We start from the raw sequence: 96,771 nt of genomic DNA, 5'->3' as shown, positions 1-96,771 counted from the left end.
CTACACCCTGCTGGCGATCCCGTTCTTCCTGCTCTCCGGCGCGTTCATGACCACCGGTGGCGTGGCGCGGCGCCTGATCGACTTCGCCAACGCCTGCGTCGGACACATCCGTGGCGGCCTGGCGATCGCCGCGGTGCTCGCCTGCATGCTCTTCGCCGCGCTATCCGGCTCGTCTCCGGCAACGGTGGCGGCAGTGGGTTCGATCGCCATCGCCGGCATGGTCCGCTCGGGTTATCCACAGGCGTTCGGCGCCGGGATCGTCTGCAACGCCGGCACCCTCGGCATCCTCATCCCGCCATCGATCGTGATGGTGGTCTACGCCGCCGCCACCGAGACCTCGGTGGGCAAGCTGTTCGTCGCCGGGGTGGTTCCGGGGTTGTTGCTCGGGGTGATCCTGATGGTGGTGATCTACATCGTCGCGCGGGTCAAGAAGCTGCCGGCGCAGCCGCGCGCCAGCTTCCGCGAGTGGCTGGCCGCCGCACGCCGTGCAGGCTGGGGCCTGTTGCTGCTGGTGATCATCCTCGGCGGCATCTATTCCGGGCTGTTCACCCCCACCGAGGCGGCGGCGGTGGCGGCGGTGTATTCGGCCTTCGTCGCGCTGTTCGTGTACAAGGACATGCGCCTGCGCGACTGTCCCAAGGTGCTGCTGGAGTCGGGGCGGCTGAGCATCATGCTGATGTTCATCATCGCCAATGCCATGCTCTTCGCCCACGTGTTGACCACCGAGCAGATCCCCCAGCAGATCACCGAATGGGTGGTGCAGGAAGGCCTGACCCCGATCGGCTTCCTGCTGATGGTCAACGTGGTGCTGCTGGTCGCCGGCAGCTTCATGGAGCCCTCGGCGATCGTGCTGATCCTGGCGCCGATCTTCTTCCCCATCGCCATGAAGCTGGGCATCGACCCGATCCACCTGGGCATCGTCATGGTGGTGAACATGGAGATCGGCCTGGTACACCCGCCGGTCGGCCTCAACCTGTTCGTCACTTCGGCGGTCACCGGCATGCCGCTGGGGGCGACCATCCGCGCGGCGCTGCCGTGGCTGATGATCCTGCTGCTGTTCCTGATCCTGGTGACCTACGTGCCGTTGATCTCGCTGTGGCTGCCGGGCCTGCTGGGCATGAGCTGAGGTCGCGGCGGCGGGGCGCAGGACGCGCTCCGCCGCTGGCGCAAGGCTACGATCGGCGCGGCTTATAGCTACTATCGGCGCTGTCGCGCAGTGGTAAGACCATGGTCGTATGGTTCGTGGGGTGTGCGCTCGCTACAACTGGGCACAACAAAAACAACACTCACGTACCGAGGTTAAAGCCATGTCTGCGGCATCCCTGTACCCCGTGCACCCGGAAGCGGTGGCACGGACCTTCACCGACGAAGCCACCTACAAGACGATGTACCAGCAGTCCGTCGTCAACCCCGACGGCTTCTGGCGCGAGCAGGCCCAGCGGATCGACTGGATCAAGCCGTTCGAGAAGGTCAAGCAGACCTCCTTCGACGACCATCACGTGGACATCAAGTGGTTCGCCGACGGCACCCTCAACGTGTCGCACAACTGCCTCGACCGTCACCTCGCCGAACGCGGCGACCAGGTGGCGATCATCTGGGAAGGCGACGATCCCGCCGACCACCAGGAAATCACCTACCGCCAGCTCCACGAGCAGGTCTGCAAGTTCGCCAACGCCCTGCGCGGGCAGGACGTGCACCGCGGCGACGTAGTGACCATCTACATGCCGATGATCCCCGAGGCCGTGGTCGCCATGCTCGCCTGCACCCGCATCGGCGCGATCCACTCGGTGGTCTTCGGCGGCTTCTCCCCCGAGGCCCTGGCAGGACGCATCATCGATTGCAAGTCGAAGGTGGTGATCACCGCCGACGAAGGCGTGCGCGGCGGCAAGCGCACTCCGCTGAAGGCCAATGTCGACGACGCCCTGACCAACCCGGAAACCTCCAGCGTGCAGAAGATCATCGTCTGCAAGCGTACCGGTGCGGAGATCAAGTGGAACCAGCACCGCGACGTCTGGTACGACGACCTGATGAAGGTTGCCGGCAGCACTTGCGCACCCAAGGAAATGGGCGCCGAGGACCCGCTGTTCATCCTCTACACCTCCGGCTCCACCGGCAAGCCGAAGGGCGTGCTGCATACCACCGGCGGCTACCTGGTGTACGCCTCGCTGACCCACGAGCGGGTCTTCGACTACCGTCCGGGCGAAGTCTACTGGTGCACCGCCGACATCGGCTGGGTCACCGGCCACACCTACATCGTCTATGGCCCGTTGGCCAACGGCGCCACCACCATTCTGTTCGAGGGCGTGCCGAACTACCCCGACGTGACCCGCGTGGCGAAAATCATCGACAAGCACAAGGTCAACATCCTCTACACCGCGCCGACCGCGATCCGCGCGATGATGGCCGAAGGCAAGGCGGCGGTGGCCGGTGCCGACGGTTCCAGCCTGCGTCTGCTCGGTTCGGTGGGCGAGCCGATCAACCCGGAAGCCTGGCAGTGGTACTACGAGACCGTCGGCCAGTCGCGCTGCCCGATCGTCGACACCTGGTGGCAGACCGAGACCGGCGCCTGCCTGATGACCCCGCTGCCGGGCGCCCACGCGATGAAGCCGGGCTCTGCAGCCAAGCCGTTCTTCGGCGTGGTACCGGCACTGGTGGACAATCTCGGCAACCTGATCGAGGGCGCCGCCGAGGGCAACCTGGTGATCCTCGACTCCTGGCCGGGCCAGGCGCGGACCCTGTTCGGCGACCATGACCGCTTCGTCGACACCTACTTCAAGACCTTCAAGGGCATGTACTTCACCGGCGACGGCGCGCGCCGCGACGAGGACGGCTACTACTGGATCACCGGGCGGGTCGACGACGTGCTCAACGTCTCCGGCCACCGCATGGGCACCGCCGAGGTGGAAAGCGCGATGGTCGCCCACCCGAAGGTCGCCGAGGCGGCGGTGGTCGGCATGCAGCACGACATCAAGGGGCAGGGCATCTATGTCTACGTCACCCTCAACTCCGGGGTCGAGCCGAGCGAGGCGCTGCGCCAGGAGCTGAAGCAATGGGTTCGCCGCGAGATCGGTCCGATCGCCACGCCGGATGTGATCCAGTGGGCGCCGGGACTGCCGAAGACCCGTTCGGGCAAGATCATGCGGCGCATCCTGCGCAAGATCGCCGCGGCCGAGTACGACACCCTCGGCGACATCTCCACCCTTGCCGACCCGGGCGTGGTCCAGCACCTGATCGAGACCCATCGCTCGATGCAGGCCGCCTGACTTCCGCCTGATCCGAAACGACCCCGCGCGGTGCGAGCCGCGCGGGGTCTTTCATTTGGCGCGGGCCGAGGAGGAGGGCGTTTCGAATGGGCTCGCGCCGGGAATGGGGCGGCGGTAACACTTCGGTGATGCGCGCCTGCGCATAATTGGGGCGAGAGGAAACGCCACGCACAGCCAAGGTGCGACACGGGGTAGCAGTCGAGGTGAGTCGTAGCGGCCAAGCCATTGAAGGAGAAGGAATTGGCAATTTATGGCTTGAGATTTGCTTTACTCATTGATTACACTTCGCGCTTTCCGGGCACAAATGTCGCTGCCTGTCAATATCGCCGAATGCCCTCTTCGGTGCTTTTATAATTAGTTGTCGCATTGAAGAAATAACCACTTTCGGCCTGTCGCTAGAATGCCGCTCACCCCAGCTGGCGCCCTGTCCACGAGAAGGCGCCATGCGCAAGAGCCGGTGATCACGCATATCCGTCGGCAGCCTGGGCAAGGTTCTATTTCTCCTGCCAATCGATGCCATCCCCTTCGAAGGAGTTCCAGATGAAGAAGCTCGCACTTCTCGGCGCCCTGGCGCTGTCCGTGCTCTCCCTGCCCACTTTCGCCGCCGACAAGCCGGTGCGCATCGGCATCGAGGCGGCCTACCCGCCGTTCTCGCTGAAGACCCCGGACGGCCAGTTGGCAGGCTTCGACGTGGATATCGGCAATGCCCTCTGCGAAGAGATGAAGGTGCAGTGCAAGTGGGTCGAGCAGGAGTTCGACGGCCTGATCCCGGCACTCAAGGTGCGCAAGATCGATGCGATCCTCTCGTCGATGACCATCACCGACGAGCGCAAGCGTTCGGTCGACTTCACCAACAAGTACTACAACACCCCGGCGCGCTTCGTGATGAAGGAAGGCGCCAGCCTCAACGATCCCAAGGCCGACCTGAAGGGCAAGAAGGCCGGCGTGCTGCGTGGCAGTACCGCCGACCGCTACGCCTCCGCCGAACTGACCCCGGCCGGCGTCGAAGTGGTGCGCTACAACTCCCAGCAGGAAGCCAACATGGACTTGGTGGCCGGTCGCCTCGACGCGGTGGTCGCCGACTCGGTGAACCTCGAGGACGGCTTCCTCAAGACCGATGCCGGCAAGGGTTACGCCTTCGTCGGTCCGCAACTGACCGATGCCAAGTACTTCGGCGAAGGCGTCGGCATCGCCGTGCGCAAGGGCGATAGCGAGCTGGCCGGCAAGTTCAACGCGGCCATCGACGCGCTGCGCGCCAACGGCAAGTACAAGCAGATCCAGGACAAGTACTTCAGCTTCGACGTCTACGGTTCGAACTGACGCTATCCGTCAGAGGTGGCACAAACGTCCGCGACGCCTCGCGCTGTTTGTGCCACTTTTTTATTGACTGGACGCCACTGCTTTAGCGCTGCATTAGCTGCATAGAGGTACCGTTTTGATGATCACTGGCTACGGTGCGACCATCGTCGATGGCGCCTGGCTGACTCTCCAGCTGGCTCTGCTTTCCATGCTCCTGGCCATCGTCCTCGGCCTGCTGGGCGCGGCCTTCCGCCTGTCGCCGGTGCGCTGGCTGGCCTGGTGCGGCGACCTGTACGCCACGGTAGTGCGCGGCATCCCCGACCTGGTGCTGATCCTGCTGATCTTCTACGGCGGCCAGGGCCTGCTGAACTGGGTCGCCCCGCAACTCGGCTACGACGACTACATCGACCTGAATCCCTTCGTGTCCGGCGTCGGCACCCTCGGCTTCATCTTCGGCGCCTATCTCTCGGAGACCTTCCGCGGCGCCTTCATGGCGATTCCCAAGGGGCAGGGCGAGGCCGGCTACGCCTACGGCATGAGCCACCGCCAGGTGTTCTTCCGCATCCAGGTGCCGCAGATGATCCGCCTGGCGATCCCCGGCTTCACCAACAACTGGCTGGTGCTGGTCAAGGCCACCGCGCTGATTTCCGTGGTCGGCCTGCAGGACATGATGTTCAAGGCCAAGCAGGCCTCCGATGCGACCCGCGAGCCGTTCACCTACTACCTCGCCGTGGCCGGCCTGTACCTGCTGGTGACCAGCGTGTCGCTGCTATTGCTGCGCCTGCTCGAACGCCGCTATTCGGTCGGCGTGAAAACCGCGGAACTGTGAGTCAAGGGGCCCTATCGTGATCTTCGATTTCTCCGTCATCTGGGACAGCCTTCCGCTCTATTTCGACGGCCTGCTGGTCACCCTCAAGCTGCTCTCGATCTCCCTGCTGATCGGCCTGCTGCTGGCGGTGCCGCTAGCGCTGATGCGGGTCTCCAAGCAGCCGCTGGTGAACTTCCCGGCCTGGCTCTATACCTACGTGATCCGCGGCACGCCGATGCTGGTCCAGCTGTTCCTGATCTACTACGGCCTGGCGCAGTTCGACGCGGTGCGCGAGAGCGCGCTGTGGCCCTGGTTGTCGAACGCCTCCTTCTGCGCCTGCCTGGCGTTCGCCATCAACACCAGCGCCTATACCGCCGAGATCCTCGCCGGCAGCCTGAAGGCCACGCCCCATGGCGAGATCGAGGCGGCCAAGGCGATGGGCATGTCGCGCCTGAAGATGTACCGCCGCATCCTCCTGCCGTCGGCACTGCGGCGCGCCCTGCCGCAGTACAGCAACGAAGTGATCATGATGCTGCAGACCACCAGCCTGGCGTCCATCGTCACCCTGGTGGACATCACCGGCGCCGCGCGGACCGTCTACTCGCAGTACTACCTGCCGTTCGAGGCGTTCATCACCGCTGGCCTGTTCTACCTGTGCCTGACCTTCATCCTGGTGCGCCTGTTCAAGCTTGCCGAGCGCCGCTGGCTGGCCTACCTGGCGCCGCGCAAATCCTGATCCGGAGGACCGCATGGAGCGTATCGACCACCTGCTGCCGTGGAGCACCCTGGGAAGCGAGAAGCGCCTGAGCGTGTTCCGCTTCGGCTGCGGCGCGCGCAAGGTCTACATCCAGTCCAGCCTGCACGCCGACGAGCTGCCGGGCATGCGCACCGCCTGGGAGCTGAAGCAGCGGTTGCGCCTGCTGGAGGCGGAAGGCCGCCTGCGCGGCACCGTCGAGCTGGTGCCGGTGGCCAATCCGGTCGGTCTCGGGCAGATGATCCAGGCGCTGCACCAGGGACGCTTCGAAATGAGCAGCGGGCGCAACTTCAACCGCGATTTCCCCGACCTGCTGGACGCGGTGATCGACAGCGTCGGCGAGCGTCTCGGCAGCGATCCGGCGGCCAATGTCGCGCTGGTCCGCCAGACCCTGCGCGCGGCGCTGGACGCCCTGCCGCCGGCGACCTCGGAACTGGAGGGCATGCAGCGCCTGCTGTATCGCCACGCCTGCGACGCCGACCTGGTGCTCGACCTGCATTGCGACTTCGAGGCCGCCATCCATCTCTATACCCTGCCGCAGCAATGGCCCGCCTTCGCCTCCCTGGCCGCACGCCTGGGCGCCGCTGTCGGGCTGCTTGCCGAGGAGTCCGGCGGCGGTTCCTTCGACGAGGCCTGCTCGGTGCCGTGGCTGCGCCTGTCGCGCCTGTATCCGCGCGCCGAGCTGCCGCTGGCCTGCCTGGCGACCACCGTCGAACTCGGCGGCCAGGCCGACACCACCGTGCAGCAGGCCGAGGCCAACGCCGCGGCGATCCTGGCCTTCCTCGCCGAGCAGGGCTTCGTCGAGGGCGAATGGCCGGCGGCGCCCGAAGCCTGCTGCGAAGGCTTGCCCTTCGAGGGCACCGAATACGTCCACGCCCCGCATACCGGCGTGGTGAGTTTCCTGCGCCGGCCGGGCGAATGGGTGGAGGCGGGCGAACCGCTGTTCCAGGTCATCGATCCCCTGGCCGACCGTGCCAGCACCGTGTGCGCCGGGGTTTCCGGCGTGCTTTTCGCCATCGAACGGATGCGCTACGCGCAGCCGGGACTCTGGCTGGCCAAGGTGGCCGGTCGTCAACCGATCCGTCAGGGACGCTTGCTCAGCGACTGATTAGCCGAGAACACACACATGTACAAACTGGAAGTCCAAGACCTGCACAAGCGCTACGGTAGCCACGAGGTGCTCAAGGGCGTCTCGCTGGCGGCGAAAGCGGGCGACGTGATCAGCATCATCGGCTCGAGCGGTTCCGGCAAGAGCACCTTTCTGCGCTGCATAAACCTGCTGGAACAGCCGCACGCCGGCAAGATCCTGCTCAACGGCGAGGAGCTGAAGCTGGTGCCCGGCCGCGACGGCGCGCTGAAGGCCGCCGACTCCCGCCAGTTGCAGCGCATGCGCTCGCGCCTGTCGATGGTGTTCCAGCATTTCAACCTGTGGTCGCACATGAGCGCCCTGGAGAACGTCATCGAGGCGCCCGTGCATGTGCTCGGCGTGTCGAAGAAGGAAGCCATCGAGAAGGCCGAGCACTACCTGGCCAAGGTCGGCGTGGCGCACCGCAAGGACGCCTACCCGGCGCACATGAGCGGCGGCGAGCAGCAGCGCGTGGCGATCGCCCGGGCGCTGGCGGTGGAGCCGGAAGTGATGCTGTTCGACGAGCCGACCTCGGCGCTCGACCCCGAACTGGTGGGCGAAGTGCTGAAGGTCATGCAGGACCTGGCCCAGGAAGGCCGCACCATGGTGGTGGTGACCCACGAGATGGGTTTCGCCCGCGAGGTGTCGAACCAGTTGGTGTTCCTGCACAAGGGCCTGGTCGAGGAACACGGCTGCCCGAAGGAAGTCCTCGCCAACCCGCAGTCGGACCGCCTCAAGCAGTTCCTCTCCGGCAGCCTCAAGTAACATTCATCGCAGAGGCCGGCTAAGCTGCTCCCATGACTGCCCAACCCCAACGCATCGGTTTCCTCCTCTGGCCCGCCACCCGCGCGCTGACGCTATCGCTTGCCGAGGAAGCCCTGCGGGCGGCCCGGCGGTTGCACCCCGAGGCGCTCTACGAGCCGCTGTTCCTGCTCGCCGAAGCGCCGGCCGAAGAGGAGGGCTGGCGCCTGCCGGGAACGGCCTGGAACGGCAGGCTGGAGCAATGCTCGCGGCTGTTCCTGGTCGCCGACGAGGCGCCGGCGGCGGTGTCGCCAGCGCTGGGCCTGGCGCTCAAGCAACTGGCGCGTTCGGGAGCGGCGATCGGCGCGCTGTCCGCCGGCATCTACCCGCTGGCCCAGCTCGGCCTGCTCGACGGCTATCGCGCCGCGGTGCACTGGCGTTGGCACGATGACTTCACCGAGCGCTTCCCCAAGGTCATCGCCACCAATCACCTGTTCGAGTGGGATCGCGACCGCATGACCGCCTGCGGCGGCATGGCGGTACTCGACCTGCTGCTGGCGCTGCTGTCCCGCGACCATGGCGCTGAACTGGCCGGCGCGGTCTCGGAGGAGCTGGTGGTGGAGCGCATTCGCGAAGGCAACGAGCGCCAGCGCATCCCGCTGAAGAATCGCCTCGGCTCCAGCCATCCGAAGCTGACCCAGGCGGTACTGCTGATGGAAGCCAATATCGAGGAGCCACTGACCACCGACGAGATCGCCCAGCATGTGTGTGTTTCGCGGCGCCAGTTGGAACGGATCTTCAAGCAATACCTGAACCGCGTACCCAGCCAGTACTACCTGGAGCTGCGCCTGAACCGCGCGCGGCAGATGCTGATGCAGACCAGCAAGTCGATCATCCAGATCGGCCTGTCCTGCGGTTTCTCTTCCGGGCCGCATTTCTCCAGCGCCTACCGCAACTTCTTCGGCGTCACTCCGCGCGAGGACCGCAACCAGCGGCGCGGCGGCAGCGCCTTCGAGACGACCTTCACTCCCGTCGAACGCGGCTGATCGCCAACGGCGCGGCGGTTTCAGCCGGGCTTTGCGACGCCCCGGGAGGCGGATCGCCTCGGGAAGTCGCCGAGTTCGCGACGGGCCGTCGGAATGATCGTCTCCAGCAGTTCCAGCGGAACGTCGCTGGCGAACAGGTTGACCACGAAACGCCGGCCGGCGTCGTCGCGAAAGACCTCGAACAGCGGCTGTTCGCCGCGCCAGCACTCCAGGCCGAGGCCGTCGCGCGGATTGACGTCGGAGGCGAAGACGAGACGGTAGTCGATTCCCTCGATGGGCATGGCTTGTTTCCCTGCTGTTCCCGCCCGCGGGGCGGCGTAGAAGAAGTATGCACCCGAGTGCATCGCGCGTTTACACTGCGCCTTCCCGATGCTTTCTGTCGCATTTCCGAAAGCCGCGGAAATTCCCGGGTTGGCGCTATAACAAGTTGTCGCATGGCGGCAATGCCGGCCCGGTCCCAATCCCTACAATCCTTTCATCGATAGCCGCCTTCAGGCAGGAGAAACACCGATGTCCGCTCCCCATGCGCAGGTAGAACGTGCCGATTTCGACCGGTATATGGTCCCCAACTACGCCCCCGCCGCCTTCATTCCGGTGCGAGGCGAGGGATCGCGCGTCTGGGACCAGAGCGGCCGCGAACTGATCGATTTCGCCGGCGGCATCGCCGTGACCTCCCTGGGCCACGCGCATCCGGCGCTGGTCAAGGCGCTCACCGAGCAGGCCCAGCGCATCTGGCACGTTTCCAACGTCTTCACCAACGAGCCGGCCTTGCGCCTGGCGCGCAAGCTGGTGGACGCCACCTTCGCCGAGCGGGTGTTCCTCGCCAACTCCGGCGCCGAAGCCAACGAGGCGGCCTTCAAGCTGGCTCGCCGCTACGCCAACGATGTCTACGGCCCGCAGAAGTACGAGATCATCGCCGCCAGCAACAGCTTCCACGGGCGCACCCTGTTCACCGTCAACGTCGGCGGCCAGCCGAAGTATTCCGATGGCTTCGGGCCCAAGTTCGAGGGTATCACCCACGTTCCCTACAACGACCTGGAAGCGCTGACGGCGGCGATCTCCGACAAGACCTGCGCCGTGGTGCTGGAACCGATCCAGGGCGAGGGCGGCGTGCTGCCGGCGCAGCAGGCCTACCTGGAAGGGGCGCGCAAGCTGTGCGACGAGCACAATGCGCTGCTGGTCTTCGACGAGGTCCAGAGCGGCATGGGCCGGGTCGGCGAGCTGTTCGCCTACATGCACTACGGCGTGGTCCCGGACATCCTCTCCAGTGCCAAGAGCCTGGGCGGCGGCTTCCCTATCGGTGCGATGCTGACCACCGGCGAGATCGCCAAGCACCTTTCGGTCGGCACCCACGGCACCACCTACGGCGGCAACCCGCTGGCCTCGGCGGTGGCCGAGGCGGCGCTGGACGTGATCAATACCCCGGAAGTGCTGGATGGCGTGAAGGCCAAGCATGAGCGCTTCAAGTCCCGCCTGCAGAAGATCGGCCAGGAGTACGGCATCTTCGACGAGATCCGCGGCATGGGCCTGCTGATCGGTGCGGCGCTGACCGACGAGTGGAAGGGCAAGGCCAGGGATGTGCTCAACGCCGCCGAGAAAGAGGCGGTCATGGTGCTCCAGGCCAGCCCGGACGTGGTGCGCTTCGCGCCGAGCCTGGTGATCGACGACGCCGAGATCGACGAAGGCCTGGAGCGCTTCGAGCGCGCCGTGGCCAAGCTGGTCCGCGGCTGAGCGAACCCACGGGGCCCCGGCGCAGGCCGGGGCACCCGATGCGACATCCCGGAGCGGCCCGCGCCGGAGCCGGGAACCGTGCCGCCGTGCGTGGCGCGGGATCTTCCCTGCTGGACGTTCGAAACCGTGGCACAGGAAGGTGCCGCGGTCCCGCGCATGGATGCGGCAATCATCGTTGTCTGAGAAAGGAGTGACGCCATGTTGGTGATGCGCCCCGCCCAAGCGGCCGACCTGCCACAGGTGCAGCGTCTGGCGGCGGACAGCCCGGTAGGCGTCACGTCCTTGCCGGATGACGCCGAACGCCTGCGCGACAAGATCCTCGCTTCCGAGGCCTCGTTCGCCGCGGAGGTGAGCTACAACGGCGAGGAAAGCTATTTCTTCGTCCTCGAGGACAGCGCCAGCGGCGAGCTGGTCGGCTGCTCGGCGATCGTCGCCTCGGCCGGGTTCTCGGAACCGTTCTACAGCTTCCGCAACGAAACCTTCGTGCACGCCTCGCGCTCGCTGTCGATCCACAACAAGATCCATGTCCTCTCGCTGTGCCACGACCTTACCGGCAACAGTCTGCTGACCAGTTTCTACGTACAGCGCGACCTGGTGCAGAGCGTCTACGCCGAACTCAACTCGCGCGGTCGCCTGCTGTTCATGGCCAGCCATCCGGAGCGCTTCGCCGACGCGGTGGTGGTGGAGATCGTCGGCTACAGCGACGAGCAGGGCGAATCGCCGTTCTGGAACGCGGTCGGGCGCAACTTCTTCGACCTGAACTACATCGAGGCGGAAAAGCTCTCCGGGCTGAAGAGCCGCACCTTCCTCGCCGAACTGATGCCGCACTATCCGATCTATGTGCCACTGTTGCCGGATGCCGCCCAGGAGTCCATGGGCCAGGTCCACCCGCGAGCGCAGATCACCTTCGATATCCTGATGCGCGAAGGCTTCGAGACCGACAACTACATCGACATCTTCGATGGCGGCCCGACCCTGCACGCGCGTACCTCGGGGATTCGCTCGATCGCCCAGAGCCGGGTGGTTCCGGTGAAGATCGGCGAGGCGCCGAAGAGCGGGCGTCCATACCTGGTCACCAACGGCCAGTTGCAGGACTTCCGCGCGGTCGTGCTGGACCTGGACTGGGCGCCCGGCAAGCCGGTGGCCCTGAGTGTTGAAGCCGCCGAGGCCCTGGGCGTCGGCGAAGGCGCCAGCGTGCGCCTGGTAGCGGTCTGAAGGAGCCAGTCATGATCGTACGTCCTGTTACCAGCGCCGACCTGCCGGCCCTGATCGAGCTGGCGCGCAGCACCGGCACCGGCCTGACCACCCTGCCGGCCAACGAGCAGCGCCTGCAGCATCGCGTCAGCTGGGCCGAGAAGGCCTTCCGCGGCGAGGCCGAACGCGGCGACGCCGACTACCTGTTCGTCCTCGAGGACGACGCCGGCAAGGTCGTCGGCATCTCCGCCATCGCCGGAGCGGTGGGGCTTCGCGAACCCTGGTACAACTACCGGGTCGGCCTCACCGTGAGCGCCTCGCAGGAACTCAACATCCATCGCGAGATCCCCACGCTGTTCCTGGCCAACGACCTGACCGGCAATTCCGAGCTGTGCTCGCTGTTCCTCCACGCCGACCACCGCAGCGGCCTCAACGGCAAGCTGCTGTCGCGCGCGCGCTTCCTGTTCATCGCCGAATTCCGCCACCTGTTCGGCGACAAGCTGATCGCCGAGATGCGCGGCATGTCCGACGAGGAGGGGCGTTCGCCATTCTGGGAAAGCCTCGGCCGGCACTTCTTCAAGATGGAATTCTCCCAGGCCGACTACCTCACCGGGGTCGGCAACAAGGCCTTCATCGCCGAGCTGATGCCGAAGTTCCCGCTCTATACCTGCTTCCTCTCCGAGGAGGCGCGCGGGGTGATCGGCCGCGTCCATCCGAACACCGAGCCGGCGCTGGCCATGCTCAAGGCCGAGGGCTTCAGCTACCAGGGCTACGTCGACATCTTCGACGCCGGCCCGGCGATCGAGGCCGAGACCGACAAGATCCGCGCCATCGCCGAGAGCCAGAGCCTGGTGCTGGCGGTGGGCACTCCCGGCGACGACGCCGAGCCCTACCTGATCCACAACCGCAAGCGCGAAGACTGTCGCATCACCGCCGCGCCGGCGCGGGCCGCCGCCGGCACCCTGGTGGTCGATCCGCTGACTGCCAAGCGCCTGCGCCTGTCGGCCGGCGCCTCGGTACGCGCGGTGCCGCTGTCGGCGCAGAAGCGCGGTTGAAAGCCTGATGGAGGCGTCCCGGCGAGGGCGCCCGAGGAGTCGATGATGAGTACCCATTACATTGCCGGCCAGTGGCTGGCGGGCCAGGGCGAGACCCTGGAGTCCCTCGACCCGGTTGGCCAGGGCGTGGTCTGGTCCGGGCGCGGCGCTGACGCCACCCAGGTCGACGCTGCCGTGCGCGCCGCCCGCGAGGCCTTCCCGGCCTGGGCGCGGCGCCCGCTGGAGCAGCGCATCGAGTTGCTCGAGCGCTTCGCTGCGACCCTCAAGTCCCGCGCCGACGAGCTGGCCCGAGTGATCGGCGAGGAAACCGGCAAGCCGCTGTGGGAGTCGGCCACCGAAGTGACCAGCATGGTCAACAAGGTGGCGATCTCGGTGCAGGCGTTCCGCGAGCGCACTGGCGAGAAATCCGGTCCGCTGGCCGACGCTACCGCCGTGCTACGGCACAAGCCGCATGGCGTGGTGGCGGTATTCGGTCCCTACAATTTCCCCGGCCACCTGCCCAACGGGCATATCGTCCCGGCGCTGCTGGCCGGTAACTGCGTGGTGTTCAAGCCCAGCGAGCTGACCCCGAAGGTCGCCGAGCTGACGCTCAAGGCCTGGATCCAGGCCGGCCTGCCGGCCGGCGTGCTCAACCTGGTCCAGGGCGGTCGCGAAACCGGCGTCGCGCTGGCCGCCCACCGTGGGCTCGACGGTCTGTTCTTCACCGGGTCCAGTCGCACCGGCAACCTGCTGCACAGCCAGTTTGGCGGCCAGCCGCAGAAAATCCTGGCGCTGGAGATGGGCGGCAACAACCCGCTGGTGGTGGAGGAGGTCGCCGACCTCGACGCCGCCGTCTACACCATCATCCAGTCCGCCTTCATCTCCGCAGGCCAGCGTTGCACCTGCGCCCGCCGCCTGCTGGTGCCGCAGGGCGCCTGGGGCGACGCACTGCTGGCGCGCCTGGTGGCGGTCAGCGCTACCCTGCGGGTCGGTCGCTTCGACGAACAGCCGGCGCCGTTCATGGGCGCGGTGATTTCGCTGAGCGCCGCCGAGCACCTGCTCAAGGCCCAGGAGCATTTGATCGGCAAGGGCGCACAGCCGCTGCTGGCGATGACCCAGCCGATCGACGGCGCCGCCCTGCTGACCCCGGGCATCCTCGACGTCAGCGCGGTGGCCGAGCGACCGGACGAAGAGTTCTTCGGGCCGCTGTTGCAAGTGATCCGCTACTCCGATTTCGCTGCGGCGATCCGTGAAGCCAACGCCACCCAGTACGGCCTGGCCGCCGGGTTGCTGTCGGATTCCCGCGAGCGTTTCGAGCAGTTCCTCGTGGAAAGCCGCGCCGGCATCGTCAACTGGAACAAGCAGCTCACCGGCGCCGCCAGCAGCGCGCCGTTCGGCGGTATCGGCGCGTCCGGCAACCACCGGCCGAGCGCCTACTACGCCGCCGATTACTGCGCCTATCCGGTCGCCTCGCTGGAAAGCCCCAGCGTGTCCCTTCCTGCCACCCTGACTCCCGGGATCAGCCTATGAATGCCCATGAAGTGAATTTCGACGGCCTGGTCGGCCCGACCCACAACTACGGCGGCCTGTCCTACGGCAATGTCGCTTCGCAAAGCAACAGCCAGGCGGTGTCCAACCCGAAGGAAGCGGCGAAGCAGGGCCTGGCGAAGATGAAGGCGCTGATGGAGATGGGTTTCAAGCAGGGGGTACTCGCTCCGCAAGCCCGCCCGGATACCGCTGCGCTGCGTAGCCTGGGCTTCTCCGGCAGCGACGAGGAGGTGATCCGCCGCGCGGCGAAGGAAGCGATGCCTCTCCTCGCCGCCTGCAGCTCGGCTTCGAGCATGTGGACCGCCAATGCCGCCACGGTCAGCCCGAGTGCCGACACCGCCGATGGCCGCGTGCATTTCACCGCGGCCAACCTGAACTGCAAGTTCCACCGATCCATCGAGCATCCCACCACCAGCCGCGTGCTGGCGGCGATGTTCAACGACGAGCGGCATTTCGCCCATCACGCGGCGTTGCCGGCAGTGAGCCAGTTCGGCGACGAAGGCGCGGCCAACCACACGCGCTTCTGCAAGGACTATGGCGATGCCGGCGTGGAGTTCTTCGTCTTCGGTCGCAGCGCCTTCGACAGTCGCTTCCCGGCGCCGCAACGCTATCCGGCGCGCCAGACCCTGGAAGCCTGCCAGGCCGTCGCGCGTCTGCACGGGCTGAGCGAGGCCGGAGTGGTCTACGCTCAACAGAACCCGGCGGTGATCGACCAGGGCGTGTTCCACAACGATGTGATCTCGGTGGGCAATGGCGAGGTGCTGTTCCATCACGAGGACGCCTTCCTCGATACCGAGAAGGTCCTTGCCGAACTGCACGACAAGCTGGGCCGCCGCGGCGGCCGCTTCCGCGCCATCTGCGTGCCGCGCGACCAGGTCGCGGTGGAGGACGCGGTGAAGTCCTACCTGTTCAACAGCCAACTGCTGTCGAAGGCCGACGGTTCGATGCTGCTGGTGGTACCGGAGGAGTGTCGGAACAACCCGCGGGTCTGGAACTACCTGGACCAGCTCACCGGCGACGACGGTCCGATCCGCGAAGTGAAGGTCTTCGACCTCAAGCAGAGCATGCAGAACGGCGGCGGTCCGGCTTGCCTGCGCTTGCGCGTGGCGCTGCAGGAACGGGAGCTGGCGGCGGTGAATCCGGGGGTGATCATGAGCGCCGGCCTGTACGACACGCTGGTAGCCTGGGTCGACCGGCACTACCGCGACCGCCTGAGCGAGACCGACCTGGCCGACCCCCAACTGCTGCTGGAGTGCCGGACGGCATTGGATGAACTGACGCAGATCCTTAAACTGGGCTCGGTTTATTCCTTCCAACTCGATTGAGAGCCTCGCCACCATGTCCGATAGCCTGCAACTGATCCTCGAAGATACCGACGGCACCCAGCTGGAAACTTCCTGCACCCGTTTCGCCGTGGTCTGGCAGGGCAAGGAAGTGTGGGTCCAGCAAGCCGGCAACGGCCAGTTGCTGATCGGCGTCGACGTCGAAGACGGCGATACCGAATACACCAACCTGCTGCTGCGGCCGATGGCGACCAACCTGGTCAGCCTGCAACTGGAGATGGAGCCGATCGAAGAGGGCGACGACCACGAGCACGGCCCCGACTGCGGCTGCGACCACACCCACTGACTGAGGACATCCCATGCTCGCCCTCGGCAAACTGCTCGACTTGACCCTGGCCGGCCGCGAGCCGACCGAGAAGATCCAGCTCACCGCCGACGGCACCCGCCTGCACTGGCTGGCCGAGGGCGCGCTGGAAGTCACGCCGATCGGCGCCCGCGATAACGGCGTCGACCTGTTGCTCTCGGCCGGTATCCACGGCAACGAGACCGCGCCCATCGAACTGCTCGAACGGCTGATCCGCAAGGTCGCCGCTGGCACCCTCAAGCCTGCCGCCAGGGTCCTCTTCCTGTTCGGCAACCCCGAAGCCATCCGCCGCGGCGAGCGCTACGTCGAACAGGACATGAACCGCCTGTTCAACGGTCGCCACGAGGAGGGCAGTGGCAACGAGGCCTTCCGTGCCGCCGAGCTGGAGCGCCTGGCCCAGGTGTTCTTCAGCAAGACCGAGCGAGTCCACCTGCACTACGACCTGCATACCGCGATCCGCGGCTCGAAGATCGAGCAGTTCGCCCTCTACCCCTGGGCCGAGGGCCGCCAGCATTCCCGCAGCGAACTGGCCCGCCTGCGCGACGCCGGCATCGAGGCGGTGCTGTTGCAGAACAAGCCGGGCATCACCTTCAGCGCCTACACCTACGGCCAGCTCGGCGCCGAGGCCTTTACCCTGGAACTGGGCAAGGCACGTCCGTTCGGAGAGAACCAGGAGGTCAACCTGGAGCGCCTGGAGCGGAGCCTGGAGCTGCTGATCGACGGCAGCGAGGAACAGCCGGACGGCTCCCGGCTCGACGGCCTCAAGCTGTTCAGCGTGTCGCGCGAGGTGATCAAGCACAGCGACCACTTCCGCCTGCACCTCGACGACGACGTGGCCAACTTCACCGAACTCTCGCCGGGCTACCTGCTGGCCGAGGATATCGGCGGCACGCGCTGGGTGGTGGACGAGGTCGGCGCGCGCATCATCTTCCCCAATCCACGGGTGAAGAACGGCCTGCGTGCCGGAATCCTGGTGGTGCCGGCCAAGCTCTGAGGCGTATCGGCCTTCCCTCTCGATCATGACGGAGCGCTTCGGCGCTCCGTTTCCGTTGCGGCCGGGAAGATTTCCCGACTTCCCTTGTGGCTGTCGGTAGAGCGCCGTAGGATCGGGCTTTTCCGCCGAACCGAGGAGCCCTCCGTGCCTGTCATCGACCTGCGCAGCGACACCGTCACCCAGCCCACCGCCGGCATGCGCGAAGCCATGGCCGCGGCCGAACTGGGCGACGACGTCTATGGCGAGGACCCCACGGTCAACCGCCTGGAGGCCGAACTGGCGGCGCGCCTGGGCTTCGCCGCGGCGCTCTTCGTACCGACCGGGACCATGAGCAACCTGCTCGGATTGATGGCCCACTGCGAGCGCGGCGACGAATACATCGTCGGCCAGCAGGCGCATACCTACAAATACGAGGGCGGCGGTGCCGCGGTGCTGGGCTCGATCCAGCCGCAGCCGATCGACGGCGAGGCCGACGGATCGCTCCACCTGGACAAGGTCGCGGCGGCGATCAAGGCCGACGATTTCCACTTCGCCAGGACCCGCCTGCTGGCCCTGGAAAACACCATGCAGGGCAAGGTGCTGCCGCTCGACTACCTGGCCGCGGCGCGCGCCTTCACTCGCGCGCGTGGCCTGGCCCTGCACCTGGATGGCGCGCGCCTGTACAACGCGGCGGTGAAGCTGGGCGTAGACGCCAGCGAGATCACCCGACACTTCGACTCGGTGTCGGTGTGCCTGTCCAAGGGCCTCGGTGCGCCGGTGGGCTCGGTGCTTTGCGGCAGCGTCGAACTGATCGGCAAGGCCCGCCGCTGGCGCAAGATGGTCGGCGGCGGGATGCGCCAGGCCGGCCTGTTGGCGGCTGCCGGACTGTACGCCCTCGACCACCAGGTGGCACGCCTGGCCGACGACCACGCCAACGCCGCGCGCCTGGGCGACGGGCTGCGCGAACTGGGCTATGCGGTGGAGCCGGTGCAGACCAACATGGTCTACGTCGATGTCGGCGAGCGGGCGGTCGCGCTGCGCGACTTCCTCGCCGAGCGCGGGGTGCGGATCAGCGCGGCGGCGCGTTTGCGCCTGGTCACCCACCTGGACGTTTCCGCCGAGTCCATAGGACAAGTACTGGATGCCTTCGCGGCCTTTCGTCGCTCATAAGCGAAAAGGTCGGCAATAGGCAATAACTATCGCGCAAATACACTACAACCTTGCCCAAGGGCCGATATAATGCGGCCCTTTGCCGGCGATTCGTGGCCGCCAATTTTCCGTGGAAGAACCTATGAAAAGCGCTGAAATCCGTGAAGCCTTCCTCCGCTTCTTCGAAGAGAAGGGACACACCCGTGTCGCTTCCAGTTCGCTGATCCCGGCGAACGATCCGACCCTGCTGTTCACCAACGCGGGCATGAACCAGTTCAAGGACTGCTTCCTCGGCCTGGAAAAGCGCGCCTACACCCGTGCGACCACCAGCCAGAAATGCGTGCGCGCCGGCGGCAAGCACAACGACCTGGAAAACGTCGGCTACACCGCGCGGCACCACACCTTCTTCGAAATGCTGGGTAACTTCAGCTTCGGCGACTATTTCAAGCGCGACGCCATCCATTACGCCTGGGAGTTCCTCACCGGCGAGAAATGGCTGAACCTGCCCAAGGAAAAGCTCTGGGTCACCGTCTACGCCACCGACGACGAGGCCTACGACATCTGGACCAAGGAAGTTGGCGTGCCCGCCGAGCGTATGGTGCGGATCGGCGACAACAAGGGCGCGCCCTATGCGTCCGACAACTTCTGGGCGATGGGCGATACCGGACCCTGCGGTCCCTGCACCGAGATCTTCTTCGACCATGGGCCGGAGATCTGGGGCGGCCCGCCCGGTTCGCCGGAAGAGGACGGCGACCGCTACATCGAGATCTGGAACAACGTGTTCATGCAGTTCAACCGCACCGCGGACGGCGTCATGCACCCGCTGCCGGCGCCGAGCGTGGACACCGGCATGGGCCTGGAGCGCGTCAGCGCGGTACTCCAGCACGTGCACTCGAACTATGAGATCGACCTGTTCCAGAACCTGCTGAAAGCCTCCGCCGAGGCCATCGGCTGCGCCAACGACGACGCGCCGTCGCTGAAGGTGGTAGCCGACCACATCCGTTCCTGCAGCTTCCTGATCGCCGACGGCGTGCTGCCGTCCAACGAAGGTCGCGGCTACGTCTTGCGGCGGATCATCCGCCGCGCCTGCCGCCACGGCAACAAGCTGGGCGCCAGGGGCACCTTCTTCCACAAGATCGTCGCAGCGCTGGTCGCCGAGATGGGCGATGCCTTCCCCGAGCTGAAGCAACAGCAGGCACACATCGAGCGCGTGCTGAAGACCGAGGAAGAACAGTTCGCCAAGACCCTGGAGCAAGGCCTGAAGATCCTCGAACAGGACCTCGCCGAACTGCAGGGCAGCGTGATTCCCGGCAACGTGGTGTTCAAGCTGTACGACACCTATGGCTTCCCGGTCGACCTGACCAATGACATCGCCCGCGAGCGCGAGCTGACCATCGACGAGGACGGCTTCGAGCGCGAGATGGAGGCCCAGCGCGAGCGCGCCCGCGCTTCCAGCGCCTTCGGCATGGACTACAACAGCCTGGTCAAGGTCGACGGCGAGACCCGCTTCCTCGGCTATCAGGGCGTCTCCGGCGCCGGGCAGATCGTCGCGCTGTTCAGGGACGGCCAGGCCGTCGAGCGCCTGGAGGAGGGCGAGGAGGGCGTCGTGGTCCTCGACCAGACGCCGTTCTACGCCGAGTCCGGCGGCCAGGTCGGCGACAGTGGCTACCTCGAGGCGGCTGGCGTGCGCTTCGACGTGCGCGATACCACCAAGGCTGGCGGCGCGCACCTGCACCATGGCGTGGTCGCCCGGGGCAACCTGAGCGTCGGCGGCGCGGTCAAGGCCGAGGTCGACGCCTCGGTACGCCAGGCCACCGCGCTCAACCACTCCGCGACCCACCTGCTGCATGCCGCGCTGCGCCAGGTACTGGGCGACCACGTACAACAGAAGGGCTCGCTGGTGGACAGCCAGCGCCTGCGTTTCGACTTCAGCCACTTCGAGGCGATCAAGGCGGAACAACTGAAGGCCCTGGAGGATATCGTAAACGCCGAAATCCGTCGCAACACCGAGGTCGAGACCGAGGAAACCGATATCGACACCGCCAAGGCCAAGGGCGCCATGGCGCTGTTCGGCGAGAAGTACGGCGACCAGGTGCGCGTACTGAGCATGGGCGGCGATTTCTCCGTCGAGCTGTGCGGTGGCACCCACGTATCCCGCACCGGCGACATCGGCCTGTTCAAGATCACCAGCGAGGGTGGCGTGGCTGCCGGCGTACGCCGTATCGAGGCGGTCACCGGCGCGGCGGCGCTGGCCTACCTGAACGGTGCCGAGGAGCAGCTCAAGGAAGCCGCCAGCCTGGTCAAGGGCAGTCGCGACAACCTGCTGGACAAGCTCGGCGCCCTGCTGGAGCGCAACCGTTCGCTGGAGAAGGAGCTGGAACAGCTCAAGGCCAAGGCTGCCAGCGCGGCCGGCGACGATCTTTCGGCGGCGGCGGTGGAAATCAAGGGCGCGAAGGTACTCGCCGCGCGCCTCGATGGTCTGGACGGCAAGGCGCTGCTGGCGCTGGTCGACCAGTTGAAGAACAAGCTCGGCCGCGCAGTGATCCTGCTCGGCGGCGAGCTGGACGGGAAGGTCGTACTGGTCGCAGGCGTGACCCAGGACCTGACCGGCCAACTGAAGGCCGGCGAGCTTATGAAGCAAGCCGCGGCGGCAGTTGGTGGCAAAGGTGGCGGACGCCCGGATATGGCCCAGGGCGGCGGCACCGATGCAGCGAAATTGGACGAGGCCCTGGCCCTGGCCCAGCGCTTCGTCGAGCAAGGGCTCTGATGCCATGCCGGCCCCGCGCCAGAGCGATGCGGGGCCGGGCGGCCAGCGCCCCTTGATGCCCGGCCGGCGGTGCGCCCCGCCAGTCCGGGTAGCGAAAGAATGTGGCAGGTTCAAAAGGGCGCCCTTCACGGAATCAGGCGGTTTGAAATGGCTTTGATCGTACAGAAGTTTGGAGGGACCTCCGTCGGCACCGTCGAGCGTATCGAGCAGGTGGCCGAGAAGGTGAAGAAATTCCGCGAAGCGGGCGATGACGTCGTCGTGGTGGTATCCGCCATGAGCGGCGAGACCAACCGTCTGATCGGCCTGGCCAACCAGATCATGGAGCAGCCGGTTCCGCGCGAACTGGACGTCATGGTCTCGACCGGAGAGCAGGTGACCATCGCCCTGCTCAGCATGGCCCTGATCAAGCGCGGCGTGCCGGCGGTCTCCTATACCGGCAACCAGGTGCGTATCCTCACCGACAGTGCGCACACCAAGGCGCGCATCCTGCACATCGACGACACCCACATCCGCGCCGACCTCAAGGCCGGCAGGGTAGTGGTGGTCGCCGGTTTCCAGGGCGTCGACGGCAACGGCAACATCACCACGCTGGGCCGCGGCGGTTCCGATACCACCGGGGTGGCCCTGGCGGCGGCGTTGAAGGCCGACGAATGCCAGATCTACACCGACGTCGACGGCGTCTACACCACCGATCCGCGCGTAGTGCCGCAGGCCCGTCGGCTGGACAAGATCACCTTCGAGGAAATGCTGGAAATGGCCAGCCTCGGTTCCAAGGTGCTGCAGATCCGGGCGGTCGAGTTCGCCGGCAAGTACAACGTTCCGCTGCGCGTGCTGCACAGCTTCCAGGAGGGTCCGGGCACCCTCATTACTATCGATGATGAAGAGGAATCCATGGAACAGCCGATCATCTCCGGCATCGCCTTCAACCGCGACGAAGCCAAGCTGACCATCCGTGGCGTACCCGATACCCCCGGCGTGGCCTTCAAGATCCTCGGGCCGATCAGTGCCGCCAATGTGGAAGTCGACATGATCGTGCAGAACGTGGCGCACGATAACACCACCGACTTCACCTTCACGGTGCATCGCAACGATTACCTGAACGCCCTGGAAATCCTCAAGCAGACCGCCGCCAACATCGGCGCGCGCGAAGCCATCGGCGACACCAACATCGCCAAGGTTTCCATCGTCGGCGTCGGCATGCGTTCGCACGCCGGCGTGGCCAGCCGCATGTTCGAGGCGCTGGCCAAGGAAAGCATCAACATCCAGATGATCTCCACCTCGGAAATCAAGGTTTCCGTGGTGATCGAAGAGAAGTACCTGGAACTGGCGGTACGTGCCCTGCACACGGCGTTCGAGCTCGACGCGCCGGCGCGACAGGGTGAGTGACGCTGGCAGGCGAAAGGCGCGGCAACCCCGCGCCTTTTGTCGTTTTTGACCGTTCGGCAGGAACTTTCATTCCGGCGGGACTGGTCAATACTGGGTGAAGGATCGCGCTCTTGATTTCTGCGGATCCGCCGCCATTTCTTTTTTGCAGACTGTTGTCCTGAAATATTCGCGTGAGGAGAAAGGAATGCTGATTCTGACTCGTCGGGTCGGAGAGACCCTGATGGTAGGTGACGACGTCACCGTGACGGTACTGGGTGTCAAAGGGAACCAGGTGCGCATCGGCGTCAACGCGCCGAAGGAAGTCGCCGTGCACCGGGAGGAAATTTACCAGCGCATCCAGAAAGAGAAAGATCAAGAGCCAAACCATTAATTTTTATCTAATTTTCCCTTTGCAAACGGGGTAAAGATGGGTATCATGCGCCCCGTGTTGCGGAGAGGTGGCCGAGTGGCCGAAGGCGCTCCCCTGCTAAGGGAGTACACCTCAAAAGGGTGTCGGGGGTTCGAATCCCCCCCTCTCCGCCATTCAAGTGTTAGAGGTTGATTCAGGCGGCGAAAGCCATCTTGGTAACTAAGTTACTGATTTGATTGAAAAAATCGCTTGACGGATAAAATCCACAATCTATAATGCGCCCCCACGACGCACTCATAGCTCAGCTGGATAGAGTACTCGGCTACGAACCGAGCGGTCGGAGGTTCGAATCCTCCTGAGTGCGCCATATTTCGAAGGGTTCCTCTCGTCAGGGGCTCGGCGAGCGAAGGATCGACAGTTGCGGTCTTTCACGGTAAAACAAGCGTTACCGGCAGGTGGCCGGAAAAAGCACCGACACGCACTCATAGCTCAGCTGGATAGAGTACTCGGCTACGAACCGAGCGGTCGGAGGTTCGAATCCTCCTGAGTGCGCCATACCGAAAGGGCCTGCAGCAATGCAGGCCCTTTTTCTTTGCCCGGGATTTTTCTTCCGCCGGAACGCGGCCCCGTCGTCAGGCGGGGCGGGAAGGGGTCAGACCAGCACCGAGTACCAGAACACCCGGCCGATCACGTTGATGTGCTCGGCGGCTTCCTGGGGCTCGTAGCGCTCGTCCGGATGCTCGTCACTGTTGAAGCTGCGAATGCGCAGGCCGCCGCCTGGAAGGCGGTAAAGCAGTTTCACGCGCAGTTGGCCGTCGTGGTCGAAGGCGTACATGTCGCCGTCCTTGATCGTCCGCGCGCTAGTGTCCACGCCTACCGTGCTGCCGTCCGGCAGCACCGGCTCCATGCTGTTGCCGCTGACCGTGACGCAGGCTGCACTGGCCGGATCGATGTTCTTCTTGCGCAGGGTGTACTTGCCGAAGCGCAGCTTGCGCCCGCCGGTCTGCAGGATCACCGTGCTGCCCTTGCCGCCGGACAGCTCGATCTCCTTGTAGAAGGGCAGTTCGATCTCGTCGGCATCCAGGGGCGTTTCGTCGTCCCATGACTCTACTGCGCCAAGCCAACTGGCATTGGGGCCTGCATTCGCCTGGCCGCGCTCGGCGAGCATCTCGCCACGACCTTCCGCCAGCCACAGGGGGTTGACGCCGCAGGCGCCGGCGATCTGCGCGACGAAGCTGGTGGCGCGGGACTTGCCGCGCTCCAGATCGGAAATGGAGGTCTGGGTCATGCCTACCGCCTGGGCAAGCTGGACCTGGCTGAGATGGGCGTGCTTGCGCGCCGCCTTGATGCGATCTTTGAGTTCCATAGGTGGAAAGACTAAGGGTGTGCCTGTGGCATTGCAAGCGTCCGTATATGGGTATTACCATAATTTCAGCGCTTTCCTACTCGCGTCGGGTAGGACGGCGGCCCAACACAGCCACTGCGGGTGGCTAATGCGAGCGGCCAGCCAGGTGGGCCGGCCAAGGAGGGAATACCATGTTTCAAAGTACCGAGCAGGCGCTGGCCGTGGCCTACTGGATGTTCGAGCACCAGCCGGGACCGAAGTCGTCGACGGCGATGGTGATCGATGGCCTGCGCGAGCGCTTCGATCGCAGCTTCATCGAACACCTGCCCAGCGGTTTGAGTCCGCACGAATGGCAGGCCCAGGCGGTGATGACCGTGCGTTTCGCCCAGCGCCAGCTGGCTGCGCACCCACTGGAGCTGGCGGTGGTGCGGGCCGAGTTCGCCCGCGGGCGGGATTTCGTCCTTGGCCTGGCGGCTTTGCGCGACTGGCTGAAGCCCGGGGCCGACCCGATCGAGCAGCGGGCAACCCTGGCCTTGCTGATGCGCATGTTCCGTCGTCCGCCGTCGAGCATCCGCGAGATCGAGCGACTCAGCGGGCTGTCGAAGAGCACCCTGCATCGCTGGGACAAGGAATGGCGCGAGCGGGTCGTCGCTTTGCTGCGCCAGGCCTTGCAGCGGCTGGAGGAGCCGATGGCGGAGGTGGGGATCGTGGGCGAGCGCTAAAAAAATTTCTGTATGAAAACGGGTTTTCCCATATTGACGCTATGGGACGATAAAGGTATAAATTCTCCACGATTGAAATTCCTCTGGCCGAAGCCCGCCGATGCGGGCTTCGGCCGTTCCGGGCCCGCCTTTTCGGCGGGCCTTTGCATTTCCGGGAGTCATCCATGTCCGAGCCAAGCTCTGCGGCCTCCGCCGCCAGCGCAATGGCTGGCGTCGGCCTGGCCATGTACCTGCCGGGTATCGATGGCAACGCCTTGCTGGGAGGCTTCGGCGGCGCCATCTTCTTTGTCGTGTTCGCCCGTGACTACAACGCCCTGACCCGCCTCGGCTACCTGCTGGTGTCCTGGGTCGGCGGCTATTACGCCGGAATCGAGGCGCTCGGCCGCGGGTTGACCCAGACCAGCGGCATGGCCGCCTTCGTCGCCGCGACCCTCTGCGTGACCGGCGGCATCGGCATGCTCGAGTGGATGCGTGGCGGCGAACTGCCCAGCTGGATGCGCGGGCTGTTGCGCCGCCGGGGAGGCAAGTCCGATGGTTGATCCGCTGTCCACCCTGACCGTGCTGGTCTGCTCGGCGATCTGCATGCGCCTGATCACCTATCGCCGCGCCGGCGCGCGTTTCCGCCCCGGCGTTTCCCTGTGCGCCTACCTGCTGGCGTTGTGCACCGGCTGCCAGGCGCTGGGAATAGTGGCCGGGTTGTATCGTGCCGAGCACCTCTCGCCGTGGATGCTCGGGGTACTGCTGGTGCTGCTGGTCCTGCTGTTGCAGGCGCGCGGCAACCTGGCGCGGGTCCTGCGCCTGCATTGAACGAACGTACTTCGCTCCGGCCTGGCCGGCGGTTGTATCCGCCGCGTCGGTGCCTGTCCGTCATCCATCCATCCTGAAAAAGGAGTTCGCCATGTCCAGTGCAACCGTGCGCCTGGATCACGCCGCCCTGCGCGAAACGTTGCGGCAGTTGTTCGGCCTGCCCGCCGGCAGCGTCATCGATGCCGATCAACTGCTGGCCCCGCCGGCCATCCCCTTCATGACCTTGCGCCTGGAGTCCTCGAGCCTGCTTGGCAAGGTGCGGCGGGAGTTTTCCGCCAGTGGCGAGCAGGAGTCCCTGCTGGCCAGTTGCGAGAGCATCTTTCGCCTGACCTGGCATGGTCCCGAGGCGCACCAGTACCTGCAGGATGCCCGCTGCCTGCTGCAGTCAGGCAATGCCGGCGAGCGCCTGCGCGTGCTGAAGGCCAGCCTGCTGCGCCTGACACCCATCGAAAACCTGTCCGTCGTGCAGGATGGCCAGGCGCTGGGGCAGGCTCGTTTCGACCTTGTTCTCGCTCACGAACACGTGCTGCTCGTCGACCTCGAGCGCACCGCTCCCGGGCAGGCCTCCGGAGGGACGGGTGGAACGGCTTCCTAGAGGTCGTTGCGATGCATCGTAGCGATGCCATCCATACATAGAGGAGAGATCCATGGTCATGTTGATCAGTCGTCGCGTCGGCATCGTTCGCCTGGATGCGGTGATTTCCGAAAACCTCGCGCAGGCTGCCGTCAGCGCGCGCGGCGACCAGCTCATCACCATCGTCGGCAGCATTGTCGACCATGCGCCCGCTGGCGAGCCGTTGCCCTCCTTGCTGCCGATGGAGGGAGGCAGCCGCGCGTTGAACGAGTGCCGTGTGCGCAAGGGCATCGCTGCCTTGACTTCACTGCAAGGCGCTTCCGAAACGGTGGACGTGCAAACGGGATTCCACCTGTATCGCGGTCTGTTCATCACGCGCGTTGTTGCCCGGCGAACCGCAGAAAGAGGATTGAGCCTGACCATAACCGCCAGCCAGAGGCGTGCGCGGCGGGCAGGCGGTAGGTTGCTTAAGACTGTCGTCCGTCTTTTCCATGCAGGCAGGGCGACACCCTGCCCGGCACGCTAAGGGCGATGCCGGTCCTGCTTTCATCGGTATGAGGACGGCCCGGCCTTAGCTCCCGGGATCGACTCGCTCCACCCGGTACCTTCTCTTCCCTTCACACATCCCTCCTGATCGAAGCTCACGCTTCTCGCTCCCCGTCGCTTGTCGGCCTTGTACTGATAACGCACCTCCGCATTGTTCCCGCTGACCCGGTCCGGCTTGCCCAGCGCCCGCTCCACATCGGAGCGGGTCATTCCCGCCATTATCCGCTGCTCCACGATCGCCTTGCGGCGTTCCTTCTCGTCCAGGCGTCTGCCGCAGCGATCTTCTCTTTCTCCGATGACCGCGAGCGGCACGCTTTTCCGGCCGATGGACGCCTTTTTCGTCTTCGTCTCGGCCATCGGCGTGACGCTCCTGCCTCCCGGCGGCGGGTTGTCCGCCACGACGGTCTCGCCGGCCTGCCCGGCGGGGCAACCGAGTTGGGTGAAGCTGACATGGCCGCTGGCGTCTTCGCAGCGGAATACCGCAGCGGCCTCGCAGGTGGACGCCAGCGAGAGGAGGAGAAGGAGGGACAGGGAACGCATGGGCGGCACTCCGGGTCGGATAAGGGTGAGTGCAGGCTAACGCGTTGCCTTTTTCCGCGGGGCCGAGTGTCCTGAGTGAAATTTCCGGCGTCGCAGTCAGGCGTCGAGTGACGATGAACTTTGTGCCGCAAGCGCTTGTTCTTGCCGCCATTTTGTAACGCGCAAAACGCAAGCGGAGTGTTATCATTATCCGTATCTGCCCCGAGAGGGCCCTTGGAACACCCCCATGGACTTACCCAGTAGAAACTCGAACAGTTTCCCGTTTGACCAATCACGTTTCTGATTGACCCCTTTGGCGTGCTCCGCTACTGGGGGTGGAGCGCGCTATGACCGAAGTAGAAGCCAAGAAGCCGCAGGAAAGCCTGCAGGACCGCCTAGCGCAGGTGGTCGAGCTGCTGCATCGCCACAAGGTGGTGGAAGACCTGACCCATCGTCAGGAAGGCCAGCACCATGACCGGGTGGAAAACCTCGTCCACCGGCAGAATCTCGTAGAACTCCAGCGCAAGCTGGAGGAACTGCACCCCGCCGACATCGCCCACATCCTCGAATCGCTGCCGCTGGACGACCGCCTGACGGTCTGGCAACTGGTCAAGTCCGAGGACGACGGCGACATCCTCCTCGAAGTCTCCGACGCGGTCCGGGAAACCCTGATCGCGGACATGGACGACCACGAGATCATCGCCGCGACCAAGGACCTGGACGCCGACGAACTCGCCGACCTGGCACCGGAACTGCCGCGCGACGTGGTCCATGAACTGATGGAAAGCCTCGACGCGCAGCAGCGCGAGCGAGTGCGTTCGGCGCTGTCCTACGAGGAGGACCAGGTCGGCGCGCTGATGGACTTCGAGATGGTCACCATCCGCGAGGACGTCAGCCTGGAAGTGGTGCTGCGCTACCTGCGCCGCCTGAAGGAACTGCCCGGGCATACCGACAAACTGTTCGTGGTCGACTACGACGGCGTGCTCAAGGGCGTGCTGCCGATCAAGCGCCTGCTGGTCAACGATCCGGACAAGCAAGTGCTGGAAGTCATGGCCACCGACCCGGTGACCTTCCACCCGGACGAGGACGGCTACGACGCCGCCCAGGCATTCGAGCGTTACGACCTGATTTCCGCGCCGGTGGTGGACAAGGGCGGCAAGCTGATCGGTCGTCTGACCATCGACGAGATGGTCGACCTGATCCGTGAGGAAAGCGAAAGCGAAGTCCTCAACATGGCCGGTCTGCGTGAAGAAGAAGACATCTTCGCCTCGGTCTGGAAGTCGGTGCGCAACCGCTGGGCCTGGCTGGCCACCAACCTGATCACCGCCTTCGTCGCCTCGCGGGTGATCGGTCTGTTCGAAGGCTCCATCGAGAAACTGGTGGCGCTGGCCGCGCTGATGCCGATCGTTGCCGGCATCGGTGGCAATTCCGGCAACCAGACCATCACCATGATCGTCCGCGCCATCGCGCTCGACCAGGTACAGCCGACCAGCAACAGTCGCAACCGCCTGCTGCGCAAGGAGCTTGGCGTCGCGCTGGTCAACGGCCTGGCGTGGGGCGGAGTGATCGGCGTGGTGGCCTTCTATCTTTACGGCAACTGGGAACTGGGCGTGGTGATGACCGCCGCGATGACCCTGAACCTGCTGCTGGCGGCGATGATGGGAGTGCTGATCCCGATGACCCTGCATCGTTTCGGACGCGATCCGGCGATGGGCTCCAGCGTGATGATCACTGCGATGACCGACAGCGGCGGTTTCTTCATCTTCCTCGGCCTGGCGACGATCTTCCTGATGTAGCCGGAGCGCCACGCGAGAAGCCGCCCACGGGCGGCTTTTTTCATGGCGGTCAGATCAGCGGGGAAACCTTCGGTGGCGACCAGGACAGCACGCTCAGGCAGCGATCGCCGCCATTGACGAAATACTCGTCGACGGCCTTGGTCTCGCGGGCGACGAAGCCCTCGCGACGGCATTCCTGGTCCAGCCAGCCGCCTTGCTCGACCCGGTACAGCCAACCCTCGGATGCCGCACAGGCTGGCCAGAATTCCAGCAGGTCGGCAGCGTCGAGCTGGCGCAGGCCTTCGACTTCGACGAACTCGACGCGCCAGGTGCGCTGGTTGGCGAGGTCGCGGACGAGGATGGTCAGGCCGGCGCGATCCTGGCGGCACTCCAGGAACCAGGGGTCGACGCAGGGCGGCGCCTGGAGCAGAACCGCCAGCAGCGGCTCCGCGCGTTCAGCCACGGACGCGCAGGGTCAGGCCCTTGAGGAAGTTGCGCAGCAACTGGTCGCCGCAGGTCCGGTAGTTGCTGTGGCCGGGCTTGCGAAACAGGGCGCTCAGCTCGGGTTTGGAGACCGGGAAGTCGACGCTGTCGAGGATGGCATGGAGGTCTTCCTCCTTGAGTTCGAAGGCGACCCGCAGCTTCTTCAGGATCATGTTGTTGCTCAACGGCAGCTCCAGCGGCGGTAGCGGACGCGACTCGTCGCGACCGCGGCGCTGGATGATCAGTCCGTCCAGGCAGCGCGCCAGGTAGCGGTCGGGGCAGGCCTGGAAGCCGTCTTCGTCTTCCTTCTTCAGGTAAGCCTCGAGCAGGTCCGCTTCGACTTGCTCGCCGAACGGGGCGGCCAGTTCGGCCAGATGTGCATCGGGAAGATCCAGCAGGTAGCGCAGGCTGCGTAGTACGTCGTTGTTGAGCATCGTGCTCTCCGGAACGGTTGGCGATGAAAAGCCCCGCGGGGCGGGGCTCTTCAGGGAGGCTCAGACCAGCTCGGCCCAGAGGTCGTACTCGTCGGCATCGGTGATGCGCACGCGGACCTTGTCGCCCGGCTTCAGCTCGTCGCTGTCGACGAACACGTTGCCGTCGATTTCCGGAGCGTCGGCCCAGGAGCGGCCGACCGCGCCCTGTTCGTCGACTTCGTCGATCAGCACTTCGATTTCCTTGCCCACCTTGAGCTGCAGGCGAGCGGCGGAAATCGCCTGCTGGTGGGCCATGAAGCGTTCCCAGCGGTCCTGCTTGACCTCGTCCGGCACCGGCTCCAGGCCCAGCTCGTTGGCCGGAGCGCCTTCGACGGGGGAGTACTGGAAGCAGCCGACGCGGTCGAGCTGGGCTTCCGTCAGCCAGTCGAGCAGGTACTGGAAGTCTTCTTCGGTTTCGCCCGGGAAGCCGACGATGAAGGTCGAGCGGATGGTCAGTTCCGGGCAGATCTCGCGCCACTGCTTGATCCGGGCCAGGGTCTTGTCCTCGAAGGCCGGGCGCTTCATGGCCTTGAGCACCTTCGGGCTGGCGTGCTGGAAGGGGATGTCGAGGTACGGCAGGAGCTTGCCGGCGGCCATCAGCGGGATCACGTCGTCGACGTTGGGGTACGGGTAGACGTAGTGCAGGCGAACCCACACGCCCATGCTGCTCAGCGCCTCGCAGAGTTCCTTCATGCGGGTCTTGACCGGCTGGCCGTTCCAGAAGTCGGTCTTGTACTTCAGGTCCACGCCGTAGGCGCTGGTGTCCTGGGAAATCACCAGGAGTTCCTTGACCCCGGCCTTGACCAGGCGCTCGGCCTCGCTCAGCACGTCGCCGACCGGCCGGCTGACCAGCTTGCCGCGCATGGACGGGATGATGCAGAAGCTGCAACTGTGGTTGCAGCCTTCGGAAATCTTCAGGTAGGCGTAGTGGCGCGGGGTCAGCTTGACGCCTTGCGGCGGGACCAGGTCGACCAGCGGGTTGTGTTCGGTCTTCGGCGGCACCACTTCGTGCACCGCGGTAACCACCTGCTCGTACTGTTGCGGGCCGGTGACCGCCAGCACGCTTGGATGCACGTCGCGGATCGCGTGCTCTTCCACGCCCATGCAGCCGGTGACGATGACCTTGCCGTTCTCGGCGATGGCTTCGCCGATCACTTCCAGGGACTCGGCCTTGGCGCTGTCGATGAAACCGCAGGTGTTGACCACCACGACGTCGGCGTCTTCGTAGGTCGGAACGACCTCATAGCCTTCCATGCGCAGCTGGGTGAGGATGCGCTCGGAGTCGACCAGCGCCTTGGGGCATCCAAGACTGACGAAGCCGACTTTGGGAGTGGGGGTGGACATGGCTAACCTCGGTAGGCGGGCGCGCTTGCTGGCGCCTCTGATCAAAAAGTGCGCAATTCTAGCGGCAGCGCCGCGGCTTTTCCAGTCTCCCGTGCAGCTCTTTTCCGGCCCTGGAAAAACTCACCGCGGGCGCTCGGCAATCGGCTCCCCGGCCTTCTATAGTCATAGCAGTCCGTGGCCTCGGCGCTTGCATCGCGGACGGCATGGGCGCAGCATTTGCCGAATTTTTCCGGGGGAAAGCGTTTCATGAGTGATGCAGCGACGCGTGCCGAGGAGACGTCGGAGGGGCATTCCAGCTCTGCCATCGGCCTGATGGTCGGGGCGGTTGGAGTCTGCTATGGGGATATCGGCACCAGTCCCTTGTATACCCTGAAAGAGGTCTTCATCGGCGGCTACGGGGTGCAGGCCAACCACGATGGCGTCCTTGGCGTGCTGTCGCTGATCTTCTGGTCGCTGGTCTGGGTCGTTTCCATCAAGTACGTGATCTTCGTCCTGCGTGCCGACAACCAGGGCGAGGGCGGGGTGATGGCGCTGTCGGCCCTGGCGCGCCGGGCGGCGGCGCCGTTCGGCAGGCTGCAGACTTTCGTGGTGGTTGCCGGCCTGATCGGCGCGGCGCTGTTCTACGGCGACAGCATGATCACCCCGGCGATCTCGGTACTGTCGGCGGTAGAAGGGCTGGAGATCGCCTTCGACGGCCTGGAGCACTGGACGGTACCGCTGGCGCTTATCGTGCTGATCGGCCTGTTCCTGATCCAGAAGCACGGCACCGCGCGGATCGGCATCCTGTTCGGCCCGGTCATGGTGCTCTGGTTCGGCGCCCTGGCGGCGCTGGGCGTCTACGGGGTGATCCAGCAGCCGGAAGTGCTGCAGGCGATGAACCCTGTATGGGCCGTGCGTTTCTTCAGCTCGCATCCCGGCATCGGTGTCGCCATCCTCGGCGCCACCGTACTGGCGCTGACCGGCGCCGAGGCGCTGTACGCCGACATGGGCCACTTCGGTCGCAAGCCGATCGCCCGTGCCTGGTTCCTGCTGGTGCTGCCGGCGCTGGTGCTGAACTACTTCGGCCAGGGCGCGACCATCCTTTCCAACGCCGAGGCGGCGCGCAACCCCTTCTACCTGCTGGCGCCGGGCTGGGCGCTGCTGCCGATGGTGGCGCTGTCCACCCTGGCCACGGTGATCGCCTCCCAGGCGGTGATCTCCGGCGCCTTCTCCCTGACCCGCCAGGCGATCCAGCTCGGCTACGTGCCGCGGATGACCATCCAGCACACTTCCAGCCACGAGCAGGGGCAGATCTACATCGGCGGGGTGAATTGGGCGCTGATGGTCGGCGTGGTCCTGCTGGTGCTCGGCTTCGAGTCCTCGGCGTCGCTGGCGGCTGCCTACGGCGTGGCGGTGACCGGAACCATGCTGATCACCACCCTGCTGATGGGCGTGGTGATCTGGCGCCTGTGGAAATGGCCGCTGTGGCTGGGCGTCCCGTTCTTCTGCGTGATGCTCGCGGTGGACAGCCTGTTCTTCGCCGCCAACCTGCCCAAGGTGATCCAGGGCGGCGCCTTCCCGGTCATCGCGGGTATCGTCATCTTCATCCTGATGTCCACCTGGAAGCGTGGCCGCCAACTGCTGGTGGAGCGTCTCGACGAGGGCTCGCTGCCGCTCTCGGTGTTCATTTCCAGCATGCGCGTGCAGCCGCCGCACCGGGTCCAGGGGACCGCGGTGTTCCTTACCGCGCGTACCGACGCGGTGCCTCACGCGCTGCTGCACAACCTGTTGCACAACCAGGTGCTGCACGAGCAGGTGGTGCTGCTCACCGTGGTCAACGAAGACAGCCCACGGGTTTCGCCGGATCGCCGTTTCGAGGTCGAGGCCTATGGCGACGGATTCTTTCGGGTGATCCTGCACTTCGGCTTCATGGAAGAGCCAGACATCCCGGCTGCCTTGCGCCTGTGCCATCTCAACGAACTGGACTTCAGCCCGATGCGCACCACCTACTTCCTCAGCCGGGAGACGGTGATTCCATCCAAGCGCATCGGCATGGCGCGCTGGCGCGAGGGGTTGTTCGCCTTCCTGCTGAAGAACGCCAACGGCAACCTGCGCTATTTCAACCTGCCGCTCAACCGGGTGATCGAGTTGGGAACCCAGGTCGAGATCTGATCCGCTCCGCTGCAAAAAAGCGCGCCCGATTGGGCGCGTTTTTTTGCGCGTTTCTCAGCGCCGTTGCGGCAGCATCCGTAGCAGGGTGTTGTCGCGGCTGACGAAGTGATGGAAGAGCGCCGCGGCGGCGTGCAGGCCGATCAGGAAATAACCGGCGTTGCCGATGGTTTCGTGCCATTCCTTGATTTGCCCGGCGAGGTCGGGGTTCTTGTCGACCAGCGGCGGTAGCTCCAGGCCGAAGAACGGTATCGGCTTGCCGGCGGCGCTGAGGATCAGCCAGCCGGCGAAGGGCAGGCCGATCATCATCAGGTAGAGGGCGTAGTGCATCAGCCTGGCCAGCGTCGCCTGCCAGGCGGGGATGGCGGGCTCTATGCGCGGGGTAGGGGTGGCCAGGCGCACCAGCAGGCGCAACCAGACCAGCAGGAAAACGCTCAGGCCAAGCATGAAGTGCCATTGCTTGAGCAGTTCGCGGGTTTCGCTGCCCTTGGGGAAATTGCCCTTCAGTTCGATACAGGCGTAGACCCCGGCGATCAGCAGCAGGGTCAGCCAGTGCAGGACAATGGTCAGGCTCCCATAACGGGATTCGGTGTTTTTCCAGCTCATCACGGTTCCTTCTCTTCGGCTCTCGGGAGCCCGCTCTGCGGCGGGTCGGCCGGTATTCTCGGCGGCTCCGCTGAAGCCAGCCTGAATGCCCCCGGCAGGCTCAGTCTAGCTGGCGCCGGCCGGGGACAAGAAGGGCGGAGCGGGGAGAGCTTGATCGCGATCAGGCGTCGGGAGCGTTCTCGCGGTCGCGGATGGCCTGGAGCATCTTCTTCGCCAGGGACAGGTAGTCCTCGTCGAAGTGGTGGCCGCCCGGCAGTTCGAGCTTCTCGCCGACGGCCTGGGATTGGGTACAGCCGCTTTCGTCCTTTTCTTCGGCGCCATAGATGCAGAACACCTTGGCTGCCGGCAACCTGGCCATTTCCGGGCCGGTGGCGGCTTCCTCGCCGGCCTTGCCCAGCCAGCCTTCCACTTCGATCTCGAAGCTGCCGGTCCGCGCCAGCGCCAGCAGCAGCATGGCTTTCACTTGCTGCTGGTCCTTTCCGGGCAGGCGGTTGTAGATCGCCGGCAGGATGTCAGCGCCGAACGAGTAGCCGGCCAGGACGAAACGTTTCGCGCCCCACTTCTCGCGGTAGTGTTGCATCAGCTTGGAGAGGTCGGCGGCGCTCTGTTCCGGGCTCTTGTGTTGCCAGTAGTAGCGCAGGGTGTCGATGCCGACCACCGGGTAGCCCATGCTGGCCATATGCTCGGCAGAGTCCTTGTCCAGGTCGCGCCAGCCGCCGTCGCCGGAGTAGAACAGGGTGACGATGTCCGAGGGTTGCGCCGCGGGGACCTCGAGTACCGGCAGGGCCTCGGCGTTGCCTTGCAGTTGCAGGCGCAACTGATGGGCGAGCACGTCGGACAGCGGGGTGTCGTAGTCGCTGATGCTGGTTTCCGCGCTCGACTGCTTGCGGACGAAGACTGCGGTGTCGTCGTCCGGGTTGTCGTTCCAGGCCAGCAGCCACTGGCCGTGCGACGCCTGGTGCGGCAGCGGGGCGTCGCAGTCGCGCTCGGCCAGGGCAATGTCGAAGCCGACCGAGAGCGCCTTGGCCTTGTCGTCGTCCTGGCTGGCGAGCCAGCGCCAGGCGGTGGTCGAGCCTGGGCCGATGCCGGCGACCAGGTTCGGCTTGCCGCCGAGGCGGGCAATGACCGCTTCGAGCCGGGACTGCTGCGCCCTGCAATCGCCGTTTTCCGGAGGGAAGTACTGGATCACCCGGGCGGCGCTGTCGTGAGCCAGGTTCAGCATCTGGGCGTCGTTCAGTTGCTGTTCGGGGGCGGCGATCACCACCACCCGCGAGCGCGGCTTCTCGCCGGGTTCGGCAAGGGTGGCGTGGCCGCCGTCGTCGAGGTCCAGGGCTTCCAGTTTCGCCTGGGCCGCCGGTCGGCTCCAGAGCAGCAGGGCGGCACCGACGATCAGCACCAGGGCGGCGACCAGAAAACGGCGCCAGTGACGTTTCACGACAGACATATCAGCGTTTCACCAATCCAGTCAGGCCGCCGGCGATCAGCGCGGCGGTATCGGCCAGGGCCACCAGCGGGTCGAGCCCGGCTGGCACGGCCAGGTAGCGGGGTTCCCAGTCGGGCTGGAACTTGTCCTTGAAGCGTCGCAGCCCCTGGAAATTGTAGAACTGTTCGCCCCGCCGGAAGACCAGCGCGCCCAGGCGCTGGGTCAACGGCGCGCCGCGCCTTGGCTGGAGCCCGGCCAGCGGCACCATGCCGAGGCTGAAGCGCGCGTGGCCCTGGGCCTTGTAGTGGAGGATGAGGCCGAGCATGAGGAACTCCATGGTCAGCTTCGGCGCGTCCGGGTGCACGCGCATCAGGTCGAGGCTCGCCAGTTCGCGGCTGTCGGTTTCCAGCAGGTTGGCGAAGGCCACCGGCTTGCCCTGGTGGCGGACGATGGCGATGCGGAAGAAGTTCAGGTACGCCGGGGTGAAGCGGCCCAGGGAGAAGCCTTTCTCGCGCACCTGCTTGCCGCCCAGCCAGGCGTCCGATATCGCCTTCAGCTCGTCCAGCGGAGCCTGGCCCGGTTCATGGAACTCCAGGGCCAGGCCGTCGCGCTGGCCGCGGTTCCAGGTGTAGCGCAGGTCTTTCATTTCCTTGCCCTTGTTCTCCAGGTCGAAGCGCAGCAGGTCGACTCGCGCTTCTTCGCCGAGCTTGAGGGCGGTCAGGCCAATGTCCATGTAGAACGGCAGGTTCTCGGCACGCACCTGGTAGAACACCGGGCGGGCATGGTGCAGGTCGCAGAGGTCGCGGAATTGCCAGATCAGTTCGGCGCGCTGCATGGCCGGGCCGATCGGGTCGTACAGGGCTATCATGCTGCGACCGCGGCGGGCGTACATGAGGAAAGCGTCGTCGCTCTCATGGAAGAGCAGGGCCTTGTCGCCGGTCAGGGCCAGGCCGCCATCCGGCTGGTCCGAGTGGCGGATGATCCGCGCCGCGCGCTGCAGCTCTTCCGCGTTCGGCTCGCGGATCGCCGGCGGTGCCGCGCGCAGCAGCCAGCCAAGGGCCAGGGCCAGGAGCAGCAGGCAACTGCCGAGGGCGGCGCGCAGGGCGCGCGGGGCGTCGGCGTCCAGGGCGAACTGCCACCAGAGCTGGTTGCTGTAATGCACGTCCTGGTTGGCGAACAGCAGCAGCCAGACCGAGGCGCCGACCACGCAGATGCTGGCGCCTACGTAAAGCGGCGAGAAGGGTACTTCCATCAGCCGGCTGGGACGGTAGAAGGAGCGGCGGAACATGGCGAGCAGCGCGGCGGTCAGGCTCAGCAGGCTGGCTTCTTCCCAGTCGAAGCCTTTCAGCAGCGAAAGCAGGGCGCCCACCAGCAACAGCACCAGGGTCAGGGCCCAGGCGGCCGACAGCCGTCGGCGCAAACCCTGCGCGAGCAGGAGGCAGAGCACGCCGATCAGGCTGGCGACCAGGTGCGAGGCATCGATCAGGCGATGTGGAATGAGGAAACCGAGGTGTTCCAGGCGGGTGTCGATCGCCGGTGTGGCGCCGGAAAACAGCAGCACGACACCGGAGAGGAAGACCAGGATCGCCAGGATCGGTGCGGCGAAACCCGAGGCGACGCGGATCGCCTGGCGCGTCACCCACAACCGGCGCGCTTCGAGGAACAGCAACAAAAGGCAGGCCAGCAGCAGTGGCAGTACCACATAAATCAAGCGGTACAAGAGCAGGGCCGCGGCCAGCGGCGCGGCGCCCAGTTGGCCGGCGAACGCGGCCAGCAGCACCGCCTCGAACACCCCGACTCCGCCCGGTACGTGGCTGAGCACGCCGGCGGCCAGGGCGAGCAGGTAGACCAGCAGGAACGCCGCGAAGGGTGGGGTTTCCGGCAGCAACAGATAAAGGACGGTAGCGGCGGCGGCGACGTCGAGGGCGGTGATCAGCAGTTGCAGCAGCGATAGGCGCGGGCCTGGCAGGCGCAGGCTGCGGCGGCCGAGGCGGACCAGCAGGCTGTCGGGGGACGGCCGTTCTCCCGGCAGACGGTGCCGGGCCAGGAACGCCACCAGGCCGACAGCCAGCGACAGGACGGCGATCGCGATGACGGCGACCAGGGCGCGGGGCAGGTGCAGCGCCGACGCCGCATCGTCGAGGTCGCAGAGTGCGGCGAGTGCCGCCAGCACCGGCAGTGCGCAGCCCAGGGAAAGGCTGGCAAATAGCGTCATCCGGGCTATTTCGGCAGCGCCGATGCCATGCCGGGAATACAGTCGGTAGCGTACGGAGCCGCCGGAAAGCAGCGACAGGCCTACCGCATTGCCGATGGCGAAGGCGCTGAAGCCGCCGGTGGCCAGGCTGCGCATGGGCAGCGTGACGCCAGCGAAGCGGCTGGCCGACCACTCGTAGCTGAGCAGGATGACGAAGCCGAGGGCGGTCGCGCTCAGGGCGCCGAGCAGCGCCGGCCTGGGCACGTCGGCGATGGCATCGTGGAGGGCGCCGGGATCGATCTCCCGTAGCAGGTGGTAGCAGGCCACCAGCGCCAGGCCGAACAGCAGCAAGGTGAAGACCAGGCCGATGGGCTGGCGGTAGGCGGTAATCCGATCGATCAGCCGGATGCGTTGTGGGGACGCGGGAGAGCTGGGTGGAGCGGGATGTTCTGGAACGGGAGCGTCGGTGCGCATCAGCCACCTCATGGGAATTTGCGCGACAGAGTATGGCCTCTCGGGCGAGTTCCCAAGTGGTCGCAGCAGATTTTTTCTGTGCGGGGCGGCGTCCTGTCACAGGGAGAAGACCGCCGGGTTTTGCAGGAGTTGCGTCGGCGAAGTGGCCGAAGGCCATTTGCTGGTATTCGTTCAGCGATGGTTCAGCTTGCCGTGGGCATAGTGGCGGCTTGCACTGTCCGACCATTTCCGAGGGGGGAAGGGTGACGATGATCCAGGCGGGCATTCATGTCGGCGCCGGAGTCGTGCTGGGCGTGGCCGCTGGATGGTGGCTGGGGGATTGGGAACAGTCGTTGCAGGTCAAGGACTCGGTGGCGCGGGTCGATTGCCTGTTGTACGGCGCCCTGCTGGTGGTATTGCTCCGCCACGACGGTTGGTTGCGCCGCCTGGGCCTGCTGGGCCTGGGGCTGTTCTGCGGTTCCCTGCTGGTCTATTCGGTGAATCCGGCAAGCCTGTTCGCTGCGAAAGAGTCTTGGAGCCTTGCGCGGATCTCCATGCGGGCCTTCGGTCCGCTGGTGATGCTGGTCGTGGGGATGGCCTGCGCGCGCCTGGCACACGAGTTGCGCTGACGCAGGCATTGCGCTCACGCCGGAGTCAGGTGACGCGATTCCTCGCGGTATTCCTTCAACCAGCGCAGCACTTCCACGGCCTCCCAGCGAGAGGGGTCGTACAACGCATAGATCTCGCCCTGGTAGCCGACCACATCGAGCGGCCGGTGGAAGCCGGCGCGCTGGAACAGCGCCTCGATCTCGGCGAAGCAGGTGTTGAAGTGCACGCGGGTGAACGGCGTCTTGCCGTCGGTGACCAGGCCGTCCATCTGCAGTTCGTCCACTGCCTGGCGGATGTCGTCGAGTTCCATCCGGTTCACGCTGCGCTTCAATTGTTCGACGTTCAGCATCTGTCTGTCCTTTCCGTATCCGTTACCGAGCATTCATCGAAGGCTGAGCTGGCTGTACGAATATACAGTTAAATGTGCGATGATGCGAGCGAACGGTGGGCGAGGCGATGCAGTAGAACAGGAGGGGCGGAATGCAAAAAGCCCCGGCGCTATCGCTAGTGCCGGGGCTTTTCGAATGTGGTTGCGGGAGCTGGATTTGAACCAACGACCTTCGGGTTATGAGCCCGACGAGCTACCAGACTGCTCCATCCCGCGTCTGTGTGGGCGCATTCTACGGACTCTCGTCGGGCTGTCAATCGATTTTTCGAAAAAAGTGTTTTTTCTTCAAATGCTTAGCGCTTGCCCAATGTTAGAATTCAGCGCTCCGGGGCAGGCCCGGCGGGGCTTGTAGCGAGATTCCGGTGCGGAAAATCATCCATATAGACTGCGACTGTTTCTATGCCGCCCTCGAGATGCGCGACGACCCCAGCCTGCGCGGCAAGGCGCTGGCGGTTGGCGGTTCGCCGGACAAGCGTGGAGTGGTCGCCACTTGCAGCTACGAGGCGCGAGCCTATGGCGTGCGCTCGGCGATGGCCATGCGCACGGCGCTCAAGCTGTGTCCCGATCTGCTGGTGGTGCGCCCGCGTTTCGATGTCTACCGGGCGGTGTCGAAGCAGATCCATGCGATCTTCCGCGATTATACCGATCTGATCGAGCCGCTTTCGCTGGACGAGGCCTACCTGGACGTCAGCGCTTCGCCGCATTTCGCCGGTAGCGCCACGCGGATTGCCCAGGACATCCGCCGCCGGGTGGCCGAGGAGCTGCACATCACCGTTTCGGCGGGCGTCGCGCCGAACAAGTTCCTGGCCAAGATCGCCAGCGACTGGCGCAAGCCGGACGGGCTGTTCGTGATTACCCCGGAGCAGGTCGACGGGTTCGTCGCCGAGTTGCCGGTGGCCAAGTTGCATGGCGTCGGCAAGGTCACGGCGGAGCGCCTGGCGCGGATGGGCATCCGCACCTGCGCCGACCTGCGCCAGGGCAGCAAGCTGAGCCTGGTGCGCGAGTTCGGCAGCTTCGGCGAACGCCTGTGGGGACTGGCCCATGGTATCGACGAGCGACCGGTGGAAGTCGACAGCCGGCGCCAGTCGGTGAGCGTCGAATGTACCTTCGATCGCGACCTGCCGGACCTGGCGGCTTGCCTGGAGGAACTGCCGACCCTGCTCGAGGAGCTGGACGGACGCCTGCAACGCCTGGATGGCAGTTATCGGCCGGACAAGCCGTTCGTGAAACTGAAGTTTCACGATTTCACCCAGACCACAGTGGAACAGTCCGGCGCCGGGCGCGACCTGGAGAGCTACCGGCAATTGCTCGGCCAGGCCTTTGCCCGTGGCAATCGTCCGGTGCGCCTGATCGGCGTCGGCGTGCGCCTGCTCGACCTGCAGGGCGCCCACGAACAACTCAGGCTGTTCTGATGCTCCTCATGGCCTCAACGAAGTCGCGAGGCTCCGCGGCGACGGCTCTTCCCCTACCGGCAAGGCGCTGAAGCGGCCGAGATCCTGCAGCAGTTCCAGGCGTGCTGCACGGAGTGGGCCGCGTATGGCTTCCTGTTGTTCCACGTCGAGCGGGCGGTCGTCGCCATCGCTCACCGGACCGTGGTGACGGTCCGCGCCACGCAGTGGGAAGCTCACCTTGAAGCCTTCGCCCAGGTAGGCGATGCGCGTGGTATCGGCGCTCACCGCATAGTCGCGATGGTAGTCCGCTGCGAGCAGGTCCTGTCCCAGCGAGTAGTCGCGGGGCGGATTGCGTACGCCCAGCAGCGGCAGGAGCGTTGCGGGCAGGTCGATGTGGCTGGTGATGCTGCGGACGGCACGGGGCGCCTGTCCGGGAATGCTCAGCACGGCGACGGTGCCGGTCTGGTAGCGATTGAACTCGGTATTGTGGCCCCAGCGCGAGCGTTCCATGAACTCTTCCCCATGGTCGCCGAGCACCACTACCGCGGTGTTTTCCAGCAGGTGCTGGTTTTCCAGGTGCTGCAGCAGGCGGCCGATCTGTGTATCGACTTCACGCACGGCATTCAGGTAGCGGTTCTTGATCAGCGGCATCTGCGCCTGGAAATCGGTGGTCAGGTAGTTGAAGTTGACCAGATAGGGGCGGATTTTCGCGGTCTCGTCGCGGAAGCTGTAGTTGGCGTGGCTCGACTCGAGGAACAGGCAGGCGAAGAACGGCCGGTCGGGTAGTCGGCGATCGACGAAGCGCAGCAGGTCGTCGGTGTTCCGGGCGTCGCGCTGCCAGGCAGGCTCCGGGCTATCCAGCACGTGCAGGTCCTGGGGGCGCAGGTTGACGAACACGCTGCGGTCGAAGGGCGGATAGCTGAAACGTTGCGCGGCATTGATCCGGAACTGGTAGTTCTGCTGCCTGAGTACCTCCATGAGCACCGGCGGCTGGCCGGCCTTCAGCACGGCGTCCCAGTAGCCGCCGTGCAGCCCGTAGAACATGCCGAAGACGCCCATCTGGGTCAGGTTGCCGCTGCTGTAGTGGTTGTCCAGGCGGATCGCCCGGTTGGAGAAGTCCCACAGCCTGGGCATGTAGCGCGGATCGAGCATGTCCCCGCGGAGCGACTCGGCGACGATCCAGACGATGTTCAATGGGTGCGCCGGGGCGCTGATCTCCAGCGGCCGGAGAGGATAGTGCAGGTCGCTCTGCTGCTGGAGCAGCTCGCGCTGGGTGGGCGTCGGCTGGATGCCCAGGCTTCGCGCCAGGCTGCGGACGGTCAATGGCAGGTAAAGCGGATAGCGTTCGCTGGCCAGCAGGATCGGCCGGTAGTCGCGCAGGGAGCTGAACGCATAGACCAGGCGTTCGCCCAGGGCCAGGCAGAGGAAGGCCGCCAACAGGTAGCGCCAGGCGCGCCGAGGGAGCGCGGGAAGGCGTTCGCGGCTGACCTGGCAGGCGCTGTACAGCAGCACCTGCAGGCAGAGCAGGGCCAGGGCCGCCAGGCTTGCGCTGAGCAGGGTGCCGTCGCCGCTGCCGAGGCTGGAGAGGCCGCCGGGCGAGACCAGCAGGCCGATGCTGAAACCGTTGAGGTGGAATCCGTACAGGTCGTAGAGGGTGCGGTCGGCGTAGAGCAGTATCTGTACCGCCGCGCTGCCGACGATGGCCAGCACGCCTGCCAGCCACGGACTGAGGCGCACGGGAGGGCGATCATGGAAATGCAGGAGCAGTCGGCAGGCGAGGTACACCGGGACTATATAAAGGAAGGCGTAGCTCAGGCTGGCAGCGACGCTCCAGAGCGGCAGCCAGGCGTCGTCGAAGACGATCCCGTCCTGCAGGCGCAGCACCTGCCAGAGCACCACCAGCCACGACAACAGAAAGAAGCGGTTGAGTGTCTCGGTGCTGGGTGGGGCGAACATCAAGCGTCTCCGGGCGAGGATGCGGAAGCCTAGGGACGTGGTGGTCAAGCGGGAATGAAATGGATGTCAAAAAAATGTAAACGGGCGGCGCCGGGTAGCGCCGCTTCAGGCTTCAGTCGTGCTCGGGAACCAGGCGCAGCGGCTTGCCTTCGGCCGGCCACAGGCGCAGCTCGTCGGACGGCGAAATGTCCCAGTGCTGGACGCTCTGCAGCAGGGCCAGGAAGCGCCGTTCCTGCTCCATGATCTCCGCTGCGCACAGGCGGCGGGTGCTGCCGATGGCGCCGAACTGAAGGAGGTCGTCCTGCAGGGTGTAGCTGGCGAACCAGTGGTTGCAGCCGCCATTGCCGAAGGCGCGGCCCTGGCCGTCGAAGGTCAGGCTGATGTGGCTGTAGTCCATCGTCGGTTGTGCGCCGACCCAGTCGACCTGGTAGGCCTGCTCGGTTTCCAGGGTGGTCTCCTGGCTGGCGCAACCGCCCAGGACCAGGGCGGTGGAGGCGAAGAGGGCGAGAGAGGGTTTCATGGCGTTTCCTTTGCGCATTTCGTACGGGCGATAGTTCACAGACCGTCGGTCGGACGGAGCGTTCGCCCTACTGGCATTTCGGGCACAGGTGCTTGCCTTCGCGGCTGCTCCAGCCCAGTTCGTGAATGCGCTCTTCGGCGGCCGGCGCCAGGGCCTTGCGACCGAGACTGGCGTCCACGGCGAACTCGAAGTCGAGACGAGCCTGGCACTGGTCGCAGTCGACCTGCCAGGTATGGATCGCCAGTTCGCGGAATGCCGGGCCGCGGGCGACCGCCAGCCACTGGCCGGGTGGGTTGATCAGGTGGCGAACCTTTTCCACGGTCAGGCGCATGCTCAGGGTCTTGCTGCCCTTGAGGCTGACCAGCAGCACGTCGTCGGCCTTGATCGAGCCGCCGGTGCCGGTGACCTGGTAGCGCCCCGGGGAGAGCGCGCGGCATTCGTTGAGGGTGTATTGCGGGTTGAGCAGGGTGTAACGGAAATCGTGTTCAGCCATGGAGCCTCCAATCAGCCGCGCATGCTACCACGCCATCAGGCCCGGACCCGATTGCGTGGCGTCCCGTCCTGCCAGGCGGCGATGTTGTCCAGGGTGGTGTCGGCGATCGCCGCCAGGGCCTCGCGGGTAAGGAAGGCCTGGTGGGCGGTCACCACCACGTTGGGGAAGCTCAGCAGGCGTGCCAGCACGTCATCCTGCAGGGGCTGGTCGGAGCGATCCTCGAAAAAGATATCCGCTTCCTCTTCATAGACATCGAGGCCGAGGTAGCCCAGTTGTCCGCTCTTCAGCGCCTCGATCAGCGCCGCGGCGTTCACCAGGGCGCCACGGCCGGTATTGATCAGCATCGCGCCGGGTTTCATCGTCGCCAGGCGCTGCGCGTCGATGAGGTGGCGGGTGTCGGCGGTCAGCGGGCAATGCAGGCTGACGATGTCGGACTCGGCGAGCAGGGCGTCGAGCGCCAGGTAGCGGCCGCCGAGCGCTTGGATGCGCGGATTGGGATAGGGATCGTAGGCCAGCAGCTCGCAGCCGAAGCCGGCCATGATGCGGGCGAAGGTCTCGCCGATCTGTCCGGTGCCGATCACTCCGACGCGTTTGCCGTGGAGGTCGAAGCCGGTCAGCCCATGCAGCGAGAAATCGCCCTCGCGGGTCCGGTTGTAGGCGCGGTGCAGGCGCCGGTTGAGCGTCAGGATCAGGCCGACCGCGTGCTCGGCGACAGCGTGCGGCGAATAGGCCGGGACGTGCACCACCGGCAGGCCGAGCGCTTCGGCGGCGGCCAGGTCGACGTGGTTGTAGCCGGCCGAGCGCAGGGCGACCAGGCGCGTGCCGCCAGCGGCCAGGCGTTCCAGCACCGGCCGCGAGAGGTCGTCGTTGACGAAGGCGCAGACTACTTCGAAGCCCTGGGCGAGGACCGCCGTGTCCGCCTGCAGGTGGGCCTGCTGGAAGTGCAGTTCGAAGCCGTGCCGGTGGTTGCTGGCCTGGAAGCTCTCGCTGTCGTAGGCCTGGGTGCTGAAGAACAGGATGCGCATGGTCAGAGTTCGCTGGAGTCGAGGCTGGTGGAGGAGAGGTGGGTGGTGGCCGAGGCAGTGTCGGCCAGGGCCTCGATGGCCTTGTCCAGCTCGTCCAGGGCCGCGGCCGCCGCCGGATCGTTCTGCTTGAGCAGGGTTTCGCTGGTCTGGCAGGCCGCGCGCAACTGCGGCACGCCACAGTAGCGGGTGGCGCCATGCAGCCGGTGGACCCTCTCGAGCAAAGCGGTGCGGTCGTCGTTGTCGCGGGCCTGGCGAATCGCCTGGCGGTCCGCCGCCAGCGAGGCCAGCAGCATCGCCAGCATGTCGGCGGCGAGGTCGGCCTTGCCGGCGGCCAGGCGCAGCCCTTCCTCGGGGTCGAGCACGCTCAACTGGCCGAGCTGCGGCGCACGGCTCATGCTGGCCAGCGACTGGCCCAGGCTCAGTCCGGTCCACTTCAGCACTACCTGGGCCAATTGCTGTTCGTCGATCGGCTTGGTCAGGTAGTCGTCCATGCCGGCCTGCAGCAATGCGCGCTTCTCGTTGGAAAGCGCATGTGCGGTGAGCGCGATCACCGGCACCGGGCTGACTTCCCGCTCGGCCTCCCAGCGGCGGATCGCCTCGGTGGCCTGGCGGCCGTCCATGCCGGGCATCTGCACGTCCATGAAGACCAGGTCGAAGCGCTCGCGCTGCACTACCTCGAGGGCCGCGTAGCCGCTGTCCACCGCGGTGACCTGGGCGCCGAGGTCGCTGAGCAGGGTCTGCACCAGCAGCAGGTTGGCCGGGTTGTCGTCGACGCAGAGCAGCCGTGGCGGCCGTCCGGAAACCATGGCGTGGGGCTTGTCGCTGCGCGTCGGGCGGACTTGAAGCAACTCCTGCAGCTTGCGTTGCAGCTTGCGGGTGCAGGCGGGCTTGGCCTCGACCTGTTCGTCGGGCAGGGTCGCGTGGTATTGCGCCTGCTCGGTGGTCGGGCAGAGCACCAGGGTCTTGCAGCCGAGCCGTTCGAATTCCCAGAACGACTGGCTCAGCTCTTCCGGCGGATGGATCGCGGCCGAGACGCCGAGCACCGCCAGGCTGATCGGCAACTGGCCGGGCGGCGGGTTGCGCAGGCTTTCCTGGAGGCTGTCGAGGTCGGCGAATTCGCTCACTTCCAGGCCGAAGTCGGTGAGCTGGTGGTGCAGCGAGCGGCGCGTCAGCTCCTGCGGTTCGAGCAGCGCCACGCGCTGGCCCGCGGCCCAGGAGGCGCCTGGCTCCTCGTTGTCGTCGCGACTTTTCGGCAGACTCAGGCTGATCCAGAATTCGGCACCTTCCCCAGGCGTACTGTCGACGCCGATCTCGCCGCCCATCTGCTCGATCAGGCGCTTGGAGATCACCAGGCCTAGGCCGGTGCCACCGGCTTGCCGCGACAGTGAGTTGTCGGCCTGGCTGAAGGCCTTGAACAAGGCTTGCTGGTCCTCCTCGGAGAGGCCGATACCGGTGTCCTGGACGCTGATCCGCAACTGCGCGCGGTCGTCGCTTTCGTCCTCGAGCATGGCGCGTACGGCGACGGTGCCGCCCTGGGTGAACTTGATGGCGTTGCCGACCAGGTTGGTGAGGATCTGCTTCAGCCGCTGCGGGTCGCCCTGCAATTGGATCGGGGTATCCCGGTAGACCAGGCTGACCAGTTCCAGTTGCTTCTCGTGGGCGGCCGGAGCCAGCATGGTCAGGGCGTCCTGGATCAGGTCGCGGAGATTGAAAGGGAGGTTTTCCAGAACCAGCTTGCCGGCCTCGATCTTCGAGAAATCGAGGATCTCGTTGATGATCCCCAGCAGGCTTTCCGCCGATTTCTGGATGGTCGTGAGGTAGTCCTGCTGGCGCGGGCTGAGCTCGCTCTTCTGCAGCAGGTTGGTGAAACCGAGGATGCCGTTGAGCGGGGTGCGGATCTCGTGGCTCATGTTGGCGAGGAACTCGGACTTGATCCTGCTCGCCTCCAGGGCCTCCTTGCGCGCCAGGTCCAGCTCGATGTTCTGGATCTCGATGGTTTCCAGGTTCTGGCGTACGTCCTCGGTGGCCTGGTCGATGTTGTGCTGCATTTCCTCCTGGGCGCTCTGCAGCGTTTCCGCCATGCGGTTGATGCCGGAGGCCAGTTCGTCCAGCTCGTTGCTGCCCATCGGTGGCAGGCGGGTTTCCATGCGGCCTTCCTTGAGCTGGGCGACGCCCTGGCTGATCAGTTCCAGCGGCGCGTTGATCGCGCGGCTCATGCGCAGGGCGAGGAGGGCGGTGACGCCGAGGCCGGCTGCGATCAGCAAGAGGCTGGTGAACAGGCTGCGATATCCGCGCAGCAGAGTCCCATGGTGCGACAGTTCCAGTTCGACCCAGCCGAGTACGCGCTCGTCGTCAGGCTCGGTGGCGCCGGACAGGCTGTGGTGGCGGCCAAGAACCGGTAGCAGGAAGTGCGTGGTGTCCAGTTCGGTGGACATGCTCAGATGGCTGGCGTCGCCGGCCGGGGCGACGGTGAGCATGCTTGGCCCGGCATGGGCGAGGCGTTCCTGGCGGGCGTCGAGGAAGGTCACCGCGCGCACGTCCGGTTGGTCCAGCGCCTCGTTGGCGATGCGGTTGAGCACGGCGGTATCCTTTCGCGCCAGCGCGGTGGCGGCCAGCGGCGCCAGTTGTTCGGCGATCAGTTGCCCGCGCTCGATCAACTGGGCGCGCATGTCGGACAGCTGGACCCAGGTGAAGTAACCGCCAAGCACCATCGCCAGCAGGCTGGTGGGGAGCAGGGTGAGCAGCAGTACGCGCCCCTTGATGCCGAGATCCTTGAACACACGTCTCTCCGTCGAGCCAGATCGGGATGGCCGACGCTCCCCGGCCATACGTTTACCCCGCGCAGTTTAGCGGGTCGCGGAAGGGGAATCTGCACCGATGTGCGCAGCCCGGCGGATTCGGCTTGCGACGAAGCGGAAAGATCGTGAATACTGGCACGATTGCTAATCAATCTTATTTGGCTGCCATGTTCCCATCCCTGACGCCCGACCCCCGACTGCTGGCCATCGAGGACGATCCGACACTGGGCGCACATCTGTTCCAGCACCTCAATGGCAGCGGTTTCGAGGTGACCTGGTGCCGAGACGGGGAAGAGGGGTTGGCGGCTGCGCGCAGCGGCGGCTATGACCTGATCCTGATGGACATCATGCTGCCCGGGCGCGATGGCCTCGAGATTCTTCGCCAACTCCGCCAGGAGCAGGCGCTGCCGGTGATCCTGATGTCAGCCCTGGGCGCCGAGCAGGACCGCATCGCCGGGTTCAGCCAGGGCGCCGACGATTATCTGCCGAAGCCTTTCAGCCTGGCCGAGCTGCGGGTACGCATCGATGCCATCCTGCGTCGGATCGCCCTGGAGCGGGGGGGCGCGCCGGGCCGCTGCGCCGAACCGCTGGCGCGGCCCTCGCTGCAATTCTCTGCCGATGTCTGCGATGTCAGCCTTGGCGAGCGGTTCGCCGGCCTGACGCCGACCGAATACCGCCTGCTGGAAACCTTCCTCGCCGCGGAAGGCGAGACCCTGACCAAGGCCTTCCTTTACCAGCATGTCCTGCACCGCGGTCATACCCAGCATGATCGCAGCCTGGACATGCACGTCAGTCACCTGCGGCGCAAGCTGCAACGCCTCGGTTACGCCGGTCACCAGTTGCATACCGTCTGGGGCAAGGGTTACGTCCTGACACCGGCGCCATGATGCCCAACCGTCATTCGCTGTTCTGGCGCCTGGCCCTGGTGCTGGTGGCGTTCTTCCTGCTATCGGTATGGCTGTCCTGGACCTGGGGACGCAGCGCCGAACTGAAGGGTTACTACCTGTCCGCCGAAGCCCGCTCCGCCTTGGCGGATTATGCGCGGCGAGCCGAACGTGCCTGGCTCGACGATGGCCGCGAGGGCATCGACCGTTGGCTGGCCGAGCCGCGCCAGCGGGCGCTGGACTGGGTGGTCGTGCTCGACGGACGGCTGCAATCGCTGGGCAGTCGTCCGCTCACCACGGAGGAAGCCGAGCGCCTGACTTTCCTGCGGGGCGTCGACTGGCCGATGAGCTCCCGCTCGTTGTCGCGGCCGTTCATCAGCCTGCGCTTCCCCGAACATCCGGAGCAAGGCCGGGTGGTCCTGCGTCTTCCCGCCGAGTTCGTCCCTCCCGGCTTGTCGCCGGCCAAGCGCCTGGTCACCCATGGCCTGGTGCCGGCCGGGCTGGCCCTGCTGCTGGGAGTGTTGCTGTATCGGCGCTGGATAGTGCCGCTGGGACGCCTGCGAGCGCAGGCCAATGCCCTGCGCGGCAACGACCTGACGGCGCGTACGCAGGCAGAGATCAGCCGGCGCAGCGACGAGTTGGGCGATCTGGGGCGGGCGTTCGACCATATGGCCGAGCGACTCGACGAGCACATGGTGTTGCAGCGCCAACTGCTCCGCGATCTCTCCCACGAGCTGCGCACGCCGCTGGCGCGCCTGCAGGTGGCGGCAGAGGGCACGCTGTCCGCGCAGCTCCTGCGCGAGCGCCTGGAGCAGGAGGTACAGGGCATGCAGCAACTGGTGGACAACACCCTGGAGCTGGCCTGGATGGACACCGAACGCCCGGTATTGGCGCTGGAGGACATTTCCATCCCGGCGTTATGGGACCTGCTGGTGGAGAACGCACGCTTCGAAAGCGGCTGGGCCGCCGAGCGGTTCCGCAGCGCTCTGCCCGAGGATTGTGTCGTGCGTGGCAACCTCAATGCACTTGCCCAGGCCCTGGAGAACCTGCTGCGCAACGCCATCCGGCATTCGCCGGAAGGCGGCGTGATCCGCCTGCATGGTCGGCGCGAAGGAAGTTGCTGGTGGCTTTGCCTGGAAGACCAGGGCGAGGGTGTGGCCGAGCACCAGTTGGAGACCATCTTCCGCCCGTTCACCCGACTGTCTTCGGCACGTACCGGCAAGGGCTTCGGCCTGGGACTGAGCATTGCCCGTCGCGCCGTGGTGCTCCAGGGCGGCCGCCTATGGGCGGAAGCCGCCGATCCGGGGCTGCGCCTGTGCCTGGTGCTGCCTTCTGCCTAGCGAGGCGCAGGTGCCTTTACATTTGGCCTGGATGTAAATGATCTTTATTATAGTTTGTTAATGATTATCATCCGTGCCGATCTCCTCGGCCGGCCTTGTTCCGGGTCTGCGCCCTGTCCTATCCGTGCCGAGACGTCACCCGCGCAACGCCGGCGACCCAGGCTTCAGAAAAAACGTCAACGTATCCCTCGTGGCTCGCCTGCTACCCGTTTTCCCTCGACAGGAGTAGTCACGCATGTACCCCCAATTCCGTCGCGGCCATCTCGCCGCTGCCGTCCTTTTCGCTTCATCGAGCCTGCTGGGCGGGCAGGCCCTGGCCGAGGACGAGCGCCTGGAAGAACTGGACGAACGCGCCGAATCGGTGGTCCAGCTGGGTGACGAGGTGGTGCTGGGCACCGCCGAACAGGAGCTCAAGCAGGCACCGGGGGTATCCATCATCACCGCCGAGGACATCAGGAAGCGCCCGCCGGTGAACGATCTCTCCGAGATCATCCGCACCATGCCCGGGGTCAACCTCACCGGCAACAGTTCCAGCGGCCAGCGCGGCAACAACCGGCAGATCGACATCCGCGGCATGGGGCCGGAGAACACCCTGATCCTGGTCGACGGCAAGCCGGTCAGCTCGCGCAACTCGGTGCGCTACGGCTGGCGCGGCGAACGCGACACCCGCGGCGACAGCAACTGGGTGCCGCCGGAGGAGGTCGAGCGCATCGAGGTCCTCCGTGGGCCCGCGGCGGCACGCTACGGTTCCGGCGCGGCGGGCGGGGTAGTCAACATCATCACCAAGCGCCCGACCGATCGTTTGCGTGGTTCCATGACGGTGTTCACCAACATTCCGGAAAGCTCCAAGGATGGCGCCACGCGCCGCGCCAACTTCAGCCTCAGCGGGCCGCTGACCGAAGCCTTGAGCTTCCGCGCGTACGGCAGCGCGAACAAGACCGATTCGGACGATACCGACATCAACCTCGGACATACCGTCAACCCGAGCCGTACCGTGGCCGGACGCGAAGGGGTACGCAATCGCGATCTCAGCGGGATGCTGTCGTGGCAGGTGACCCCCGACCAGGTCGTCGATTTCGAAGCGGGCTTCAGCCGACAGGGCAACATCTATGCCGGCGATACCCAGAACAACAACGGCACCGCCAATACCCAGGGACTCGCCGACGACGGTGCGGAGACCAACCGCATGTATCGCGAGAACTACGCCATCACCCACAACGGGACCTGGTCGTTCGGTACTTCCAGGTTCGTCGCCCAGTACGACTCCACCCGCAACAACCGTCTGGAGGAGGGGCTGGCCGGTTCCGTCGAGGGGCAGATCGGCGCCGACCGTTCGTTCAGCACCAGCAAGCTGGAGAACTATCGCCTCAGCGGCGAACTCAACCTTCCGTTGCATGCGTTGTTCGAGCAGGTGCTGACGGTGGGCGCGGAGTGGAACAAGGAAACCCTCAACGACCCGTCCTCGCTCAAGCAGGGCTTCGTGGGAAGCGATAGCTTGCCGGGGACCCCCGCGGCCGGCTCGCGAAGCCCGAAAAGCAAGGCGGAGATCCGCGCGCTGTACGTGGAAGACAATATCGAACTGCGCCCCGGCACCATGCTCACCCCCGGGCTGCGCCTGGACGATCACAGCGACTTCGGCCTGAACTGGAGCCCGAGCCTGAACGCTTCCCAGACGCTCGGCGAATACTTCACGGTCAAGGCCGGTATCGCACGGGCCTTCAAGGCGCCCAACCTGTACCAGAGCAACCCGAACTACCTGCTCTATACCCGTGGCAACGGCTGCCCGATCCAGACCAGCAGCGGCGGCTGCTACCTGGTCGGCAACGAGAACCTGGACGCCGAGACCAGCGTCAACAAGGAACTGGGCATCGAGTTCCGGCGCGATGGCTGGGTCGCCGGGCTCACCTACTTCCGCAACGACTACAAGAACAAGATCGTCGCGCCGCTGGATGTCATGGGACAGACCGGGACCGGTAACAACATCCTGCAATGGAGCAACGCGAAGAAGGCGGTGGTCGAAGGCCTGGAAGGCAACCTGCTGGTCCCCCTTCACGAGGACCTGAGCTGGAGCACCAACCTGACCTATATGCTGCAATCCAAGGACAAGGACACCGGCAACCCGCTTTCGGTGATCCCCGAGTACACCCTGAACTCGACCCTGGACTGGCAGGCCAGCGAGCGTCTTTCCACCCAACTGACCAGCACCATCTACGGCCGCCAGGAGCCGCCGAAGCATGGCACCAGCCGCAACACGCCGGTGGTCTCGCGAAAAGAGGTGGGTACCTATGGCATCTGGGGCGTCAGCGCCGGCTACACCTTCAGTGAGAACCTGAGCGTACGGGGCGGGGTAAGCAACCTCTTCGACAAGCGCCTGTACCGCCAGGGCAACTCCTTCGACGCCGGCGCGGCAACCTACAACGAGCCGGGTCGCGCCTACTACGTTTCGATGACCACCTCGTTCTGATCGCCGCGGCCAACGCGCTTTCACCGGCAGGCGCAACGCCTGTCGGACCTTTCTTTGGCGTTGGTCAGGCATCGGCTGTCCAACGCCAGGTTTTCTCTTCGGACGCCTCTGGTCATCGCATCGCATGCCGTTTCGGGCGGTCTTTCGGCTGAATCGGCATGCATGACCGGATATTGCGGTGCTAGGGTCCGGCCCCAGTTTCCCGGTATCATGCTCAGCCTTTACCGTCAGTGCCGAACGAGTGCCTCCATGACCGTGCAGTACCCGACTATCGCCGACTGCGTTGGCAATACCCCTCTGGTGCGTCTGCAGCGCCTTCCCGGGGAAACCTCCAATACCCTGCTGGTGAAGCTCGAAGGCAACAACCCCGCGGGATCGGTGAAGGACCGCCCGGCCCTGTCGATGATCACCCGTGCCGAACTGCGCGGCGACATCCGCCCCGGCGATACGCTGATCGAGGCTACTTCCGGCAACACCGGCATCGCCCTGGCCATGGCGGCGGCGATCAAGGGTTACAAGATGATCCTGATCATGCCGGACAACTCCACGGCTGAACGCAAGGCGGCGATGACCGCCTATGGCGCCGAGCTTATTCTGGTCAGCAAGGAAGAGGGCATGGAGGGCGCGCGCGATCTGGCCGACAAGCTGCAGCGCGAAGGCCGCGGCAAGGTCCTCGACCAGTTCGCCAATGGCGACAACCCGGAAGCCCATTACCACAGCACCGGCCCGGAAATCTGGCAGCAGACCGGCGGCGGCATCACCCATTTCGTCAGCTCCATGGGCACCACCGGGACCATCATGGGCGTCTCGCGCTACCTCAAGGAGCAGAACCCGGCGGTGCAGATCGTCGGCCTGCAACCCATGGAGGGCTCGGCCATCCCGGGAATCCGACGCTGGCCGCAGGAATACCTGCCGAAGATCTATGACGCCAGTCGCGTCGACCGGGTCGTCGACATGCACCAGGACGAAGCCGAGGACATCATGCGCCGGCTGGCCCGCGAGGAAGGCATCTTCTGCGGCGTGTCCTCCGGTGGGGCGGTGGCGGCGATGCTGCGCCTGTCCCGCGAACTGGAGAATGCCGTGCTGGTGGCGATCATCTGCGACCGCGGCGACCGCTACCTGTCTTCCGGCGTCTATGACCCGCGCTGAGCATGTCCATGGCCAGAAATAAGGGCGGGCTGCGCTTCCAGCCCAGCGGTGGTGCGCGCGGTCCCGCGATACCGGTAGGCAAGAAGCAGCGCCTGGCCATCGAGCGCCTGGCCCATGACGGCCGAGGTATCGCCCACGAGGCGGGGATGACCTGGTTCGTCAGCGGCGGGCTGCCTGGCGAGGAACTTGAGGCCCGGGTGCTGGGCGCACGAAGCAAGGTGGTCGACGCGCGCAGCGAGCGCCTGTTCAGCAGTAGCGACCTGCGTCGCCGCGAGCCCTGCACTGTAGCGGGTCGCTGCGGCGGCTGCACCCTGCAGCACCTGGAACACGGCGAGCAGTTGGCCCTGAAGCAGCGTACCTTGCAGGAGCAGTTGCAGCGTTTCGCCGGGATCGAGCCGGAAGAATGGGCCGCCCCTCTGGTCGGGCCCGAATTCGGCTATCGGCGCCGCGCTCGGATCGCCGTGCGCTGGGATGCCCGGGCGCGGCGTCTGGATGTCGGCTTCCGTGCCTCGGCCAGCCAGGAGATCGTCGCCTTCGATGAGTGCCTGGTCCTGGTGCCGCCTTTGCAAACGATTGCCCGTGCCCTGCCTGCTCTTCTGCAGGACTTCCGCAAGCCGGAAAGCATCGGCCACGTGGAGCTCTTCCATGGCACGGCCAGTGCATTGCTGTTGCGGCATACGACGGCCCTGGTCGACGAGGATCGCCAGCGCCTGGCCGCTTTCTGCTCCGCACACCAGGCCCAGCTCTGGCTGCAAGGTGCGGAACAGCCCTTGCCGGTGGAGCCGGCCGCCGAACTGGGCTACTCCTTGGGTGACTGGCAACTGACTCTGGCGTACCGACCCGGAGACTTCGTCCAGGTCAATGCGCCGATGAACGAGTCGATGATCCGCCAGGCCCTTGACTGGCTGGCGCCGACCGCCGACGAGCGGGTCCTCGACCTGTTCTGCGGGCTGGGCAATTTCTCCCTGCCGCTGGCGCGCCGGGTGGCGCGGGTAGTCGGGGTGGAGGGCGTGGCGGCGATGGTCGAGCGGGCAGGCGCCAACGCGCTGGCCAATGGCCTTGGCAACGCGCACTTTTTCCAGGCCGACCTGTCCAAAGCGCTTGCCGAAGCGCCCTGGGCGGAGCAAGGTTTTACCGCTGTGCTGCTCGATCCGCCGCGCGACGGCGCGTTCGAGGCGGTACGCGAAATGAGTTCTCTGGGTGCCCGGAGGGTAGTCTATGTATCCTGCAATCCGGCGACCCTGGCGCGCGATGCTGGCGAAATGGCCAGGCAGGGCTATCGTCTGAAGCGCGCCGGAATCCTCGATATGTTTCCGCAGACCGCACATGTCGAGGCCATGGCTTTGTTCGAGGCAGGCTAGGATGCCTGCGTAATCCGACCAGCCCGTTCGAAGGCTGGCGCAGTCATCGGTGGGCTACGCGCACCGTGGTAAAGGGTAGGCAAGATGGTACAGGTGAGAGCGCACCAGCCGGTCAACACCGACGGCAGTATCAACCTCGAGGCCTGGCTGGACCACGTCCAGAACCTCGTCCCCGGGCTCGATCGTCAGGGCTTGCTGGAGGCTTGCGAGTTCGCTCGCGAATCCGAGCAGCGAGCGATCGCCGCACAGAACTCCTGGGCGGAAGGCACGTCCAGCTTCCAGACCGGACTGGAAATCGCCGAGATCCTCGCGGACCTCAAGCTGGATCAGGAGTCCCTGGTCGCCGCGGTCATCTATCGAGGCGTGCGGGAAGGCAAGATCACCCTGGAAGCGGTCAACAAGCATTTCGGGCCGGTGGTGGCCAAGCTGATCGAGGGCGTGCTGCGCATGGCCGCGATCAGCGCCAGCCTCAATCCGCGCCATTCCATGGTGCTGGGTACCCAGGCGCAGGTGGAGAACCTGCGCAAGATGCTGGTGGCGATGGTCGACGACGTTCGCGTCGCCCTGATCAAGCTGGCCGAGCGCACCTGCGCCATTCGCGCGGTGAAGAACGCCGACGAGGAAAAGCGCCACCGCGTCGCCCGGGAAGTCTTCGATATCTACGCGCCGCTGGCCCACCGCCTGGGCATCGGGCATATCAAGTGGGAGCTGGAGGACCTGTCCTTCCGTTACCTCGAGCCCGACCAGTACAAGCAGATCGCCAAGCTGCTGCACGAGCGCCGGCTGGATCGCGAGCAGTACATCGCCAACGTGATGAGCCAGTTGAAGGAAGCTCTCGCGGCCACCGGCGTACAGGCCGATCTCAGCGGACGGGCGAAACACATCTATTCGATCTGGCGCAAGATGCAGCGCAAGGGCCTGGACTTCAGCCAGATCTACGACGTTCGCGCCGTGCGCGTGCTCGTTCCGGAGATGCGCGACTGCTACACCGCGCTGGGCATCGTGCATACCCTCTGGCGGCACATTCCCAAGGAGTTCGACGACTACATCGCCAACCCCAAGGAAAACGGCTATCGCTCGCTGCATACCGCAGTGATCGGCCCCGAGGGGAAGGTGCTGGAAGTACAGATCCGTACCCACTCCATGCACGAAGAGGCGGAGCTCGGAGTCTGCGCGCACTGGCGCTACAAGGGGACCGACGTCAAGGCCAGCTCCAACCATTACGAGGAAAAGATCTCCTGGCTGCGCCAGGTGCTCGAATGGCACGAGGAACTGGGCGACATCGGTGGCCTGGCGGAGCAACTGCGGGTCGATATCGAGCCGGACAGGGTCTACGTCTTCACTCCCGACGGCCATGCCATCGACCTGCCCAAGGGCGCGACCCCGCTGGATTTCGCCTATCGGGTCCACACTGAAGTCGGGCACAACTGCCGCGGGGCGAAGATCAACGGACGCATCGTGCCGCTGAACTACAGCCTGCAGACCGGCGAGCAGGTCGAGATCATCACCGGCAAGCACAGCGGTCCGAGCCGCGACTGGCTGAACAGCAACCTGGGCTACGTCACCACCTCCCGGGCGCGGGCGAAGATCGTCCACTGGTTCAAGCTGCAGGCGCGGGACCAGAACGTCGCTGCCGGCAAGGCCCTGATCGAACGCGAGCTGTCGCGCCTGGCGCTGCCGCCGGTGGATTTCGACCGGCTGGCGGAGAAGGCCAACGTGCGTACCGCCGAGGATATGTTCGCCGCTCTCGGCGCCGGCGACCTGCGCTTGGCGCACCTGGTCAACTATGCCCAGCAACTGGTCGAGCCGGACCGCGACAGCGAGCAACTCGAACTGATCCCGCGCAAGCCGAGCAAGATCGGCCACGGCAAGCGCGGCGACGTGCAGATCCAGGGTGTCGGCAATCTCCTGACGCAGATGGCCGGCTGCTGCCAGCCGCTGCCGGGAGATCCCATCGTCGGCTACATCACGCTGGGCCGTGGGGTCACCATCCACCGCCAGGATTGCGCCACCGCGCTGCAACTGGCGGGACGCGAACCGGAGCGGATGATCCAGGTCAGCTGGGGGCCGGAGCCGGTTCGCACCTATCCGGTGGATATCGCGATCCGTGCCTATGATCGTTCCGGCCTGTTGCGCGACGTGTCCCAGGTGCTGCTCAACGAGCGGATCAACGTTCTGGCGGTGAATACCCGTTCGAACAAGGAAGACAACACCGCGACCATGCAACTGACCATCGAGATTCCCGGTCTGGACGCTCTTGGACGCCTGCTGGCGCGCGTCTCGCAACTGCCCAACATCATCGAGGCGCGGCGCAACCGTACGCCTTGAGGCGAGGTGGAAACAGGCCACGGGCGCTCGCAGGCTGCCCGTGGCCTTTTCGTTTCCGGAAAGGGCAGAATGCCCGGACCGTTCACTGAAGACCCGAGATACCCATGTACCGACTCGACGACCTGCTCCACCTCATGGCGCGCCTGCGCGATCCCGAATTCGGCTGCCCCTGGGATCTCCAGCAGAGCTACGCGACCATCGTCCCGCACACCCTGGAAGAAGCCTACGAAGTAGCGGACGCCATAGAGCAGGGGGATTTCCCGCAATTGCGCGAGGAACTGGGCGACCTGCTGTTCCAGGTGGTCTATTACAGCCAGTTGGCTCGCGAAGAGGATCGCTTCGCTTTCGACGAGGTGGTGGACGGCATCACCCGCAAGCTGATCCGTCGACATCCCCACGTATTCCTCGATGGCGATCTCTATGGCAAGCCCGATGCGGCGAAGCTGGCCGAAGCGGCGGTCAAGCAGCGCTGGGAAGAACTGAAGGCCGAGGAGCGTGCCGCCAAGGCCAAGGAGCCGCAGCAGTTGTCGCTGCTGGATGACGTTCCTGTCGCCCTGCCGGCGTTGTCACGGGCGGCGAAGCTGCAGAAGCGCGCGGCGCAGGTCGGCTTCGACTGGCCGGAAGCGCTGCCGGTGGTGGACAAGGTTCGCGAGGAGCTGGACGAAGTCCTCGAGGCGATGGCAGAGGGTGACGAGGGTGCCGTGGGCGAGGAGGTTGGCGACCTGCTGTTCGTCGTGGTCAACCTGGCCCGGCATCTCAAGGTCGATCCGGAGGCTGCTCTGCGCCAGGCCAACGGCAAGTTCGAGCGGCGATTCCGGTTCATCGAGCGGAACCTGCGCGAAGTCGGCCGGAAAGCCGAAGAGTGTTCGCTGGAGGAACTGGACAGCCTCTGGGGCGAGGCTAAGAAAGCGGAGAGGAGCGCGCCCGGCTGTTAATGGGAAAATTACCGTGGCAGCCGGGCTGCCACGGCATCTGAATCAGCCGAAGATCCAACGATAGAGGATGACCAGCAGGATCACCGCCAGCACCGGGCGGAGGATTCGGTAGGCCTTCGGGTAGGCGCGTTTGAAGCGCTTCACCTGGGCGCCGATGGCATTGCCGCCGCGAATGGCGACCGAGTAGGCCTGGTTGATGCTGCCGACGCGTTCGCCTTCGACGTTCTGCGGTGCGGTCGCACGCCCGAGAATGCCGCTGATCCAGCGATTGAGGCGGGTCAGCAGGCGGGAGCGGAGCGGCCGCTCGATATCGCAGAAGAGAATCACCCGGGTCTGCTCGGTCTCGTTCTTCACCCAGTGGACGAAGGTTTCGTCGAACATCACGTCTTCGCCATCACGCCACGCGTAGGGCTGGCCGTCGACGTAGATGCGGCAGTTGTCCGAATTCGGCGTGGACAGGCCGAGGTGATAGCGCAGCGAGCCGCCGAAGGGGTCGCGGTGCGGATTCAGGTGGCTGCCGCCGGGAAGCAGGGTGAACATCGCGCCCTTGACGTTGGGGATGCGGCTCACCAGCTCTACGGTCTTCGGGCAGAGCTGCTGGGCGGAGGGCAGCGGGCCGTCGTACCAGGTCAGGTAGAAGCGCTTCCAGCCTTTCTTGAAGAACGAGCCGAAGCCGGCTTCGTTATTGTTCAGGGCAGCCCGGATATAACCCTCGTCGAACAGGTTGAGGGCTTCTTCGCGGATGGTTTGCCAATTGTTCTTCAGTTCGTCCAGCTCCGGAAAACGGCTGCGATCCAGATAGGGCTTCGAGGGAACGCTGGAGAACAGGTACATCAGCGAGTTGTAGGGGGCGAACCAGGCGGAGTGGTTGACCAGTTGGCGCAGGAAGGGCAAGCGCGCGCGCCCACGGAAATGGACGAACAGGACGCTGGCGACGAACAGGCCCACCAGAGTGACTTTTACCAGGAGAGAAACGCTCATGCCTTGCTTTCCATGCCTTCGATATCAGGGGCCGGGAGGAGTGCCTGCGGGTGCTCGGGACGGTAGGGAGGGGTCTCCAGGGCATGCGTGGCAGTTTGCGAGCCGCCGAGACTTGCGTTGAGGCGGCTGAGGCTGGAGGATTATACCCCCTGCGAGGGCCGGCTGAACCCCAGTCGGCTGGAAGATTATGCCGCACCCCACCGGGCGTGCCACGCGAGCGAGTCGTTGACGAATGAGCATGTCATTGCGTGACCAGTTGCTGAAAGCCGGGCTGGTCAATGAGAAACAGGCCAAGCAGGCCACCAAGCAGAAACAGAAACAGCAGCGCCTGGAGCACAAGAACCAGGTCGACAAGGACGACTCCCAGCGCCAGGCGGCGGAGCAGGCCAAGGCGGAAAAGCTGGCGCGCGACCAGGAGTTGAACCGCCAGCAGCAGGAAAAAGCCGAGAAGAAGGCCAAGGCCGCGCAGATCAAGCAACTTATCGAAGGGACGCGCCTGCCCAAGCTGGAAAGCGACGACTACTACAATTTCGTCGACGCCAAGAAGGTCAAGCGGATCGCGGTCAACGACCTGATCCGCGACAAGCTGAGCCGAGGCAGCCTGGCTATCGTCAGCTATGACGGACGCTACGAGATCGTGCCCCGGGATGCGGCGGTGAAGATCCAGGAGCGCGATCCGCGGCGGGTGGTGCTGCTCAACGTACAGAGCCAGGAGCCGGACGAAGACGATCCCTACAAGGACTATGTGGTGCCCGACGATCTCATGTGGTGAGGCCCGCATCCGGAGTGTCGCTTGACCGGTACGGATGCCGGTCAACTACCAATTCTGGAATGCGAAGCAGTTCTAAAATAACTACCGATGATTTCGTTTCGATAGCATAATGCCTTTCCTCAGAAATATCCTACGGTTGCCTTTGCGTGCATCTGTGGGCTAGCCGCCTATCGAAAAGGACGTTGGTATGCCTTCCTCACAGCTTCCGGGGGCTTCGCCCTCGGAGATCGATCTCGTTCAGCTGTTCCAGCAATTGTGGGCGTCGAAATGGCTGATAGCGCTGATCGCGGCCTTGGCGACCGCCGCTGCGCTCGCCTACGCGCTGTTGGCTGTTCCAACCTACCAGGTGGATGTCCTGTTGCGGCCAATCCAGACCAAGGCCCTGGAGGCTGTCAATGTCAACGGGCTGTATGCCCTGACTCCGCGGGAAGCGCTGGATCGCGTCGGCAACGAGCTGGCAGCCTACTCCGGCAGGCTGGAGTATTTCGAAGCCCATCCAGAGCTATTCCAGCAATTGAACGCCGAGGGCCTGTCCCCCGAGCAGGCTTTCTGGAAGTTCAACCAGGATGCCTTCAGCATGCAGCAGGCGGACTTGAAGAAGGACCCCCAGGCGGCGCCTTTCTTCCGCTTGTCCATGCAGTATCCCCAGGGCATGGATGGTGCCGCCATTCTCAACGGCATGCTCGCGTCGACCATCGAGAACGAGCGCCAGCGAATCCTGGACGACCTCCAGGCACGTATCGACGGTCGCCTGCAATTCCTCGAGCAGGATATCGAAGGCAAGCGTGCCAGTTACCAGGCTACCAAGGAGGGCAAGATCGCCCGGTTGCTGGAAGCGGACAGCATCCGGCGGGCCGGCCTGGAGGATGAGCTCAAGGCGTTGCGCGGGCGGCTGAAGATGGTGCGCGATTCGCGTATCCAGCAGCTCAACGAGGCTATCCAGATCGCCACCCGGCTGGGGATCGTCAAGCCGACGACCCCGGGCGCACTGGGAGAGGTCGGGCAGGATGGCTCGCGCAGCGTTTTCCGCACCGAGGTGAATAACCAGCAGATACCCCTGTATTTCATGGGTGTCGATGCCTTGACCGCCGAGCGCGATACCTTGCTCAAACGCAAGGGCGATGACTTCACCGAGCCCCGCGTGGCGAAGATCCAGCAGGAGCTGAAGCAGCTGGAGAACAACCGTGAAGTGCAATACCTGCAGGCTCGAAAGGGCGAGGAGCGTTTCTTCGAAAACATCGACAAGCTGCGTGGAGAGCAGGCGCGCCTCAAGACTCTGAAGGCGAGCGAGCTGAAGATCGAACTGGTGCGGATCGACCAGAAGGCTTCGACCCCTCTGAAACCGATCAAGCCGCGCAAGGCCTTGGTGGTGGCCTTGGGTCTCCTGGGCGGGTTGGTGTTCGGCGTGCTGGTGGCTCTGGTTCGGGCAATGTTGCGTGCCCCTCGGCAACGGGTACAGGAAGATAGCCTGCCGCCGGGAGTCGTCAGTCTCGACCGGAGCCTTTCGGGGACCTGAGACCAAAGGTGCGCCCCCGAAGTACGCGGGGGCGCATGGTTCAGGCCGATTTACCTATCTGTCGCAGTTCTTCTTCTTTCTCCAGCTTGATCCGATAGGCGTGGGCGTCATCCTCGTTATGGAAGACGCCAACCAGCAGTCCCTGCTGATGCACGTCCCAGCAGCGGCGGCCAAGCGCACGCAGCTCGCGGGATTTGTGGTCATCGTCACGCTCGGTCACTGTCACACTCATCTTTTCTGCTCCAGGGTTGATCTGCATCAAGGCAAATCCAGCCTATTTCAATAGCAGGCTAATCAAATAGCCCTGGAATTGAGAAAAACCTTTTCAGTTTCCAAGGTGTGAAGGTGGCATGCCGGATGCTCTGGAACAGGCCTCTTCCCTCAGGCGTATGCGGCCGAACAAGGCCGCTTCCGTGAGGGCGGTAATCGCCAACAGGCGATCCAGGCGCAGCAGCAGAGTCGCTCCTTCGACGGCCACCTCAAGGTATTCCTCCTTGCCGCCGCCTGGCCGAACGGCCCGGGTATGCGTCGTGCGCGCCTCGGCTTCGAAGCGAACACCGTCCTCGAGTTCGAGGAGCAACCGGTAGCGGTAGAGGCAGGCGATCTCCAGGTAGTCATGGAGATCGCAGGCGATCGGGTGGTAGCTGTCCATTGGCCTCAACAGCCTTCCAGGGGAAGGATGTAATGGCCATGGAGCCGAATGGCTTCGGCAACCTCTGCTGTCGCAATCTCGCTATGGCAGTAGCTGCAATGCCCCTGGCTGATATCGGCCTCGTCTATGCCTCTTCCGGCGAGCCAGCGTCGAGCGAACTCGCCGGCGCGAGCCCCCAGTTCCTCCGTGACCAGGACATCGAAGTGCAGGTAGCGGCCGTCGCGGGTTCGCACATGGGTGTCGAAGATCTTCACCTCCATGGCCGTTCTCCTTATTTCAGATCGCTGAGCGCCGCACCGAAGTTAAGGTGCAGTACCTGTCCGTCGACAACCAGGGCAGGAACCGACCTGACCCCGGCCTTTTCCGCCTCGGCGATGCGTGCCGATTGTTCGGCGAGATGGACCACTTCGATGTCCACCTGCTTGCGATCGAGCAATGGCAGCAAGGAACGTTCGGCTTCGACACAGATTGCGCAGCCGGCGTGGTAGTAGATGGCTTTGGTCATGCTGATTCTCCTGTAGGAATTTAGTATCGATACGATACGTTTTCAGCCTAAACAAGGCGCGACCTCTTTGTCAAACATGTTTTTAGTCGATACTATATTGGCAAGGAGGTATCCCATGTCCGCCATCGCCCTTTACGATTATCTGGAAAGGCTGACCAGCCTGATGCGTGCCTGGTCCCGCGAGCAGCCGCTGGTGGCTGAGCTGCAGCCGGTGCAGTTGAGCGCCTTGCATTACCTGGCGCGTTGTAATCGCTATTCGGATACTCCGCTGGGCGTGACCGAATACCTCGGCTTGACCAAGGGCACAGTGTCGCAATCGCTCAAGGTGCTGGAAGGGCGGGGGCTGATCAGCAAGCTGCCGGATGCGCGGGATCGGCGCAGCGTTCATCTGCGGCTGACCGATGCGGGGCGCGCGCTGATCGAGGCGGTGATTCCGCCGCAGTTCCTCGAGCAGGCCGTCACGGCACTGGGCGAGAAGGGCGAACACTTGCAAGGCTTGTTGCGTGATCTTCTGGTCGTCATCCAGCGTCAGGAGGATGTGCCTGGTTTCGGCCTTTGTCGGTCCTGCCGGTTCCATCAACGGCGTGCGGGTTCGCCCTTCTGCGGTCTAACCGGGGAGCCGTTGAGCGATGCCGATGCCGAACTGATCTGCCGCGAGCACCAGGCCTGCGGCTGATCCGCGGGCAATAAAAAACCGGGCAATGGCCCGGCTTTTCGTGGGAGGGGGGATCAGCTCTTTTCGCCAGTGACGGTCTTGCCGTCGATGGTGCCTTCCTTGAGCATGATCTGGTATTCCTTGCCGTCGGTTTCCATCTGGTACAGGCGGACCAGCAGGTAGTCCCAGTCCTTGGCGAACCAGAGGATGGTCTTGCGGTTGCTCTTGCCCGGATCACGCACGCGCTCGACCTTGATCGCGTTGATCAGGCCAGCCTGGGTGCGTACCTTTTCCTCGCCGAGAACCCGGAAGTCGTAGGTATCGACATCCTCGCCCTCGATGATCTGGTAGCTCATGCTCTTCTTGCCGTCGGCAACGTCATGCTGCAGGACCAGTTGATAGGTGGACTTGTCCAGTTGACCGCGATTCAGGGGTTGCCGCACCGCATCGCCGCGGTCGCTGCCGAGCACCTGCTTCTGCGACCAGTCGAAGTCCAGTTCGATCTGCTTGCCTTTGCCCAGACCCTGGCGGGCGAAGCGGTAGGTCTGCGGCAGGAAGGTGTCGTTCTCGACCTTGAAGGTGCTGACTTCGTTGAGGCTGGCCAGCAGCATGGAGGCCTCGAAGTCCAGTTGCCAGCGGCCGTCGCCGAGAGCCTTCAGGCTGCGGGAGGCGTTGCCGCTGATGGGCATCTGTTTCCAGTCGGCGGTATAGCTGGCGGTGAACGGCTTCAGCTCGAAAGCATAGGCCGGCAGGGTCAGCAGCGTCAGCAGGAACAGCATGGCTTTACGCATTGCGAATCTCCTTGGTGCGAATCTGATGGCCGGTGGCAGGCAGGGCCTGGCCATCCAGCAGGGCGCCCTGTTCGCCCAGGCGCAAGCGGCCCTCGGCGAACCAGCGCATGGCCAGCGGGTAGATCCGGTGTTCTTCCTCGTGAACCCGTCTGGCCAGGCGTTCCGGCGTATCTTGCGACTCTACCGGGATTACTGCCTGTACGACCAGTGGCCCCCCATCGAGTTCCTCCGTCACGAAGTGCACGCTGCAACCGTGCTCGCGGTCGCCGGCTTCGAGGGCGCGTTGATGGGTATGCAGCCCTTTGTGGCGCGGCAGCAACGAGGGATGGATATTCAGCAGACGCCCCTGGTAATGGCGAACGAAATCGGCGCTGAGGATGCGCATGAACCCGGCAAGGATCACCAGGTGCGGTTCATGGGCATCGATCCGTTGTGCCAGGGCCTGGTCGAAGCTTTCGCGATCGGCATAGGCCTTGTGATCGAGCACCTCGGCCTGGATGCCGGCCTGGCGCGCGCGTTCCAGGCCATAGGCGTCCGCGCGGTTGGAGATCACCGCGCGGATCCGGGCCGGCGTGGCGCCGTCCCGGAGGCTGTCGATCAGCGCCTGCAGGTTGCTGCCGGAGCCGGAAATCAGCACCACGACATTGCAGAGTTTCGGCATCAGTGGTTTTTCAGATTGTTCAGGACCACGCGCTCGGCGTCCGCGCCGCAGGTTTCGATGCGACCGATCTGCCAGGGTTGCTCGCCGGCGGCACGCAGGACTTCCAGGGCTTTCTCGGCGTCGCTCTGGGCCACGCAGATGACCATGCCGACGCCGCAGTTGAGTACGCGATGCATCTCGGTCTCGTCGACGTTGCCCTGTTCCTGCAGCCAGTCGAATACCGCCGGACGGTTCCAGCTGGCGACATCGATCACGGCCTGGGCGTTGTCCGGCAGGACGCGCGGGATGTTGTCCAGCAGGCCGCCGCCGGTAATGTGAGCCATGGCCTTGACCGCGCCGGTCTGCTTGATCAGTTGCAACAGCGGCTTGACGTAGATGCGGGTCGGCGCCATCAGCAGGTCGGCCAGCGGCTTGCCGTCGAGTTGGACCTGCTCGATGTCGGCGCCGGAAACCTCGATGATCTTGCGGATCAGGGAGTAGCCGTTGGAGTGCGGGCCGGAGGAGGGCAGGGCGATAAGCGCGTCGCCGGCCTGGACCCTGGAGCCGTCGATGATCTCGGCCTTTTCCACGACGCCGACGCAGAAGCCGGCCAGGTCATAGTCTTCGCCTTCGTACATGCCGGGCATTTCGGCGGTCTCGCCGCCGACCAGGGAACAGCCCGCCAGTTCGCAACCGGCACCGATGCCGGTGACTACGGTGGCGGCGACGTCGACGTTGAGCTTGCCGGTGGCGTAGTAGTCGAGAAAGAACAGCGGCTCGGCGCCGCAGACCACCAGGTCGTTGACACACATCGCCACCAGGTCCTGGCCGATGCTGTCGTGCTTGTTCAGGTTGAGCGCCAGGCGCAGCTTGGTGCCCACCCCGTCGGTGCCGGATACCAGCACCGGCTGCTTGTAGCCGGCCGGGATTTCGCAGAGGGCGCCGAAGCCGCCGAGGCCGCCCATCACTTCCGGGCGTGCGGTGCGCTTGGCCACGCCTTTGATGCGTTCCACCAGGGCTTCGCCGGCGTCGATGTCCACACCAGCGTCCTTGTAGCTCAACGAGGGTTGCTTGCTGCTCATAAATCCAGGCCTATAGGGGTAATTCGGAGATCGGCCGGCCGCCCAGGCGTGCAACGCTGTTTGCCGGTTTTGAAGGCGCGCGATTTTATCAGGCTTGCCACGCAGCGGCCATCTCGGTTGCCGCTGGACGGACTGCTGTTTAAGGTATAGGTCCACTTGCGCGGCCTTCACAGCTCGTCGCCGCCGTTCCCATCCGTTCGTCGAGAGCCCTCCATGCGCATAGCCCGACTCTTCGTTCTCTGTTTTTCCCTGCTAGGCTTGCCCGTCTTCGCGGCAACGGTCCCCAATCTCTACCAGGTCCACGAGCCGGTTTCGTCGCAGCAGCCCGGGGAGCGCGATGCCGGACTGGTGCGAGCCCTGCAGACCCTGCTGGTGCGCCTGACCGGCAATCCGCAGGCGCCGCAGAACCCGGCATTGGCGGGGTACCTGAAGGATCCGCAGCAACTGATCAGCCAGTACGCCTTCGAAAATGGTCCGCCGCTGGCGCTGGTGGTCGATTTCGATCCGACCGCCACCGGTAATGCGCTGCGGGCCGCCGGCCTGCCGAGCTGGGGCGCCAACCGGCCGGCGGTGCTGGCCTGGTGGCTGAACGAAAGCGCCGATGGCAGCTCCCTGGTCGGTGACAACCAGGCCTCGGCCGAACCGCTCAAGCGTGCGGCGCAGAACCGCGGCTTGCCGTTGCGCCTGCCTCTGGCGGATCTCGACGAACAGATCGTCGGTACCCCGGAAAACCTCACCGCCGCCCAACCCGATGCCCTGCGCGCAGCCTCTGAGCGTTATGCCGCCGATGCCTTGCTGGCAGTGGACGCCAAGGAGGCGGACGGCAAATGGCAGGCGCAATGGCGGCTGTGGATGGGCGATTCGCGAGAGCAAGGCCAGGCTGAAGGCGCTACGCCCGACGCGTTGGCAGACAGCGTGATGCTGGCCGTCGGCAACCGCCTGTCCACTCGTTTCGTTGCCACGCCGGAAGCGGCGACCGGCCTGACCCTCCAGGTCCAGGGCGCGACACTGGCACGCTATGCCGAGTTGCAACGCCTGCTCGATCCGTTCGGCGCGCGTCTGGTAGGCGTGCGGGGCGATCGCCTCGACTATTCCGTGAAGGCCAGTCCCGAGCAATTGCGTGCCCAGCTGGGCCTGGCGCAGTTGCAGGAAATCCCGGCCGACAGCGTACCGCTGGATGCCTCCGGCCAGCCCGCAGCGCCCAGCGCGGCGGTGCCGTCGTCGACCCAACTGAATTTCCGCTGGCAGTGAGTCGGCGCGCCGATCCGCTTCTATGCAACGGAGCGGGCCGGCGCGCGACCGGCCGATGCTCTGGGCAAGGAGCCTCGGCTATCGGCAAACCTTTGATTTTGCTTGCCTAGTTGCTCATTGTGCGGCCTTGCCGAGGCGTATAAACTTTGCAGCCTTTACGGTGACTCCTGCGGCGTTTTCGGATTGTCCGCCCAGCCTGGCATGAAACCTATTCAGCTTCCCCTCAGTGTGCGTCTGCGCGACGACGCCACCTTCGCCAACTACTATCCCGGTGCCAATGCCGCGGCACTGGGATATGTCGAGCGTTTGTGCGAAGCCGAGGCTGGCTGGGCGGAAAGCCTCATCTACCTCTGGGGACACGACGGCGTCGGCCGCAGCCACCTGTTGCAGGCGGCCTGCTTGCGTTTCGAGCAGTTCGAAGAGCGAACCATCTACCTGCCGATGGCCGATCTGGTGCAGTACGGCCCGGAAATCTTCGACGATCTCGAGCAGTGCGAGCTGGTCTGCATCGACGACCTGGATGTGCTGGTTGGCAAGCGAGAATGGGAAGAGGGGCTGTTCCACCTGTTCAATCGACTGCGTGATACCGGTCGGCGCCTGCTGCTGGCGGCATCGAAGTCGCCCCGGGAGCTGCAGGTCAAGCTGCCGGACCTGAAGTCCCGCCTCACCATGGCGCTGATCTTCCAGTTGCACGGTCTTTCCGACGAGGACAAGCTTCGTGCCCTGCAACTGCGGGCATCCCGTCGTGGCCTGCATCTGACCGATGAAGTCGGTCGTTTCATCCTCAACCGCGGTTCGCGCAGCATGAACTCTCTGTTCGATCTGCTGGAGCAACTGGATCGCGCTTCGCTCCAGGCTCAGCGCAAGCTGACCATTCCTTTCCTCAAGGAAACCCTCGGCTGGTAAGCGTCGACAGTCCGTCGGCGAACTCCCGCATGGCCGTGCCGCAGTCCTTGGGTTTCGCTTGCGGCAGGAAGTGACCGCCTTCTATCCGTCTCTCCATCCATGCGCCGGCAGTATCGGAGCGCTGGCTGTCCGCAGGCTTCCCGGCGGTCGGCAGGGCAGGAGGGGGCTCCTGCCTTACCATCAGCGTTCCCCGGCGAGCCGTCGGTCGTACTGGAATCGCCAGCGCGTATAGAGCAGCGCGGCGCAGAACAAGGTCACGCTGAGTAGCACTTCGGCCCAGCCGAACAGGCGCTGCGTGGGATCGAAGGCGGCGAGTACGCCGAGGATGAAATACAGGTTGACCACGTAGCAGGCCCAGGCATGCCCGCGCGCGCTGCCCATGAGCAGTCCGGGGGCCACCACCAGCAGCGGCAGCAGCTTGAAGGCGAGGACCAGCCAGGGCACCCAGCTCGCCGCACCATGGGCGTCCGCGTAGATCAGGTCGCGAATGAGGATGAGCAGGACCAGGCCGACGAAGCTTCCCAGGCTGATGGCGCGGCTGAGCGCCAGGCGCGGCTGCAGCCACACTACTTCGGGCAGCGGTTTGTTCTTGCGGGCCATTTCAACTCCCCAGCTTGCCGGCGGTTTCCGCCAGGCGTTTGCCCAGCGCGCGACACAGGGTCAGTTCGTGCTCATCGAGGCTGCGCTTGCCATCGGCGCCGGCGAAGTGGCTGGCGCCGTAAGGCGTGCCGCCGCCGCGGGTTTCCAGCAGGGCGGGTTCGCTGTAGGGAATGCCCAGGACCAGCATGCCGTGGTGCAGCAACGGCAACAGCATCGATAACTGAGTGGTCTCCTGGCCGCCGTGCAGGCTGGCGGTGGAGGTGAAGACCGCTGCCGGCTTGCCGACCAGGCCGCCGGTCAGCCACAGGCTACTGGTACCGTCGAGGAAGTATTTCAGCGGGGAAGCCATGTTACCGAAGCGGGTCGGGCTGCCGAGGGCCAGGCCCGCGCAGTTCTTCAGGTCCTCCAGGGTTGCGTACAGCGCCCCCTCCGCGGGGATGTCTGGGGCGACCGCTTCGCATTCGGTGGATACCGCGGGAACCGTGCGTACGCGCGCCTCGAAGCCGCCCTGTTCGACGCCACGGGCGATCTGCCGGGCCATTTCCGCGGTAGCGCCATGGCGACTGTAGTACAGCACCAGGATGTAGGGACTGCTCAAGCGAGGATCTCCAGGACTCTTTCCGGAGGCCGGCCAACCACCGCCTTGTCACCCGCGACCAGCACCGGGCGCTCGATCAGCTTCGGATGCCTGGCCATTGCCTCGATGATGGCCTCTTCGCCAAGACTGGGCTCATCCAGGCCGAGGGCCTTGTATTCGTCCTCCCCGGTCCGCAGCAACTGGCGGGCGGGAATGCCGAGCTTGGCCAGGATCGCTTTCAGCTCGGCGGCGCTCGGCGGGGTTTCCAGATAGCGCACCACCTGCGGTTGCAGGCCGCGGGCTTCGAGCAGTTCGAGCGCTGCGCGGGATTTCGAGCAGCGCGGATTGTGCAACAGGATCAGTTCGCTCATGTCAGGGGTCGCATGGCCGGTGAAGTGACGGCTATTCTAACCGCCTCGTCGACCAGGACTGAACCCGTCGGCGCGAAGTACCGCCCCGAGAGGCGAAGAACCGGCGCGACTTCAAGGAGAGGGCATGCGCGAACATTTCAACGATGGGGTCGAGTTCGCTCGCTTCCTCGCTCATCGCTTCGTCACCGACAAGGCTCCCAACAGCGCGGCGGCGCTGACCTACACCACGTTGTTCGCGGTAGTGCCGATGATGACGGTGATGTTTTCCATGCTTTCGCTGATTCCGGCATTCCATGGCATGGGCGAGTCGATCCAGACTTTCATCTTTCGCAATTTCGTGCCTTCCGCTGGAGAAGCGGTGGAAACCTACCTGAAGAGTTTCACCACCCAGGCCCGGCACCTGACCTGGGTCGGGGTGGTCTTTCTGGCAGTCACCGCCTTCACCATGCTGGTGACCATCGAGAAAGCCTTCAACGAGATCTGGCGGGTTCGCCAGCCACGCCGCGGTGTCGGGCGGTTCCTCCTCTACTGGGCGATCCTCAGCCTGGGCCCATTGTTGCTGGGGGCCGGCTTCGCCGTGACCACCTACATCACTTCGCTGTCGCTGCTCCATGGCCCGGACGCGTTGCCGGGCGCGGAGACGCTGCTGGGGCTGATGCCGCTGGCGTTCAGCGTGGCGGCCTTCACCCTGCTCTATTCGGCGGTCCCGAACGCCCGGGTCCCGGTGCGCCATGCCCTGATGGGCGGCGTGTTCACCGCGGTACTGTTCGAAGCCGCGAAAACCCTGTTCGGGCTGTACGTAAGCCTGTTTCCCGGCTACCAGTTGATCTACGGTGCCTTCGCCACCGTGCCTATCTTCCTGCTGTGGATCTATCTTTCCTGGATGATCGTTCTGTTCGGCGCGGTGCTGGTCTGCAATCTCTCTTCTTCCCGTCTCTGGCGGCGGCGCTCGCTGCCCAAGCTGATCGTCCTGCTCGGCGTGCTGAGGGTGTTCCACCAGCGCCAGCAGCTTGGACAGTCGCTGCGCCTGACCCACTTGCATCGTGCGGGTTGGCTGTTGCCCGAGGATGAGTGGGAGGAACTGCTGGACTTTCTCGAGGAGGAGCAGTTCGTCTGCCGCGCCGGCGGAGGCGAGTGGGTGCTGTGCCGGGATCTTGGCGCCTACAGTCTGCATCGCTTGCTGAATCGCTGCCCCTGGCCCATGCCTAGCCGAGAGCGCATGCCTGCGAATCTGGACGAGGCGTGGTATCCGCCGTTCCAGCAGGCCATGGAGCGCTTGCAGGTGGAGCAGGAGGCGCTGTTCGGAGAAAGCCTGGCCCACTGGCTGGCGGACGGAACCTCGGGAGCGAAGGTGACGTAAAGTGTCAGTTTGCGGCGAACGATGTGCATGAGGCGCTGCATGCTGCCGGAGGAACCCCAGCAAGCGCAGGGAAAGCGCTGTTGGCACGCTTCTGGCAAACCCTCGTGTGACAGTCGTTTCACTCCGTAGTTCCGCCGAGGTTCCCGTTCATGCTCCCAATGTCGAACAAGGTCGTCCATTTGCATCACAAGGATGAGCAGGCAGCGCTTGAGCGTTTGAACCGGATTACCGGGCTGCAGTTCAGCAGTTGGCCGGAGTCGCTGGTGCCGGCGCGCAGCGTCAGCGAACCGTCGCCTGAGAAAGCGCGGGACGAACCCCTGCTCGATCAGGTGCGCCAGGGCTGAGCGATCCGGCTCAAGCTTCGGACACCTGCTGGGACCTGTTTTCCTGCTCCACCGCTTGTACGAAGAACTCCTCCACGACCAGTCGGGAAAAGGCCGTCGCCGACTTCAGGCGTACCTGCATGTTCTCCACTTTCTGCCGTACGGGCAGGCGGGCAATGCCGGAAAGCAGGATGCGTTGCTGGCGGTCGATTCGTCCGTGATCCACCGCCACTTCGCGCTGGCGCCCGCCATCCAGATAGCTGACCACCAGTGACACCAGCAGGTCGCAGGCATCCGGAAGATGTAGCCAGGCGGCAATGTTGTAGTCCGCGACCAGGCCCTCGTGGGCTGTCAGGGTCGGGCGTGCGGCATCCACCAGGTGTGCGGGGACGCTTCCGATCAGATGGTCTTTCATAAGCAGCAGTGTGTCCGTTTAAAAGGGCTTCGGACTCGTCGCTCTCGACTTCTCCCCAAGTCGATCCTGCCGATGCCTGGGCATACGGCCGGTTGAGTCGTCGTGTCGTGTGTGGCACGCGGATTATAGGGGTGGTCCTTTGCGTCAAACTGTGCGGTTCGACGGCGATCGTCGTGACTCTTCTCGCACTTTGTGCCTTGTAGGAAGTATCGGGGCTTCTTCTTCCCATATTCGTCTCCACTCGGTTTTGCAGAGGTGGATGGCTTCCAGTAAGGTCTCGCCATAGTGCCGCGCCGGGTTGCCCTGGTCCGGCCGAAGTTTTCCTGACTCGAGAGGTTCCTGACATGGGGAGTTGGCTACGCCCGCTGGGCGCTGCTGCGGTGTTGTTTCTCGCGGGCTGTTCGGCGGATTACGGAGTCGACCAGGACGGGCGTCCTGTCGCTGCGGAGCAGTTGGACGGGCATTGGCTGGTGGTCAATTACTGGGCTGACTGGTGCGCGCCCTGCCGGACCGAGATTCCGGAGATGAATCGCCTTGCGCAGGTGCTGGAAGGGCAGGGCGGGCGCGTCATTGGCGTGAATTTCGATGGCCTGCGCGATGCCGAGTTGAAGAAGTCGGCCGATGGCATGGGGATTCGCTTCACCGTGCTGGCCGATGATCCGGCGCCTCGCTTCAAGCTCCCTCGCAGCGAAGCGTTGCCCGTCACCTATATCGTCGATGCTCGGGGGGAAATGCGTCAGCGTCTGCTGGGCGAGCAGACGGCCGATGGCATATTGAAACAGCTCGAGGCTTTGCGGGAGGGACGCTGATGGCGAGGATCTGCTTGCATGCCTATGTCGGCGGCCGGGTACAGGGCGTCGGTTTCCGTCAGGCGACCCGGGAAGAGGCTGATCGCCTCGAACTCGACGGTTGGGTGCGAAACCTGGATGACGGGCGTGTCGAAGTCGTCTGGGAGGGCGAGGAGGACCGGGCGAAAGCCCTGGAGCGATGGCTGGGGCGGGGCCCGCGGCACGCGGAGGTCTCTGCGGTCGAGGTCGAGCAAATGCCGCTGCAGGGGATCGCTGGCTTCGTCGTCCGTCGCTGACGAGGCGAGTTCGCCGTCAGGGCGTCTCGCCAGGGTCCGCGGCCAGGCGACCGGCATCCCGGAGCAGGGCATGCATGAACTGCTGCTGCAGTTCGGGGTCGTTGCGCGTGAGCTCGATCAGGCTCTGTTCCAGTTCGCTGGCTTCTTCTTCCAGGCCCAGCTCCGCGAGGCGTTTCACCCGATGGACCCAGTGGTGGACGTCATCGCCTTCCAGGTCGTCATAGATCAGGGCGTGAGCTTCCAGGAGCTTGCCGCGCAGGCTGCGGCTGACGCGGAGGCTGGCATCGGCGCGGGTACCATCCTGTGGGTCGCTCACCGAAAGGTGTATCTGCGAGATGCGGCTGATGTCCTGTTCGGCGAAGGGGCTGTCGAGCAGGTTGAGGCGCAGCACGCCATGACGGTCGGTAAGCAGTTCGTTGAGTTCCTTGCCGGAACTGACCAGGACCGGACGCTCCGCCCAGGGCAGGCTGGAGTATTCCAGGCGCTTGTCGCGCTGTTTCTCGTCGATGCTCGCGAGATTCTGTTCGGCGCGACCGTTGGATTCCACGTTCATGAACGGATTCACCCCGGCCAGTCCGTAGTTGATCCAGCCGTGGGTGATGTTGTCCGGTACGCTGCCGAAGGTCACCACGTTGACGATGTTCGCTCCGACGCCGGCCACCAGCGCCACCGCGCCCAACGGGATCTCGTAGATCTCCCGCCAGGCCTGGTACGGCGTATAGCGGTCGTAACGGCGCGTCACCTCGAACTCGGTGACCTCGAAGGACTTCTGGTCGTTGATCCGGACCCGGCGCTGCGGCAGTTCGAGCACATCGGGCTGGCCGACATCGACTTGCAGGGTGTGTTCGAGCAGCTTCCGCTCGACGCGCTCCTCATGCTCGCTACGCTGCGGCAACTGGTTGGCGCAGCCGCTCAGCAGAAGGCCGCCGCACAGGGCGGCGGCGAATAGGCGCAGGGGTCTTCCGGTGGGCATCGTTACGCTCAGCGGCTGAGTTTTTCGGTGATGAACGACATCAGTTCGCCGATCGGCAGGTTCTGCGACTCGCTGTCGCGGCGGCCCTTGTATTCCAGGACGCCTTCGCTGAGGCCGCGGTCGCTGATCACGATGCGGTGGGGAATGCCGATCAGCTCCATGTCGGCGAACTTCACCCCGGGGCTGGTCTTCTTGTCGCGATCGTCCAGCAGCACTTCGAAACCGGCTGCGGTCAGCTCGGCATAGAGCTTGTCGGTCGCCTGCTTGACGCTCTCGGTTTCGTACTTCAGCGGTACCAGGGCGATCTGGAACGGCGCCAGTGCGCTTGGCCAGAGAATGCCGCGCTCGTCATGGTTCTGCTCGATGGCGGCGGCGACCACGCGGGATACGCCGATGCCGTAGCAGCCCATGATCAGGTTGACCGGCTTGCCCTGTTCGCTCAGGACGCTCAGCTTCATCGCTTCGCTGTACTTGGTGCCAAGCTGGAAGATATGACCGACCTCGATGCCGCGCTTGATCACCAGGGTGCCCTTGCCGTCCGGGCTGGGGTCGCCTTCGACGACATTGCGCAGGTCGGCGACCTCGGGCAGCGGCAGGTCGCGCTCCCAGTTCACGCCGAAGTAGTGCTTGTCCTCGATGTTGGCGCCAGCGGCGAAATCGCTCATCAGGGCGACGGAGCGGTCGACGATGCAGGCGATCGGCAGGTTGACCGGGCCCAGCGAGCCGGGGCCGGCGCCGATGGCGGCACGGATCTCGGCCTCCGAAGCGAATACCAGCGGGCTGGCGACCAGCGGCTGGTTGGCGGCCTTGATTTCGTTGAGCTCGTGATCACCGCGGACGATCAGGGCGACCAGGGTGCCTTCTTCGGCGCCATGCACCACCAGGGTCTTGATGGTTTTCTCGATCGGTAGCTGGAAGCCGTCCACCAGGGCCGCGATGGTCTTGGTGTTGGGCGTGTCGACCAGGCGCATGTCCTCGGTGGCGCTGCCGCGGGCGCTCTCGCGCGGCACGGCTTCGGCCTTCTCGATGTTCGCGGCGTAGTCGGAGCTGTCGCTGAAGACGATATCGTCCTCGCCGGAGTTGGCCAGCACGTGGAACTCATGGGAGCCGCTGCCGCCGATGGAGCCGTTGTCGGCTTGCACGGGACGGAAATCCAGGCCGAGGCGGGAGAAGATCTTGCTGTACGCCTGGTACATCCCGTCGTAGGTCTGCTGCAGCGAGTCCTGGCTCAGGTGGAAGGAATAGGCGTCCTTCATGATGAATTCGCGTCCGCGCATCAGGCCGAAGCGCGGGCGGATCTCATCGCGGAACTTGGTCTGGATCTGATAGAAGTTGATCGGCAGTTGCTTGTAGCTGTTCAGCTCGTTGCGCGCGAGGTCGGTGATCACTTCTTCGTGGGTCGGGCCTACGCAGAATTCGCGCTCGTGGCGGTCCTTCAGGCGCAGCAGCTCAGGGCCGTATTGCTCCCAGCGCCCCGACTCCTGCCACAGCTCGGCCGGCTGCACCGCCGGCATCAGCACTTCCAGGGCGCCGGCAGCGTTCATTTCCTCGCGGACGATGGTCTCGACCTTGCGCAGTACCCGCAGGCCCATTGGCAGCCAGGTGTAGAGACCCGAGGCCAGGCGACGGATCATGCCGGCGCGAAGCAGCAGTTGATGGCTGATTACCACCGCGTCGGCGGGGGTTTCTTTGAGCGTGGAAAGCAGATACTGACTGGTACGCATCTTTGGCCGTTATGTCGGTTGTATCGGGAGGAATGGCTGGGCATTGTACGGTGCCGGTCTGGCTGCGTACAGGGCGCCGGCCATCGATGATGAGGAGTCAGCAGGCAATGAACGCGGCGCAGGTACAGGCGTTGATCCGCATGGGGCTGCCCATGGCCGAGGACATCGATTTTCGTGTCGAGCGTCTCGATGAACGACATGCGCTGGCGCGCATACCTTTTCACGGCAAGCTGGTGCGTCCCGGTGGAACGCTGTCCGGCCCGACCATCATGGCGCTGGCCGACGCGGCGATGTACGCGGTCATTCTCGGGCGTCTCGGGGCGGTCGAGATGGCCGTGACCTCGAACCTGAACATCAACTTCCTCAGCAAGCCCAGGCCCGAGGACCTGTTGGCCGAGGCGAGCATCCTCAAGCTGGGGCGGCGCCAGGTCGTCTGCGAGGTCGGGGTGTTTTCGCAGAGTAATGAGGAAGACCTGGTGGCCCATGTCACCGGTACCTACGCCCTTCCTTTATAGGCGCGTTGCCGCCAAGAAGAAAAAACCCGGCGATGCCGGGTTTTTTCGTTGCCTGTCGGTCGATTACAGGATCGACAGCGGATAGTCGACGATCAGGCGGAACTCGTTCTGGTCGCCTTCGCCCTGGTCGGCGTTGGCACGGTGCCAGGCCTGGCGGATGCGGAACGACAGGTCCTTGGCCGGACCGGACTGGACCACGTACTTGGCTTCGAGGTTGGTTTCGTGGTGCTTGCCATCCTCGCCGTACAGGCCTGCATAGGAGGAGCTGGAATCGACCTTGGTACCGTCGATGTCCTTACCATTGATGTAACGCAGCATGAAGGTCAGGCCAGGAACGCCGTAGGAGGCCAGGTTCAGGTCGTAGCGGGCCTGCCAGGATTTCTCGCCAGGACCGTTGAAGTCGGAGTACTGGACGGAGTTGGCGAGGAAGATCGAGTCGCCGCCGGCGCCGGAACCGTTGCCGCCGAAGCCGATGTAGTCGAACGGCTCGTCGCCATGCACCTGCTGGTAGGCCAGGGTGAAGGTGTGGGCGTCCAGGGTATACGCGCCCGCCAGGGACCAGGTGGTGTTGCTGATGTCGCCAGCCTTGGACTTGCCTTCGTCGGTGGTGCGGTAGATGTTGAAGTCGAAGCCCAGCGATTGATCGGAGGCCAGCGGGATGGTGTAGTTGGTGTTCAGGTAGTACTGGCGATAGATGTCTTTCAGCTCTGCGCCATAGAGGGAGGCGCTGAGGTTGTCGGTGATCGCGTAGCGGCCGCCAGCGAAGTCGGCGCTCTTGGCTGTCTGGCCGGCGTAGGTGGCGTAGAGCTCACCGCGCGATTTGACGGTGGTCGGCTCCTTGCCCTCGGTGAAGTGGCCTGCCTCGAGGTCGAGCCCTTCGAATTCGCTGCTCTGCAGCTGGAAGCCGGTCGCGGTCTGCGGGAACAGGCGGCTGCCGCCAGCGGCGAAGACCGGGGCGGTCGGTTGCATCTCGCCCCACTTCAGCATGGTCTTGGAGATGCGCACCTTCACGGCGCCGCCGGCGCGGCTGTAGTCATCGCGCGGCTTGCCGTCGTTCATCACCGGCAGGTTGCCGGTGCCGGTCTTGTCGGAGGTGCCGTCGAGCTTCAGGCCCAGGTAGCCGAAGGCATCGACGCCGAAGCCCACGGTGCCTTGAGTGAAGCCGGATTCGTAGGTGGTGAGGAAGCCCTGGGTCCAATCGACGCGATCACCCCGACCTTCCTTGCCGTCACGGTTGAAATAGTAGTTGCGGAGCAGCAGGTTCAGGCTGCTGTCTTCGATGAACCCCTTCGCTTCGGCCTGATCGCTGACGAATGCGTCGGCCACGGCGAACTGAGTGCTACCTGCGGAAACCGCCAGTGCAATGGCGCTCCACTTCATCACTTTCATTGTGATTGCTCCTTTGGTTTTGAAATTATCTCTGCCATCACAGGGCCGCAGTGACGGCTAGTTCTTCTTGTCGGCGCTAACTTATAGCACGCAGTGTTTCTTGGCGATAGTTGAGGTTCCGAAGCGACGGATTCTTTACCGTGCTGTCGCAAAATTGCATGACGCATGTCGCATCTGCGTAGGTGCGCAGTTGAAAAAATGACGTATGTCGCGGGGTTGGTCACTCTTGTTGAGGTCGCTTCTCAAGTCGCTTTTTCCGATTGGCGGGGCCTTGTAATAAAAATGTCATGTTCCGTACGGCCCCTCTTACTGTGATGAAAGAGGTATAAGCAAACTCCGTGCACAAATTGGAAAATGGCTTCGCCTATGTATTCCAGTTGGTTTCTTCGAGAGCGAGGCTATTCTGTTTGAAAGCAAACGAATTATGCTTTGAAACCTGATTGTAATCCGTCTGCTTCAAGGGTTGGTTGCCATCGAGTTGTCTGTGGCGAATGCGTTTGTATCCACGGCATGTCTTATGTTCGGCGTCGCGCTGTATTCATTTGGCCGGCATCTTATGGGGCGTTCGGCTGGAGAGGCGCGCCAAGCTGGGGCGGGCGGATGTGTGGGCTTGCTTTGGCCGGGCGGCGAAGTATCCTGCGCGGCAGTTACGGCGGGGCCCTTCCCGGAGGGAGGGGCTAAGCTGTCCATGAACGACGGTCGAACAGGAGAGGTCAGTATGTTCGCTTTGGATCCCCGGCTGGAGCAGGACACCCTGTTGCTCGGCGACTTTCCCCTCAGCCGCCTGCTGCTGATGAACGATGCCCGCTATCCGTGGTTCATCCTGGTGCCGAGGCGGGAGGATGTCACCGAGCTGTTCCAGCTCGATGTCGATGACCGGCAGGCGCTGTGGCGCGAGGCCACGCTGCTGGCAGAGGTCCTCAAGGACACCTTCCGTGCGGACAAGATGAATGTCGCTAACCTGGGCAATGTGGTCAGCCAGCTTCACATGCACGTGATCGTCCGGCGACGTGGTGACGACGCCTGGCCCGGCCCTGTCTGGGGGCGCCATCCGGCTCGGCCTTATTCTTCCGAGCAGGTCGAGGCGATCCGCGGCAAGTTGCGGATGGTGCTGACCGACGGCTTTTGTTTTGCCGGGGAGGCCTAGATGGAGCTGGACGCGCGCATGGATGACCTGGAATGCCGCCAGGCTTTCCAGGATGACACTTTGCAGGCTCTCAACGATGTGGTGGTCGAGCAGCAGCGCAGCATCGAGCGACTGCAGCTTCAGGTCGCGGCATTGATCAAGCGTCTGGAAGACGTCCAGGGGCTGGTGGGCGAGGCGGGGGAAGACGAAGCGCCTCCTCCCCATTATTGAATGCACAAAAAACCCGCCGTTCGGCGGGTTTTCTGTTTTTCGCGGCGGTCAGCGGCGGGAGGCGATCACGTCTTCCGCCTGCAGGCCCTTGTCCCGTTGTACCACCGAGAACTCCACGCGCTGGCCTTCGATGAGGATGCGGTGGCCTTCGCCGCGAATCGCTCGGAAGTGGACGAAGATGTCCTCGCCCGAATCGCGGGAAATGAAGCCGAAACCTTTTGAGGTGTTGAACCACTTCACGGTACCGGTCTCCCGGTTGCCGCTGTCCTGGCTGCCGCCGAGGGCTGCCGGGGCGCTGGCGCTGCGCGAGACCGGTTTGCCGGGTTTCAGGCTGCCCGCCAGTTGCAGGGCCGTGGCCAGCACCAGGCTTAGCAGGGGCAGGACGATCGCCGGCTGGTCGGCGATGGTCGGCAGCGGCGCCAGCAGGATCAGTGCCTGCAGGACGACGCCCAGGACCAGCAGGGCGGCTGCGCCGGCCTGCAGCGGGCGGGTTGGATGTGACGATTGCAGTACGGGAGCGAAGAGCAGGTTGATCAGGCCCAGAATGGCCAGGTAGATGGCATCGGGATGTTGCAGGAAGGGTGTGGCTTCGGTTCTTAGGCTGGGAATGAAGGACAGCAATAGGGCGGCGACGCCCGTGACCAGAAGGACGATTTTCAACATGTCAATGAGTTCACCTTGATGGGGTAACGATCAAGTAGCCGGACAGCGCTTCGGTGCATGAAACGAAAGGTGCGGAAGGACGGCCGGCCTATGCGCGTGACGCACGGCGGCTATTTAACAGGAAAGCACGAGGCTACTCAAATCAAGCGGTTGGCGCCGGAGGGGGAGGGCGGGACCCTGAGGCGGGCCCCGCTTTCTATCGAGCGATCGACGATCAGCTGGCAAGAAGGCTGCGCAACATCCAGGCGGTCTTTTCATGCACCTGCATACGTTGAGTGAGCAGGTCGGCGGTGGGTTCGTCGCTGACCTTGTCCAGCAGCGGGAAGATGCTGCGGGCGGTGCGCACCACGGCTTCCTGACCCTGGACCAGTTGCCGGATCATCTCCTCGGCTTCCGGAACGCCTTCCTCCTCCTTGATGGACGAGAGGCGGGCGTAGGCGGCGTAGGTGCCGGGCGCCGGGAAGCCCAGGGCCCGGATGCGCTCGGCGATGTCGTCCACGGCAACGGCCAGTTCGGTGTACTGGCCTTCGAACATCAGGTGCAGCGTGTTGAACATCGGGCCGGTGACGTTCCAGTGGAAGTTGTGGGTTTTCAGGTAGAGGGTGTAGGTGTCGGCCAGTAGCCGCGACAGGCCCTCGGCAATGGCTGCGCGATCTTGTTCGCCGATTCCGATATTGATTTCCATGGCGTTCTCCTTTCAGTCGGCCTTGTGAATGGGGCACTCCGAAACAGTTGGAGTGAGGCTAACACAGGGTTTTTCCCAGCGCTCTTGGTCTATGTCAAAGGCGGCGATAGGGAGAATCTATTCCGACTGCCCGGTCAAGCGAATGGTTCGCAGGGGGAGGCGAAATGCTTCCGTTCAACGGCCTGGCTTCCCGCGTGACAGGCCGGCGGGGCTGGCTGCAAGCCATGGATTTTTCAGGCTATAATCCCCGCCTTCAATGCGAAGTGGGCCCGGATGCGGGTGCTTCGCCGTTGCCGTTCACCGGGCAGCGCGGGAGATGTCCTTCCGGGGGCGTACCGATGGTTCCGGTGCTCGGTCAGGGCCGGCGAGAGCCCGGCAATGGTCGCCAGGCAGCCGGCGGCTCCACAGAATCCAAGACTTACGAGAAGCGAACCACACCATGATGCGCAGCCACTATTGCGGCCAACTGAACGAGAGCCTGGACGGCCAGGAAGTCACCCTTTGCGGTTGGGTTCACCGCCGCCGCGACCATGGTGGAGTGATCTTCCTCGATGTGCGCGATCGCGAGGGGCTGGCCCAGGTGGTGTTCGATCCGGACCGTGCGGAAACCTTCGCCAAGGCCGACCGGGTGCGCAGCGAGTTCGTGGTGAAGATCACCGGCAAGGTGCGCCTGCGCCCTGAAGGCGCGCGCAACCCGAACATGGCGTCTGGCTCCATCGAGGTACTGGGCTACGAACTGGAAGTGCTGAACCAGGCCGAGACTCCGCCGTTCCCGTTGGATGAATACTCCGATGTGGGCGAGGAAACCCGCCTGCGCTACCGCTTCATCGACCTGCGTCGTCCGGAGATGGCCGCCAAGCTGAAGCTGCGCGCGCGCATCACCAGCAGCATTCGCCGCTACCTGGACGACAACGGCTTCCTCGACGTCGAGACCCCGATCCTCGGCCGGCCGACGCCGGAAGGCGCGCGCGACTACCTGGTGCCGAGCCGTACCTACCCGGGCCACTTCTTCGCCCTGCCGCAGTCGCCGCAGTTGTTCAAGCAACTGCTGATGGTCGCCGGCTTCGATCGCTACTACCAGATCGCCAAGTGCTTCCGTGACGAGGACCTGCGTGCCGACCGCCAGCCGGAATTCACCCAGATCGACATCGAGACCAGCTTCCTCGACGAGAGCGACATCATCGGCATCACCGAGAAGATGGTGCGCCAGCTGTTCAAGGAAGTGCTGGATGTCGAGTTCGACGAGTTCCCGCACATGCCGTTCGAAGAGGCCATGCGCCGCTACGGTTCGGACAAGCCCGACCTGCGCATCCCGCTGGAGTTGGTGGACGTCGCCGACCAGTTGAAGGAAGTGGAGTTCAAGGTCTTCTCCGGTCCGGCCAACGATCCGAAGGGGCGTGTCGCCGCCCTGCGTGTACCGGGCGCCGCCTCCATGCCGCGCAGCCAGATCGACGACTACACCAAGTTCGTCGGCATCTATGGTGCCAAGGGCCTGGCCTACATCAAGGTCAACGAGCGCGCCAAGGGCGTGGAAGGCCTGCAGTCGCCGATCGTGAAGTTCATCCCCGAGGCCAACCTGAACGTGATCCTCGATCGCGTTGGCGCGGTCGACGGCGACATCGTGTTCTTTGGCGCCGACAAGGCCAAGATCGTTTGCGATGCCCTGGGCGCGCTGCGTATCAAGGTCGGCCATGACCTCAAGCTGCTCACCCGGGAGTGGGCGCCCATGTGGGTCGTGGACTTCCCGATGTTCGAGGAGAACGACGACGGCTCGCTGTCCGCGCTGCACCACCCGTTCACCTCGCCCAAGTGCACCCCGGCTGAGCTTGAGGCCAATCCGGGCGCGGCACTTTCCCGCGCCTACGACATGGTGCTCAACGGTACCGAGCTGGGTGGCGGTTCCATCCGTATCCATGACAAGTCCATGCAGCAGGCGGTGTTCCGTGTGCTGGGCATCGACGAGGCGGAACAGGAAGAGAAATTCGGCTTCCTGCTCGACGCGCTCAAGTACGGTGCGCCGCCGCATGGCGGCCTGGCCTTCGGCCTGGATCGCCTGGTCATGCTGATGACCGGTGCATCGTCGATCCGCGAAGTGATCGCCTTCCCGAAGACCCAGAGCGCTGGCGACGTCATGACCCAGGCACCGGGTTCCGTGGACGGCAAGGCCCTGCGCGAGCTGCACATTCGCCTGCGCGAGCAGCCGAAGGCCGAGTGATTCGAATCAACCCGCGGAGGCGCCGCTTGCGGCGCCTCCTGCCGAGAGAGCAATACGGAGTGAGTTATGGCTGGTCATTCTAAATGGGCCAACATCAAGCACCGCAAAGAGCGGCAAGATGCCAAGAAAGGCAAGATCTTTACCAAGCTGATCCGTGAGCTGACCGTCGCTGCAAGGCAGGGCGGCGGCGTACCGGCGGACAACCCGCGTCTGCGCCTGGCCGTGGACAAGGCGCTGACCGCCAACATGACCCGCGATACCATCGACCGTGCCATTGCACGCGGCGTCGGCTCCAACGATGCCGACAACATGGTCGAGCTTTCCTATGAAGGCTATGCGCCGAGCGGCGTAGCGATCATCGTCGAGGCGATGACCGACAACCGCAACCGTACAGCTGCGGAAGTTCGTCATGCCTTCAGCAAGTGTGGCGGCAACCTGGGCACCGATGGTTCGGTCGCCTACATGTTCGAGCGCAAGGGACAGATCAGCTTCGCTCCCGGCGTGGACGAGGAAGCGCTGATGGACGCGGCCCTGGAGGCTGGCGCCGATGACGTGGTAGTCAACGATGATGGCTCCATCGACGTGTTCACCACCTTCGCCGACTTCATTTCGGTGAACGAGGCGCTGGCCGCCGCCGGATTCAAGGGCGACGAAGCCGAAGTCACCATGATCCCTTCGACCACCGCGACCCTAGACCTGGAAACCGCGCAGAAGGTGCTCAAGCTGATCGACATGCTCGAGGACCTGGACGACGTGCAGAACGTCTATTCCAATGCCGATATCCCGGACGACGTGATGGCGCAGCTCGGCTGAGCCGATCGGAGCGATAACGCGAAGCCGGAAGTGGGGTACGCTTGATGCGTTCGAACCCCGCTTCCGGCTTTTAGTATCCAGCTTATGACTTTGATTCTAGGGATTGACCCGGGCTCGCGCATCACCGGCTTCGGCGTGGTGCGGGAAACGGCGCGCGGTTGCGAATACGTGGCGTCCGGATGTATACGGACCGGTAATGGCCCCTTGCACGAGCGTCTACACGTGGTGTTTCGCAGCGTCCGCGAGGTGATCCGCACCCATGGCCCGACGGCCCTGAGCATCGAGCAGGTGTTCATGGCGCGCAACGCCGATTCGGCCCTGAAGCTGGGGCAGGCGCGGGGGGCGGCCATCGTCGCGGCAATGGAGGAGGGGTTGAGCGTGGCGGAGTACACCGCCTCGCAGGTCAAGCAGGCAGTCGTGGGGACCGGCGGTGCAGACAAGCAGCAGGTGCAGATGATGGTCATGCATCTGTTGAAGCTGACCCAGAAACCGCAGATAGATGCTTCCGACGCCCTGGCCATCGCCCTGTGTCATGCCCATACCCAACAGAGTCTGGTCCCCCATGGCCTGGTGGGCGCACGCCGACGTGGCGGGCGCCTGCGTCTTTGAATAAGGAAAGCTCTTCGTGATCGGACGCTTGCGTGGCACCCTGGCGGAGAAACAGCCGCCACACCTGATCCTCGATGTGAATGGCGTCGGCTATGAAGTGGAAGTGCCGATGACGACCCTCTATCGGTTGCCTTCGGTGGGCGAGCCGGTGACCTTGCATACCCATCTGGTTGTGCGTGAGGATGCGCACTTGCTCTATGGCTTCGCCGAAAAGCGCGAGCGAGAGCTGTTCCGTGAGCTGATCCGGCTCAACGGCGTGGGTCCGAAACTGGCCCTGGCGCTGATGTCGGGCCTGGAAGTGGACGAACTGGTGCGTTGCGTCCAGGCACAGGACACCTCCACCCTGGTGAAGATCCCCGGTGTTGGCAAGAAGACCGCCGAGCGCCTGCTGGTGGAGTTGAAGGACCGCTTCAAGGCTTGGGAAAACATGCCCACGATTGCACCGTTGGTGATGGAACCCCGTGCCAGCGCTACAGTCTCAAGCGCCGAGGCCGATGCAGTCAGCGCGCTGATCGCCCTCGGCTTCAAGCCACAGGAAGCCAGTCGTGCCGTCGCAGCCGTACCGGGAGAGGATTTGTCCAGCGAAGAAATGATCCGCCAGGCCCTGAAGGGCATGGTCTAGGTGGCGCCCGATGATCGAGCCTGATCGCCTCATATCCGCCGTTTCCGGTCGCGAACGCGATGAGCAGCTGGACCGCGCCATTCGCCCGCTGAAGCTGGCCGACTACATCGGCCAGCCCAGCGTGCGCGAGCAGATGGAGCTGTTCATCCATGCCGCGCGCGGCCGCCAGGAGGCGCTCGACCATACGCTGATCTTCGGTCCGCCGGGGCTGGGCAAGACGACCCTGGCGAATATCATCGCCCAGGAAATGGGCGTTTCCATCAAGAGTACTTCCGGGCCGGTGCTCGAGCGTCCCGGCGATCTCGCCGCATTGCTGACCAACCTGGAGGCCGGCGACGTCCTGTTCGTCGACGAGATCCACCGTCTTTCGCCCATCGTCGAAGAAGTGCTGTATCCGGCCATGGAAGATTTCCAGCTGGACATCATGATCGGCGAAGGGCCCGCGGCCCGCTCCATCAAGCTGGACCTGCCGCCGTTCACCCTGGTCGGCGCGACCACCCGTGCCGGCATGCTGACCAATCCACTGCGCGATCGCTTCGGTATCGTCCAGCGCCTGGAGTTCTACAACGTCGAGGACCTGGCGACCATCGTCAGTCGGTCGGCCGGCATTCTCGGCCTGGAGATCGAGCCGCAGGGCGCGGCGGAAATCGCCAAGCGCGCCCGCGGTACGCCGCGAATCGCCAATCGCCTGCTGCGCCGGGTACGCGACTTCGCCGAGGTCCGGGGGCAGGGCGACATTACCCGGGTGATCGCCGACAAGGCATTGAACCTGCTCGATGTCGACGAGCGTGGCTTCGACCACCTCGACCGTCGTCTGTTGCTGACCATGATCGACAAGTTCGATGGCGGGCCTGTAGGAATCGACAACTTGGCTGCGGCGTTGAGCGAGGAGCGGCACACGATCGAAGATGTACTGGAGCCCTATCTGATCCAGCAGGGCTACATCATGCGGACACCGCGGGGGCGCGTGGTAACACGCCATGCGTACCTGCACTTTGGCCTGAATATTCCGAAAAGGTTGGGGCCGGGGGTGACGACGGATCTGTTCACGTCTGAAGATGGTAATTAATTGCATTTGTGGGCGATTGCCGATTGGCAAAGCCGGGACTTGGTTCTAGAGTATGCGCGCGCAACACGGGGGAAAGCCGTTCCAGCAGCGTTTCCGGGTCTATTACGAGGACACGGATGCCGGCGGCATCGTCTATTACGTCAACTATCTCAAGTTCATGGAACGGGCTCGGACCGAGCGGCTGCGAGCTTTGGGGTTCGCCCAATCGCAACTGGTCGGCGACAATCTGCTGTTCGTCGTGCACTCCGCCGAGGCGCGTTACCACGCCCCGGCCAAGCTCGATGATGAACTGCTTGTCAGCGCCGAGGTCGAGGAGTTGAACCGGGCGAGCCTGAAGTTTCGTCAACAGGTTCGTCGAGCGTCGGACTCCGTCCTGCTCTGCGAGGGGCGGTTCCTGGTGGCGTGCGTGCGAGCGGACACCCTGAAGCCACGTGCTATCCCCGAAACGTTGCGTGCGGCTTTTGCCGGAAGCCCGGATTCTTTTTCAGCAGGAGATTAAAGTGGAACCGAACGTCGTCGACCATACCTCCATGTGGAGCCTGATCAGCAACGCCAGTATCGTGGTGCAGCTGGTCATGCTGACCCTCGTGGCCGCCTCGGTCACATCCTGGATCATGATTTTCCAGCGCGGTAACGCCATGCGCGCCGCCAAGAAGGCACTGGATGCTTTCGAAGAACGCTTCTGGTCGGGCATCGACCTGTCCAAGCTGTACCGCCAGGCCGGTAGCAATCCGGACCCGGACTCCGGCGTCGAGCAGATCTTCCGTGCCGGCTTCAAGGAGTTTTCCCGTCTGCGCCAGCAGCCCGGCGTCGATCCCGATGCGGTGATGGAGGGCGTGGCGCGCGCCATGCGTGTGGCCATCTCCCGTGAGGAGGAGAAACTCGAAGCCAGCCTGCCATTCCTGGCAACCGTCGGTTCCACCAGCCCGTACGTCGGCCTGTTCGGTACCGTCTGGGGTATCATGAACTCCTTCCGTGGCCTGGCCACCGTGCAGCAGGCAACCCTGGCCACCGTCGCCCCGGGTATCGCCGAAGCGCTGATCGCTACCGCCATCGGCCTGTTCGCCGCGATCCCGGCGGTCATCGCCTACAACCGCTTCTCCGCACGTTCTGAGATGCTGATCGGTCGTTACTACACCTTCGCCGACGAGTTCCAGGCCATCCTGCACCGCAAGGTGCACACCAGCGACGACTAAGACGACTGAGAGGTAAGCCGATATGGCAAGGGTTCGTCACAAGCGCAAGCCGGTCGCGGAAATGAACGTGGTGCCTTACATCGACGTGATGCTGGTACTGCTGGTGATTTTCATGGTGACCGCACCGATGCTTAACCAGGGGGTCAAGGTCGACCTGCCGAAGGTGTCCAGCGAGGCGTTGCCTCAGGACAACAACAAGCAGGTCCTGACCCTTTCGGTGAAGGCCGACGGTTCCTATTACTGGAACGTCGGCAGCGAAGTGGATACTGAAAAACAGACCGATAGTGCCGTGTCGTTGGAACAGATGACCGATGCAGTCACCAAGATCATGAGTGCCCGTCCGGACACCCAGGTATTCATCCGCGGCGACAAGGCGGTGAACTATGGTGCGGTGGTTGGCGCCATGGGTGCCTTGCAGCAGGCCGGTGTGCCCAACGTCGGGTTGATTACCGAGGCCCCCTGATCTTGAAGCAACAGTTCGAACGCTCGCCTTCCGAGAGTTATTTCTGGCCCGTCGTCCTGGCGGTGGTCCTGCACGTTCTGATCTTCGCCATGCTGTTCGTCAGCTGGGCGTTTGCTCCGGAGCTTCCTCCCTCCAAGCCGATCGTGCAGGCCACGCTCTACCAGCTCAAGTCGAAGAGCCAGGCGACGACACAGACCAACCAGAAGATCGCTGGCGAGGCGAAGAAGACCGCCTCCAAGCAATACGAAGTCGAGCAGCTCGAACAGAAGAAGCTCGAGCAGCAGAAACTCGAGCAACAAAAGCTGGAACAGCAGCAGGTCGCTGCTGCGAAAGCGGCGGAACAAAAGAAGGCTGACGAGGCTCGAAAGGCCGAGGCCCAGAAAGCCGCCGAGGCGAAAAAGGCCGATGAAGCCAAGAAAGCTGCCGAGGCCAAGGCCGCCGAACAGAAGAAGCAGGCTGACATAGCCAAGAAGCGCGCCGAGGACGAGGCCAAGAAAAAGGCCGCTGAGGACGCCAAGAAAAAGGCAGCCGAGGACGCGAAGAAGAAAGCGGCCGAGGAGGCCAAGAAGAAGGCTGCTGCGGAAGCGGCGAAGAAGAAAGCCGCCGTCGAGGCCGCCAAGAAAAAGGCCGCCGCCGCTGCCGCGGCAGCCCGCAAGGCTGCCGAGGACAAGAAGGCGCAGGCATTGGCCGAGTTGCTTTCGGATACGACCGAGCGCCAGCAGGCCCTGGCCGACGAGGTGGGCAGCGAGGTCACCGGCAGTCTCGACGACCTGATCGTCAACCTGGTGAGCCAGCAGTGGCGGCGTCCTCCATCGGCGCGTAATGGAATGAGCGTAGAAGTACTGATCGAAATGCTGCCGGACGGTACCATCACCAATGCCAGCGTCAGCCGTTCGAGTGGCGACAAGCCTTTCGACAGTTCGGCGGTGGCGGCGGTGCGCAACGTCGGCCGTATTCCCGAGATGCAGCAATTGCCGCGGGCTACCTTCGACAGCCTGTATCGTCAGCGCCGCATCATCTTTAAACCGGAGGATTTGAGTCTGTGAGTACCCTGATTCGCATTGCGCTGTTCGCCCTGGCCCTGGTGGCAGGTGCTGCGCAGGCTGCCGACCCGCTGGTGATCTCCAGCGGTAACGACCGTGCCATTCCCATCGCCGTGGTGCCGTTCGGCTTCCAGGGGGGCAACGTGTTGCCGGAAGACATGTCCAATATCATCGGCAACGACCTGCGCAACTCCGGCTACTTCGAGCCGCTGCCCCGGCAGAACATGATCAGCCAGCCGGCGCAGGCCAGCGAAGTGATCTTCCGTGACTGGAAGGCAGTTGGCGTCAACTACGTGATGGTCGGCAACATCGTGCCTGCCGGCGGACGCCTGCAGGTGCAGTACGCATTGTTCGATGTCGGCACCGAGCAGCAGGTCCTGACCGGCAGCGTGACCGGCAGCACCGATCAGCTCCGCGACATGTCGCACTACATCGCCGACCAGTCGTTCGAGAAGCTCACCGGTATCAAGGGCGCGTTCTCCACCAAGATGCTCTATGTCACCGCCGAGCGTTTCTCGGTCGACAACACCCGCTACACCTTGCAGCGCTCCGACTACGACGGCGCCCGCCCGGTGACCCTGCTGCAGTCGCGCGAGCCCATCGTGTCGCCGCGCTTCTCGCCCGATGGCCGCCGTATCGCCTATGTCTCCTTCGAACAGAAGCGCCCGCGTATCTTCATCCAGTACGTCGATACTGGCCGTCGTGAGCAGATCACCAATTTCGAGGGCCTGAATGGCGCTCCGGCATTCTCCCCTGACGGCAACCGCCTGGCCTTCGTCCTGTCGCGCGACGGCAACCCGGAAATCTACGTCATGGACCTTGGCAGCCGCGCCCTGCGCCGCCTGACCAACAACCTGGCGATCGATACCGAACCCTTCTGGGGCAAGGACGGCTCTACCCTGTACTTCACCTCGGACCGTGGCGGCAAGCCGCAGATCTACAAAATGAACGTGAACAGCGGTGCCGTGGACCGGGTAACCTTCATCGGCAACTACAACGCCAACCCGAAACTCTCGGCCGACGAGAAGACCCTGGTAATGGTCCACCGCCAGCAGGGCTACACCAACTTCCAGATCGCCGCCCAGGACCTCCAGCGCGGCAATCTGCGGGTGCTGTCGAACACCACTCTGGACGATTCGCCCACTGTTGCGCCCAATGGCACCATGCTAATCTACGCCACCCGCCAGCAGGACCGGGGCGTGCTGATGCTCGTATCCATCAACGGACGCGTACGGATACCTCTCCCTACCGCTCAGGGCGATGTGCGCGAGCCTTCCTGGTCCCCTTACCTGAACTGACGGTCGCCAACGGTTACAAACTTATACACTGGGGTTCATTAGGAGTTACATGATGGAAATGCTGAAATTCGGCAAATTTGCTGCGCTGGCTCTGGCCATGGCTGTGGCTGTGGGTTGCTCCTCCAAGGGCGGCGATGCTTCCGGTGAAGGTGCCAATGGCGGCGTCGATCCGAACGCAGGCTATGGCGCCAACAGCGGTGCCGTTGACGGCAGCCTGAGCGACGAAGCCGCTCTGCGTGCGATCACCACCTTCTACTTCGAGTACGACAGCTCCGACCTGAAGCCGGAAGCCATGCGCGCTCTGGACGTACACGCGAAAGACCTGAAAGGCAGCGGTCAGCGCGTAGTGCTGGAAGGCCACACCGACGAACGCGGCACCCGCGAGTACAACATGGCTCTGGGCGAGCGTCGTGCCAAGGCCGTTCAGCGCTACCTGGTGCTGCAGGGTGTTTCGCCGGCCCAGCTGGAACTGGTTTCCTATGGTAAAGAGCGTCCGGTCGCTACCGGCCACGACGAGCAGTCCTGGGCTCAGAACCGTCGCGTCGAGCTGAAGAAGTAAGAAGTCGTTATGCCCAAGCACCTGCGTGTCCTGACGTTCCTCGCGCTCAGCCTGCCATTAGCGGCCTGGGCGGAAGTTCCTGTGTATGACGGCGTTGCCGCCAACAATGGCGGCAACGTTCCTCCTTCCGGGTATGGCACGGCAGGTGCCGGCGGCGCCTTTGCCGGAGGTGGGGTGACAACCCCCACCTCCGTGCAGGGCGAACTGTTCATGCAGCTCCAGCAGATGCAGGACGAGTTGGCTCGCCTGCGTGGCACGCTCGAGGAGCAGCAGAACCAGATCCAGCAGCTCAAGCAGGAAAGCCTGGAACGCTACCAGGACCTCGACCGTCGGATTTCCGGTGGTGGCGCTCCCGCTGCACAGAATTCCGCACCCGCTGGCGCCATCAACGCCAATGGGGCGCCTGCGGCTCCCGCAGGCAACAACGCACCGGCGCCGAGCAGCGAGCCGGGCGACCCGGCGAAGGAGAAGCTCTACTACGATGCGGCCTTCGACCTGATAAAGAGCAAGGATTTCGACAAGGCGAGCCAGGCGTTCAATGCCTTCTTGCGCAAGTACCCGAACAGCCAGTACTCCGGCAACGCCCAGTACTGGCTCGGCGAGGTGAACCTGGCCAAGGGCGACCTGCAAGGTGCCGGCCAGGCCTTCGCGCGGGTCAGCCAGAGCTACCCCAGCAGCCAGAAGGTGCCCGACTCGCTGTACAAGCTGGCGGACGTCGAGCGTCGCCTGGGTAACAACGACAAGGCCAAGGGTATCCTCCAGCAGGTCATTTCCCAGTACCCAGGCACTTCGGCCGCTCAACTGGCGCAGCGCGATCTCAAGAACCTTCGCTGATCCCGTTCCCGATGAACAAACCCGCGCCTGTCGCGGGTTTTTTCGTTAGAATCGGCGCCCCCGTGAAGCTGCATGGTTTCAGCTCGGCTGATCTTCGTGCCTCTCCACGCGAGACCTTCCGGGATTTCGAGCGCCACGACAGGATACGTCCCGTGGCGTTCCTTCATTTACCGCAACGGAGGCGGACGACCTGTTCAGTCGTCACGCCCGTGGCTGAATATGCAACAGACCCTGCGCATCACCGAGATTTTCTACTCGTTGCAGGGGGAAACACGTACCGCCGGCTTGCCGACGGTCTTCGTGCGCCTGACCGGCTGCCCCTTGCGCTGTCACTATTGCGATACCGCCTATGCCTTCAGCGGCGGCGACGTCGTTAGCCTGGACGCCATTTTCGAGCGGGTTGCCGCCTACAAGCCCCGCTACATCTGCGTGACCGGCGGGGAGCCGCTGGCCCAGCCGAATTGCATCTCTCTGCTGGAACGGCTCTGCGACGCCGGCTACGAGGTTTCCCTGGAAACCAGCGGGGCTCTCGACGTGTCACGGGTCGACCCGCGCGTAAGCAAGGTTCTCGACCTCAAGACGCCGGGATCTGGCGAGGTCGGACGCAACCGATACGAAAATATCCCGTTGCTGACCGACAACGATCAGGTGAAGTTCGTCGTCTGTTCGCGAGAGGACTACGACTGGGCGGTATCCAAGCTGATCGAGTACCGCCTCGACCAGCGTGCCGGTGAAGTCCTGTTCTCGCCGAGCCACCATCAGGTCAGCGCGCGAGAACTGGCCGATTGGATCGTGGCCGACAACCTGCCGGTCCGCCTGCAATTGCAACTGCACAAGATTCTCTGGAACGACGAACCGGGCCATTGAGACGAGGAATTCATCATGAACCAGAAGAAAGCGGTCATCCTGCTCTCCGGCGGCCTCGACTCCGCCACCGTTGTCGCCATGGCCAAGGCCGACGGCTACGCCTGCTACACCATGAGTTTCGACTACGGCCAGCGCCATCGCGCCGAGCTGCAGGCCGCCGAGCGCGTGGCCCGGCAGTTGGGCGTGATCGAGCACAAGGTGATAGGGCTCGACCTCAATGGCATGGGCGGCTCGGCATTGACCGACGAGAGCATCGCGGTGCCCGAGTCGCCTAGCGAAGGTATACCGGTGACTTACGTGCCGGCGCGCAATACGGTGTTCCTCTCGCTCGCCCTGGGCTGGGCCGAGGTCCTGGATGCCCGTGACATCTTCATCGGTGTGAATGCGGTGGATTACTCTGGTTATCCGGATTGTCGCCCTGAATTCGTCGAGGCTTTCGAGCGCATGGCGAACCTGGCAACCAAGGCGGGCGTGGAAGGCAATGGCTTCCGCATCCAGGCGCCGCTGCAGTATCTGTCCAAGGCGCAGATCATCCAGGCGGGCGTGGCGCGTGGGGTGGATTACGGCCTGACGGTGTCCTGTTATCAAGCCGATGAGCAGGGACGTGCGTGCGGCAAATGCGATAGCTGCCGGCTGCGTGCGGATGGCTTCGCGGCGGCTGGTATTTCCGACCCGACGCCATATTTCTGAAAAAAATTCACGAGGGGTGTTGTTTTTACGTTAGAAATCAGTATTATACGCCTCGCGTTGGGTCGTTAGCTCAGTCGGTAGAGCAGTTGGCTTTTAACCAATTGGTCGTAGGTTCGAATCCTACACGACCCACCATTTTCGACGGGGCGAGTTGCATAGGTCTAGGAAGGGGTGTTACGCCGGTTCTTGTCTAGCAGCCGTCTGGGCCGAACATTAGGCCCGCATTGACGTGATGTCAATATGGAATAGCCCGCCTATTTAGGTGGGCTTTTCTGTTTCTAAGGCCCTGAAGCCATGGGATTGGCCCTGAGCTGGCCGCTCATACCTATCTGTAGGCGTAGCAAAGCACCTCCGACGTAATCTGCGATTACAGAGGGTCATGCGGTGATAGCCGCGAGAATTCAGGGCTCTGCGAGTGCGCCGGCGTTGATGTGCAGAGGCCCTCGCTTATTTCAGATTTTCCCTACCGGCCTACCGATCGGCCAACGGGGGGCTTGCTTTCTTTCCGACAACGGTACCCCATCTAGGAGCGCAGTTGCCCTCGGTTGTCGTCAGGCTTGCCTGTCGCAACAGGTGTTGGGCCAGCAGCGCGAACAGCAAGTCCTGTTCGGAGTTGTCCGCTGGTGGGGGTACCGCGTCGGCTCTTCTTTGAGTACAGAAGGGTGGTGAGTTGTAAGCCTGAATCTCCTGATCAGACCCCGTACTCGTCACTTCTGCTGTGGGTACCTGTGTCGACGGACTGCTTCCTCTCTGAGTTGGGCGTGGCAGCGCCGGCCTTGAATGAGCCGCCTTCTGCGGCGATCCACTGTAATCGACCTTTCGGGTCTGTGCCACGGCGCCCTGAGCTAGGCTTCGCTCGTTAAGCACTGCCCGAATCTGATCGTGATCCGTCTCGATATAGCTCATTGTTGTTTGGATGTTGGAGTGGTTGAGTAGATCCTTGGCGACATGGATATTGCGCTCATGCTGCTTCATCAAGTCGGAAGCCAGGGTGTGCCTGAATCGATGGGGCGTCATTCGTACCCCGGTCTTCTCGGTCAACTTTCTGTACATCGCCTCGACTTGGTCGGCATTCATTTCCTTGCGTGCATAGTGGCGTGAGAAACGATTCACATTGAATAGCTGGTCGTGGTGGCTCATGCCTACCTGCTCGGCTTCCTGGAGTAGCCGCCGTATATGGGGGGCTATCCCATCGGTGATGGGGACGGAAAACTCTCGGTGGGTTTTCTCTGTCTCAGCCCGGATCAGGATCATTTTTCTTTTCCAGTCCACATCGCACTTACGAATGCACAGCAGCGCATTCAGACGGATGCCGGTTTCGTAGAATGTCTCGAATACGCACCGCCAGAACCAAACCGGAGTGATTCGTGCGCGTTCCCCCGTGCAGTGCTCGGAGCTATCTAGCACTTTCAGCCAGGAGCGAGCGCTTTGTATGGCATCGAGTGCTACTGTCTTGCTCGGCCGCTTTGGCGGCGTCACTCCGGTTTTCTTGAAAGGATTGATTTGGCTGTGGGTCAGCAGTTCGTACTCAATGGCATATCCCCAAACGGTGCGCAGGTGGCTCGAGTAAGTGTTCCAACTGCGTTTGGATAGCCCCTGCTCCAATACCTTTCGTCTCCATTCCAATACACTCCGATGAGTGATTTCCTGCACGGTGACTGTGCTGCCGAAGTGCTTCATGAGCGCTCTGGTTGCTGCTCGATAGGTCTTCTGGCTGGCCTCTCTGAGGTCGTGTGCGAAGAGATATTCCTCGGTCAATTGAAGTGGGGTCATTCCACACCCCCTTCGGCATCGGTGATGACCGTGAGGCTTGGGTTGTCCAGAGGCTGCACAGGGAACAGCAGTTTGGGATCCTGGAGCAGGTATGCCTTGAGCTCTTTCGTCTTGCGAGGACCAGAAACCTTGATGGTCCAGATGTTCAGGTTCTTATTGGTCTTTCGGTGAAGACCCTGTTTCTCGAACGCGCGTTGCACCAGCTTCCAGCCGGTCGTCTCCTTGGCCTGGGCCAGCTTTTCGAGCTCTGGATGCTCATGGACATAACGCTTGAAGATTCCTGGTGTGACCAGCATGGCGGTCCCGTCGACGGTATGTATCAAGGCTTTGGTGTCGTTGATGAACAGGCGACGGGCCGCGATGCCAGCTTTCATCCAGCCAACGAATCCCTGTCCCAGATCAGTGCTTCTGCTAGGCATAAATACGTCTTCAACTGTTTCAGGAGTGCGGATTCCACACCATCCGGCCACCCAGTCCACGCTCATCTGGCCAGGCATTCCACGGCCATCTGGCCACCTGTTCCACGGCCATCCGGCCGGGCAGTCGGAGCGCAGCGACGCAGGGGTGGCATTGTTAGTCTGAGGTGCCCGGCGTCGTCAATTTCTGCGTCCGTTTGCGCATTGATTCACCCTTCAGATTGATCCGATAAGCGTTGTGCACCAGGCGGTCGAGGATGGCGTCGGCCAGGGTCGGGTCGCCGATCAGCTCGTGCCAGTTGTCCACCGGCATCTGGCTGGTGACGATGGTCGAGCGCTGGCCGTAGCGGTCGTCCAGTAGCTCCAGCATGTCGCGCCGCTGTTCGGCGGTGAACGGGGCCAGGCCCCAGTCGTCGAGGATCAGCAGGTCGGTCTTGGCGTAGCTGCTCATCAGCTTGGCGAAGCGGCCGTCGCCATGGGCCAGACCCAGTTCTTCCAGCAAACGTGGCAGGCGCAGGTAGCGCACGCTGTAGCCCTCCCGGCAGGCCTGGTGGGCCAGGGCACAGGCCAGCCAGGTTTTACCGACACCGGTGGGGCCGCCGATGATCAGGTTGAGGCCGTCGCGCAGCCACTGGCCACTGCTCAGTTGCAGGATCAGCGCCTTATCCAGTCCGCGCGGGCTGCGGTAGTCGATGTCTTCGAGGCAGGCGTTGTGCTTGAGCCGGGCCTGGCGCAGGCGGCTGCTCAGGCGCTTGTCATCGCGTTCGGTCAGCTCGCGGTCGACCAGCAGGCCGAGGCGTTCTTCGAAGCTCAGGCTGTCGATGTCCGGGGTTTTCAGTTGTTCATTCAGCGCCTTGAGCATGCCGTGCAGGCGCAGGGTTTGCAGCTTGTCCAGGGTCGGATGGGGCAGCATGGTGGGATTCCTTGGGGTCAGTGGTAGTAGGCGGATCCGCGCAGGTTGGCGTGGTCGTCCGGCAGCAGCGGCAGGTTGGTTTGAGCTAGCGGCAGGTTTTCCAGCCCCTGGCGCAGGATCGATTCGAGGCTCTTGTAGCTGCACGTGCCGAGGCTGATGGCGCGACGGCAGGCCAACTCCAGACGCGCCTCACCGTGGGTTTTACCCAGGCGCAGGATGCCCAGGCAGGCCCGGTAGCCCTGCTGCGGATGGATGCGCCGTTCGAGGATGTGCCGGATCACGCCGGCGGTGTTCGGCCCGGTCTGCTCGGCCCAGCGGATCAGCCGTTGCGGCGTCCACTCGGCATGCTCGCGATGGCTCTTGGGCATGTGCTCGGCCTGCGTGCTGTGCCTGCCCTTGTGCATTGAGCGCAGGTGGCTGGCCACTCGCTGGTTGGCGTGGAAAAACTCGACGGTGCGCGCCGTCAGGCGCACCTCCAGCTGCTTCTTCACCAGTTGATACGGCACCGAGTAGTAATGCCCATCGACCTCGACGTGGTAGTCGATGTGCACCCGCGCCTTCTTCCACTCGGCGTAGACGTAGGGTTGCTCCGGCAGGGGGCGCAGCGCCGGACGATCCAGGCTGTCGAAGGCCGACTGCCGGGAGCCCGGCAGCTTCTTGAACGGGCGTTGGTTGAGCCGCTCCAGCAGCCCGGCGATGGCCGTGTTGAGTTCATCCAGGGAGAAGAACTGCCGATTCCTCAGTGCGGCGAGGATCCAACGCTCGACCACCTGCACGCCGACTTCGGCCTTGGCCTTGTCGCGCGGTTTGCGTGCCCGCGCCGGCACCACCGCCACGCCATAGTGCTCGGCCAGATCGCGGTAGCTGGGGTTGATGTCCGGCTCGTAGCGGTGACTCTTGCTCACCGCGCTGCGCAGGTTGTCCGGCACCACGATCTCCGGCACGCCGCCGAGGAAGGCGAAGCAGCGGGCATGGGAGCCTAGCCAGTCCGGCAGCTGCTGCGACCAGGTGGCTTCGGCGAAGGTGTAGCTGGACGCGCCGAGCACCGCGACGAACACCTGCGCCTGGCGGATCTCGCCGCTGTGGCGATCGATAACCGGCACCGTCTGGCCGGCATAGTCGACGAACAGCTTCTCGCCGACGCGGTGCTCCTGACGCATCACCACGTCCAACTTGCCCTGCCAGGCTCGGTAGTGCTCACAGAACCAGCTGTACTGAAAGCCCTGAGGCTGGCTCAGGCGGTACTCCTGCCAGAGCAGCGCCAGGGTCACCCCGGGGCGGCGCAGTTCGGCATGCACCCATGCCCAATCGGGTAAAGGCCGCTTCTCACTGGCAACCGCCGGGGCCGGCGGGAACAGTTGCTGCTCCAACTCGGCATCGGACAACGAACAGGGCCAACTGAGACCGCTGGCGGCAAAACGATTGAGGTAGTCGCCGACGGTGACACGACCGACCTGCACGCTGACCGCAATCTGGCGAGCCGATAGTCCGACCTCGAACTTGAGACGTAGTACTTCGCGAATCTTACGCATGGATAAACGCTCCACGACGACCTCTCTGCTTCGAAAAAGAGGTCGATGGTAGTGAAGAAATCCTGCGTTACTGCCTGCCCGGTTGAGTGGCCGGATGGCCGTGGAATCAGTGGCCGGATGCGCGTGGAATGGGTGGCCGGATCACCGTGGAATCGGTGGTCAGATGCTCATGGAATGGGTGGCCAGATGACCGTGGAATCCGCA

96 protein-coding genes, 5 tRNA genes and 1 pseudogene are annotated in these 96,771 nt (G+C 64.4%); 65 read left to right on the top strand and 37 right to left on the bottom strand.

Annotated elements, in window-relative coordinates:
- The 8 genes from dctM to argR all read left to right on the top strand — a co-directional run.
- Positions 1-1,126, top strand: a 1,126-nt coding sequence (gene dctM / locus ACTJJX_RS26335; RefSeq protein WP_440782028.1) for a C4-dicarboxylate TRAP transporter large permease protein DctM, incomplete at its 5' end; no start/stop codon positions are given.
- Between the two features lie 181 nt (positions 1,127-1,307).
- Entirely contained in the window at positions 1,308-3,263 is a 1,956-nt protein-coding gene (gene acs / locus ACTJJX_RS26330; protein WP_003110260.1) for an acetate--CoA ligase, read from the top strand.
- 540 nt (positions 3,264-3,803) lie between these two features.
- Positions 3,804-4,583, top strand: a complete 780-nt coding sequence (locus ACTJJX_RS26325) for an ABC transporter substrate-binding protein (protein WP_003085932.1) — start codon at positions 3,804-3,806, stop codon at positions 4,581-4,583.
- A 118-nt stretch (positions 4,584-4,701) separates the two neighbouring features.
- Entirely contained in the window at positions 4,702-5,391 is a 690-nt protein-coding gene (locus tag ACTJJX_RS26320) for an ABC transporter permease (RefSeq protein WP_003085934.1), read from the top strand.
- 16 nt (positions 5,392-5,407) lie between these two features.
- Complete coding sequence (locus tag ACTJJX_RS26315) at positions 5,408-6,106, top strand: ABC transporter permease (protein WP_003085936.1); 699 nt, start codon at positions 5,408-5,410, stop codon at positions 6,104-6,106.
- Positions 6,107-6,119: 13 nt separating this feature from the next.
- Positions 6,120-7,232 (top strand): M14 family metallopeptidase, encoded by a 1,113-nt coding sequence (locus ACTJJX_RS26310; protein WP_003145612.1) that lies wholly within the window; start codon positions 6,120-6,122, stop codon positions 7,230-7,232.
- Positions 7,233-7,250: 18 nt separating this feature from the next.
- The gene (gene aotP, locus ACTJJX_RS26305) at positions 7,251-8,015 is read left to right on the top strand and encodes an arginine/ornithine transport ATP-binding protein AotP (protein ID WP_003085940.1); all 765 of its coding nucleotides are present in this window, start codon (positions 7,251-7,253) and stop codon (positions 8,013-8,015) included.
- Positions 8,016-8,047: 32 nt separating this feature from the next.
- Positions 8,048-9,037 carry a transcriptional regulator ArgR gene (gene argR / locus ACTJJX_RS26300; protein WP_003085944.1) on the top strand — a complete coding sequence of 330 codons (990 nt, stop codon included), beginning with the start codon at positions 8,048-8,050 and terminating at the stop codon, positions 9,035-9,037.
- 20 nt (positions 9,038-9,057) lie between these two features.
- Here the strand turns inward: argR and ACTJJX_RS26295 are convergent, their stop codons facing one another.
- Positions 9,058-9,381, bottom strand: coding sequence for a hypothetical protein (locus ACTJJX_RS26295; RefSeq protein ID WP_004348302.1), 324 nt, complete (start codon positions 9,379-9,381; stop codon positions 9,058-9,060).
- Between the two features lie 166 nt (positions 9,382-9,547).
- On the opposite strand from ACTJJX_RS26295, the gene aruC reads away from it, so the two are divergent.
- The 14 genes from aruC (at position 9,548) to ACTJJX_RS26225 (ending at position 23,370) form a co-directional block, all read left to right on the top strand.
- A complete protein-coding gene (gene aruC, locus ACTJJX_RS26290; RefSeq protein WP_004348304.1) occupies positions 9,548-10,768 on the top strand; it encodes a bifunctional succinylornithine transaminase/acetylornithine aminotransferase in 1,221 nt (406 codons plus the stop codon).
- A gap of 198 nt (positions 10,769-10,966) precedes the next feature.
- The gene (gene aruF / locus ACTJJX_RS26285; RefSeq protein WP_003085950.1) at positions 10,967-11,983 is read left to right on the top strand and encodes an arginine/ornithine succinyltransferase subunit alpha; all 1,017 of its coding nucleotides are present in this window, start codon (positions 10,967-10,969) and stop codon (positions 11,981-11,983) included.
- An 11-nt stretch (positions 11,984-11,994) separates the two neighbouring features.
- Positions 11,995-13,017 carry an arginine N-succinyltransferase gene (gene astA, locus ACTJJX_RS26280; protein WP_003117118.1) on the top strand — a complete coding sequence of 341 codons (1,023 nt, stop codon included), beginning with the start codon at positions 11,995-11,997 and terminating at the stop codon, positions 13,015-13,017.
- Between the two features lie 42 nt (positions 13,018-13,059).
- Entirely contained in the window at positions 13,060-14,526 is a 1,467-nt protein-coding gene (gene astD / locus ACTJJX_RS26275; protein WP_003123236.1) for a succinylglutamate-semialdehyde dehydrogenase, read from the top strand.
- Positions 14,523-15,869 carry an N-succinylarginine dihydrolase gene (astB, locus tag ACTJJX_RS26270; protein WP_003085956.1) on the top strand — a complete coding sequence of 449 codons (1,347 nt, stop codon included), beginning with the start codon at positions 14,523-14,525 and terminating at the stop codon, positions 15,867-15,869. Before astD ends, astB begins: the two co-directional genes overlap by 4 nt.
- A gap of 13 nt (positions 15,870-15,882) precedes the next feature.
- On the top strand, positions 15,883-16,173 hold the full coding sequence (locus ACTJJX_RS26265; protein WP_003085959.1) for a hypothetical protein: 291 nt from the start codon (positions 15,883-15,885) through the stop codon (positions 16,171-16,173).
- A 13-nt stretch (positions 16,174-16,186) separates the two neighbouring features.
- Positions 16,187-17,185, top strand: coding sequence for a succinylglutamate desuccinylase (astE, locus tag ACTJJX_RS26260; protein ID WP_003112605.1), 999 nt, complete (start codon positions 16,187-16,189; stop codon positions 17,183-17,185).
- A gap of 144 nt (positions 17,186-17,329) precedes the next feature.
- Entirely contained in the window at positions 17,330-18,334 is a 1,005-nt protein-coding gene (ltaE, locus tag ACTJJX_RS26255) for a low-specificity L-threonine aldolase (protein WP_003112603.1), read from the top strand.
- Positions 18,335-18,455: 121 nt separating this feature from the next.
- Positions 18,456-21,080 (top strand): alanine--tRNA ligase, encoded by a 2,625-nt coding sequence (gene alaS, locus ACTJJX_RS26250; RefSeq protein ID WP_003112602.1) that lies wholly within the window; start codon positions 18,456-18,458, stop codon positions 21,078-21,080.
- Between the two features lie 147 nt (positions 21,081-21,227).
- Positions 21,228-22,466, top strand: coding sequence for an aspartate kinase (locus ACTJJX_RS26245; RefSeq protein WP_003085971.1), 1,239 nt, complete (start codon positions 21,228-21,230; stop codon positions 22,464-22,466).
- A gap of 184 nt (positions 22,467-22,650) precedes the next feature.
- Positions 22,651-22,836, top strand: coding sequence for a carbon storage regulator CsrA (gene csrA / locus ACTJJX_RS26240; protein ID WP_003085981.1), 186 nt, complete (start codon positions 22,651-22,653; stop codon positions 22,834-22,836).
- A gap of 61 nt (positions 22,837-22,897) precedes the next feature.
- Positions 22,898-22,988: transfer RNA gene (locus tag ACTJJX_RS26235), tRNA-Ser, on the top strand.
- A 117-nt stretch (positions 22,989-23,105) separates the two neighbouring features.
- A tRNA-Arg gene (locus ACTJJX_RS26230) sits at positions 23,106-23,182 on the top strand.
- Positions 23,183-23,293: 111 nt separating this feature from the next.
- Positions 23,294-23,370: transfer RNA gene (locus ACTJJX_RS26225), tRNA-Arg, on the top strand.
- Positions 23,371-23,467: 97 nt separating this feature from the next.
- Here ACTJJX_RS26225 and alpR read toward each other — a convergent pair.
- The gene (gene alpR, locus ACTJJX_RS26220; protein WP_003085982.1) at positions 23,468-24,181 is read right to left on the bottom strand and encodes a transcriptional regulator AlpR; all 714 of its coding nucleotides are present in this window, start codon (positions 24,179-24,181) and stop codon (positions 23,468-23,470) included.
- A 170-nt stretch (positions 24,182-24,351) separates the two neighbouring features.
- On the opposite strand from alpR, the gene ACTJJX_RS26215 reads away from it, so the two are divergent.
- The 5 genes from ACTJJX_RS26215 (at position 24,352) to ACTJJX_RS26195 (ending at position 26,789) form a co-directional block, all read left to right on the top strand.
- The gene (locus ACTJJX_RS26215) at positions 24,352-24,882 is read left to right on the top strand and encodes a hypothetical protein (protein WP_003085984.1); all 531 of its coding nucleotides are present in this window, start codon (positions 24,352-24,354) and stop codon (positions 24,880-24,882) included.
- A gap of 164 nt (positions 24,883-25,046) precedes the next feature.
- Complete coding sequence (locus tag ACTJJX_RS26210; protein ID WP_003104765.1) at positions 25,047-25,421, top strand: phage holin family protein; 375 nt, start codon at positions 25,047-25,049, stop codon at positions 25,419-25,421.
- The gene (locus ACTJJX_RS26205) at positions 25,414-25,689 is read left to right on the top strand and encodes a phage holin family protein (protein WP_003085989.1); all 276 of its coding nucleotides are present in this window, start codon (positions 25,414-25,416) and stop codon (positions 25,687-25,689) included. The genes ACTJJX_RS26210 and ACTJJX_RS26205 overlap by 8 nt, the downstream gene beginning before the upstream one ends.
- Before the next feature lie 91 nt (positions 25,690-25,780).
- Positions 25,781-26,284 (top strand): phage neck terminator protein, encoded by a 504-nt coding sequence (locus ACTJJX_RS26200; protein WP_003117116.1) that lies wholly within the window; start codon positions 25,781-25,783, stop codon positions 26,282-26,284.
- Between the two features lie 52 nt (positions 26,285-26,336).
- The gene (locus ACTJJX_RS26195; protein WP_003159666.1) at positions 26,337-26,789 is read left to right on the top strand and encodes a hypothetical protein; all 453 of its coding nucleotides are present in this window, start codon (positions 26,337-26,339) and stop codon (positions 26,787-26,789) included.
- 20 nt (positions 26,790-26,809) lie between these two features.
- On the opposite strand, the gene ACTJJX_RS26190 is transcribed toward ACTJJX_RS26195, so the two are convergent.
- Positions 26,810-27,349, bottom strand: a complete 540-nt coding sequence (locus ACTJJX_RS26190; protein WP_003112600.1) for a DUF4124 domain-containing protein — start codon at positions 27,347-27,349, stop codon at positions 26,810-26,812.
- A 326-nt stretch (positions 27,350-27,675) separates the two neighbouring features.
- Between ACTJJX_RS26190 and mgtE the strand changes: the two genes are divergently transcribed.
- Positions 27,676-29,124, top strand: coding sequence for a magnesium transporter (gene mgtE / locus ACTJJX_RS26185; protein ID WP_003085996.1), 1,449 nt, complete (start codon positions 27,676-27,678; stop codon positions 29,122-29,124).
- Positions 29,125-29,173: 49 nt separating this feature from the next.
- On the opposite strand, the gene ACTJJX_RS26180 is transcribed toward mgtE, so the two are convergent.
- The 3 genes from ACTJJX_RS26180 to rimO are packed head-to-tail and all read right to left on the bottom strand — an operon-like array spanning position 29,174 to position 31,403.
- Positions 29,174-29,566, bottom strand: coding sequence for a hypothetical protein (locus ACTJJX_RS26180; protein WP_003085997.1), 393 nt, complete (start codon positions 29,564-29,566; stop codon positions 29,174-29,176).
- A complete protein-coding gene (locus ACTJJX_RS26175; protein WP_003104756.1) occupies positions 29,559-30,020 on the bottom strand; it encodes a DUF1456 family protein in 462 nt (153 codons plus the stop codon). The genes ACTJJX_RS26180 and ACTJJX_RS26175 overlap by 8 nt, the downstream gene beginning before the upstream one ends.
- Before the next feature lie 60 nt (positions 30,021-30,080).
- A complete protein-coding gene (gene rimO, locus ACTJJX_RS26170) occupies positions 30,081-31,403 on the bottom strand; it encodes a 30S ribosomal protein S12 methylthiotransferase RimO (RefSeq protein WP_003086001.1) in 1,323 nt (440 codons plus the stop codon).
- Positions 31,404-31,649: 246 nt separating this feature from the next.
- On the opposite strand from rimO, the gene ACTJJX_RS26165 reads away from it, so the two are divergent.
- On the top strand, positions 31,650-33,554 hold the full coding sequence (locus ACTJJX_RS26165) for a potassium transporter Kup (protein WP_003104754.1): 1,905 nt from the start codon (positions 31,650-31,652) through the stop codon (positions 33,552-33,554).
- Positions 33,555-33,608: 54 nt separating this feature from the next.
- On the opposite strand, the gene ACTJJX_RS26160 is transcribed toward ACTJJX_RS26165, so the two are convergent.
- From ACTJJX_RS26160 to mprF, 3 genes are all read right to left on the bottom strand, one after another.
- Entirely contained in the window at positions 33,609-34,157 is a 549-nt protein-coding gene (locus ACTJJX_RS26160; protein ID WP_003117114.1) for a cytochrome b, read from the bottom strand.
- A gap of 160 nt (positions 34,158-34,317) precedes the next feature.
- Positions 34,318-35,601, bottom strand: coding sequence for a virulence factor family protein (locus ACTJJX_RS26155; protein ID WP_003112596.1), 1,284 nt, complete (start codon positions 35,599-35,601; stop codon positions 34,318-34,320).
- Between the two features lies 1 nt (position 35,602).
- Positions 35,603-38,248, bottom strand: coding sequence for a bifunctional lysylphosphatidylglycerol flippase/synthetase MprF (gene mprF, locus ACTJJX_RS26150; RefSeq protein WP_016851918.1), 2,646 nt, complete (start codon positions 38,246-38,248; stop codon positions 35,603-35,605).
- A gap of 248 nt (positions 38,249-38,496) precedes the next feature.
- Here mprF and ACTJJX_RS26145 point away from each other — a divergent pair, with 248 nt between their 5' ends.
- A complete protein-coding gene (locus tag ACTJJX_RS26145) occupies positions 38,497-38,856 on the top strand; it encodes a hypothetical protein (RefSeq protein ID WP_003104747.1) in 360 nt (119 codons plus the stop codon).
- A gap of 14 nt (positions 38,857-38,870) precedes the next feature.
- On the opposite strand, the gene ACTJJX_RS26140 is transcribed toward ACTJJX_RS26145, so the two are convergent.
- Entirely contained in the window at positions 38,871-39,185 is a 315-nt protein-coding gene (locus ACTJJX_RS26140) for a hypothetical protein (RefSeq protein ID WP_003086015.1), read from the bottom strand.
- Positions 39,186-39,363: 178 nt separating this feature from the next.
- Positions 39,364-39,440 (bottom strand) — tRNA-Met (locus ACTJJX_RS26135).
- Between the two features lie 146 nt (positions 39,441-39,586).
- Between ACTJJX_RS26135 and dinB the strand changes: the two genes are divergently transcribed.
- Positions 39,587-40,636 carry a DNA polymerase IV gene (gene dinB / locus ACTJJX_RS26130; RefSeq protein ID WP_003086018.1) on the top strand — a complete coding sequence of 350 codons (1,050 nt, stop codon included), beginning with the start codon at positions 39,587-39,589 and terminating at the stop codon, positions 40,634-40,636.
- Positions 40,637-40,642: 6 nt separating this feature from the next.
- On the opposite strand, the gene ACTJJX_RS26125 is transcribed toward dinB, so the two are convergent.
- The 5 genes from ACTJJX_RS26125 to gacS all read right to left on the bottom strand — a co-directional run bounded on the left by ACTJJX_RS26125 (position 40,643) and on the right by gacS (position 47,389).
- Positions 40,643-42,571, bottom strand: a complete 1,929-nt coding sequence (locus ACTJJX_RS26125) for a sulfatase-like hydrolase/transferase (protein ID WP_016851917.1) — start codon at positions 42,569-42,571, stop codon at positions 40,643-40,645.
- Between the two features lie 112 nt (positions 42,572-42,683).
- Positions 42,684-43,091, bottom strand: a complete 408-nt coding sequence (locus tag ACTJJX_RS26120; protein WP_003086021.1) for an META domain-containing protein — start codon at positions 43,089-43,091, stop codon at positions 42,684-42,686.
- A 67-nt stretch (positions 43,092-43,158) separates the two neighbouring features.
- Entirely contained in the window at positions 43,159-43,584 is a 426-nt protein-coding gene (locus ACTJJX_RS26115) for a hypothetical protein (RefSeq protein WP_003086023.1), read from the bottom strand.
- A 35-nt stretch (positions 43,585-43,619) separates the two neighbouring features.
- Positions 43,620-44,609: a 2-hydroxyacid dehydrogenase gene (locus tag ACTJJX_RS26110; protein ID WP_003086027.1), complete on the bottom strand. Its 990-nt coding sequence runs from the start codon at positions 44,607-44,609 to the stop codon at positions 43,620-43,622.
- A 2-nt stretch (positions 44,610-44,611) separates the two neighbouring features.
- Positions 44,612-47,389 (bottom strand): two-component system sensor histidine kinase GacS, encoded by a 2,778-nt coding sequence (gacS, locus tag ACTJJX_RS26105; protein WP_003102426.1) that lies wholly within the window; start codon positions 47,387-47,389, stop codon positions 44,612-44,614.
- Between the two features lie 185 nt (positions 47,390-47,574).
- On the opposite strand from gacS, the gene pirR reads away from it, so the two are divergent.
- The 7 genes from pirR to mazG all read left to right on the top strand — a co-directional run bounded on the left by pirR (position 47,575) and on the right by mazG (position 57,868).
- Positions 47,575-48,294: a response regulator transcription factor PirR gene (gene pirR / locus ACTJJX_RS26100; RefSeq protein ID WP_003102425.1), complete on the top strand. Its 720-nt coding sequence runs from the start codon at positions 47,575-47,577 to the stop codon at positions 48,292-48,294.
- Entirely contained in the window at positions 48,294-49,631 is a 1,338-nt protein-coding gene (pirS, locus tag ACTJJX_RS26095; RefSeq protein ID WP_010895528.1) for a sensor histidine kinase PirS, read from the top strand. Before pirR ends, pirS begins: the two co-directional genes overlap by 1 nt.
- Positions 49,632-49,866: 235 nt before the next feature.
- The gene (gene pirA, locus ACTJJX_RS26090) at positions 49,867-52,095 is read left to right on the top strand and encodes a TonB-dependent siderophore receptor PirA (protein WP_003117107.1); all 2,229 of its coding nucleotides are present in this window, start codon (positions 49,867-49,869) and stop codon (positions 52,093-52,095) included.
- Positions 52,096-52,344: 249 nt separating this feature from the next.
- Complete coding sequence (gene cysM, locus ACTJJX_RS26085; RefSeq protein ID WP_016851915.1) at positions 52,345-53,244, top strand: cysteine synthase B; 900 nt, start codon at positions 52,345-52,347, stop codon at positions 53,242-53,244.
- A gap of 8 nt (positions 53,245-53,252) precedes the next feature.
- Complete coding sequence (gene rlmD / locus ACTJJX_RS26080) at positions 53,253-54,605, top strand: 23S rRNA (uracil(1939)-C(5))-methyltransferase RlmD (RefSeq protein WP_016851914.1); 1,353 nt, start codon at positions 53,253-53,255, stop codon at positions 54,603-54,605.
- Between the two features lie 84 nt (positions 54,606-54,689).
- Positions 54,690-56,933, top strand: a complete 2,244-nt coding sequence (gene relA / locus ACTJJX_RS26075; protein ID WP_003086042.1) for a GTP diphosphokinase — start codon at positions 54,690-54,692, stop codon at positions 56,931-56,933.
- Positions 56,934-57,037: 104 nt separating this feature from the next.
- On the top strand, positions 57,038-57,868 hold the full coding sequence (gene mazG, locus ACTJJX_RS26070) for a nucleoside triphosphate pyrophosphohydrolase (protein ID WP_016851913.1): 831 nt from the start codon (positions 57,038-57,040) through the stop codon (positions 57,866-57,868).
- 42 nt (positions 57,869-57,910) lie between these two features.
- Here mazG and lpxO2 read toward each other — a convergent pair whose 3' ends face one another.
- A complete protein-coding gene (gene lpxO2 / locus ACTJJX_RS26065; RefSeq protein WP_003086047.1) occupies positions 57,911-58,849 on the bottom strand; it encodes a lipid A hydroxylase LpxO2 in 939 nt (312 codons plus the stop codon).
- Between the two features lie 232 nt (positions 58,850-59,081).
- On the opposite strand from lpxO2, the gene ACTJJX_RS26060 reads away from it, so the two are divergent.
- Positions 59,082-59,621, top strand: coding sequence for a DUF2058 domain-containing protein (locus ACTJJX_RS26060; protein WP_003086049.1), 540 nt, complete (start codon positions 59,082-59,084; stop codon positions 59,619-59,621).
- A gap of 187 nt (positions 59,622-59,808) precedes the next feature.
- Positions 59,809-61,137: a Wzz/FepE/Etk N-terminal domain-containing protein gene (locus ACTJJX_RS26055; RefSeq protein ID WP_003117106.1), complete on the top strand. Its 1,329-nt coding sequence runs from the start codon at positions 59,809-59,811 to the stop codon at positions 61,135-61,137.
- A gap of 40 nt (positions 61,138-61,177) precedes the next feature.
- Here ACTJJX_RS26055 and ACTJJX_RS26050 read toward each other — a convergent pair whose 3' ends face one another.
- From ACTJJX_RS26050 to ACTJJX_RS26035, 4 genes are all read right to left on the bottom strand, one after another.
- Entirely contained in the window at positions 61,178-61,369 is a 192-nt protein-coding gene (locus ACTJJX_RS26050) for a hypothetical protein (protein ID WP_003454532.1), read from the bottom strand.
- 93 nt (positions 61,370-61,462) lie between these two features.
- On the bottom strand, positions 61,463-61,789 hold the full coding sequence (locus tag ACTJJX_RS26045) for a Rho-binding antiterminator (protein ID WP_003086055.1): 327 nt from the start codon (positions 61,787-61,789) through the stop codon (positions 61,463-61,465).
- 5 nt (positions 61,790-61,794) lie between these two features.
- Positions 61,795-62,049, bottom strand: coding sequence for a DUF2024 family protein (locus ACTJJX_RS26040; protein WP_003086057.1), 255 nt, complete (start codon positions 62,047-62,049; stop codon positions 61,795-61,797).
- An 11-nt stretch (positions 62,050-62,060) separates the two neighbouring features.
- Entirely contained in the window at positions 62,061-62,294 is a 234-nt protein-coding gene (locus ACTJJX_RS26035; protein WP_003117103.1) for a glutaredoxin family protein, read from the bottom strand.
- Positions 62,295-62,409: 115 nt separating this feature from the next.
- Here ACTJJX_RS26035 and ACTJJX_RS26030 point away from each other — a divergent pair, with 115 nt between their 5' ends.
- The gene (locus ACTJJX_RS26030) at positions 62,410-62,970 is read left to right on the top strand and encodes a MarR family winged helix-turn-helix transcriptional regulator (protein ID WP_003112585.1); all 561 of its coding nucleotides are present in this window, start codon (positions 62,410-62,412) and stop codon (positions 62,968-62,970) included.
- A 53-nt stretch (positions 62,971-63,023) separates the two neighbouring features.
- Here ACTJJX_RS26030 and ACTJJX_RS26025 read toward each other — a convergent pair whose 3' ends face one another.
- Genes ACTJJX_RS26025 through purM form a run of 3 tightly spaced genes read right to left on the bottom strand, consistent with a single transcriptional unit; the run spans position 63,024 to position 65,462 of the window.
- Positions 63,024-63,740: a DUF3108 domain-containing protein gene (locus ACTJJX_RS26025; protein ID WP_003086061.1), complete on the bottom strand. Its 717-nt coding sequence runs from the start codon at positions 63,738-63,740 to the stop codon at positions 63,024-63,026.
- Entirely contained in the window at positions 63,733-64,401 is a 669-nt protein-coding gene (purN, locus tag ACTJJX_RS26020; protein ID WP_016851912.1) for a phosphoribosylglycinamide formyltransferase, read from the bottom strand. Before purN ends, ACTJJX_RS26025 begins: the two co-directional genes overlap by 8 nt.
- A complete protein-coding gene (purM, locus tag ACTJJX_RS26015; protein WP_003109942.1) occupies positions 64,401-65,462 on the bottom strand; it encodes a phosphoribosylformylglycinamidine cyclo-ligase in 1,062 nt (353 codons plus the stop codon). Before purM ends, purN begins: the two co-directional genes overlap by 1 nt.
- Before the next feature lie 213 nt (positions 65,463-65,675).
- Here purM and ACTJJX_RS26010 point away from each other — a divergent pair, with 213 nt between their 5' ends.
- A complete protein-coding gene (locus tag ACTJJX_RS26010; RefSeq protein ID WP_003112582.1) occupies positions 65,676-66,713 on the top strand; it encodes a DUF2066 domain-containing protein in 1,038 nt (345 codons plus the stop codon).
- A 201-nt stretch (positions 66,714-66,914) separates the two neighbouring features.
- The gene (gene hda / locus ACTJJX_RS26005) at positions 66,915-67,619 is read left to right on the top strand and encodes a DnaA regulatory inactivator Hda (RefSeq protein ID WP_003102398.1); all 705 of its coding nucleotides are present in this window, start codon (positions 66,915-66,917) and stop codon (positions 67,617-67,619) included.
- A 180-nt stretch (positions 67,620-67,799) separates the two neighbouring features.
- On the opposite strand, the gene ACTJJX_RS26000 is transcribed toward hda, so the two are convergent.
- Genes ACTJJX_RS26000 through arsC form a run of 3 tightly spaced genes read right to left on the bottom strand, consistent with a single transcriptional unit; the run spans position 67,800 to position 69,167 of the window.
- A complete protein-coding gene (locus tag ACTJJX_RS26000) occupies positions 67,800-68,219 on the bottom strand; it encodes a DUF2069 domain-containing protein (protein ID WP_003117100.1) in 420 nt (139 codons plus the stop codon).
- 1 nt (position 68,220) lies between these two features.
- A complete protein-coding gene (gene wrbA, locus ACTJJX_RS25995) occupies positions 68,221-68,817 on the bottom strand; it encodes an NAD(P)H:quinone oxidoreductase (protein WP_003102394.1) in 597 nt (198 codons plus the stop codon).
- The gene (gene arsC / locus ACTJJX_RS25990; protein WP_003112580.1) at positions 68,814-69,167 is read right to left on the bottom strand and encodes an arsenate reductase (glutaredoxin); all 354 of its coding nucleotides are present in this window, start codon (positions 69,165-69,167) and stop codon (positions 68,814-68,816) included. The genes wrbA and arsC overlap by 4 nt, the downstream gene beginning before the upstream one ends.
- Positions 69,168-69,291: 124 nt before the next feature.
- Here arsC and ACTJJX_RS25985 point away from each other — a divergent pair, with 124 nt between their 5' ends.
- Complete coding sequence (locus ACTJJX_RS25985) at positions 69,292-70,527, top strand: YihY family inner membrane protein (protein WP_016851911.1); 1,236 nt, start codon at positions 69,292-69,294, stop codon at positions 70,525-70,527.
- A gap of 158 nt (positions 70,528-70,685) precedes the next feature.
- On the top strand, positions 70,686-70,871 hold the full coding sequence (locus ACTJJX_RS25980) for a hypothetical protein (protein WP_003112577.1): 186 nt from the start codon (positions 70,686-70,688) through the stop codon (positions 70,869-70,871).
- Between the two features lie 10 nt (positions 70,872-70,881).
- On the opposite strand, the gene ACTJJX_RS25975 is transcribed toward ACTJJX_RS25980, so the two are convergent.
- Positions 70,882-71,265, bottom strand: a complete 384-nt coding sequence (locus tag ACTJJX_RS25975; RefSeq protein ID WP_003109947.1) for a hypothetical protein — start codon at positions 71,263-71,265, stop codon at positions 70,882-70,884.
- A gap of 344 nt (positions 71,266-71,609) precedes the next feature.
- On the opposite strand from ACTJJX_RS25975, the gene ACTJJX_RS25970 reads away from it, so the two are divergent.
- Positions 71,610-72,074, top strand: coding sequence for a TlpA disulfide reductase family protein (locus ACTJJX_RS25970; RefSeq protein WP_003102387.1), 465 nt, complete (start codon positions 71,610-71,612; stop codon positions 72,072-72,074).
- Positions 72,074-72,349, top strand: a complete 276-nt coding sequence (locus tag ACTJJX_RS25965) for an acylphosphatase (protein WP_003102385.1) — start codon at positions 72,074-72,076, stop codon at positions 72,347-72,349. The genes ACTJJX_RS25970 and ACTJJX_RS25965 overlap by 1 nt, the downstream gene beginning before the upstream one ends.
- 16 nt (positions 72,350-72,365) lie before the next feature.
- On the opposite strand, the gene ACTJJX_RS25960 is transcribed toward ACTJJX_RS25965, so the two are convergent.
- Together ACTJJX_RS25960 and ACTJJX_RS25955 are read right to left on the bottom strand one after the other, a co-directional pair.
- Positions 72,366-73,322: a hypothetical protein gene (locus ACTJJX_RS25960; protein ID WP_003102379.1), complete on the bottom strand. Its 957-nt coding sequence runs from the start codon at positions 73,320-73,322 to the stop codon at positions 72,366-72,368.
- A gap of 8 nt (positions 73,323-73,330) precedes the next feature.
- Positions 73,331-75,046, bottom strand: a complete 1,716-nt coding sequence (locus tag ACTJJX_RS25955; RefSeq protein ID WP_003102377.1) for a proline--tRNA ligase — start codon at positions 75,044-75,046, stop codon at positions 73,331-73,333.
- Between the two features lie 107 nt (positions 75,047-75,153).
- Here ACTJJX_RS25955 and ACTJJX_RS25950 point away from each other — a divergent pair, with 107 nt between their 5' ends.
- Positions 75,154-75,561: a PaaI family thioesterase gene (locus tag ACTJJX_RS25950; RefSeq protein ID WP_003086091.1), complete on the top strand. Its 408-nt coding sequence runs from the start codon at positions 75,154-75,156 to the stop codon at positions 75,559-75,561.
- A 63-nt stretch (positions 75,562-75,624) separates the two neighbouring features.
- Here the strand turns inward: ACTJJX_RS25950 and ACTJJX_RS25945 are convergent, their stop codons facing one another.
- Positions 75,625-76,950, bottom strand: a complete 1,326-nt coding sequence (locus ACTJJX_RS25945) for an OprD family porin (protein ID WP_003107743.1) — start codon at positions 76,948-76,950, stop codon at positions 75,625-75,627.
- Between the two features lie 718 nt (positions 76,951-77,668).
- On the opposite strand from ACTJJX_RS25945, the gene ACTJJX_RS25940 reads away from it, so the two are divergent.
- Together ACTJJX_RS25940 and ACTJJX_RS25935 are read left to right on the top strand one after the other, a co-directional pair.
- Entirely contained in the window at positions 77,669-78,097 is a 429-nt protein-coding gene (locus ACTJJX_RS25940) for an HIT family protein (protein WP_016851910.1), read from the top strand.
- Positions 78,098-78,307, top strand: a complete 210-nt coding sequence (locus ACTJJX_RS25935) for a SlyX family protein (RefSeq protein WP_003086099.1) — start codon at positions 78,098-78,100, stop codon at positions 78,305-78,307.
- 48 nt (positions 78,308-78,355) lie between these two features.
- On the opposite strand, the gene ACTJJX_RS25930 is transcribed toward ACTJJX_RS25935, so the two are convergent.
- Both ACTJJX_RS25930 and ACTJJX_RS25925 read right to left on the bottom strand, forming a co-directional pair.
- Positions 78,356-78,970 carry a cold-shock protein gene (locus tag ACTJJX_RS25930; RefSeq protein WP_003106665.1) on the bottom strand — a complete coding sequence of 205 codons (615 nt, stop codon included), beginning with the start codon at positions 78,968-78,970 and terminating at the stop codon, positions 78,356-78,358.
- A gap of 214 nt (positions 78,971-79,184) precedes the next feature.
- Complete coding sequence (locus ACTJJX_RS25925; RefSeq protein ID WP_003086103.1) at positions 79,185-79,655, bottom strand: Dps family protein; 471 nt, start codon at positions 79,653-79,655, stop codon at positions 79,185-79,187.
- A 439-nt stretch (positions 79,656-80,094) separates the two neighbouring features.
- Here ACTJJX_RS25925 and aspS point away from each other — a divergent pair, with 439 nt between their 5' ends.
- The 15 genes from aspS (at position 80,095) to ACTJJX_RS25850 (ending at position 92,068) form a co-directional block, all read left to right on the top strand.
- Positions 80,095-81,870, top strand: coding sequence for an aspartate--tRNA ligase (gene aspS, locus ACTJJX_RS25920; RefSeq protein WP_003123218.1), 1,776 nt, complete (start codon positions 80,095-80,097; stop codon positions 81,868-81,870).
- A gap of 66 nt (positions 81,871-81,936) precedes the next feature.
- A complete protein-coding gene (locus tag ACTJJX_RS25915) occupies positions 81,937-82,683 on the top strand; it encodes a YebC/PmpR family DNA-binding transcriptional regulator (protein ID WP_003086107.1) in 747 nt (248 codons plus the stop codon).
- An 84-nt stretch (positions 82,684-82,767) separates the two neighbouring features.
- Entirely contained in the window at positions 82,768-83,292 is a 525-nt protein-coding gene (gene ruvC / locus ACTJJX_RS25910; protein WP_003112575.1) for a crossover junction endodeoxyribonuclease RuvC, read from the top strand.
- Positions 83,293-83,308: 16 nt separating this feature from the next.
- On the top strand, positions 83,309-83,914 hold the full coding sequence (gene ruvA, locus ACTJJX_RS25905) for a Holliday junction branch migration protein RuvA (RefSeq protein ID WP_003086122.1): 606 nt from the start codon (positions 83,309-83,311) through the stop codon (positions 83,912-83,914).
- A gap of 10 nt (positions 83,915-83,924) precedes the next feature.
- Entirely contained in the window at positions 83,925-84,983 is a 1,059-nt protein-coding gene (gene ruvB, locus ACTJJX_RS25900; RefSeq protein ID WP_003086123.1) for a Holliday junction branch migration DNA helicase RuvB, read from the top strand.
- A 52-nt stretch (positions 84,984-85,035) separates the two neighbouring features.
- Complete coding sequence (ybgC, locus tag ACTJJX_RS25895) at positions 85,036-85,482, top strand: tol-pal system-associated acyl-CoA thioesterase (RefSeq protein WP_003086124.1); 447 nt, start codon at positions 85,036-85,038, stop codon at positions 85,480-85,482.
- Between the two features lies 1 nt (position 85,483).
- The gene (gene tolQ, locus ACTJJX_RS25890; protein WP_003086125.1) at positions 85,484-86,179 is read left to right on the top strand and encodes a protein TolQ; all 696 of its coding nucleotides are present in this window, start codon (positions 85,484-85,486) and stop codon (positions 86,177-86,179) included.
- A gap of 22 nt (positions 86,180-86,201) precedes the next feature.
- Entirely contained in the window at positions 86,202-86,642 is a 441-nt protein-coding gene (gene tolR / locus ACTJJX_RS25885) for a protein TolR (protein ID WP_003086126.1), read from the top strand.
- A gap of 2 nt (positions 86,643-86,644) precedes the next feature.
- Complete coding sequence (gene tolA / locus ACTJJX_RS25880; RefSeq protein WP_003117096.1) at positions 86,645-87,688, top strand: cell envelope integrity protein TolA; 1,044 nt, start codon at positions 86,645-86,647, stop codon at positions 87,686-87,688.
- Complete coding sequence (gene tolB / locus ACTJJX_RS25875) at positions 87,685-88,983, top strand: Tol-Pal system beta propeller repeat protein TolB (RefSeq protein WP_003086128.1); 1,299 nt, start codon at positions 87,685-87,687, stop codon at positions 88,981-88,983. The genes tolA and tolB overlap by 4 nt, the downstream gene beginning before the upstream one ends.
- A 52-nt stretch (positions 88,984-89,035) precedes the next feature.
- Complete coding sequence (gene pal, locus ACTJJX_RS25870) at positions 89,036-89,542, top strand: peptidoglycan-associated lipoprotein Pal (protein ID WP_003111417.1); 507 nt, start codon at positions 89,036-89,038, stop codon at positions 89,540-89,542.
- A 9-nt stretch (positions 89,543-89,551) separates the two neighbouring features.
- On the top strand, positions 89,552-90,376 hold the full coding sequence (gene ybgF, locus ACTJJX_RS25865) for a tol-pal system protein YbgF (protein WP_003120698.1): 825 nt from the start codon (positions 89,552-89,554) through the stop codon (positions 90,374-90,376).
- A gap of 219 nt (positions 90,377-90,595) precedes the next feature.
- Positions 90,596-91,243, top strand: coding sequence for a 7-carboxy-7-deazaguanine synthase QueE (gene queE, locus ACTJJX_RS25860; RefSeq protein ID WP_003112571.1), 648 nt, complete (start codon positions 90,596-90,598; stop codon positions 91,241-91,243).
- A gap of 15 nt (positions 91,244-91,258) precedes the next feature.
- Positions 91,259-91,933 carry a 7-cyano-7-deazaguanine synthase QueC gene (gene queC / locus ACTJJX_RS25855; RefSeq protein WP_003111415.1) on the top strand — a complete coding sequence of 225 codons (675 nt, stop codon included), beginning with the start codon at positions 91,259-91,261 and terminating at the stop codon, positions 91,931-91,933.
- A 59-nt stretch (positions 91,934-91,992) separates the two neighbouring features.
- Positions 91,993-92,068 (top strand) — tRNA-Lys (locus ACTJJX_RS25850).
- 336 nt (positions 92,069-92,404) lie between these two features.
- On the opposite strand, the gene ACTJJX_RS25845 is transcribed toward ACTJJX_RS25850, so the two are convergent.
- From ACTJJX_RS25845 to istA, 4 genes and pseudogenes are all read right to left on the bottom strand, one after another.
- The gene (locus ACTJJX_RS25845; protein WP_003454526.1) at positions 92,405-93,706 is read right to left on the bottom strand and encodes a site-specific integrase; all 1,302 of its coding nucleotides are present in this window, start codon (positions 93,704-93,706) and stop codon (positions 92,405-92,407) included.
- Positions 93,703-94,149, bottom strand: a pseudogene (locus tag ACTJJX_RS25840) (conjugal transfer nickase/helicase domain-containing protein); the annotation flags it as partial. The gene ACTJJX_RS25845 and the pseudogene ACTJJX_RS25840, both read right to left, overlap by 4 nt.
- Before the next feature lie 130 nt (positions 94,150-94,279).
- Complete coding sequence (gene istB / locus ACTJJX_RS25835; protein WP_045107743.1) at positions 94,280-95,035, bottom strand: IS21-like element ISPpu7 family helper ATPase IstB; 756 nt, start codon at positions 95,033-95,035, stop codon at positions 94,280-94,282.
- Between the two features lie 17 nt (positions 95,036-95,052).
- Positions 95,053-96,567 (bottom strand): IS21 family transposase, encoded by a 1,515-nt coding sequence (gene istA / locus ACTJJX_RS25830; protein ID WP_146537839.1) that lies wholly within the window; start codon positions 96,565-96,567, stop codon positions 95,053-95,055.
- Positions 96,568-96,771: the final 204 nt, after the last annotated feature.

This window comes from Pseudomonas sp. 22490, from assembly GCF_052044465.1.
Lineage (GTDB): Bacteria > Pseudomonadota > Gammaproteobacteria > Pseudomonadales > Pseudomonadaceae > Pseudomonas > Pseudomonas aeruginosa.
This window is presented reverse-complemented; position numbering and strand designations above follow the sequence as displayed.

Excerpts from the sequence above, each read along its gene's own strand:
- acs (WP_003110260.1), top strand. The coding sequence starts at position 1,308 with ATGTCTGCGGCATCCCTGTACCCCGTGCACCCGGAAGCGGTGGCACGG.
- ACTJJX_RS26325 (WP_003085932.1), top strand. The coding sequence starts at position 3,804 with ATGAAGAAGCTCGCACTTCTCGGCGCCCTGGCGCTGTCCGTGCTCTCC.
- ACTJJX_RS26320 (WP_003085934.1), top strand. The coding sequence starts at position 4,702 with ATGATCACTGGCTACGGTGCGACCATCGTCGATGGCGCCTGGCTGACT.
- ACTJJX_RS26310 (WP_003145612.1), top strand. The coding sequence starts at position 6,120 with ATGGAGCGTATCGACCACCTGCTGCCGTGGAGCACCCTGGGAAGCGAG.
- aotP (WP_003085940.1), top strand. The coding sequence starts at position 7,251 with ATGTACAAACTGGAAGTCCAAGACCTGCACAAGCGCTACGGTAGCCAC.
- argR (WP_003085944.1), top strand. The coding sequence starts at position 8,048 with ATGACTGCCCAACCCCAACGCATCGGTTTCCTCCTCTGGCCCGCCACC.
- ACTJJX_RS26295 (WP_004348302.1), bottom strand. The coding sequence starts at position 9,381 with ATGCACTCGGGTGCATACTTCTTCTACGCCGCCCCGCGGGCGGGAACA.
- aruC (WP_004348304.1), top strand. The coding sequence starts at position 9,548 with ATGTCCGCTCCCCATGCGCAGGTAGAACGTGCCGATTTCGACCGGTAT.
- aruF (WP_003085950.1), top strand. The coding sequence starts at position 10,967 with ATGTTGGTGATGCGCCCCGCCCAAGCGGCCGACCTGCCACAGGTGCAG.
- astA (WP_003117118.1), top strand. The coding sequence starts at position 11,995 with ATGATCGTACGTCCTGTTACCAGCGCCGACCTGCCGGCCCTGATCGAG.
- astD (WP_003123236.1), top strand. The coding sequence starts at position 13,060 with ATGATGAGTACCCATTACATTGCCGGCCAGTGGCTGGCGGGCCAGGGC.
- astB (WP_003085956.1), top strand. The coding sequence starts at position 14,523 with ATGAATGCCCATGAAGTGAATTTCGACGGCCTGGTCGGCCCGACCCAC.
- ACTJJX_RS26265 (WP_003085959.1), top strand. The coding sequence starts at position 15,883 with ATGTCCGATAGCCTGCAACTGATCCTCGAAGATACCGACGGCACCCAG.
- astE (WP_003112605.1), top strand. The coding sequence starts at position 16,187 with ATGCTCGCCCTCGGCAAACTGCTCGACTTGACCCTGGCCGGCCGCGAG.
- alaS (WP_003112602.1), top strand. The coding sequence starts at position 18,456 with ATGAAAAGCGCTGAAATCCGTGAAGCCTTCCTCCGCTTCTTCGAAGAG.
- ACTJJX_RS26245 (WP_003085971.1), top strand. The coding sequence starts at position 21,228 with ATGGCTTTGATCGTACAGAAGTTTGGAGGGACCTCCGTCGGCACCGTC.
- csrA (WP_003085981.1), top strand. The coding sequence starts at position 22,651 with ATGCTGATTCTGACTCGTCGGGTCGGAGAGACCCTGATGGTAGGTGAC.
- alpR (WP_003085982.1), bottom strand. The coding sequence starts at position 24,181 with ATGGAACTCAAAGATCGCATCAAGGCGGCGCGCAAGCACGCCCATCTC.
- ACTJJX_RS26215 (WP_003085984.1), top strand. The coding sequence starts at position 24,352 with ATGTTTCAAAGTACCGAGCAGGCGCTGGCCGTGGCCTACTGGATGTTC.
- ACTJJX_RS26210 (WP_003104765.1), top strand. The coding sequence starts at position 25,047 with ATGTCCGAGCCAAGCTCTGCGGCCTCCGCCGCCAGCGCAATGGCTGGC.
- ACTJJX_RS26205 (WP_003085989.1), top strand. The coding sequence starts at position 25,414 with ATGGTTGATCCGCTGTCCACCCTGACCGTGCTGGTCTGCTCGGCGATC.
- ACTJJX_RS26200 (WP_003117116.1), top strand. The coding sequence starts at position 25,781 with ATGTCCAGTGCAACCGTGCGCCTGGATCACGCCGCCCTGCGCGAAACG.
- ACTJJX_RS26195 (WP_003159666.1), top strand. The coding sequence starts at position 26,337 with ATGGTCATGTTGATCAGTCGTCGCGTCGGCATCGTTCGCCTGGATGCG.
- ACTJJX_RS26190 (WP_003112600.1), bottom strand. The coding sequence starts at position 27,349 with ATGCGTTCCCTGTCCCTCCTTCTCCTCCTCTCGCTGGCGTCCACCTGC.
- mgtE (WP_003085996.1), top strand. The coding sequence starts at position 27,676 with ATGACCGAAGTAGAAGCCAAGAAGCCGCAGGAAAGCCTGCAGGACCGC.
- ACTJJX_RS26175 (WP_003104756.1), bottom strand. The coding sequence starts at position 30,020 with ATGCTCAACAACGACGTACTACGCAGCCTGCGCTACCTGCTGGATCTT.
- rimO (WP_003086001.1), bottom strand. The coding sequence starts at position 31,403 with ATGTCCACCCCCACTCCCAAAGTCGGCTTCGTCAGTCTTGGATGCCCC.
- ACTJJX_RS26165 (WP_003104754.1), top strand. The coding sequence starts at position 31,650 with ATGAGTGATGCAGCGACGCGTGCCGAGGAGACGTCGGAGGGGCATTCC.
- ACTJJX_RS26160 (WP_003117114.1), bottom strand. The coding sequence starts at position 34,157 with ATGAGCTGGAAAAACACCGAATCCCGTTATGGGAGCCTGACCATTGTC.
- ACTJJX_RS26155 (WP_003112596.1), bottom strand. The coding sequence starts at position 35,601 with ATGTCTGTCGTGAAACGTCACTGGCGCCGTTTTCTGGTCGCCGCCCTG.
- mprF (WP_016851918.1), bottom strand. The coding sequence starts at position 38,248 with ATGCGCACCGACGCTCCCGTTCCAGAACATCCCGCTCCACCCAGCTCT.
- ACTJJX_RS26145 (WP_003104747.1), top strand. The coding sequence starts at position 38,497 with ATGATCCAGGCGGGCATTCATGTCGGCGCCGGAGTCGTGCTGGGCGTG.
- ACTJJX_RS26140 (WP_003086015.1), bottom strand. The coding sequence starts at position 39,185 with ATGCTGAACGTCGAACAATTGAAGCGCAGCGTGAACCGGATGGAACTC.
- ACTJJX_RS26125 (WP_016851917.1), bottom strand. The coding sequence starts at position 42,571 with ATGTTCGCCCCACCCAGCACCGAGACACTCAACCGCTTCTTTCTGTTG.
- ACTJJX_RS26120 (WP_003086021.1), bottom strand. The coding sequence starts at position 43,091 with ATGAAACCCTCTCTCGCCCTCTTCGCCTCCACCGCCCTGGTCCTGGGC.
- ACTJJX_RS26115 (WP_003086023.1), bottom strand. The coding sequence starts at position 43,584 with ATGGCTGAACACGATTTCCGTTACACCCTGCTCAACCCGCAATACACC.
- ACTJJX_RS26110 (WP_003086027.1), bottom strand. The coding sequence starts at position 44,609 with ATGCGCATCCTGTTCTTCAGCACCCAGGCCTACGACAGCGAGAGCTTC.
- pirR (WP_003102425.1), top strand. The coding sequence starts at position 47,575 with ATGTTCCCATCCCTGACGCCCGACCCCCGACTGCTGGCCATCGAGGAC.
- pirS (WP_010895528.1), top strand. The coding sequence starts at position 48,294 with ATGCCCAACCGTCATTCGCTGTTCTGGCGCCTGGCCCTGGTGCTGGTG.
- pirA (WP_003117107.1), top strand. The coding sequence starts at position 49,867 with ATGTACCCCCAATTCCGTCGCGGCCATCTCGCCGCTGCCGTCCTTTTC.
- cysM (WP_016851915.1), top strand. The coding sequence starts at position 52,345 with ATGACCGTGCAGTACCCGACTATCGCCGACTGCGTTGGCAATACCCCT.
- rlmD (WP_016851914.1), top strand. The coding sequence starts at position 53,253 with ATGGCCAGAAATAAGGGCGGGCTGCGCTTCCAGCCCAGCGGTGGTGCG.
- relA (WP_003086042.1), top strand. The coding sequence starts at position 54,690 with ATGGTACAGGTGAGAGCGCACCAGCCGGTCAACACCGACGGCAGTATC.
- mazG (WP_016851913.1), top strand. The coding sequence starts at position 57,038 with ATGTACCGACTCGACGACCTGCTCCACCTCATGGCGCGCCTGCGCGAT.
- lpxO2 (WP_003086047.1), bottom strand. The coding sequence starts at position 58,849 with ATGAGCGTTTCTCTCCTGGTAAAAGTCACTCTGGTGGGCCTGTTCGTC.
- ACTJJX_RS26060 (WP_003086049.1), top strand. The coding sequence starts at position 59,082 with ATGAGCATGTCATTGCGTGACCAGTTGCTGAAAGCCGGGCTGGTCAAT.
- ACTJJX_RS26055 (WP_003117106.1), top strand. The coding sequence starts at position 59,809 with ATGCCTTCCTCACAGCTTCCGGGGGCTTCGCCCTCGGAGATCGATCTC.
- ACTJJX_RS26050 (WP_003454532.1), bottom strand. The coding sequence starts at position 61,369 with ATGAGTGTGACAGTGACCGAGCGTGACGATGACCACAAATCCCGCGAG.
- ACTJJX_RS26045 (WP_003086055.1), bottom strand. The coding sequence starts at position 61,789 with ATGGACAGCTACCACCCGATCGCCTGCGATCTCCATGACTACCTGGAG.
- ACTJJX_RS26040 (WP_003086057.1), bottom strand. The coding sequence starts at position 62,049 with ATGGAGGTGAAGATCTTCGACACCCATGTGCGAACCCGCGACGGCCGC.
- ACTJJX_RS26035 (WP_003117103.1), bottom strand. The coding sequence starts at position 62,294 with ATGACCAAAGCCATCTACTACCACGCCGGCTGCGCAATCTGTGTCGAA.
- ACTJJX_RS26030 (WP_003112585.1), top strand. The coding sequence starts at position 62,410 with ATGTCCGCCATCGCCCTTTACGATTATCTGGAAAGGCTGACCAGCCTG.
- ACTJJX_RS26025 (WP_003086061.1), bottom strand. The coding sequence starts at position 63,740 with ATGCGTAAAGCCATGCTGTTCCTGCTGACGCTGCTGACCCTGCCGGCC.
- purN (WP_016851912.1), bottom strand. The coding sequence starts at position 64,401 with ATGCCGAAACTCTGCAATGTCGTGGTGCTGATTTCCGGCTCCGGCAGC.
- purM (WP_003109942.1), bottom strand. The coding sequence starts at position 65,462 with ATGAGCAGCAAGCAACCCTCGTTGAGCTACAAGGACGCTGGTGTGGAC.
- ACTJJX_RS26010 (WP_003112582.1), top strand. The coding sequence starts at position 65,676 with ATGCGCATAGCCCGACTCTTCGTTCTCTGTTTTTCCCTGCTAGGCTTG.
- hda (WP_003102398.1), top strand. The coding sequence starts at position 66,915 with ATGAAACCTATTCAGCTTCCCCTCAGTGTGCGTCTGCGCGACGACGCC.
- ACTJJX_RS26000 (WP_003117100.1), bottom strand. The coding sequence starts at position 68,219 with ATGGCCCGCAAGAACAAACCGCTGCCCGAAGTAGTGTGGCTGCAGCCG.
- arsC (WP_003112580.1), bottom strand. The coding sequence starts at position 69,167 with ATGAGCGAACTGATCCTGTTGCACAATCCGCGCTGCTCGAAATCCCGC.
- ACTJJX_RS25985 (WP_016851911.1), top strand. The coding sequence starts at position 69,292 with ATGCGCGAACATTTCAACGATGGGGTCGAGTTCGCTCGCTTCCTCGCT.
- ACTJJX_RS25980 (WP_003112577.1), top strand. The coding sequence starts at position 70,686 with ATGTCGAACAAGGTCGTCCATTTGCATCACAAGGATGAGCAGGCAGCG.
- ACTJJX_RS25975 (WP_003109947.1), bottom strand. The coding sequence starts at position 71,265 with ATGAAAGACCATCTGATCGGAAGCGTCCCCGCACACCTGGTGGATGCC.
- ACTJJX_RS25970 (WP_003102387.1), top strand. The coding sequence starts at position 71,610 with ATGGGGAGTTGGCTACGCCCGCTGGGCGCTGCTGCGGTGTTGTTTCTC.
- ACTJJX_RS25965 (WP_003102385.1), top strand. The coding sequence starts at position 72,074 with ATGGCGAGGATCTGCTTGCATGCCTATGTCGGCGGCCGGGTACAGGGC.
- ACTJJX_RS25960 (WP_003102379.1), bottom strand. The coding sequence starts at position 73,322 with ATGCCCACCGGAAGACCCCTGCGCCTATTCGCCGCCGCCCTGTGCGGC.
- ACTJJX_RS25955 (WP_003102377.1), bottom strand. The coding sequence starts at position 75,046 with ATGCGTACCAGTCAGTATCTGCTTTCCACGCTCAAAGAAACCCCCGCC.
- ACTJJX_RS25950 (WP_003086091.1), top strand. The coding sequence starts at position 75,154 with ATGAACGCGGCGCAGGTACAGGCGTTGATCCGCATGGGGCTGCCCATG.
- ACTJJX_RS25945 (WP_003107743.1), bottom strand. The coding sequence starts at position 76,950 with ATGAAAGTGATGAAGTGGAGCGCCATTGCACTGGCGGTTTCCGCAGGT.
- ACTJJX_RS25940 (WP_016851910.1), top strand. The coding sequence starts at position 77,669 with ATGTTCGCTTTGGATCCCCGGCTGGAGCAGGACACCCTGTTGCTCGGC.
- ACTJJX_RS25935 (WP_003086099.1), top strand. The coding sequence starts at position 78,098 with ATGGAGCTGGACGCGCGCATGGATGACCTGGAATGCCGCCAGGCTTTC.
- ACTJJX_RS25930 (WP_003106665.1), bottom strand. The coding sequence starts at position 78,970 with ATGTTGAAAATCGTCCTTCTGGTCACGGGCGTCGCCGCCCTATTGCTG.
- ACTJJX_RS25925 (WP_003086103.1), bottom strand. The coding sequence starts at position 79,655 with ATGGAAATCAATATCGGAATCGGCGAACAAGATCGCGCAGCCATTGCC.
- aspS (WP_003123218.1), top strand. The coding sequence starts at position 80,095 with ATGATGCGCAGCCACTATTGCGGCCAACTGAACGAGAGCCTGGACGGC.
- ACTJJX_RS25915 (WP_003086107.1), top strand. The coding sequence starts at position 81,937 with ATGGCTGGTCATTCTAAATGGGCCAACATCAAGCACCGCAAAGAGCGG.
- ruvC (WP_003112575.1), top strand. The coding sequence starts at position 82,768 with ATGACTTTGATTCTAGGGATTGACCCGGGCTCGCGCATCACCGGCTTC.
- ruvB (WP_003086123.1), top strand. The coding sequence starts at position 83,925 with ATGATCGAGCCTGATCGCCTCATATCCGCCGTTTCCGGTCGCGAACGC.
- ybgC (WP_003086124.1), top strand. The coding sequence starts at position 85,036 with ATGCGCGCGCAACACGGGGGAAAGCCGTTCCAGCAGCGTTTCCGGGTC.
- tolR (WP_003086126.1), top strand. The coding sequence starts at position 86,202 with ATGGCAAGGGTTCGTCACAAGCGCAAGCCGGTCGCGGAAATGAACGTG.
- pal (WP_003111417.1), top strand. The coding sequence starts at position 89,036 with ATGGAAATGCTGAAATTCGGCAAATTTGCTGCGCTGGCTCTGGCCATG.
- ybgF (WP_003120698.1), top strand. The coding sequence starts at position 89,552 with ATGCCCAAGCACCTGCGTGTCCTGACGTTCCTCGCGCTCAGCCTGCCA.
- queE (WP_003112571.1), top strand. The coding sequence starts at position 90,596 with ATGCAACAGACCCTGCGCATCACCGAGATTTTCTACTCGTTGCAGGGG.
- queC (WP_003111415.1), top strand. The coding sequence starts at position 91,259 with ATGAACCAGAAGAAAGCGGTCATCCTGCTCTCCGGCGGCCTCGACTCC.
- ACTJJX_RS25845 (WP_003454526.1), bottom strand. The coding sequence starts at position 93,706 with ATGACCCCACTTCAATTGACCGAGGAATATCTCTTCGCACACGACCTC.
- istB (WP_045107743.1), bottom strand. The coding sequence starts at position 95,035 with ATGCTGCCCCATCCGACCCTGGACAAGCTGCAAACCCTGCGCCTGCAC.
- istA (WP_146537839.1), bottom strand. The coding sequence starts at position 96,567 with ATGCGTAAGATTCGCGAAGTACTACGTCTCAAGTTCGAGGTCGGACTA.